The organism is Mesorhizobium sp. 43Arga (genome assembly GCF_053714255.1).
The window spans coordinates 57,672-168,033 of the sequence record NZ_JBSKBO010000005.1; the positions used below are offsets into that span (position 1 = coordinate 57,672).

The following is a 110,362-nucleotide window of genomic DNA, read 5'->3' on the forward strand; positions in this document are numbered from 1 at the left end:
GACAGGGTCTTCTGCAGATTGTCGCTCGCTGTGCCAAAGCCCCAACCGGCAAGACTGCCGAGGGCGCGGGCCAATTCACGCCCTTCCGGCCCTGCGATGTGCAAGAGAGGCTGCAAGACGGCGCCTCGGCCAAGCGGCAGCTGAAATCGCTTGTGGCGACGGCGCCGACTCAGCAGCGCGCCAATATCCCCGACGCTTAGGGGCCGAACACGCACGGCAACGACGTCGCCTCTATCAAATTGCAGCACGAGGTCGCCTTCGCTGCTTTTGAGCAGATAGGACGTCCGCGTGGTGACCGGCACATAGACGATCCTGTCCGCATGTCCTGGGCGGCGAACATCGAGCCGGACAAACGGCATCCGCCTCTCTGTCGGCCAAAGCTCGACGATGTAGCGCCCCGGTGCGCGGATGTGGATTATGCTCGCGGCACTGCTTGGGTCGACGCCGTCGTCTTTACGCGGTTCGCGGGGCACGACATCAGATAAGGCAACCATCGTGTCGGCAGTGTCAGGCGACATAGCCGCTGTTCCGATTCGCGCGCGATCGGTCAAGGATGCTGTCGAATACACCGATCAGTCGGCCCAGGGAATTGATCAACCTGTTTCGATTAAGCGTCAGGCAATAGAAGCCTATTTTCGTCGAGTAACGGAGTATGTCCATGAACGGGCTATAGGCGATGCCGTATTTCTTGCGCAAGTGGATCTCCGATCGCATCTTGGAGCGATACCGGAAAATACGTGAACGGGTTGATTGCGCAACCGACGTGCCAATGTCGTGGACAGCATGCGCGCCACCGACAAGGATCATGGGCTCGTCACGCTGCAGCAGACGATATGAAAGGTCGTCATCTTCGAAATACAGGAAAATATCTTCATCAAACCCGCCCGTATCGAGGAAAAGCGTTCGTTTGATCATGAACACGCCGCCATTGACGAAGCGGACGCAACAATCTCCCCAGACCTGACGGATACGTGTGGGCAGCGACATGCCGGAAAGGCGATCGATCTCGTTCTCCTCGCGAAACCAAAGCCGGCCATCCACCGTGTTGGTGCGCGGCACGAAGACGCCGCAATTTGGATAGCGTTCAGCCGCCTGCAGGAGCGCATCGACGGCGTCCGTCCCAAGACGCACGTCGGGGTTGATGAACAGCAGATACTCCCCCGTCGCCGCCGCCGCCCCGATGTTGCAGGCGCGCCCGAAGCCGAGATTTACGGGATTGTCGATACGATGAACGGCAAGACCCGACAGCGCGGTGGAAAGATCGTCGGTACTTGCATTGTCGACGCATACGATATCCACCCCTGGCGGCAGGCGAGCGAGCGCGCCCCGCACGGTATGCGCGCTGTTATGCGTCACAGTAATGGCAGTTATCGACCTGTTCATTGCCAAAGCCACCCTGATATCTCAGTTGGCTTCCCCCTTGGAAGGCTAGTGATCCGTACGCAATCTAAGCGTTGCGACTCCGGTGGTCGAGTCAATACTCCTGGGACCATTGGCTAAGGAAAAGATGACCGGCGCGGCCATCCCGATTGGCCGGGAACTGCGCGAAAGGCACATCCCGGGCAAGGTCAACGCCAGATCGACCGGCCACGATCGATTGGCTCGCACGGCCGCGGCACCAGCGCCGGCAGGAGGAGCCAATTAGGGATTTTGCTGGACACGTTTTTCAAGTTCGGCCGTGCGTGCGCTCAAATCGTCCAGTTCAAACCCTTGAGAGTCCAGGAAGGCCGCCGAACCGTTGTTGGGATCGGCGGCAAGACGGTGCGTTTCCCGCAGATGATGCTTCAGCCAGGCGCGCTGCTCGCGTTGCAACCGGGCACGTTCAGGGCCATGTTCGCGCTGTATCAGCCTGTTGTAGGCCGTGAGCCGTTGTCATGGCCAAAATTCCGAGGAGGCAGATATATCGGAGCATGGAGGCGGTTCCTTGATACCAAAGGCTGGATACGGGGTCAGGGCATATCTGTTTCGGCACGCCCTCCCGGATCGGCAACAAGGGCGGCCCACGATATGTTGGGCAGGCCGCGAACGCGTCAAGGTTTGGCCAGTTGTGCCCCAATCACCCGTAACATCCGCGCTCCACCGCCAGCCGCCGCACCAGCGCCAGCACCGCATCTATGGTCGGCGTCGGCTTGTCCGTCAGCCGGCCGAGTTCCTGCACCGCGCTCACCAGCGCGTCGATTTCCATCGGCCGGCCGCGTTCCAGGTCCTGCAGCATCGAGGTCTTGTGCTCGCCGACATCGCCGGCGCCCTTGATGCGGCGGTCGACCCCGATCGGAAAGCGCACGCCGAGGCTTTCGCCGATCGCCTGCGCTTCCAGCATCATGGCGCGGGCAAGCACGCGGGTGCCTTCGTCGACGACGATTGCGGCAAGCGTGGAGCCGGTCAGCGCCGAAATCGGGTTGAAGGAGAGGTTGCCCCACAATTTTACCCAGATCTCGCTGCGGATATCGTCGCGCACCGGCGCCTGAAGGCCGGCCTTGACCATCTCCTCGGCCAGTCGCGTCACCCGCGCGCTGCGTTCGCCCGAGGGCTCGCCGAGCGAGAAGCGCTTGCCCTCGACATGGCGGATGAGGCCGGGCGCGTCGACCTCGACGGCGGGGTAGACAACCGAGCCGATGACGCGCTGCGGCCCGATCCGCTGCCAGATCGCGCCGCCGGGATCGACAGCGCTCAGCCTTGTGCCTTCGAGCGGTCCACTTAGCCCATGAAAGTACCACCAGGGCACGCCGTTCTGCATGGTGACGACGGATGTGTGGTCCCCGAGCAGTGGCGCGATCTGGTCCAGCGCCGGGGTCAGCGAATGCGCCTTCAGCGCCAGCACGACAGTGTCCTGCACGCCAAGTTCCTCTGCCTTGGCGGCGGCCCGGACGGGAGCCATCGATTCCGCGCCGTCCTCGATCAGGCGCAGGCCGTTGGCCTGGATCGCCTCCAGATGCGCGCCGCGCGCGACGATCGAAAGCTCGGTGCGGCCGGCGATCGCCAGCTTGGCGGCGAGATACCCGCCGATGGCGCCGGCTCCGAAAATGGTGATCCTCATCGTCATAGCCCGAGCTTGGCGGCCAGCCCGATGCGCTGCAGCTTGCCGGTCGCCCCCTTGGGGATCTCGTCCAGGATCAGCACCTTGCGCGGCACCTTGAAGTCGGCGAGCCGCTTCGCGGCGTGAGCGCGGATGTCGCTCTCGGTGGCGCTCATGCCTTCGCGCAGCACCACGGCCGCCGCCACCTCCTCGCCAAGCTTGTCATGCGGCATGGCGAAGGTGACGACCTGCGCCACCGCCGGATGGTCCATCAACACGTCGTCGACCTCGAGCGGCGAGATCTTTTCGCCGCCGCGGTTGATGATCTCCTTCAGCCGGCCGGTGACGCGGAGATACCCGTCCTCGTCGAGCACGCCCTGGTCGCCGGTGTGGAACCAGCCATGCGCGAAGGCCGTGGCTTTGGCATCCGGGTTTTTCTCGTAGCCTGCAGTGACATTGGGTCCGCGAATGACGATTTCGCCGGTCTCGCCGGCCTGCATCAGCCGGCCATCCAGTGCCATGACGGCGACTTCGGGTCCGCCGGCGGCACCGACGCTGCCCGGCTTGCGCAGCCCCGGCGGCAGCCGATTCGACGCCATCTGGTGTGCCGCCTCGGTCATCCCGTAGGATTCGATCACCGGGCAGCCGAAGGTCGCTTCCAGTTCCACCATCACTTGCGCCGGCAGCGACGCCGAGGACGAGCGGATGAAGCGCAGGCGTGCCGCCGCCAGCACTTCGGCATTGCGCGCCGCCCGCGGCAGGATCGCCTGGTGCATGGTCGGCACCGCCGTGTACCAGCTTGGATTCGCATCGCTCAGCCACTGAAAGAAGCGCAAAGCGTTGAAGCCCGGCGTGCAGTAGATGCTGCCGCCGGCCGCTAGCGACGACAGCACCGCCGCGATCAGCCCGTGGATGTGGAACAGCGGCATGATGTTGAGGCAGCGGTCATCGGCGCCCAGGCCGAGCGTGGTGCCGATATGGTGGGCGGAGGCCGCGATGTTGGCATGGCTGAGCGGCACCAGTTTTGGACGCGATGTCGTGCCCGACGTGTGCAGCAGCAGCGCGATGTCGTCGTCGTGCGCCATGTCGGGCGCCGCTTGCGGACCGACCGCCGCGCCCTCGATGGTGAAACCGCCCGCAGGCATGTCCGGCGAAACGATGAGCCGCAGCACGCCGATGCCGAGCCGCTCGGCCACCGCCACAGCCGGTCCGTTCTCGTTCTCCGCGACAAGGATAGCCTTCGCGCCGATGTCGGTGAGGTAGAAATCGAGTTCGTCCGCCCGGTAGGCGGGATTGAGCGGCGCCGTCGAGGCAGTGGCCGCCACCGCGACGAAGGCGGTCGCCATCTCCGGCCCGTTCGGCAGCACGATCGCCACCCGGTCGCCCCGGCCGATGCCGAGCGCGTGCAGTTGTTTTGCCGTGGCGCCGATCAGGTCGCGCAGCCCGCCATGGGTGAGGGTGGGCCGGTCCGGCGCCAGGATCGCCGGCGCGTCGTCTGCGCCGGCGGCGAGACGGCGGGAAAGGTCTTTTGAATTCGTGCTCATGGTCACCGACTATGTTTCAAACGGCTGCTTCTAGAAAGCCTTGGGAATGTTGGCGCCGCCCCTCATTGCCCTGCCGGGCATTTCTCCTCGTATGGTGACGGGGAGAAAGGGCTGACCGCAACCTCGGCACTTTCTCCGGGACGCCGGCGATTGGCGAAATCATTTGCGACAGCGCCCCTCTCCCCGTCACAATACGGGGAGAGGATGCTGGCAGACAGGTGAGGGGCGGCGCCCACGCTCGTAAGCCAATCGCCCTCATTCCCGGTCCGCCCATCCATCAATATCCCAGCGCCATCCCGTCCTTGCGCGGATCGGAGGCACCGGTCAGCGTGCCCTTTTCCCAGTCGATCAGCACCGCCTGGCCGCCCCCAAGCGGCTGTTGCGGTTCCACGGTGCGATGGCCGCGCTTGCGCAGGCCTTCGATCGCCTCATCGGGAACGTTGCGCTCGGCCTCCACGGTATCGTCATTGTAGAACACACGCGGCGCATCCAGCGCCTGCTGCGGATCCATGCCGAAGTCGATCATGTTGGTCAAAACATGGACATGGCCGAAAGGCTGGTAGCCGCCGCCCATGACGCCGAACGGCATCACCACGCGGCCGTTTTTCGTCGCCATGCCAGGCATGATCGTGTGCATCGGCCGCTTGCCGGGCGCGATCGCGTTGGGATGCGCCGGGTCGAGGCGGAAGCTCGAGCCGCGATTCTGCAGCACGACGCCGCTCTTCGGGCCGACGACGCCGCTGCCGAAGGAATAATAGGTCGAGTTGATGAAGGAAACCGCGTTGCGGTCGCGGTCGACGATCGAGATATAGACCGTGTCGCTACCCGGCAGTTCCAGGCGCGGCAGATGCGTCATGGCGCGATCGCAGTGGATCTCGGCGCGCAGCCGGTCGGCATAGGCGCCGGACAGAAGTTGTCGCACCGGCACATGGACCTGGTCCTGGTCGCCGACGAAGCGGTCGCGGTCCTGATAGGCCAGGCGCCCGGCTTCGATCTCCAGATGCAGGCGCTCGGCGCCGTTGGGGTCGAGCCCGCCGAGCTTGAAGCCCGACAGCACGTTCAGCATGAGCAGCGCCGTCAGCCCCTGATTGTTCGGCGGCATCTGGTGGATATCATAGCCGCCATAGGCGGTGCTGACCGGCGCCACATAGTCGCCCTTGGTCGCGGCGAAATCCTCTTGGCTATGCAGCCCGCCCAGTTCATTGAGCCGGCGCACCATGTCGTCGGCAACGGCGCCCTCGTAGAAGCCGGCGCGGCCTTGTCTGGCGATGATGCGCAAAGTGGCGGCGAGTTCCGGCTGGCGGTGGACATCGCCGGCCTTCGGCGCCGTGCCGCCCGGCAGGAAGATGCGCGCGGCATGTTCGTCGGCCGACAGGTCGGTTTCCGGATCGGCCCAGTCGAAGGCGACGCGGTCGTGCACGACATAGCCGTTCTCGGCATAGTGGATGGCCGGCGCCAGCACTTCGGCCAGGCTCTTGCGGCCATGATCTTCCAGGAGCCGGCTCCAGGCATCGACGGCGCCGGGCACGGTCACCGCGTGCGGACCTTGTTTCGGAAGCTCGTTGAAACCCCTGTCCAGATACCAGTTGACATCAGCCTTGGCGGGCGCGCGGCCAGAACCGTTGAAAGCCAGCACGTCGCCTTGCCCCTTCGGGCAGTAGAGGACAAAGCAATCGCCGCCGATGCCGGTCGATTGCGGTTCGACGACGCCCTGCACGGCGGCGGCGCAGACGGCGGCGTCCATGGCATTGCCGCCGGCGCGCAGCATGTCGATCGCGGCAAGGGTCGCAAGCGGGTGCGAGGTCGCGGCAACCGCTTGCGTGGCACGAACCGGCGAGCGGCCGGGAAACTGGAAATCACGCATTCTGTCTGGATATCCCATGGTCTGATGGATGCGACGTAGCCACTATCGCGTAAATTCTGGTGCAGGCTGGTGATGATGTCGGGCGCCGAACACGGCAGCGGATCGCTTCGGCTTCTCGACGCAGCCCATGTCGCCAATTCTCGTCGTTATGCAACAGGCCTGTTTCATGCGCGGACCCGGTAGGGCGTTAGCCAGGTTTCCAGCCCATTCAGGGCCGAGATGATCGTGAAATTGATGGTGAGATAGATCGCGCCTGCGGCCACGAAAACTTCCACGGCGCGATAGGTCTGCGAAATAAGCCCCTGCGCGATGCCGGTGACCTCCATCAGCGTGATGATCGATGCAAGCGAGGTGCCCTTGACCATGAGGATGATCTCGTTGCTGTAATTCGGGATCGCCTGGCGCAGGGCCAGAGGCAGCACAATCAGGCGCAGCGTGAGCAGCTTCGACATGCCCGAGGCTGTAGCGGCCTCGGTCAGTCCGCGCGGCACAGCCTTTATTGCCCCGCGCAGGATCTCACTTCCATAGGCAGCTTCATTGAGACTGAGCGCGATGATGGCGCACCAGTAAGGCTCGCGGAAGAGCCACCAGATTCCGATCGCCTGGAGCGACGGCCGGAACTGGCCGAGGCCATAATAGATGAGGAAGATCTGTACCAGCAGGGGGGTTCCGCGAAAGACTCCAACGAAGGCACGGATGGGCCATATAACGATCCGGCGATTTCCTTGTTGTGCGAGCGCGAGCAGCAACGCCAAAAGGAAACCTATGGCCATCGAAGCTGCCGTAAGCTGCAGGGTCAATGGCAGCCCAGCAAGCAGGACGGGAATGATCGTGAGAAAGAAGGCGAAGTCGATCACGCGTGGACCATGCCTCTCCAGGCTCGCGCCTCGCCATAACGGAAGACGGAAGCGGTCACGGCGGCGATGACGAAGTAGAGCGTGGCGGCCGCGATATAGAAGATGAAAGGTTCTCGCGTCGAACCTGCCCCGATCTGCGCCTGCCGCATCAGTTCGACAAGGCCGATGACGGATATCAGTGCCGAGTCCTTGAGCACCAGTTGCCAGACATTGCCGAGCCCCGGGAGGGCGTGGCGCATCAGTTGCGGCACGATGACGAGGCGCAGCGATTGAAATCGGGACAGGCCGAGCGCCTTGCAGGCCTCAAACTGGCCGCGATCCACGGCCTGGTAGGCACCGCGATAGACTTCTCCCTGATAGGCGCCCGATATGATGCCGATCGCCAGGACACCGGTGGCAAAAGTCGGCAGACCGATGAAGCCGGCACTGCCGAAAAACTTGCCAACCTGCGTCAGGGCGATGCTGCCGCCGTAGTAGAGGAGGTATATCGTCAGCAAGTCAGGCACACCGCGAAATACCGTGCCGTAGACATGGGCGAGCCAAGCGGGGACGCCGTGGGACGAGAGCCGACCCGCCGCCGCCGCGGCGCCAAAGGCGGCGCCGAGGATAAAGCCGAGAACGGACAGCGCAAGCGTAACAGAGGATGCGACAAGCAGAGCGGCTCCCCAGCCGCCCTCTTGCAAGCCCAGAATATGCATAGGATTGGTCATGTAAGTCCTAGCCTTTCAGCGCGCTGCCCGACGCAAACCGCTCGCGCCGCTCCGCCGGGCAGGTTCGCCCGCGCCTACTTGACCGGCGTCACATCCGTCTTCACCCACTTCTCCGAGATGCGCTTGATGGTACCGTCGGTGATTGCACCGTCGATTGCCGCATTCAGCATCTCCTTGAGCTTGGTGTCTTCCTTGCGCAGCCCCGCGCCGGTTCCACGGCCGAAAATGCCGCCCACAAAGCCCGGTCCGGCGAGGGTGTAATCGGCAAATTCAGGTTTTGAGAGTGTCGCGGCGAGCGCCGTCCGCTGCGCAAAAAGAGCGTCGACCCGGCCTGCGGCGAGGTCTAGATCATGTTGCTCGGTGGTCTTGTACTCGCGGATTTCCACCGTGTCGCCGAAGTACTTCTTTACGAAATCGAGCATCATCGTGGCTGCCTGTACGCCGACCACCTTGCCCTTCAGCAGCGGCTTCAGCTTCTCGATCGCGGCCTTGGACGCAGCCTCGTCGTCCAGGTTGAACTTCTCCGCGGAAAAGCCGAGCTTGCCAAGTTCGCTGTCCTTGGCGACGGCGAATCCGCCCGGATCGACGGCGTAGGGCTGGGTGAAATCTATAGTTTCGAGCCGCTTCGGCGTGATGAACATGCCGGCCATGATCACATCGAACTTGCCGACCTTCAGCGAAGGAATAAGTCCGTCCCAGTCCTGCGCGATGATGGTGCATTTGACCTTCATCCTCTCACATAGATTGTTGGCGAGCTCGATCTCCAGTCCGTCGAGCTTGCCGTCGGCGTTGGTGAAGTTCCAGGGAGCGTAGGCGCCCTCCGTGGCGATGGTTATGGACTTGGGCGCGTCCTCGGCCAAGGCGGTATGCATGAAGCCGAACATGCTGAGTGCGGCCGCAACTGCGGCCAAACGATTGAATTTCATTTGGTTCCCCTTTTTTTGATAGGTTGATTGAACTGTCCCCGTGCTCGGCCGCATTGCCGGTTCGAGGCCATTCCTGCCCGGCCGGCGTTCGTCACCGGCTCGGACTCACGAACTCGGCCAGCAGCGGTGCTGTGCCGAGAATATGCTCCTGCATCACCTTTTCCGCGTGATGTTCGTCGCCCGAGCGCAAGGCCGCGATCACGGCGGCATGCTCCTCGCGTGCAGAATGCGGCTTGTCACAATCGTCGAACCAGATGCGCATGTAAGGCTCTATGACCACATGCAGCGCCGAAATCTGGTGGATGAGCTTGGGCCTCTGGCTCAACGCGCAGATACGGCCATGGAATTCCTGGTGGCGGACGACCCAGTCGCTGCTGCCGCTCTGGCCCGCGCGCTCCATGCGCTCGAGCAGGCGGTCGAGTTCCTCGAACTCCTCCTCGTCGATCCGGGGTATCGCCAGCCTGACGGCCAGTCCTTCCAGAACCGAGCGTATCTCGAAAATCTCGAAAAGCTCATCGACAGTCAGGCCCGCGACCACGCATCCCCGATTGGGGCGAAGCACCACCAGCCCGTCGGAGGCCAGGCGCCGAAAGGCTTCCCGCACCGGCATGCGGCTCATGCCGATCTCGGCTGCAATCTCCTCGGGAATGAGCCGCTCGCCCGGCTTGTAGCGACCGAGGCGAAGGGCTCGCTGAAGATGGCTGTACGCCTCTTCCTCTGCAGTGGCGGATATGCGTGGCTCAATTGAGAAGGCTGCTGGCACTTGGCACCCCGGAAAGTATTTTTGTATCCACGTATCATAAAATCCGGATTTGGTTGCAACGTCAATACCCGGTAGCGGCGGAGCGAGGAGGGAAGGCAGGCACGGGCAGCCGTTTGTTCCTAGAAGGGTAATCACAGCGTCGGCCGCCTCCCGGGGGAAATGACCGTTTGCACCCTACATCACCCGCCTACGTCCGCCGGAATTGCCATCCGTTCCATTTGGTGCAATCTGCCTCCATGAAGATATCGGGGTCCGATCTCCATCTGTTTCGCGTCTTTGAAAGCGTGGTCCGCAATGGCGGCATGTCTGCAGCACAGATGGAACTTTCGCTTAGCCAGCCTACGGTCTCCAACCATCTGACCGCGCTTGAACAACGGCTTGGCGTGAAGCTGTGCGAACGGGGGCGGCGCGGGTTTTCGCTGACGGAGGAAGGGCGGCGGGTTTACGAAATCAGCACGGAAATCACCGGGATCCTGGAAGCCGGTTCGGCACGGCTTTCGCGTGTTAGAAGCGCCTTGGCGGGAAAGGTCGGCGTCGGCATTGTCGACTGCTTGGCGACCGACCCAAGTTTCCGGCTTGCCGACGCGATTGCCGAGCTTTCCAAAGCTGCGCCGGAAATCGAGCTGGATCTCAAGATCATGCGCCCCAACGACATAACGAAGGCCGTGGCGGAAAACGAAATAGACATTGGGATAGGTGGCTCCGACATCAAAGTCGCAAGCGTGCAATACCAGATCATCTACCAAGAAGAGCACGCGGTATTTTGCGGTTCGGCGCATCCGTTGTTTTGCCGAAATGACGAGATGATTACGAGTGCGGAATGCTACGGCCATCCTTGGGTAGAGAGAGGATATTGGTATGGGATTCGGCGTCATCGGTTCGACACCGCCGCCGCGAACCGGGTAGCCTTTGATATTGAGGCGCAGCTTCTGATGGTCTTGTCGGGCGCCTACCTCGGGGTCCTGCCGATACATTTTGCCCGCGTGTTCGAACAGCACGGGCGTCTTCGCCGACTTCCCATAGCCGACGAGGCTTATTCTGCCGACATCGAGGTCGCCACGCGAACAGGCGAGCAGGCCGCCAACGTCGCCTATGTCCACGACGCGATCATCAGGGCGCACCGGATGCATTTGTAAAAACCAATGTATCGGTTCTCTGAATGATATTCTTGCCACGCCGATAGAGGTCTAGCCTCTCGCACGGCTTGGCGAAGCGCAGCGCAAAAATGCCACCCGCGGACTTCCCTGCCAACGTGCAACTTCGACGTGGTTGCCACGTCGGATGTCGATATTTGGCCTTAAGGTATGGAATGAGCACGGACGCTCTGCTGCTTCGCAACCTTCCTAATTTTTCGCCGGAAGCGACCAGGCGCCTCGTGGCAACCCGGTACGGGATCGACGGGACGTACAGGCAACTGGCCTCCGAGCGCGATCTGTCGTGGCGGATCGAGGGCACCGATGGCCGCGACGTCGTCGTCAAGATATCGAACATAGGCGAACCTGAAGGCGTCGTGGATATGCAGATCAAAGCCCTGAACCATATCTTCGAGCGCGATCCGTCCCTGCCGGTGCCTCGCGTCGTTCCCTCCCTCGCCGGCGCCCCATATGAATGGATCGAGGACGAGCGCGGCTGCCGGCACATGGTGCGTGTGCTTACTTTCCTTCCGGGGAAGATCATGGAGCAGGTTGAGGAAGCCTTTTCCGCCGCCACTCGGTTCAACATAGGAGCGATGGTAGGACGGCTTGCCTATGCGCTGCGGGATTTTTTTCATCCCTACGCAGGCAGCAATGCGCACCTCTGGGACATTTCACGTGCCCTGGCCTTGCGCCCGAAGACAGCAAAGGTCTCCGACGTCAGGCTTCGGCAATTGTGCGAGGAAATCTTCGAGCGCGCCGAGCGCTTTACGCTTCCGCAATTGTCGAAGACGCGTCGCCAGGTCGTGCATCAGGATTCGCATGGCGGCAATGTCCTGGTCGATCCCAAGGACAGCACATCGCCGGTGGGCATCATCGATTTTGGCGATATGGGCCACAATTCCATTGTCGCGGACATTGTGACCGCTTCCGAGACTTTCGCGGACTTCGATGACGATCCGGTCGCCTACCTTTGCGATGTGACGTCAGGCTTCGATTCGATATACCCGCTTGAAGAAAACGAGATCGATCTCCTTTACGACGCGCTGCTCCTGCGCCTGGCCATGGCCACCGTCATCGTGGAAGCGAGAGAAGCCACCGACGAAGCCGGCATCCCGCATATCGACAATGCCGGCCACTACCCTCGGATGATGGAGTTGCTTAGCCGGCAAGGTCGTGCACAAGCGGTCCGGCGGCTTCGTCAGGCATGCCGGTTTCCGGTGTATGGCGCCATGAGCAATGATGGCGAGCTCGCAACTGACTATGATGTGCTCAGGCAAGAGCGCGAAGCTCGCCTGGGACCGATATGGCATTTCTACGACAAGCCATTGCACATCACGCGCGCCCGCGGAGCCTGGATGTATGCCGCCGATGGCACCGCCTATCTGGACGTCTACAACAACGTCCCTCAGATTGGTCATTGCCATCCGCACGTGGCGAAGGCGATCTACCGCCAGGCCAGCGCGCTGAACACCAATACGCGGTATATGTGCGACGTGGCCGTCGAGTATGCGGCGCGCCTGACCGCCGACCTGCCCGATCACCTCGACACCTGCATCTTCGTCAATTCGGGCAGTGAAGCCAACGACCTGGCGATGCAGATAGCCATGTCGCTCAGCAGGCAGGACGGGGGGCTGATAATTGACCAAGCCTACCACGGATGCACGGAACTAACGACGGCCCTCTCCAATGAAAGCTGGCGTCATCTTCCCGCTGCCGGGCACCCCAAGCGCATTGAGATACTGACGGCCCCGGATATGTATAGGGGGCCTTTTTCCCGCCACCCCCAAGCGGCGGAGAAATATGCCGCCGACGCCGACAGGGCGATAGCCGCCTTGCGTGAAAGAGGCCACAGGCCGGCGGCATTCATGGTCGACACTGCCCTGTGTTCGAGCGGGGTGCTGCGGGCGCCTGAAAACTACTTCAATCTTGTCGCGGAAAAGGTCCGATCGACGGGCGGGTTCGTCATTGCGGATGAGGTGCAGGCCGGTTGTGGCCGCATGGGAACTTTTTGGGGTTTCCGGGCAAACGGGCTCAAGGACGAAAACATCGATTTCATAACAATGGGCAAGCCGGTTGGAAATGGCCACCCTCTTGGCGTCGTCATTTTCAGCTCGGAATTGATGAAGCGGTTCCTCAATGGCACCTACCCGCTGTTGTTCAGCACGTTCGGCGGCAACACCGTCGCATGCGCGGCCGGCATGGCAGTGCTGGACGTGCTGGAGCGAGAGGACCTGATCAAGCGGGCCGCCGCCATCGGGGAATATCTGCGCCAGGAACTTGGGCGCCTGGCCGAACAGCACCCCGCAATCGGCGACGTACGCGGGCTTGGAATGATGACTGGCGTGGAATTGGTGACGGATCGCCTGACGAAGGAACCGGCCATCATACAGACCGAGCGAGTCATTGACGACATGCTTGCCCGCAACATCCTCATCGGGAAAAGCACGCCCAACACGCTCAAGCTACGCCCCCCGCTGATTTGGTCGCGCGACGAAGTCGACATCTTCGTCAACGCTTTCGATGACAGCTTGAGAAGGCACCAATGAGCTCCGCCAATGCATTTGCTGGAGAACGGGTGACAGCTGGTCTCCAGACAATCGAGGGGTAACGCCGCCCTCCTCGCCTTCGAGAATGGAGCTACAGCCTGCCATCAGAATGGCGGGCAAAACAGGAGAACTTGAATGAAGAAGGAGCTACTCGGACTGGCTGTCACGGTGACGGCCATCCTGTTATCCGCAGGCGCCTCGTTGGCGCAGGACAAGGTCGTCAACGTCTACAACTGGTCCGACTATATCGACAATTCCATCCTCGATGATTTCACCAAGGAGACCGGCATCAAGGTCGTCTACGACACCTTCGATTCGAACGAAATTCTTGAAACCAAGCTGCTTGCCGGCGGCTCCGGCTATGACGTGGTGGTCACGACCGGACCGTTCCTGGCCCGCCAGATTCAGGCCGGCGTGTTCCAGAAGCTCGACAAGTCCAAGCTGCCGAATCTCAAGAACATGTGGCCCGATGTGATGGGGCGCCTGGCCAAGTATGATCCGGGCAACGAATATGCCGTCAACTACATGTGGGGCACCACCGGCATCGGCTACAATGTCGACAGGGTGAAGGCAGCGCTCGGCGACATGCCGATCGACAGCTGGGATGTGCTCTTCAAGCCCGAGAATGCGGCCAAACTGAAGGACTGCGGCATCAATATCGTCGATGCGCCGGAGGAGACTATGGCCATTGCCATGAACTATCTCGGGAAGGACGGCGACAGCAAGAAGAAAGAGGACCTCGAAGCCGGCGGTGATATCTACACGAAAATTCGGCCCTACGTCCGCACGTTCAACTCCTCTGCCTATATCAACGATCTGGCGAATGGCGATAAATGCATCAGCATCGGCTGGTCGGGCGATGTGCTGCAGGCCAAGAACCGGGCCAAGGAAGCCAATAACGGGGTCAATGTCGAATACCTGATCCCTAGGGAAGGCACCTATATGTGGTTCGACAATCTGGCGATCCCCGCCGACGCCAAGCATGTCGACGAGGCGCACGCCTTCATCAACTATTTGATGCGGCCCGAAGTCATTGCCAAGTCAACCAACTATGTTCAAACGGCCAACGGCAATCTCGCCTCGCAGAAATTCATCGACGAAGCAGTGTTGAAGAACCCGTCGGTTTATCCGACGCAGGAAACGCTGAAGAAGCTTTTCACGATTTCTCCGTACGGGTCCAAGGAGCAGCGCGTCCTCACCCGCCTCTGGACCCAGATCAAGACGGGCAGCTAAACGGGGTGGGGCGGTCACCGCTCCATTTTCTCCAGCGGCGCCTCTGAGTGAAAGTATGCCGCCACCACCTGATAGCGACTCGCAGAAGAACGGTGGGGGAAGATGACGGAATCTCTTGAACCGATAACCTGCTGATTCACGCTCGCCGGCGGATCCGAATGCGGAGCCATCGATATCAATCGCCGATTTTACTTCTGATTCGAATTGAGAGGAACGATGCCATTCCCCGATCTGATCCAGCCTGAACTAGGCGCCTATGTCAGCAAGGTGGCCACGCCAGGCGACTTTGCCCAGTTCTGGGCTTCGACCATCGGCGAGGCCCGCCAGGCCGGCGGCAAGGTTAACATCGTGCCGGCGCAGACGACGCTGAAGGCGGTCCAGGCTTTCGACGTCACGTTTCCGGGATACGGCGGTCATCCGATCAAAGGATGGCTGATCCTGCCCACGCAGCGGCAGGGGCGTCTGCCCCTCGTCGTGCAGTATATCGGCTATGGCGGCGGGCGCGGCTTGGCACATGAGCAACTGCACTGGGCGGCGTCAGGCTTTGCCTATTTCCGAATGGATACACGCGGGCAGGGAAGCGACTACAGCGTAGGAGAGACCGCCGATCCGGTCGGCTCGACCTCTTCGTTTCCCGGCTTTATGACGCGTGGCGTCCTGGACAAGAATGACTACTATTACCGGCGCGTGTTCACCGATGCCGTGAGGGCGATAGACGCTCTCCTAGGGCTGGACTTCATCGATCCCGAGCGCGTCGCGGTTTGCGGCGACAGTCAGGGCGGCGGCATCTCGCTCGCCGTCGGCGGGATCGATCCGCGCGTCACGGCCGTAATGCCCGACGTTCCCTTTCTCTGCGACTTTCCACGCGCTTTGGGGACTGCCTTGCGCGATCCCTATTTGGAGATCGTCCGTTTCTTGGCGCAGCATCGCGAAAAGAAGGCGAAAGTCTTCGAAACGCTCAACTACTTCGACTGTGTCAACTTCGCCCGGCAGTCCAGGGCGCCGGCGCTGTTTTCGGTGGCCCTGATGGACGAAGTCTGCCCGTCCTCTACCGTTTATGGCGCATTCAATGCCTACGCAGGCGAAAAGACAATCGTAGAGTACGAATTCAACAACCACGAGGGCGGGCAGGGCTATCAGGAGCGCGAACAGATGGCTTGGCTCAGCATACTGTTCGGTGTCAGCTGATGTTAGCCGCCCGGCGGTGGGGTGCAGGAACTGCTGGTACGCGGGAAATACAGGATATTGCCGAGCTGGCGCGAGCGGCGTCGGCCCATAACGCGCGATCAGATATTCCATGATCGCAATCGACTCGACCATGACCACGTCGCCATCCCGAATGGCCGGGATGAACCCGCCGGGGTTAATGGCCAGGAACTCCGTGTCCTGGACGCCGGCCGCCAGGTCCACGGGTCTCAAACGGTTAAGCGAGCCCCCATTTCCTCCAGCAGCCAGACGACCCGAAAGCCCTGCCTTCCCCGAAGATCGTGATCATGCGCACGCCCCCCCTTAACTGATTGCAACTGGCAAGCGGGTTATTTAACCGCGGACTGGTCCTGTTTTGCAAGCGGTAGCCCCAAAAACCAATTGCGATCCAAAATCAGTCGATCTAGCCTATAACCGATTGCATAACACAATCGGAACCGCCCGGGCGGGCCGGATGAGGAAGGAAGTGGCATGGCCAAGCTCGTGTTCGGAATGAACCAGTCCCTGGACGGCTATGTCGACCATATGGGATTTGCGCCAGGCCCCACGCTCTTCCGCCACTTCATCGAGGAGGCTCACGCACAGGCGGGCAGTGTCTATGGTCGCCAGATGTATGAAATCATGCGGTACTGGGACGACGATCATCCGGAATGGAATGCGGACGAACGCGCCTTCGCGGTGGCGTGGCGGAAACAGCCGAAATGGGTCGTCTCGCGCTCGTTGAAGTCGGTTGGCCCCAACGCCAGTCTTGTCGGGGATGATCTCGAGGGCGCGATCCGGGAATTGAAGGCCGAGCGCGAAGGGGAGATCGAAGTTGCCGGCCCGAACCTGGCGCAAAGCCTCACCGAACTTGGCCTGATCGATGAGTATCGGATCTACCTGCACCCCGTCGTGCTCGGTCACGGCAAGCCCTATTTCGCCGGGCCCCGGCCACCGCTGCGCCTTATGACCCACGATCGGATCGGCGAGGATGTGATCAGGTTGACCTACGTTCCCGCATAGTCTCGCGGCCAGCCGGGAGCAAATCGCCGCTCATCAAGCTGTCGGGCGGCCAGCGCCAGCGCGTCGCCATCGCCCGTGTGTTGTTGAAGAACGCGCCGATCCTGGTGCTCGACGAGGCAACCTCTGCCCTCGACAGCGAGTCCGACGCTGCCATCCAGGAGCGACTTAACCTCGTGATGGAGGGAAAGACGGTGATCGCCATCGCACATCGCCTCTCGACGATTGCCATGATGGACCGGATCGTGTGCTCGAGCAGGGCCGTATCGTCGAAGAGGGAAAGCCGGACGAACTGGTCAAACAGGACGGTCTGTTTGCACGGCTGTGGAAGCGCCAGACAGGTGGCTTTCTCCCTGAGGAGATCAGCTAGCCCCCGATTTTCCGCGCGGTATCCCACGGGACATTCACTCGTCTACGGTCCGGCGCTTGCAGCTTCCCATATTTGGGATATTATCCCGAATATGAACACACCCTCATCCCAGGTCAAAGCCTTGGCCGACCATCTTCGTCTGCTTCGAACGGATCGTGGACTTACCCTTCAGGAACTCGCGGCAAACAGCGGGGTCAGCCGGGCGACGCTGTCGCGGATCGAGAATGGCGAGGTCAGCCCCACGGCGGAAACACTTGGTCGTCTGGCATCGGCATTCGCGTTGCCGCTTTCCCAGCTTCTGGCGCCGCTCGAGCCGGACTTTCCCCCGCTTGTCCGCCACGCTGACCAAAGCATATGGTCGGATCAGGAGAAGGGCTTCACGCGCCGTACTCTTTCGCCGCCCAGCGGACAGTTGAAGCTCGAAATGATCGAGTGCGAGATCACGCCCAACCAGCGCATCGTCTACGAGCGGCCCGCTCTTCCGGGGCACGAACACCATTTGGTGCTTTTGGCGGGTGCGCTTGTCTTGACCGTCGATGGCGTTCGGCACGACCTGCACCCCGGCGACTGCCTGCGCTATCGGCTGCGCGGCGCCTCTTCCTTTGAGACCGGCGAACAATCGGCCCGCTACATTATCGCCATGGCTTAAGGAGCCGCCATACATGGAAACGCAGATCATTGAACTCGACGGTCCCGCCATCGAAAAAAGGCTAGGGGAGCTTTCCAGGATTCTCGCGGACAGCGTAGCCGATGGCGCGGCTATCAGCTTCATGGCGCCCATGCCCTACGACGACGCGGCTCGGTTCTGGTCAGGCGATGTCCGGCGGGAGGTCGCCGCAGGACGTAGAGTGCTTTTCGGCGCGGAGCGGGACGGCGAGATCGTCGGAACCGTCCAGCTTCTCACCACCATGCCACCCAACCAGCCGCATCGCTGCGAGATCGCGAAGATGGTCGTCCATCCGCGGGCACGCAGGCTCGGCATCGGGCGTGCACTGATGAATGAAGCGCTGGATCGCGCGCGTGAACTGGGAAAAACCCTCGTAACCCTCGACACGCGAACCGGGGACGCCGCAGAGCCCTTATACGCTTCCGTTGGCTTCGAGGTAGCTGGTGTGATCCCTGACTTCGCCTGGAACCCGGACGGCAAGGCGCTGCACGCGACGACCTACATGTTCAGGCGGATATAGGTTGCAATTCGTGAGTTAGTGGCGCGCCCGAAGAGATTCGAACTCCTGACCCCCAGATTCGTAGTCTGGTGCTCTATCCAGCTGAGCTACGGGCGCGCATCAGGCCATGTTTTCAATGGCCCCGCGATCCGATCCCAGGGACCGGCCGCGAATGTGTGCAGTTCCCTAACGACTGAATTTGCGAAAAGCAAGCCGATCCGGCAAAAGTTTTGTCGCGAGTGCGTCATCTGGGGATGGCGGCCTCGATCCCAGGGCTTTGAAGCTGTCGCGAAGCCGGTCTCGTTCAGGCCGAGTGGGGGAAAAAGTCTCGGCAAAAGTCTTGGAAAGCGCCAGGACCGAAGGGCAAGGGCCCTTGAGAAGATAAGCGCCGAGATGGTCACGCCGGGCGGCGCAGGCTGCCGCGCGCCTGGTCGAGCCGCACCGGCTGGTCGGGGATGGTGACGGCGAAAGTGGTGCGCCCGCCAATCGATTCGACCAGTTCCACTGTGCCGCCATGCGCCCGGATCAGTTCGTGGGCGATCGCCAGGCCGAGGCCGGTGCCGCCGCTGCGCGCCGAGCCGCGGAACGCCGCGAACAGGTTTTCGCGCGCCTTTGGCGGCAGGCCGGGGCCGGTATCGGTGACGGCGATGCGGCTGACGCTGCCCATGCGCTCGGCCGAGACGGCGAGCCGCCGCACCACGGCGCTCTCGGTGTCGGCCGCCATCGCCTGCACCGAGTTGCGGCACAGATTGGTGAGCACCCGGAACAGCTGGTCGGAATCGGCATCCACCTCGAAAGCCGTCTCGACGGCGTTGATGAATTCGATGCCTTCCTCGATGTCGAGCAGGCCGTGCACGTCCTCGACCAATTGGCGCAGCCGCACCCGGCGGCGCGAAGGCGGCGGTTCCTGCGTGCGGCCATAGTGAAGCACGCCTTCGGAATAGGAGACGGCCCGGTCCAGCGCGCGCAAAAGCTTCGGCGCGAAGGCCTGCACGGTCGGATCCTTGACCAGGCGCAGGCGGTCCGAAATCAGCTGTGCCGAGGCCAGGATGTTGCGCATGTCGTGGTTGATCTTGGAGACCGCCAGGCCGAGATCGGCAAGGTGCTTCTGCTCCGAGAGCATCTTTTGCAGCCGCTCCTGCATCTGCGACAGCTCGCGTTCGGCGACGCCGATCTCATCGGAACGGGCGGCGGGACGGATGATGCGCCCGGGGTCGTCGGGGGCTTCGGAGAAGGATAGCATCGAGCGCGTCATGGTTCGGATCGGCCCGATCATGATCAGGTCGATCGCGGCATAGACCAGCATGGCGGTGAACAGCGAGATCAGCAGCGAGACGAAGGCGACATTGCGCGAATAGATGAGCATGGCCTTGCGCAGCGAGTAGTCCGGCATGATCAGCTCGAACTCCTTGTCGCTGTCGCCGACCGGACCGAAAACGCGCAGCATCCTGTTGCCGCCGAAGAACAGCGTGTCGAGCGCGCCGGTCATGCCCTTGATCATGCCGACACTGGCGAGGTCGATATGCTCATCGACCTGCGGCGGCATGTCCGCCACCACCAGCAGCCGCGAGACACCGCCATCGCGCACCGCGATCGCCTTGGCGCCGATCGCCATCAGCACGTCATTCTGGGCCGTGCGCGACAGCGAGGTCGACTCGCCCTGCACCAGCACGATCGACACGGCCGCCGCTGTGCTCAGCCGTTCCTTGAGCCAGCTCAGCCGGTAGCTGGCGATCCAGGGCAGGAAGATAAGCACTTCCGCCAGAAGCACGAAAACGATAGTCAGCAGCAGCAGTTTCGTCGACAGGCCGCGCGACAGAGGTACCGTGCGGACGGCGGCGGGCGCCGGTCCGGTTCCTTCTCCCGCTTGGCTGGTTTCGCTCATGCGACTCTGTCTTCACAATCACTTGATCGGCCAAGATTAGGCGATAACGGCTTTTTTGCCAATTTCATCCTTTGGCCGGGACATTAAATTACCGTCATAAAGCCTGCGTCCATGCCGCGTCGACGCCGGATTGACTTCCAAAACCCTTCTTTCTATAAGCCCGCTCACGCTCGGGCCACTCGTCCCGGCGCGGTTTCGATCGCGCCAAAGCCGGCCCGGCAAAGCTCCTGTTACACAGTGACAGAATCAAGAAGGGCCGCACCCCGCGGTATTAAAACAAATGAAGCGTACCTACCAACCGTCCAAACTCGTCCGCAAACGCCGGCACGGTTTCCGTGCCCGCATGGCCACCAAGGGTGGTCGTGGCGTCGTCGCAGCTCGCCGCAACCGCGGCCGCAAGCGGCTCAGCGCCTAAGCGAGACGATATCGTTGCCCGCAACCGGCAAGCCAGTGGGGCAAAATCCCAAGCGGCTTCTGAAACGCGCGGAATTCCTGGCCGTCCGTCGTGGTGAAAAGCGACGCGGACGGTTTTTCCTCGTCGAGGTCCTCGACCGCGGCGATGGCGGCGTGCCGCGCGTCGGCTACACCGTCACCAAGAAGGTCGGCAACGCTGTTGTGCGCAACCGCGTCAGGCGGCGGCTGAAAGAAGCCGTCCGCGTCCATGCCGCAGATGACATGGTGCCCGGCAATGATTATGTCATCGTCGGACGCGATGATGCGCTGCGCGCCCCCTTCGGCCATTTGAAGGCCGAACTCTCCCGCCGACTTCGCGGAACACGATAGGCCAAGGGCTCTCGATGGAAAACAACCGGAACTTCTTCATCACCATCGCGCTGTCGGTGCTGATCCTGACTTTGTGGCAGGTTTTCTACATGAACCCGCGCGTCGAGCAGCAGCGCGAGGCCGCCAAGATCGAGCAGCAGCGGGTCGAAGAGCAGAAGAAGGCGGCCGAAGCGGCCAATCCGGGCGCTGGAACACCGGCTCCGGCGCCGGGCACCATTCCCAACGCGCCCGGCGGTGACACCGTCACCGCGGCCGGCCGCGATCAGGCGCTGGCCGCTTCCAAGCGCGTCAAGATCGACACGCCGAGCCTCGAGGGCTCGATCAACCTGACCGGCGCCCGCCTCGACGACCTCAAGCTCAAGCACTACACCGAGACCGTCGACAAGAATTCGCCCGAGATCGAACTGCTCAACCCGCAGGCCTTGCCCACCGGCTATTTCGCCGAGATCGGCTTCGTCGGCAACGACAAGACCGGCACGGTGCCGGGTGCCGAAACGGTGTGGAGCGTCGACGGCAATCCGACGCTGAGCCCGTCGACGCCGGTCACGCTCACCTACACCAACGACAAGGGCCTGACCTTCAAACGCACCTTCTCCGTTGACGCCAACTACATGTTCACGGTGTCGGACACGGTTCAGAATTCCGGCGCGAGCGCCGTTTCGCTGTTCAATTACGGCCGCGTCACCCGCTACGACAAGCCGGCCGTCGCCAGCACCTATGTGCTGCATGAGGGCCTGATCGGCTTCACCGGCACCGAAGGCCTGCAGGAACACAAATACGCGTCCATCGAGAAGGACAAGCAGTACCAGCCGGGCAAGGCGACCGATGGCTGGCTCGGCATCACCGACAAATATTGGGCCGTCACGCTGGTGCCGACCGAGAAGCAGCCGTTCCAGCCGCGCTATGCCTTTTTCGAGGATGGCCGCCACCGCTACCAGTCCGACTTCCTGACCGACGCGATCAATGTCGAGGCCGGCCAGTCGGCGACCGTCGAGACCGAGGTCTTCGCCGGCGCCAAGGAAGTCGCCAAGATCAATGCCTATGCCGAAGACCGCCACATCAAGCGGTTCGACCTTCTGATCGACTGGGGCTGGTTCCACTTCATCACCAAGCCGATGTTCTGGCTGATCGACACGCTCTACAAATTCCTCGGCAATTTCGGCCTGGCGATCCTCGCCACCACCGTCATCGTCAAGGCCATCTTCTTCCCGCTCGCCAACAAGTCCTACGCGTCGATGGCGAACATGAAGAAGGTGCAGCCCAAAATGCTGGAGATCCGGGAGAAATACGCGGACGACAAGATGAAGCAGCAGCAGGCGATGATGGAGCTGTACAAGACCGAGAAGATCAATCCGCTTGCCGGCTGCTGGCCGGTGGCGCTGCAGATCCCGGTCTTCTTCTCGCTCTACAAGGTGCTCTACATCACCATCGAGATGCGCCACGCGCCGTTCTTCGGCTGGATCCAGGATCTGGCCGCACCCGATCCGACGTCGCTGTTCAACCTGTTCGGCCTCATCCCGGTCACGCTGCCGCACATGCTGATGATCGGTGTTTGGCCGCTGATCATGGGCGTCACCATGTTCCTGCAGATGCGCATGAACCCGACGCCGCCGGATCCGACGCAGGCCGCGATCTTCACCTGGATGCCGGTCATCTTCACCTTCATGATGGCGGGTTTCCCGGCCGGCCTCGTCATCTACTGGGCCTGGAACAACACGCTGTCGATCCTGCAGCAGGGCGTGATCATGAAGCGCCAGGGCGCCAAGATCGAGCTATGGGACAATCTGACGGCCCTGTTCAAAAAGAAACCGTCGCCGGCGGAATAGAAGCTCCCCTCTCTCGAAAAAGCCCGGTTCGTCCGGGCTTTTTCTTTGGGCGGATAATCGTTCACGTTCCCGTGATCGGCGAAACTGGCGCGCCGTCAGCCGCGTGACTGCGTGTGCATTTCCAAAGGCTATCAATTCCGATCAGCCCTCACCCGGAGGAAGACCACATGCGCTTGCCGTCATTCAGGACCATTGCCCTTTCCGCTCTCGTCGCCGGCGTGGCGATCGCCGCCCCCGCCTACGCCAAGAACCCTGTTGTCGGCGGCGCGCCGATGTACACTACAAAGAACATCGTCGAGAACGCCGTCAATTCGAAGGACCACACGACGCTGGTCGCCGCCGTCAAGGCCGCCGGCCTGGTCGACACGCTGCAGGGCGCCGGCCCGTTCACCGTCTTCGCGCCGACCAACGAGGCCTTCGCGGCACTTCCGGCCGGCACGGTCGACACGCTGCTCAAGCCCGAGAACAAGGACAAGCTCACCAAGGTGCTGACCGCACATGTCGTGGCCGGCAAGATTTCAGGCGTCGAGATGATGAAGCAGGCCAAGGCGATGGGCGGCAAATACGAGATGAAGACCGTCTCCGGCGACACGCTCACCGCCGAGGTCAAGAAGGGCAAGCTCTACATCATGGATGAGTCCGGCGGCGAGGCGAAGGTAATCATCGCCGACGTCAACCAGTCGAACGGCGTCATCCATGTCGTCAACAAGGTGCTGTTGCCGAAGTAACGGCTTCCGGTGAAAGGGGCAGTGGCAGGCCGTTGGGGCTTTCTCGGCCTGCCATCCCCGCCTCATGACGAGGTGCCATGTTTCTTGGGGAAGCCGTTATCGGCGAGGCCGGGGTCCTGTAGTCCCTCACAGGGCCCCGGTTTCTTTTTTTCGTACTGTGAAGACGGCAGGTCGTCAGCGATCGAACTTCGACCGCTTCCAGCCCATCCCTCCATCACGGCGGGCGATCAGAAGGTCGTCGGAGGCACCTTCCTGCTGCCGCCGGGTGCAGCCAACGTCACCGTCTGCCAGGGCAGCGGTTTCGACAGCGCGCTGTCCAATCCGATCGTGATCTGCCGCGGCAACAAATGAGCCCGGCACTCACGGAAGACTCGCTCCCCGGCCGATTGGTGTTATAGGGGCGGTTCACGTTTCTTTGACCAGGCGCCTCCGGTAGCGGACGCGCCTGTCTGCCAATACCTGGACGAACCGACATGGACGGACCCAACCCCCACATCAAGCACCCGATCCCGATGCACACCCGCGTCGGCTTCCTGAAGCCGCTGGTGACGGAGCCGAACATCGAGATCGGCGACTTCACCTACTATGATGACCCGGACGGACCGGACAAATTCGCGCAGAAATGCGTGCTGCACCACTATCCCTTCATCGGCGACAAGCTCATCATCGGCAAGTTCTGCGCCATCGCCGAAGGCGCGCGTTTCATCATGAACGGCGCCAACCACGCAATGTCCGGCTTTTCCACCTATCCATTCAATATTTTCGGTCATGGCTGGGAAAAGGGTTTTGACCCGGCGACATGGTCGAAGGAGGTGCGCGGCGACACGGTGGTCGGCAGCGACGTCTGGATCGGCATGGAGGCGGTGATCCTGCCCGGCGTGGAAATCGGCCATGGCGCCATAATCGCCGCCAAATCCGTGGTGACGCACGATGTGCCGCCCTATGCCATTGCCGCCGGCAATGCCGCCAAGGTGGTGAAGATGCGTTTCGACGACAGGACGATCAGGCGGTTGCTGGCACTGGCCTGGTGGCATTGGCCGGTGGACAAGATCGGCCGCAACCTCGATGCCATCAGGGGCGCCGATATCTCTCTTCTGGAGGCAGCAGCTTGAACCTTCCAAACAGCACCACGATCGGCACCGACTTGTTCACGCGCGGATGGATCTTCATTCGCGGCGTGCCGGCCATGAAGTTCCTGCCGCCGGAAGGGCCGCCGGAAATCGCCTTTGCCGGCCGCTCCAATGTCGGCAAATCGTCGTTGATCAACGCGCTGGTCAACCAGAAGGGGCTGGCGCGCACCTCCAACACTCCGGGGCGCACGCAGGAACTCAACTATTTCGTGCCGGACGGATTTTCGGGCGAGGGCGCCGACCTGCCGCCCATGGCGCTGGTCGACATGCCGGGCTACGGCTACGCCACCGCGCCCAAGGAGAAGGTCGACGAGTGGACCAAGCTGGTCTTCGACTATCTCAAGGGCCGCGTCACGCTGAAGCGGGTCTATGTGCTGATCGACGCCCGCCATGGCATCAAGGCCAAGGACGACGAGGTGCTGTCGCTGCTCGACAAGGCGGCGGTCTCCTACCAGATCGTGCTGACCAAGACCGACAAGATCAAGGTCGCAGGCGTGCCGCGGCTGATCGAGGAGACGCTGCAAAAGATCAAGAAGCGGCCGGCGGCGTTTCCGTTCGTCCTGGCGACGTCATCGGAAAAGGGCGAGGGGCTGGAGGAATTGCAGGCCGCGATCGTGCTTGCCGCCAATGGCGGTTAGAGCAATTCCAGCAAAAGTGTGGGCGGTTTTCCCTTGGGAATTGCGTCAAAACAAAGAGTTGGAGTGGTTCGCCGTTTCCATGAAACGGTGAAACGCTCTAGGCCCTTGCCTCCAGCGCAATCATCTGGTGGCTTTCTTCCTCGGCGAGCTGTTCGGTGCCGTAGTTCTTCAGGAACATGCCGACGCCCGACCTGACGATGTGGTCGATCTCTTCCTGGCTCGGAGCCTTGGTGCGGTAGGCGAAGATGCACTGCCGGAAGAGGCCGGCCAGGCACAGTTCGGTAAACTGGTAGGCGGCAAGATCGACATCGTCGATCTTGAGCAGGCCGCGTTCGATGGCGGAATTGAGAAACGCCACCACCTTGTCATGGCCGCGTTTGGGGCCGCGCTCGTAAAACCGCGCGCCCATGTCGGGGATCCTGTCGGAGGCGCCGATCACCGTGCGCTGCGCCTGGATCACCCTGGCCGAGGTGATCTTCATCGACAGCACCTTGCCGAACTTCACCAGCGTCTGGCGCAGATCGTCGGCGCGGTCGAGCATGTCGTACATGTTCTTGAAGATGGTGCCGCGCTCTTCCTCGATCAGTGCCTCGAACAGCTCTTCCTTGTTGGCGAAGTAGACATAGATCGTGCCCTTCGAAACGCCGGCTTCGCGCGTGATGTCGTTCATCGAAGCGGCTTCGAAGCCTTTCTCGATAAAGACGCGACGGGCGCCATCGATGATCTGGCTGCGCTTGATCGGATCCTGTCCGGCTGCCGGCCGCCCGCGGCGCAGGCTTTCCAGCAGTTCATTGCATTTATCGGTTTCGACGTCAGGCGTTGTCTCGGCCATAAAAGTCACACCTCGAAAATAATTCGAACCAACCGGTTCGATTGCCCCTTGATATGGTCCTCTTTTCACGCTATGTCAACGTCCAGATCGAACCGAACGGTTCAGTATTATTACTTTAGAGAGATGTCATGTCCTCGAACGCGCCAAACACCGCCGAAGTCCGCCCCTTCCCCAACGCCAAGGTCGCTCCGGCGACGGAAGCACCGGAAATCCCCGTCCTGCCGGTCGCGCCGCCGCCGGCGGCTGAAGCTCCGGCCAAGAAGAAGCGCTCGGTGCGCTCCTTGCTGCTGCCGATCATCGGCCTCGCACTGCTGAGCGGCGGCGCGTGGTACGGTTATGACTACTGGACCACGGGCCGTTTCATGATCTCGACCGACGATGCCTATGTCCAGGCCGACATGGCGTTCGTTTCGCCCAAGATCTCCGGCTATGTCGATCAGGTCAAGGTCAGCGAGAACCAGCAGGTCAAGGCCGGCGACCCGTTGCTGACGATCGATGATGGCGACTACAAAATAGCCGTTGCCCAGGCCGAGGCGCAGATCGCCACATTGTCCAAGACGCTCGACCGCATCGACGCGCAGACCAAGGCGGCGCAGGCTTCCCTGCAGCAGGCCCAGGCGCAGAAGGTCGCCGACCAGGCGGCTGCCGACAATGCCGCCCGTGCCCAGCAGCGCGCCGCCCAGCTGGTCAAGACGCATGTCGGAACGCAGGCGCAGCTGGACGACGCCCAGACCGCGCTCGACCAGGCCAATGCCGCGCTGGTTGGCGCCGATGCGCAGATCGCCGCCGCACAGGCCAATATCGGCGTTCTCGAGGCGCAGCGCGGCGAGTCGGCAAGCACGCTCGCTTCACTGCAGCTCGGCCGCGACAAGGCCGCGCGCGACCTGTCCTTCACCGTGCTCAAGGCGCCTTATGACGGCATCGTCGGCAACCGCTCGGTCGAGCAGGGCGATCTCGTCAGCCCCGGCCAGAAGCTCGCCGTCGTCGTGCCGATGGACAAGCTCTACATCGTCGCCAACTTCAAGGAGACGCAGCTTGCCCGGCTGGTTCCCGGCGAAAAGGTCAACATCTCGGTCGACGCCATAGACGGCCATCCCATCCAGGGAACCGTGTCGTCGCTCGCCCCGGCTTCTGGCGCGGTCTTCTCGCTGTTGCCGCCGGAAAATGCCACCGGCAACTTCACCAAGGTTGTTCAGCGCGTGCCGGTGCGCATCGACGTCCCGGCCGATGCCCTGAAGACCGGCAAGCTGCGTGCGGGCCTGAGCGTTGTCGTCAACGTTGACAGCCGCACCGCGCCTGCCGCGACCACCAACTAAGCGCTTTCGGAGGGCGGCTCGGCGGCTGATGAAGCGCCGGGCCGCCCGGCCGGCCTCAAGGAGGCCCATGAAATGGCAACCGCAACAATCACCGCAGGAGCGCCACCGGCAAGGCCGGCGGTCCCTGACACCATTTCCACACGCCGCGTCATCGCCTTCCTGGCGATGGTGTTCGGTATGTTCATGGCGATCCTGGACATCCAGATCGTCTCGGCCTCGCTCGCCGAGATCCAGGCGGGCCTCAGCGCCAGCTCCGATGAAATTCCGTGGGTGCAGACGGCCTATCTGATCGCCGAAGTGGTGATGATCCCGCTGTCGGGCTTCCTCAGCCGTATGCTGTCGACGCGCGTGCTGTTCACCATCGCCGCCGCCGGCTTCACCGCGGCCAGCGCGCTTGCCGCGACCGCCACCAACATCGACCAGATGATCGTCTACCGCGCCGTGCAGGGTTTTATCGGCGGCGGCATGATCCCGAGCGTCTTTGCCGCGGCCTTCACCATCTTCCCGCCCTCCAAGCGCGCCATCGTCTCGCCGATGATCGGCCTGGTGGCGACGCTGGCGCCGACCATCGGCCCGACCGTCGGCGGCTATATCAGCCACGCCTTTTCATGGCACTGGCTGTTCCTGGTCAATGTCGTGCCCGGCATCCTGGTGGCGACCGCCGCCTGGTCGCTGATCGATTTCGACAAGCCCAACCTCAAGCTGTTCAACAAGTTCGACTGGTGGGGCCTCGCCGGCATGGCGGCCTTCCTCGGCTGCATGGAATATGTGCTGGAAGAGGGCCCGAACAATGACTGGCTGCAGGACCAGGCCGTGTTCATCTGCGCCATCGTCATGAGCATCGGCGCGCTGATCTTCTTCTGGCGTGTCTTCACCGCCGAGGAGCCGATCGTCGATCTGCGGGCCTTCAGCAACGTCAACTTCGCCTTCGGCTCGCTGTTTTCCTTCGTCATTGGCATCGGTCTCTACGGCCTGACCTATCTCTATCCTGTCTTCCTCGGCCGCATCCGCGGCTATGATTCGATGATGATCGGCGAGGCGCTGTTCGTCAGCGGCCTGGCGATGTTCGTCACCGCGCCGATCTCGGGCATCCTGTCGAGCAAGATCGATTTGCGGCTGATGATGATGATCGGCTTCTTCGGCTTCGCCACCGGCACGTGGTGGATGACGCATCTGACCGCCGACTGGGATTTCTACGAGCTGCTCATCCCGCAGATACTGCGCGGCTGTTCGATGATGCTGTGCATGGTGCCGATCAACAACATCGCGCTCGGCACCTTACCGCCCGACCGGCTGAAGAACGCCTCCGGCCTGTTCAACCTCACCCGCAACCTCGGCGGGGCCGTCGGCCTTGCCCTCATCAACACCGTGCTGATCAACCGCAACGCCTTCCACTATGCGAGGCTCTCCGAGCATGTGCAGTGGGGCAGTGCGGCCGCACAGACCAAGCTGCAGAACATGACCCTCAACTTCGAGCAGACCTCAGGCCTCGACGCGGCGGGTGCTGCGATCTCCAAGCTGTCGGGCATGGTCCAGCAGCAGGCGGCGCTGCTGTCCTTCATGGACGTGTTCTACATGCTGACGGTGCTGTTCGCGACGCTCGGCCTGTTCGCGGTGCTGATCAACAAGCCGGCCGCGCCTGGTGGCGGCGGGGGTGGCGGGCATTAAGCAATTCCAGGAAAAGTGTGAAGCGGTTTTCCGTCCGGAATTGCGTCAAGACAGAAGAACCATACGCGACAGCGGTTTCGGGAAGCTCCTCCAGTCCACGCCCGAAAAGCTCTGACCGCGCAAAAAACTCCGGGCCGCAAAGCCCGGAGTTTTTTGTTTCCGGTCGAATCTCGTCAGGCCGCGGCAGGCTTGAAGGTCAGGGCCACGCCGTTGATGCAGTGGCGCAGGCCGGTTGGCGCGGGACCGTCGTCGAAGACATGGCCGAGATGGCCGCCGCACCGGCGGCAATGCACCTCGGTGCGCGTCATGCCGAGCGACCTGTCTTCGGTCTTGCCGATGCCGTTGGCGATCTCTTGCCAGAAGCTCGGCCAGCCGGTGCCGGAATCGAATTTCGTTTCCGAGGGGTAGACCGGCAGGTCGCAGCCGGCGCAGGCGAAGATACCCTTGCGGTGTTCGTTGAGCAGCGGGCTGGTGCCCGGATATTCCGTCCCTTGCTTGCGCAGCACGTCGAAAGCGGCGGGCGACAGTATGGCTTTCCACTCGTCGTCCGTCTTGGTGATCTCGAATTTTTCGGCGGCCTGTGCTGTCTGCGGACCGCCCATGCGCAGCATGGTTGCCGCGGCCCCGACGACGCCAATGGCGGCGGCACCGCTCAAAAGAAAGTCGCGACGGTTCATGACCAGTTCCTCCGGTTGTCCTTTTGCCAAACTATACCGCCACGCCAAAATCAAAAGCCGGTGACGGTTTCCCTCAAACGACCCTCCGCGCCGCTCCACAGTTGGCTGTGGGCGGCGCGGAGCGTGTGTCGATTGCGGATCACGGGAGCGGGACGACGCAATCGGCGGAGAGCTCTTGCCGCAGGTTCGTCCGCGGCAAACCCTTTGTTACATCTTCGGCAACAAAACCTTGTCGATGACGTGGATGACGCCGTTGGACTGCTCGACATCGGCGATCGTCACATTGGCGACATTGCCGTTCTCGTCGGTGACGGTGACCTTGCCGCCCTCGGCCTTCAGCGATAGTTCGCAGCCGCCGACCGTCTTGACCTTGTGCGTGCCGCCGTCAGCCTTGGCCATCGCGGTGACATCCGCGGCCATCGCCTTGGCGCCGATGACATGGCAGGTCAGGACCTTGGTCAGCTTGTCCTTGTTCTCGGGCTTGAGCAGCGTGTCGACCGTGCCGGCCGGCAGTGCCGCAAAGGCCTCGTTGGTCGGCGCGAAGACGGTGAACGGACCGGCGCCCTGCAGCGTGTCGACCAGCCCTGCCGCCTTGACGGCGGCGACCAGCGTCGTGTGATCCTTCGAATTCACGGCATTCTCGACGATGTTCTTCTGGGCATACATGGCGGCGCCGCCGACCATCGGGTTTTCGGCATAGGCAGCGGTGGCAAGCGCGGAAACAGCGATCGTACCGGCAAGCAAAAGGGTGGCGTATCTACGCATGATGTTCAAAACTCCTCGGGTTTCTCTTCCCATTTTTGGGAACGCGAGGAGATACGGAACACAGATGCGCGAGTTTCAGAATATTTTTGGATTTCTAAGTTTTTCGCTCGGGCAAAGAGATTTGCCCGGCATAACGGTTTGCCGGCCAGCGCACTTATTTAGACATGCGAAACATAAGATGGATTGAAGTTATTCTGGCGACTGAGGAGAAGCTGGTCAGATGCCCTTCAGGTCGCCAGCGGCAACCACCGGTCCGGTCGGTTGTCCCGTCGGCGAGCCGCCCGCAGGTTCCAGGCTGACGGCCAGCACCGCGCCCTGCGCCAGCTTCCGCTGCGTGGCGGGCGAGACCCCGATATGCGCGGTCGCGCCGGCCGGGATGACGCCCATCGAGACCGGAGCATTCTTGCCCTCGATCATCCAAAGTTCGAAGTCCTTGCCTGAAGCGAGCGTGCCGGAAACATGCGAAAGGCTGACCTCATGCCGCTCGGAATCATAGACGGCGAGATATTTTACATCGCTGCCGTCGGCGGCCAGCGAGGCGACAAGCCGCGCCTGCGGCTGTTCAGCCGGCCGATTGACATAGGGCACGGCGACATACAGAGCCAGCGCCGCAATAGCCGCGACGGCAAGGCCGCGCCAGAAGGCCAGACTGGACCAGAGGCCGGCGCGCGCCTCGGCCGGAGTGGCCGCGGTCGATGCGAACAGTCGGCGGTCGACTGCTGCTTTCACTGAAGGCGGCGGCTCGACCTCCGCATAGGCTGATGCCAGCGGCGAGAGGTGAACCTCCCAGCCATCGACGAGCCGCGCGAAATCGGTCTCGGTGTCGATGCGCCTGGATGCGATCTGCCGCTCTTCCACCGGCAGGACGCCGAGAACGTATTCGGCGGCGAGCAGGTCGTCGCCTCCACGTTCCGGTCCATTGTCTTCTGCCAGTGTCATCTTTCCAGACATTCTCTCAGTTTCATCAGGCTGCGGCGCAGCCAGGTACGCATCGTGTTCAGCGGCACGCCGTGGCGCTCCGCCAGCTCGGCATAGCTTTCGCCCTTGAGATAAGCGCCCCGAACGGCCGCCGCCCGGTCCTTCTCCAGCTCCTCGAGACAATGATGGATGCGTTGGGATTCGTCGCCCGCCGCCACCATCGCTTCAGGTCCCGGTGCCGGATCGGCCACGTCGAGCGCGGCATCGATATCGGCGGCAGGCTTGCGCCGCGCCCTGACGCGATCGATCGCGTGGTTGCGGGCGATTGCCACCAGCCAGGAGATCGGGCTCAGATCGGAGACAGCAAAGCGATCCGCCTTCGTCCATATCTTGACGAAGACTTCCTGCAGCGCTTCTTCAGCATCTCCCCGGTCGTTCAATACACGAAGGCACACGCCGAAAAGTTTCGCGCTGGTCTGCCGGTAGAGCAGATCGAACGCTGCCCGATCCTTCATCGAAGTCCGGACGATCAGCTTGGTGATGTCCTGCGGCGTCATGCGAGCCAAGTTAGGCGATTGTGTTGTATTTGCAACGCCGGAAATATTCCGTGCACCTAAAGTTCCGGTGTCCAGACGCAGGCTGCGATTGCCAAGGGATTGGCCGCTGGCTAGCTTGGCGGGAGCAGGGGGAGCGATGATGTCGGTCGAACGGATCCTGTGGGAAGAAGACGCGACCGGCCTCGCCGGCCTGGTGCGCAAAGGCGAGCTGTCGGCGATCGAGCTGACCGAAGCGGCGATCGCGCGCGCCGAGGCGACAAGGCCTGAAATCAATGCCACGGCCGAGCCGCTCTACGAAGCCGCGCGGGCGCGGGCGCGAACCATGGACCGCTCGCTGCCGCTGGCCGGCGTGCCCTTTGCCATCAAGGACCTCGGCATCGCCATGAAGGGCGTGCCCTCGCATGGCGGCAGCCGCATTCCGGCCTCGGTGCCCGACGTCAATTCGGTGATGACCGACCGCTACCTCGCCGCCGGGCTGATCCCGATCGTCACCTCGACATCGCCGGAGCACGGGCTGCGGCTGATGACCGAATCCAAGGCCTTCGGCATCACCCGCAATCCCTGGAACACCGGCCACACCAGCGGCGGCTCGTCGGGTGGCGCGGCGGCCCTCGTCGCTGCCGGCGTGGTGCCGGTGGCGCATGCCTCCGATGGCGGCGGCTCGATCCGCGTGCCTTCCGCCTGCACGGGGCTTGTCGGCCTTAAGACCTCGCGCGGCCGCATCCCGCTAACGCCGCTGGTCAGCGAGAGCTGGTACGGCATGGTCGTCGACCATGCCGTCACCCGCTCGGTGCGCGACAGCGCGCTGCTGCTCGACCTCACCCACGGTCCCGACTCCCTGTCACCCTATGCGGCATTGCCGCCGAAAGGCACATTCGCCGCCGCCGCCGCGCGCGATCCCGACAAGCTCAGGCTCGCCGTCTACCGCAAGTCGCCGCTTGGCCTGCCGATCTCGGCCGAGACGATGAAAGCGCTCGACACGGCCGTGGCGCTTGCGCGCGAGGGCGGTCACACCGTCATGGAGATTGACCTGCCTTTCATCGGCCGCGATTTCCTGGCCGATTTCTGCAGGACGGTTGCTTCCGCCGTCGCCGGCACGCTGCGGGCCGAAGTGCTGCGCGTCGGCCGTTCCGTGACCGGCGACGTCGAGCGCGCCACGCGGGTGCTCGGCCGGTTGGGCGAAATGGTCTCGGCCGGCGAGATCTATGCCGGCCTGCAGCGCTTGCATGCCGCCTCGCGCCGGATGATCGAGGAAACCGCTCGATATGATGCCGTGCTGATGCCTGTTATTGCGCACCCGCCGCTCGCCTGCGGCGCCATGGATCCGAAAGGCGCCGACGAGCTGATCGAAAACCTGCTCGACAAGCTTCATCTGACGCCTATGCTCAAGCTGAAACCCTTGTTCGGCCAGCTGATGGACAAGAGCCTTTTTTTCACGCACTGGCCGGCAATCCACAATGTCAGCGGCCAGCCGTCGATCGCGCTGCCCGTCCATGTCACCGAGGCCGGCCTGCCGCTCGGCATCCAGGCCGCCGGGCGCCCGGGCGACGAGGAGACGCTTTTGTCCTTCGCTGCGCAGATGGAGAAGCTTTCGGGTTGGCTGAAGCGGCGGGCGCCGCTGATGATACCGTCATGATGACGAGGCCGTGAACTCGGCGAATATGACAGCAATGCCATTTGCCCCCCGCGCCAATTCCCGCTAAGACGCCGCCGTCTTTACCTGATGCATGTCGCCCAAAAGTGCCCGGCCGATTTGGGGCAACGACATGCATAAACCAAAAAGCCAGGGAACCGCCCGATGACGGACATCGCCGCCACCGCCGAAATGCAGGCCGCCCTGCTGTCGCGCGCTTTGCCCTACATGCAGCGCTACGAACACAAGACCGTGGTTGTGAAATATGGCGGCCACGCCATGGGCGACATCGAGCTCGGCAAGGCCTTCGCCCGCGACATCGCGCTGCTGAAGCAGTCCGGCGTCAACCCGATCGTCGTTCATGGCGGCGGGCCGCAGATCGGCGCCATGCTGTCCAAGATGGGCATCGAATCCAAGTTCGAGGGTGGGCTGCGCGTCACCGACCAGAAGACGGTCGAGATCGTCGAGATGGTGCTGGCCGGCTCGATCAACAAGGAGATCGTCGCGCTCATCAACGCCGAAGGCGAGTGGGCGATTGGCCTGTGCGGCAAGGACGGCAACATGGTGTTCGCCGAAAAGGCGCGCAAGACCATGATCGATCCGGACTCCAACATCGAGCGCGTGCTCGATCTCGGCTTCGTCGGCGAGCCGGTCGAGGTCGACCGCACGCTGCTCGATCTCCTGGCCCGTTCCGAAATGATCCCGGTGCTGGCGCCGGTGGCGCCCGGCCGCGACGGCCACACCTACAACATCAACGCCGACACTTTCGCCGGCGCCATTGCCGGCGCCTGCAAGGCGTCGCGCCTTTTGTTCCTGACCGACGTGCCGGGCGTGCTCGACAAGAACAAGAAGCTGATCGACGAGCTGACCGTTGCCGAGGCCAAGGCACTGATCAAGGACGGCACGGTCTCGGGCGGCATGATCCCAAAGGTCGAGACCTGCATCGAGGCGATCGAGCGCGGCGTCGAAGGCGTCGTCATCCTCAACGGCAAGACGCCGCATTCGGTGCTGCTCGAACTCTTCACCGAACACGGCGCCGGCACGCTGATCGTGCCCTGAGCCACCCCTGGTCGCAAACCTCAGCCGATCAGGTCGGCTGCGGAAGGCGCGCGATAACCTTTATCTCGAAGTCGAAGCCCGCCAGCCAGTTCACGCCCACCGCGGTCCAGTTCGTGTAGGGCGGTTGCCCGAACACCTTCAGTCGCACGGCGTCAATCGCCTGCCACTGCGCGGCGGGATCGGTGTGGAACGTGGTGACGTCGACAATGTCGTCGAACGTGCAGCCGGCGGCCTTCAGAACGGCCGCGAGATTGTCAAAGGCAAGCTGGACCTGCTTTTCGAAGACAGGCTCGGGCGAGCCGTCCTCGCGGCTGCCGACTTGGCCGGAGACGAACAAAAGGTCTCCCGAGCGAATCGCCGCCGAATAGCGGTTGATCTCGTAGAGAGCCTGCCGGCCGGCAGGGAAAATCGCGTCGCGTTTGGTCATTTTCACTCCGTTCAAACAAAGGCAGGCCCGATGTCTCGACGATCGCGACCTGCCAATTGACATACGCCCCGTATGCCGGATGTGGGTGCATACGTTGCGTATGTCAATACGCATACGTCGCGTATTTTTGTGAACGTGCCGCGAAGCCGGTCAGGCGCCCGGCGAAATCGCGACTGCTGCAGCTTCGGCCGGCTTGCGCGGCGGACGTGCGACGGTCATCGATTCCTCCTCCGCGTCCTGCGGCGCACCCCAGAATTCGGCAAGCGTCGGGCCGTCCTTCACTCTGCCGTCGCGGGCGAGGAAGCCCCAGACCTCGCTGAACCAGACCCTGCGGCCCATTTTCGTGTACCAGCGCATCGAATGCCGCTGCTCGGGATCGGGGTGGAACAGGATGCGCGCCAGTGCCTTCGGCCGCGACTGCACGGCGAGCTCGATGAGCTTGACGCTGAAGAACAGCATCCACGGCTTCAGCCGCGTCATCTGCAGCACCTGGTGCTTGTAATCCCACAGCCGGGCATCCCTCTGGATCACCTTGCGGTCGCGCGCGATGCGGAAGAACGGCGTCCAGCGATGCGGCGTCACATAGAGCGCCTGGATCTGGTCGGGGTCATAGGCGATGAGCTGGCGAAAGCCGCGCCACAGGTCGCGAAACCCCTCATCCTCGAAGCCAGCCACCCAGGTCGCCATCGAGAGTATGCCATGCTTTCGCAGCAGCCTTATCGCCTCGCGGTCGGACGAGGTGCTGCCGCCCTTGCGGATCAGTTGAAGCGTCTGCTCGTCGGTGTTTTCCATGCCGAGCAGCCAGCGGATGACACCGGCCTTGCGGTAGAGATGCAGGATGTCGGCGTCGCGCACGATGTCGTCGGCGCGGGTCGAACCGACGATCAGCACCGGCACGTTCTCGGCGATCAGGGCGTCGAGAAAGGCGCGCCACGCCTTCTTCGAAACCGTCGGGTTCTCGTCGGCGAGATTGATCAGCTCGACGCCGTGTTCGCGGTGCAGCCAGGCGATCTCCCGCGCGAATTTCTTGGGGTCGCGATGCCGCCAGCGGGTCCAGAAACCGCGTTGGCCGCAATAGTTGCACAGATGCGGACAGCCGCGCGAAAACTGCATCACCACGGCTCGCTTGCCGCCCCAGTAGCTATATCGGCCATGGTCGATCAGCTCCCAGCCGACGCGGTAGGCGTCGAGATCGGCAATGGTCATGGCCGGCTGCGTGGCAAAGGGGCGACGCAGATCGTCGCGGAAGGCGATGCCGGCGACGCTCGCCGGCGGCTGGTGCATTTCCAATGCCTCAACCAGCGCCACGACGGTCGCCTCGCCTTCGCCGCGCACGATGAAGTCGAAGACGTCGGTAGCCGCCAATATGTCGCGCCAGTGATAGGTCGGGAAGACGCCGCCATAGATGATGATGGTGGCCGGCTCGCGCTGCTTGATCATTTCGGCGATCAGCAAGGCGGTGGGGTGCGCCGAGGTCGAGCCGGAATGGCCGATCAGGACGAAGTCCGGGCAATCATCCAGGGCGTCGCCCACCACCTTGTCGAGCGGCATCGGCCCGAATTCGGCATCGACGAGCCGCAAATCGTGGCCTGCATCGATCAACGGGCCGCCAACCGCCAGCAGCCCAAGCGGCGGCAGATGATCGTCCGGCACGCGGCTGCCGATGGCGGTGTGCGGCGGATTGATCAGGACGATTTTCATGGCGGACCTCATGGAAGATTGGTCCGCATATGCTGGATGGCGATGTGGACGCCCGCTTGGCCCGTTTCAGCAGTTTGCGTGCAGCTTTTCCTCAAGCACGGTGAAGAGAGGCGGCGTCACTTCCTGAGATGCGCGAGCGGCACGTGGCCGGGGCCCTTGATGTTCTGCAGCACGAGCTGCGTGTGGACGTCGCGCACGCCGTCGAGCCGCATCAGCCGGTGCATGACGAAGGCGTTGAGCTCGTCGACCGATGGCACCATGACATGCAAAAGGAAGTCGTGGTCGCCGGTCATCGTCCAGCATGACGACACTTCGTCCATGCGCTGCACCGCGGCAATGAACTTCTCCGGCGAGCCATCGCTGTGGCTGACCAGGCGCACCTGGATGAACACCTCGACCGTCAGGCCGACCGCGCGGCGGCTGATCACCGCGGCAAAACCCTTGATGACGCCTGCATCCTGCAGCGCCTCGAAGCGCCGCGCGCATGGCGTCGTCGACAGGCCGATCTCTTGCGCCAGTTCGGAGACGGGCTTTCGCCCGTCGCGTTGCAGCACATCGAGCATCTTGATCTCGAAATCGTCGAATTGAGGCATTTTCACTCCTCTGTCGCGCATTGTGAGTGAATGTTATCCCGAATATCGCTGATGAGCCATCATCAAAACCGAATTGCCTCGCCAAATCCGGTTACCCTCCGGGCAAGTCAGCCATTTCTGATTTGTGAGGAGAAGAACCATGACGACGATGAGCGTTGCCGAATATGCGCGCGATTGCGCGACGCAGGGCTTGCGCGGCGACTATTCGGTCTGCCGTGCCGATTTCACCGTGGCCCAGGGCTATGACTACAGCGCCGAGGAACAGGCGGTGTGGCGCACTTTGTGCGACCGCCAGACCGAACTGACGCGCAAGCTCGCCCACCATTCCTATCTCGACGGTGTCGAAAAACTCGGCCTCATCGACCGCATTCCCGACTTCGACGAGGTCAGCACCAAGCTGCGCGAGCTGACCGGCTGGGAGATCGTTGCCGTGCCGGGGCTCATTCCGGCCGCCCCCTTCTTCGATCATCTCGCCAACTGCCGCTTCCCGGTCACCAACTGGCTGCGCACTAGGCAGGAACTCGACTACATCGTCGAGCCGGACATGTTCCATGATTTCTTCGGCCACGTGCCGGTGCTGTCGCAGCCGGTGTTCGCCGAGTTCATGCAGATGTATGGCAAGAAGGCCGGCGACATCATCGCGCTCGGCGGCGACGAGATGATCACCCGGCTCTACTGGTACACGGCCGAGTATGGCCTGATGCAGGAGGCCGGCCAGCCGCTGAAGGCCTTCGGCGCCGGCCTGATGTCGTCCTTCACCGAATTGCAGTTCGCCGTCGAGGGCAAGGACGCCCACCATGTGCCTTTCGACCTCGAAACGGTGATGCGCACCGGCTACGAGATCGACAAGTTCCAGCGCGCCTATTTCGTGCTTCCGTCCTTCGACGCCTTGCGCGACGCCTTCCAGACGGCTGATTTCGAGGCGATCGTCGAGCGCCGCAAGGGCCAGCCGGCACTCGACCCGGCGACGGTCTAGCAAGTCCGGGACCGGTGTTTAAGGCGCTCCGCCCGGAAAACAGAGACGTGAAGCGCGTCGCATGAATCCGTTTCAACGCGACGCGCTTTGGACGCTTTCATTCCGCTGGGCTATTGCATGGCGGCGGGGTTCATCCACAGCAACTCCCAGACGTTGCCGTCGGGGTCTTCGATGTGGCGGTTGAACATGAAGCCGAGGTCCTGCGCGGGGTTGGGATCGGCGCGGCCGCCGGCCGCCACGCCCTTCTCGATCGTGGCATTGACCTCGTCCTTGCTGCCGGCGGTGAGTGCGATCAGCATCTGGCTGTCGCGCCTCGCGTCGCCGATCTGGCGCGTCGTGAACTGGCCGTAATGCTGGTGCGTCAGCAGCATGACCCCAATCGAGTCGGCGAACATGATCGAACTGGCCTGGTCGTTCGAGAACTGCGGATTGAGCGTGCCCCCGATCGCGAGATAGAAGTTGGTCGCCGCCTGCAGATCGCGCACCGGCAGATTTATGAAGATCATCTTGGTCATCGGTCTAAGCCTTGCCTTCGTTGACAGGTACTAGTCAGTCCAGTACCGTTTCATGGCTACCATGTGGGAACGGTACCGTCTAGTACTGGTTGGGAGGGCGTCATGAAAATCGACGGTGAGACCAGATCGGCACGCAAGGATCGTGAGATCATCCAAGCGGCCACGGCGGCGTTCATCGGCAAGGGTTATGACGGGACCAGCATGGAGGAAATCGCCACCAAAGCGGGGGCTTCCAAGCAGACCGTCTACAAGCACTTCACCGACAAGGAGACGCTGTTCGGCGAAGTCGTTCTGTCAACCGCGAGCCAAGTCAACGACATCATCGAGTCCGTGACGACGCTGCTTTCCGAGGCGAAATTCATGGAAGGCGGCTTGCAGCAGCTTGCCCGACGTCTGATAGCGGTTCTCATGGATGAAGAGTTGTTGAAGCTGCGGCGCTTGATCATCGCCAACGCGGATCGAATGCCGCAGCTTGGCCGCGCTTGGTACGAAAAAGGTTTTGAGCGCATGCTTGCCTCGACTGCGTCCTGCTTTCAAAAGCTGACCGATCGAAGACTGATACGGACCAGTGACCCCTATCTGGCAGCCAGCCATCTTTTTGGAATGCTTCTCTGGATCCCCATGAATGAAGCCATGTTCACGGGAAGCAACCGGCGCTCCAAGGCCGAACTGGAGCGGCACGCGGATGCCTCGGTGGAGGCATTTCTGGCCGTCTATGGTGTCCAGCCGAAATAGTCGCGTTGCCTGCCGACAGCAGCAGTAACGCCGCCAACACATCACACCCCTATCGTCCAGGGGTGTCCGACCCCTCGGCCTTCAGCCGCGCAAGCTGGGCGCGCTGCAGGTCGAGCGCGGCAGTGACGAAGCGCGATATGGTCGCGAGTTCGGCGTCGCTGAATGTGGCGATCACCTTCTCGCCCTCCTTGGCGATGGCGCCGTAGTAGCGCGCCGACAGCTCCCGCGTCGCCTCGGTCGCCTCGATCACCACCTTGCGCCTGTCCTCGAGACTGCGCGTGCGCGTCAGCAGCCCGCGCGCCTCCAGCCGGTCGATCAGCGCCGTCACGGCGGCCGGTGTCAGCCCGGTCGCGGTCGCGATCGCGCCGGCCGATTGCGGGCCGCCATAGAGCAGCCCGATGCAATGGCGCTCGGCCATGTTCAGCCCGAGCCTCGTCCCCACCGCCTCGTCATAGGCCTGCGTGGCGTCCTGCCATTGCATGACGGCAAGGCCGATCGCGGCCGTCATTTCGTCGCGAAACCCGCTTGACGATTTTACTTCGATCATCTAACTATCAATCCGTCTAACATTTAGACTATCTCAGCAATATGCGGCTGCAGCGCCGACAAGGCAAGAGCCGGCCGCCGGCAAGGAGTGAAAAAATGAGCTTGAGTCAACAACGTACCCCTCTCTCCCATGAGGACGAGTTCAAATACGCCAAGCTGGCGATGGAATGGTATGGCTGGGGTTCCCCCATCGGCCTTGGCATCCTGCTCGTGGCGCTGGCCGCCGCAGCGGTGCTGGTGCGCATCGCCATCCAAGGCCTGTGACGATGGCTGTCACCGCCCCCTCGGCGTTGCCGGTCGCCATCATCGGCGCCGGTGTTGCCGGGCTGGCCCTTGCCGTCATGCTTCGTCGGCAAGGGCTTGCCGTCTGCCTGTTCGAGGCACGGTCGCGCGAAGCGTTGAGCGAAGGCGTCTTCCTCACTTTGGCGCCCAACGGCATCAACGCCTTGCGCGCGCTTGGGCTTGCCGAGCGCGTAAGCGCGCTGGGCGTGCCGACGCTTGGCTTCGAGATCATGAACGCTGCCGGGCGCCGGCTCATCCATCTCGACGAGCGGCAATCGATGCGCGAGGCCGGCGCCGAAAGCGTCACGCTGCGGCGCTCGGACCTGCTCGGCGTGCTGCTGGATGAAGCGCTGGCGCTTGGCGCCGACATCCGTTTTGGCCATGCGCTCGCCGAGATCGAAGACCAGCCTGATTGTGTGCGCCTTGCCTTCGGCAATGACGTTACCGTCGATGCCGCGTGGCTCGCCGGTTGCGATGGCGTCTGGTCGCGCGTCCGTCGCGTCTGTTTTCCGGCCTCCCCGGATCCTGTCTATACCGGACTGACCGGCGTCGGCGGCGTGGCGGAACTGCCCTTTGTCGAGCCGACCGACGGCCTGATGCATATGGTGTTCGGCAAGAAAGCCTTCTTCGGCTACATGAAACCGGATGACGGGCCGGTGTTGTGGTTCTCATCCTTCCCGCTGGACGAGGATGCTGCCCTGGCGAGACCCGATACGTTCCATCTGGCGGCAACTGTTCGCCAGCTGCATGCCGGCGATCCCCGGAAGATCCGCCAGATCGTCGAGACCGTCACGCAAATCCCGCGCACCTATCCTGTGTTCGACATGCTGCATCTGGCGCAATGGCACACCGGCCGGGTGGTGGTTCTGGGCGATGCCGCGCATGCCGTCGCGCCGCATTCCGGGCAGGGAGCGTCGATGGCCATCGAGGACGCCGTCGTGCTGGCCGCGTGCCTGGATGCGGCACCGTTGCCGGCACAGGCTTTCGCCGCCTTTCAGGCGCTGCGCCAGGACCGCGTCGAGCACATCGTCAAGGTTAGCCGGCGTATCGGTTCGCAAAAGCAGGTGAAAGGCCGCGTCGCTCTGTTCCTGCGTGACCTGATGCTGCCGATCTTCATCCGCTTCGGCGCGCGCACGACCCGCGCCATGACGCGTTACCGTGCCGACCTGGCGCCGCTCGAAAAACCGTCGGTTTGACCGGCATCCGCGCCCGTCGCGGGCGCGGACATGCCCGGCCGCTCAGACGGCGACCACCTTGCTCAGATGGTCGCCCAGCCGGCAGGCCAGAGCGGTGATCGTCGTCGTCGGGTTGGCTTGACCGGACGTGCAGAACACCGAGGAACCGCCGACATAGAGATTGTCCATGCCGTGCACCTTGCAGTTGGCGTCCACCACGCTCCTGGTGAGGTCGGTGCCCATGCGCGTGCCGCCCATGTGATGGTGGCCAGCGGTCTCCTCGTCGGTCGGATAATCCTCGCCATTGGCAATCCAGTCCATGAGACGCACGCGACCGAGATTCTTCTCGATCAGCGTCGTGCCGAACAGTCTGAGCCCTTCGAGCAGGGTACGGCGCTCCAGGTCCGATTTCTTCCAGTGCAATTCGATGCGCGGCACGCCGGCATGGTCGACATCGGTCTTCGATAGCTCGATCTGGTTGGAGGCCAGCGGCGCCTGTTCCCAGGCGACGTAGAGTTGGGCCGCGCAGCGCAGGTTCTGGCTGAGCTTGGAGGACATCCACTCGGCCATGTTGGGCGCCGTGCAGGCGAGATCGGCGATCAGGCTCTTGACCCCTGGATACGGCGTTTCGATCAGCCGGATGCCGAAATTCATGATCCGCAGCCGCTCCATCGCCGCGAGCGTGGGTGAGAAGAAGGCCTCTTTGACAGCATCGACCCCGAACGCGTCATAGTTGGCCAGGATGGCATTGCCGCCCTCGAAGGTCGGATGTTCCATCCAGTAGCGGCCAAGTGCCGTGGCGTTCGGGACGACGCCACCGTTCGACCGCTGGTTCGACCACAGAAGCAGCCGCGAATTCTCCAGCCCGCCGGTGCAGACGATGAAATAGTCGGCGCTGAAGGCGCCGGCATCCTGGCCGTTGGACCAAAGTTTGGCGCCGGTCACCCGTTTGCCGTCGCCGGCGAGCTCGGTGGCATAGGTGTTGAGCACGACCGCGATGTTACGGCTCTTGTCCAGTTCGTCGGCGAATTTTTCGGCAAAGCGCACGGCCGGGCTCTTGATCAGCTGCACCCAGCGAATGTCGTCCGAGATTGGCACATCCGGCCGGAAATCGGGGAGTTCGAGGATATCGCGCACCTCAGGCAGATAGGGCTCGATGTCGGCACGGCGGATCGGCCAGCCCGTATCCGGCGCCCAGGCCTTCGGCTCGAAATCCAGTTTGTCGAGCACACGGCACCAGCCTGCCCAATGGTTGGAGCTGCCGCCCATGTACCGCAGCCGGGTGATGTCGAGGTCGAAATAAAAATCGCCGACCTTGCTGCCACGGTAGAAATCCTGCGACTCGTCGCTGAACTCCCGCGAGCCGGCCTCCAGCACCACGACAGGGATGCCGGCAGCGCCCAGCTTGCGGGCGACGGTGGTGCCGGCCGGACCCGAACCGAGGATGCAGACCTTGGGTTTGAAGTTGGCGACGCGATACGCCTCATAGCCGTCGAAGATCATGCCAGGTCGCTCCGCTTCAGGATCCAGCCATTGATCTCGACGATCTCATTGGGGTCGGCCCGCGATGGGGCGGCCGCGTCGGCGTCGGGCAGCTTGCGGAACAGGGACAGGGCAGGCAGGGCGATCAGCGCCTGCACGATCATGCGGCGCGACATCTTTTTGATGAAGAAACTCATGGCAGGTCTCTCGGATTGGGGACTTCGATGCGCGCATGACATTCCCCGAACGGCACACGCGTCATCGCAGAGGCCAGTATCGTGCCAAGCCCGGCCTCGAGGCGGTGAAAGGCGGGCTGGCGGTACAACCGAATGCAAACAGGGTTAGAAATTCCTTAACAAGCGGGGTGTGCCGGACCGGCCGGCTCAGGCGGCCGCGGAAATGTCGGTATCGAGGATCGTCAGGTTGCGGCCCCGATGCTTGGCCTGGTAGAGGCGCCGGTCCGCGGCGCGCATCAGTTCCGATACATTGACATCCTCGCCGCAGACGGTGCCGCCGATGCTGACGGTCAGCGGAATGGTCCGTTCGTCGACCGGCCGGAAGCGGATCAGCTCGACTTCGCGGCGAATGCGTTCGGCGACACGCTTGGCCTCCTGCTCGGTGGCGCCGACCAGGAACGCGCCGAACTCCTCGCCGCCGATGCGGCCAAGCACGTCGCCGCTGCGCACGCCGCGCTCGATGGCGCTGGCGATCAGCAGCAGCGCGTCGTCCCCGGTCAGGTGGCCGAAATTGTCGTTGATCTTCTTGAAATGATCGGCGTCGATGATCAGCAGCGCGCCGCGGTCGGACTTGCGCCGCGAGCCGTCCAGCGCGGCAAAGAAACTCTCCCGGTTGAGCATGCCGGTCATGTCGTCGCGGCTCGCCTTCTCCGACAGACGGCGGTGTGCGGCGGCAAGCTGGGCGTGTGCCCGGGCCAGTTCGCGGTGCGCGTTCTTCAGCCTGTCGCTCTGCCAGAAGGTGCTGGCGCAGGCCACCCATGCAAGCACCAGCGGACAGAGCGTCGAGGTCAGCCAGATCGTTCGGTTGACCGGGAATCCCAGGGCCGGAACGACGATCAGCGTCAGAAGAAGCGAGGCGGCGACGGAGGCGAAAGCGATAGCGGCGGCTTTCAGAATGATGCTGTTCATCGCAGGCTCCCCACAGGACTGTCTCTGTGCCAGCAAGCCCTGAAGGCCACCTTTCCCGGTTGCTTAAAATTTGAATCGTGCGGCCATTTCTGCCACTAAAAGCGCGTGGAAGTTGTGGATAAAGTCTCTTTCAGAATCCGCGTTTCATGCCATAAGGAGCGCATGACTACGCAGCCCGATCCCGCCCGCTTCGCCCATGTCACCGACTGGGTGTTCGATCTCGACAACACGCTGTATCCGCATCATTCGAATCTGTTCTCGCAGATCGACGTCAAGATGACCGCCTATGTCGGGGAACTGCTGGCGCTGCCGCGCGAGGAGGCGCGCAAGCTGCAGAAGGAGCTTTATCTCGAATACGGCACGACGCTGAACGGGCTGATGACGCGCCATGGCATCGATCCCGATGATTTCCTCGAGAAGGTGCATGACATCGACTATTCATGGCTGGTGCCCGATCCTGTCCTCGGCACCGCCATCCGCCAGCTTCCCGGCCGCAAGTTCATCTTCACCAATGGCGACCGCCGGCACGCCGAGCGCACCGCGCGCCAGCTCGGCATCCTCGACCATTTCGACGACATCTTCGATATCGTCGCCGCCGGCCTCAATCCCAAGCCCGCGCGCCAGACCTACGAGAAGTTCGCCGAGCTGCATGCCGTCACCGGCCACAACGCGGTGATGTTCGAGGACCTCGCCCGCAACCTGGAGGTGCCGAAGGCGCTGGGCATGACCACCGTGCTCGTCGTGCCGCGCAATTTCGAGCCGACCTTCGCCGAGATCTGGGAACGCGACCCCGCGCAGGAAGACGACGTCGATTTTGTCACTGATGACCTGGCGGCGTTTTTGACGGCGATAGTTGCGGGAGAACAGGCAGCAGGCAGTAGGGAAGCAGGCAGTAGGGAATAGGCAGTAGCGGAAATTGATCTGGAAGCAGCGACTGCAACGCCTTATTCTCCTACTGCCTACTGCCTACTGCCTACTGCCTACTGCCTACTGCCCCACTCCCTTACTCCCCTAATTTGTAGAACCGGCTGATGATCCCCCAGGCCTCGTCGGCGGTGTCGACGAAATCGATAATGTCCTGGTCGCCGGGGCTGATCGTGCCTTGCTCGGCGAGGAAGTCGAGATTGATGGCCCGTTTCCAGAACGATTTGCCGAACAGGATCACCGGCACGCGCTCCATGCGCCCGGTCTGGATCAAGGTCAGCGTCTCGAAGAACTCGTCCATCGTGCCGAAGCCGCCGGGGAACACCGCCACCGCCTTGGCGCGCATGACGAAATGCATCTTGCGGATGGCGAAATAGTGGAAGTTGAAACACAGCTCCGGCGTCACATAGGCGTTCGGCGCCTGCTCGTGCGGCAGCACGATGTTGAGCCCGATCGACGGCGCGCCGACATCATCGGCGCCGCGGTTTCCCGCTTCCATCACGCCGGGGCCGCCGCCGGTCACGACGACATATTCGCGGTAGTATGAGGCTGCCGAATGCTGCGAGCACAGGCGAGCGAATTTGCGCGCCTCCTCGTAATATTTGCTGTTTTCCTCGAGGTTCTTCTTCTGCGTCTCGTTCTTGGCCGCCCAGGCATCGCCGCCGGGTTCCGGCAGGCGCGCACCGCCAAACAGGATCACCGTCGAACGGATGCCGCGCTCGGCCAGGATCATTTCCGGCTTCAACAATTCGAGCTGCAGACGCACCGCGCGCAATTCGCGCCGCGTCATGAAGTCGGGGTCGTTCCAGGCAAGCCGGTAGGTCTCGGCCCGCGTTTGCGGCGTGTCAGGCACGCTTTTCGACCGCTCCAGATCCTCGTCCGAATGCGGCAGCGGTGTCCACCCCGCCTTTTCCATTGGAGTCATCAAATTACCCGTCCAATTCTTCACTTGCGCCGTCCCATGACGCACCCGCGATTGACCCCCACCAGGGCTTCACTTAAGCAGGTTCCGCAAAAGTGTCCTGCGGTTTTGCGACAGAACCTGCTCCTGGCAAAGACCTGGGCAGGCGATGCATGCCCTGGAGTCCGCGCGACTTTTCAAAAACAGGTTAAGGCGCAGCCCCTTAACAGCTTGGTAATGGAGCGAATTCATGTCGAAGCCCGATCTGGCGAGCCTCGAAAAGACCATCGAGAAGGCCTTCGACGAACGCGACGCGATTTCGACCGCGACCCGTGGCGAGACGCGCGACGCCATCCAGGCCGCGCTCGACCTGCTCGACCGCGGCACGGTGCGCGTCGCCGAGCGCCAGCCAGACGGCAAGTGGCACGTCAACCAATGGCTGAAGAAGGCCGTGCTGCTCTCCTTCCGGCTCAACCCGATGGAGATCATCAAGGGCGGCCCGGGCCAGGCCGTCTGGTGGGACAAGGTGCCGTCCAAGTTCGATGGCTGGAGCGCCGTCGATTTCGAGAAGGCGGGTTTTCGCGCGGTGCCGTCGTCGATCGTGCGCCGTTCCGCGTATGTCGCGCCGGGCGCCGTGCTGATGCCATCCTTCGTCAATGTCGGCGCCTATGTCGACACGGGCACCATGGTCGACACCTGGGCTTCGGTCGGTTCCTGTGCGCAGATCGGCAAGAACGTGCATCTGTCGGGCGGCGTCGGCATTGGCGGCGTGCTCGAGCCGATGCAGGCCGGCCCCACCATCATCGAGGACAATTGCTTCATCGGCGCGCGTTCGGAAGTCGTCGAGGGCTGCATCGTGCGCGAAGGCTCGGTGCTCGGCATGGGCGTCTTCATCGGCCAGTCGACCAAGATCGTCGACCGCGCTACCGGTGAGATTTTCTACGGCGAAGTGCCGCCCAATTCAGTGGTCGTCGCCGGCTCGCTGCCGGGCAAGCCTTTTCCGAACAACGAGCCTGGCCCAGGCCTCTATTGCGCCGTCATCGTCAAACGCGTCGACGCCAAGACCCGCTCCAAGACGTCGATCAACGAATTGCTTCGCGATTGATCTTTTCCGGAAACCGACGCACCTTCCGCCGGCGCGGCATTCCGTCGCGCTGGTTCAACGTGGAGGGGTGACATGGACTGGAAATACCTGCTGACCAGCTATGAGGGTCGCATCAACCGCGCCAAGTTCTGGGCTTGTGTCGGCGTCGTTTTCGTTGGCGCGGTGATCGCGATGATCCTCGACAACATACTGGGCACGACATTCAACCAAATGCCCTACGGCTTTATCTATTTGCTCTACTCGCTCGCCATGCTCTATTCGATCTTTGCTGTCTACGCCAAGCGCTGGCATGACCGGGGCAAGTCCGGCTGGTGGAGCCTGATCATCCTGGTGCCCTTCATAGGCGCGATCTGGTTTCTGGTGGAATGCGGCATTCTCGAAGGCGCCAGGGGTGCCAATCAATACGGACCGGACCCGCTTGCCTGACAGTTCAAATCTCACCTGGCTTTTCTTCAAGACATCGGGCCGCGTCAGCCGCGCGGCCTATTTTCTTGGCGGCCTGCTCGTCGCCATCATCCAGGCCTTCCCGCTCTATCGCTTCACGCTGGTGCCGGAAGGCTCGGCCGAGAGCAATATGTGGTCGTTCATCTTCTTCATCGCCTTCATTGCCTCGCTATGGTCGAACATCGCGCTGGCGGTGAAGCGGCTGCACGACCTCGACAAGCCGGGCATTGCCGCGCTGATCCTGTTCGTGCCGGTCGTCTCGATCGTCGCCTTTCTTGTGTTGTGCCTGTTTCCAGGGCAGCCTGGACCCAACCGCTATGGCCGGCGCACCAACGAGCCGGCACAACCCTAGAGCCGGATGATTTCAGGTCGAATCGACCTGAAATCTGAATCCGTCTCTAAATCAAAGAGATAGAGCATGATGTCGTCCGAAAACCGCTTCACACTTTTCGGCATCATGCTCTGAGGGGCCGATCGGACATGCGCTACCGTACGCTTGATCCGAAACTGATCATCGAGACCGCCGAGCGGCTGGAGAGCCGCGTCGCGGAACGGTTTCCCAAGGCCGGGCTGCGCGGCGTTGCCGGCGAACTGGTGTCGCTGTCGCGCGACCTGGCCAAAGCGGCAAAGGCGCTCGAGGAGCCGATCTGGTGGCTGCGCGGCGTGATCGCCACCGCCTTCGTCGCCGGTGTGTTGGTGTTCCTGTTCGTCGGCACGATCCTGCCCCTGGACCGCATCTCCGGAAACGACGATGCCCTGCAATCGGTGCAAGGCATCGAGGCGTCGATCAACACCTGCATTCTCGCCGTGCTCGGCCTGCTGGCGCTGATCCGCACCGAGGAGCGCATCAAGCGCAAGAAGGTGTTTCGCCAGCTGCATGGCCTGCGCTCGCTGATCCATGTCATCGACATGCACCAGCTGACCAAGGATCCGGCCGCACTTTCGGCCAGTTTCCAGCCGACCTCGCACTCGCCGGCCCGCATCACCAATGCCGCCGACCTTGCCCGCTACCTGGATTATTGCTCGGAAATGCTGTCGATCACCGGCAAGATAGCCGCACTCTTCGCCCAGTCGGTTAATGATGACGTCGTCATCGACGGCGTCAATGACATCGAGAACTTGAGCTCGAACCTGTCGCGCAAGATCTGGCAGAAGATTACGCTGATCGAGAGGCACCCGGCGGCACAACCTGTTCCGGCGCCAGGCCGGGCGCGCCAAGCCGCGCCGCTTCCGCCGCGCGCACCAAAGCCGTAACGCTTTTCAGGAGCGGCGCCGGCGTCCCCGTTCTCTGGGCGAGGCCGAGCACCGCGCCTTGCAGCTCGCCGATTTCCGTCGGTCGGCCGCGCTGCAGATCGTCCCACATCGACGAGCGCGCCTCGGGGTCGATCGCCAGCATGCGCCGCGCCAGCAGTTTGAACAGCCAGTCCGGCAGCCGAAGCACTTTCGGCAGCAGCGCCGGCCGCAGCCCGGCGATCCGCGCCGGCACGATGCCGGAGGCTTTCATCGCCCGCAGCGCCTCGTCGATCTGGCCGGCCAGGATCAGCCGCCAGCGCCGATCGGCGAGTTCGCGCGCCAGCGGCAGGTCCGACAGCGCCACCAGCGCGTTGTTGAGGTTCATCAAAAGCTTGCCCCACAGCACGGCGTTCATGTCGCCATGCGTCTCGACCTCCAGCCCTTCTACATCGAGAAGACTGGCAAGTCCGGCGTCTTCCTCGATCATCACCTTGCCCCCGCTGGCGCGGTGGACGCGCAGCGGCAGCTCGCCGTCAGGCGATTGCACCACATTGAACGGCGCCATGCCGGGCAGCACGGTGCGCTGGCCAGACCCGGCGCGCAACCTGTCGGCATTGTCGACGCCGTTCTGCAGGCTTACCACCACCGCATCGGGTCGGGCATGGGTCTTGATCAGCACCGCCATCTCCTGCGTCGCGCCGCTCTTGACTGTCACCAGGATCACATCCGCGTCCGGCAGCCCAACGGCGGGATCGGCGGTGATCCCGAGCTTGTCCGGCTTGACCAGGCGATCGCGGCCGTCAAGGTCGCTGACGCGCAATCCGCCCTGCCGCAGCGCTGCCTCGATGCGCGGCCGCGCCAGCAGGACAACCTGCCGCCCGGCAAGCGCCAGGCAACCACCGACATAACAGCCGATGCTGCCGGCACCGGCGATGACGATCCGTTTTTCCCCGTCTGCCATCTCTTACTCCGCACCGGCCCGACTATACGACATGAAAACCATAATGTCGGCGGCATCGTCTGCCATTGGGCTGGCCCCCATGTCTGCCCGTGACAGGTCCTCCGCTTTCGACTATCGCTTTTGCCATGACGCTGCCGACCGACCCCGCTGCAAACCTCGCCGCCCTTATCCGTTGCGCCTCGGTGACTCCGGCCGAAGGCGGCGCGCTGGGCGCGCTGGAAACGATGCTGAAACCGCTCGGCTTCCTAGTCGATCGGCCGGTCTTTTCGGAAGACGGCACGCCCGACATTGAGAACCTCTATGCAAGGCGGTCCGGCAACGGCCCGCATCTGATGTTCGCCGGCCATACCGATGTCGTGCCGGTCGGCGACGAGGCCGCCTGGACGCATCCGCCTTTCGCCGCCGAGATCGCCAATGGCGAGATGTATGGCCGTGGCGCCGTCGACATGAAGGGCGGCATTGCCTGCTTCATCGCGGCGATAGCGCGCCATGTCGAGAACAATGGCGGCCCCAAGGGCTCGGTCTCGCTGCTGATCACCGGGGACGAGGAAGGCCCCGCCATCAACGGCACGGTCAAGCTGCTCGAATGGGCCGCTTCCAGGGGCGAGAAATGGGATGCCTCGATCGTCGGCGAGCCGACCAACCCGGATGCGCTCGGCGACATGATCAAGATCGGCCGGCGCGGCTCGCTGTCCGGTTCGATCACGGTCAACGGCCGCCAGGGCCATGCCGCCTATCCGCAGCTTGCCGACAATCCGGTGCGCGGCTTGATGGGCCTGGTCGACGCCTTGCTGCATCCCGTCTTCGACAAGGGAACCAGGGATTTCCAGCCGACCAATCTGGAGGTCACCTCCATCGATGTCGGCAACCCGGCCACCAATGTCATCCCTGCGAAGGCCACCGCGACCTTCAACATCCGCTTCAACGACACCTGGACGGCCGAGACCGTCCAGGCCGAAATCCACAACCGGCTTGACCAGGCGGCGAAGCGCAAGAAGTATCGGCCGGGCAAGAAGGCGCCGGTCGACTACGACCTTGTCTGGCGCGACCGGCCGAGCCATGTCTTCCTGACCCGCGACGACAAGTTGGTCGACAAGCTTGCCGGCTCGATCAAGGCGGCGGTCGGCAAGGAGCCGGCATTGTCGACCTCGGGCGGCACGTCGGATGCGCGCTTCATCAAGGATTACTGCCCGGTGGTCGAGTTCGGACTGGTCGGCAAGACCATGCATATGGTCGACGAGCGCGTCGCCCTTGCCGATCTCGAAACGCTGACGCGGATCTACCAGCGCTTCATCGAAGACTGGTTCGGGCAGGGCTGAGCAGTATGCTTTCGGCGGATGAAACCCAAGCTTCGCTCACTGGTGCCTGGCGGCTGATGCTCGGCAAGGTCGACGGTCTGCGCCTGCTCGACCTGTCGGCCGACGGATTCTGGAATTCCTTCTTCGCCATCGTCGTGGCCGCGCCGGCGCTGATCGTCAGCTGGGTCGGAATCGCCAACCAGATCGGCGATCCAGACGCCTTCGTGGGCCGTTTCAGCATGCTGTTGCGCCTGGCGACGGTCGATATCGGCTCCTGGGTGCTGCCGCTGATCGCGCTCGCTTTGGTCGCGCCGCGCGCCGGCATTGGCGGGCGCTTCGTGCACTATGTCGTCGCCAGCAACTGGGCCTCCGCCATCACCGCCTGGCTGATGCTGCCCTCGGCGCTGATCAGGCTTTTCCTGTCGTCGGCAAGCCAGGTTTCGAGCCTTGTGTCGCTGCTCTTGTTTGCCTTGTCGATGGTGCTGACCTGGCGCATGACCAATGCCACGATCGGCAAGGGCGCGGCGGTCGGCACCGCCGTTTTCGTCGGCATGTTCATCGCTTCGCTGCTGGTGCTGTTTGGGCTGCAGGTGCTGCTTGGCATCACCGTGCCGGATGATCTTGGGGCTCAGAGCCTTTCCGGACCGTTCCCGGGGTTAGAGCCTGCCGGGCCCTGAACAGAGCCCTCCGACCCTATTCCGAACAGAGCTTCTGGACTCTGTTCAGGGATAATCGACGCCGATGAGGAAAAGCCCGTCGGGCGGCGCCACCTGGCCGCAGGCGGCGCGGTCGCGCGCTTCGAGCGCCGCCTTGAGGTCGGCCTCTGTCCAGCCGCCGTCGCCGACGCGCTTGAGCGAGCCGACCATGGAGCGCACCTGGTTGTGCAGGAAGGAACGGGCCGAGGCTCTCACCTCGATCATGTCGCCCGCCCGGCTCACGTCGAGCCGTTCCAGCGTGCGAACCGGGCTGTTGGCCTGGCACTGGGTCGAACGGAAGGTGGTGAAGTCATGCCGGCCGAGCAGGAGCTTCGCGGCCTTGTGCATGGCGCCGGCGTCGAGCCGCTTCGGCACCCACCACACCTTGCCCTTTTCCAACGCCGCGGGCGCACGCCGGTTGAGGATGCGATAAAGATAGTGGCGGCCGGTGGCAGAGAAGCGGGCGTCGAAATCGTCCGGGACGATCGCCGCTTTCAGGATGGCGACATGCGCGCCGGCTGCCTGCAGATGGGCGTTGACGGCATCGCGCACCTTGTCGCCGGGCCATGGCTTGGTTAGGTCGACATGCGCGACCTGGGCGCTCGCATGCACGCCGGCATCGGTGCGGCCGGCGGCGCGCAACCGCACCGCCTCGCCGCTGAATTTCTCGATCGCCTGCTCGATCGCCTGCTGCACCGAAGGCTGGTCGGCCTGGTGCTGCCAGCCGGCGAACAGGCTGCCGTCATATTCGATGTCGAGGCGAAAACGCGGCATGCCGGCAGCTTATACGCTTTCGCTACGCGGCGAGAGCGGTGAAGGCGGAAGCGTATACCAGCCTGCCGGCCTCCGGAGCGTCTCCCCAGGCCAGCGCCTGCAGCGCCTCGCCCTGGTATTCGCTCTCGAACTTCTCGGCCCGCGCATGGCTGTAACCGAAACGGCCGTAGTAGGCCGGGTCGCCCAGCACCACGGCCAGCGTCTCGCCGGCGTCCTTGAGGCGGATATGCGCCTCGCGGATCAGCGCGCCGCCAATGCCGCTGCCGTGGAACGAAGGTTCCACCGCCAGCGGCGCCAGGGCCACGGCCGCGAAGCTCTTGCCGCCATTCTGGACGAACAGCCGCGAAAACAGGATATGGCCGACCGCCTGGCCGTCTTCTTCCGCCACCAGTTCGACGACGGCGTCGCCGCCGGTGACCAGCGCGTCGACCAGCCCGGCCTCCGCCTGCTGGCCGAAGGCGTGTTCCTCGACGAGGCGAATGGCCTCGCGATCTCGCGGCGTCGCCGCGCGTATCGACATCATGCTCATGAGAACGTCATTCCTTTTACGATCTTGGCTCCGCGCAGGAATTCCGACGCGGCAGCGGGCTTTCCGCCCGCACGTTGAACTTCGACCAGCCTGATCGCGCCTGCCCCGCAGGCGACCGTCAGCCGATCATCGAGAATTCCTCCCGACTCGCCCAAATCTTCCGAAGGCGACAGGCCATCGGACAGCGTCGAGCGAAGCAGTTTCAGCCGTTCCATGCGGCCGCCAATGTCAATCTCGGACCAGGCGCCGGGAAAGGGCGACAGGCCACGAAGGTGGTTGTGGACCTCGGCCGCGGGCCGGGTCCAGTCCACGCGCGTCTCGGACTTATCGATTTTTCTGGCGTAAGTCACCCCTTCCGCCGCTTGCGCGGTAAATGTCAGGATGTTCCCTTCCAGCCGCGCCAGCGCTTCCACCATCAGGCCAGCACCGACGCTCATCAACCGATCATGCAGATCGCCGGCTGTCATATCGGGGTCGATGGCGCATTTTTCAAGCAATCCCACCGGGCCGGTGTCGAGACCCTCTTCCATGCGCATCACCATCACGCCGCTTTCCAGGTCACCGGCCATGATGGCGCGCTGGATGGGGGCGGCGCCGCGCCAGCGCGGCAAAAGCGACGCATGGCCGTTGATGCAGCCAAGTCGGGGTGCGTCGAGAATTGCCTTCGGCAGCAGCAAACCATAGGCGACGACCACGGCGATATCGGCCCGCAGGGCGCTGAAAGCGGCCTGCTCGGCCTCGCCCTTGAGGGATGTCGGCGTGCGCACCTCGATGCCCAGCCGCTCGGCCTCGCGCTGCACCGGCGAGGGGGTCAGTTCCAGCCCGCGCCGGCCGGCCGCGCGCGGCGGCTGCGTGTAGACGGCGGAAACCTCATGTCCGGCCTCGGCGATCGCGCGCAACGTCGGCACCGAAAACTCCGGCGTGCCCATGAAGATGACGCGAAGGGGCATTTTTCTTCGGATATCCTGTTTCTGACTGCGCGCCGTGAGCCGGCTCACGCCCCCGCTTCAAACGGGTTTACCAGCTTCAGGTCAAGCCCATCGAAGTCGCGCACATTGCGCGTTGCAAGTGTCGCATCATGGGCGAGACAAATCGCGGCGATCATGGCGCCGGAAAGGCTGACGGGGCGCCCGATCTTTTCCCGCGTTGCCCGCAGCCTGCCGGCAAGTCGAGGGATCGAACCGGAAAACTCCACGATACGTCCGGCGAACTGCTGCGAAATCAGCCGATCGAGCACGCGAACATAACGGTCCGATCCGGTCTTATTCAAAAACCGCTCGGCACCGAAAGATTGCTCCATGATGACTGGTCCGCACATATAGAGCGCGAGAAGGTCCTGTTTGCGGAACCAAGCGGAAACATTCGAATCGGGCACAGGCTTACTGGCTTCGGAAACAATATTGGTATCGAGGACAATCACTCGAAATCCTCGACTTGACGACCGAAGTCGCGTTTCCTGTCCGCTTCGATCTCGTTCATTATCTCGGAAAATTCATCGCCGATTGCATTTTCAGAAGCGAATGCCGAACGAATGGCATCCCATGCGGAAAGCCCAGGCTCCGGCTTGGCTTCCTTTTCGGCGACCATGCCTTTGCGCAGGAGATCGATCGCCTTGCTCGACAGGCTCTGGCCGCCTTTGCGCGCCGCTTGTTCGATTTCGCGCTTCAAGGGGTCCGGAATGTCTCTGATCAAGATATCGCCCATAGCCATCTCCGCAAATTGATATCACTGATATCATCTCGGCGGCCCTTGATCAACAAAAACTCCGATCCTTTCGCGGCAGCGACCTAGAGAGTTCGTTAACTCTTTCACCAATAGTTTGGGCGCATAATTCGAGCACCTATCCCTAGGAGCCTCATATGCAGCGCGATCAAAAACCTTTTGGGAAACGTAGGGCACCCTTCGCCGAGTTCAAAACAGTTGAGGAACAATACGAGAAAGGCGAACTGTCGAGGCGAAGGGAAAGCAATTTCGCCGTCTACGTCACGCCTCTGCTGGCAGCGGCGATCGTCATAGTTTTGATTTTCTCTCCCGAGTCTCGTGCGCTTGCGATCGAAATCGGTGCGAAAGGAATCGAGATAGGCAAAGATGGGTCCTGCGCGGGCTGCTCGAATGAGGCCTATCCCACCAGCTTGCCCGGCGCCTTGTCCTTGGCGAGCTTCTTGAATTTTTTCACCACCATGTCGCGCTTCAGCTTCGAGATGTGGTCGATGAACAGCACGCCGTTGAGATGGTCGATCTCGTGCTGCAGGCAGGTCGCCATCAGCCCCTCGGCCTCCATCTCCTGCAATTTGCCGTCGCGGTCGAGATATTTCACGCGAACGGAAGCCGGGCGCTCCACCTCGGCGTAATAGTCGGGAATGGACAGGCAGCCTTCCTCGTAGACGGAGCGCGCCTCGGCGCTTTCCAGGATCTCCGGGTTGATGAAGACATGCGGCGCCGGCGTTTCGTCTTCCTTGGCGAGGTCGATCACCAGCATGCGCAGCGGTTCACCGATCTGGATTGCCGCCAGCCCGATGCCGGGCGCGTCATACATGGTCGCCAGCATGTCGTCGGCCAGTTTGCGCAAAGGCGCGTCGACGCGTTCCACCGGCTTGGAAACCTGGCGCAGGATGGGATCTGGAAGGATGATGAGCGGCTTGATCGGCATGGCGTCCCACGTAAGACGTCCAGCGAAAAGCGTCAACCGGGGCTTCCCGCCTGCGTTCACGTTTTGATCTGTGCCGGGCCGCCGAATCGGCTATGCTGTCCACATGAATGATCTGAGCACCATCCTTTCGCAGCCCGTCGCACGGCTTGGCGCCTCGACGATCACGCTCGGCCACGCCCTGGCCTTCGGCGTGTTGTTGTTTCTCGGCCTGTTCTTGGCGCTGGTCGTCGCGCTGTGGCGGTCGGCCAAGGCGCGCGCGGTCGCGGCCGCGGAAGCCGCCGACCACGCCCGCGACGCCGAGGCGCGGATGGCCGGCATCTTGCAGAGCCAGGCCGAGATGCAGGGCCGCATGGGCGCCATCGCCGAAGTGTTCGGCGCGCGCCAGGCGGAGTTGACGCAGTCGATTGGCCAGCGCCTCGACGCCATGACCGGCCGTATCGGCCAGACCATGACCGAGCAGACCAAATCCACGCATGAAAGCCTGGCGAAACTGCAGGAGCGGCTGGCGATCATCGACACCGCGCAAGGCAACATCCAGTCGCTCGCCGGCCAGGTCGTGCAGCTGCAGGCCATCCTCTCCAACAAGCAGACGCGCGGCGCCTTCGGCCAGTCGCGCATGGAGGCGATCGTCGCCGACGGCCTGCCGCATGGCGCCTATGAATTCCAGGCGACGCTGTCGAATGGCAGCCGGCCCGATTGCCTGGTGAAGATGCCGAACGGCGCGCCCTCACTGGCCATCGATGCCAAGTTTCCGCTGGAAGCCTGGAATGCCATCCGCGCCGCCGACGGCGCCGACCTGCAGAAGGTCGCGTCCCAGGCCTTCCGTCGCGACATCGAGATCCATGTCCGCGACATCTCGGAAAAATACCTGATCCAGGGCGAGACGCAGGACACCGCTTTCATGTTCGTGCCGTCGGAATCGGTCTTCGCCGAAATCCACGAGAATTTCGAGGCGATCGTCCACAAGGCGCACCGCGCCCGCGTCGTCATCGTCTCGCCGTCGCTGCTGATGCTGTCGATCCAGGTTATCCAGGCGATCCTCAAGGATGCCCGCATGCGCGAACAGGCGCATCTGATCCAGGGCGAGGTCATCCGGCTGATGGAGGATGTGGCGCGCGTCGACGAGCGCGTGCGCAAGCTGCAGGGCCACTTCGGCCAGTCGGCCAAGGATATCGAGGATATATTGGTCTCGACATCGAAAGTGACCAAGCGCGGCCAGAAGATCGAGGCGCTGGAGTTTGGCGCGCAGGCCGATGGCGATGCCGGTCCGGAGACGCCGTCACGGGCGCAGGCGGCGAAACTCGAGCCCGGCCCCCGCGTTGCCGATTCAAAGACCGGGCAGCTCAGGCTGCGCGTCGTCGAAGGCGACGACTAGGCCACGGCCACGATGACGTGCGCCTGGATTTTGGCGGCAACCGCGCCGCTGCCATGCCTGGCCGCAATCGCGGATGCGGCATAATCCGTTGCGGCGTCGAGGTTTGCGGGGTCCCTGGCCTCGATTTCGGTGCGAAGCACCGTTCCCTGGCAATAGGCGACGGCCGGAATACGCGGCGAGGGGGCACGGCTTTGTTCGGCTCTCGTCTCGATCGCCACATCGCAGAAGCCGGCCTCTTCCAGGTCGCGGCGGATCAGGGCCTTATCATGATAGCCATGCGGCGTGCGGGCCAGGAAGCGCGGCGGATCGTTCGGAAACATCCTTGCCAGCGCATTGGTCACATCGTCCGCAAACACACTCTCCTCGATGCGGTCCCATACGTTGAACAGGAAATGTCCGCCGGGCTTCAGCACCCGCCTGGCCTCGCGGTAGGCGGATGGACGGCTGGGAAAGAACATCGCGCCGAACTGGCAACAAACCAGGTCGAAGGCCGCGTCCTCAAACGGCAGCGCCAGGGCATCGGCCTGGCGCCAGTGGATGCGACTGTCGGGAGCTTGTCGCGAAGCGGCATAGTCGAGCATCGGCTGGTTGAGGTCGGTCACGACATAGATTGCGTCAGGGGATAGTTTCGGCGCCAGGGCACGGGTGACGACCCCGGTGCCGGCGGCGACTTCCAGGACGGCTTTGGGCGAGAACGACGCTGCCCGCCGTGCAAGGTCCGCGGCGAACGGCTCGAAAATCAACGGCACCATATAGCGGTCGTAGTTTTCCGGGATCGAGCCGGCAAACAGTTTGTCCGTCTCCAACATCGCTATTACCCGCCCGTCTGAGCTGAGCGAGGCTAGCACAGAATTGCTTGTCTTGGACGGCTTTCGACCGGGAGGCTCGAGCTACTGTTCTTCCACTATGCTCATGCCCTCGAATTCGGGAAGCCAGTGCAGGGCCGACCGGTGCCATTTTTGTTGTGTCGGCACCAGATCCTCGCGTTGCCGCGCGGTGCCCGTCCTGATTCCATAGATCTTCGGGCCGTCGCCAACCGACGTAGCGTAGAGATGCGCCCCGCAGTCGCTGCAAAAGGCCTGGGCGCGCTTGGCGCCGCTCGATCCGGTCTTGATATAGATTTTTGGGGTGCCTCTGGTGATGCGGTAGTGATCCTCTGGCGCGGGAACGGTGACACGGAATGCCGTGCCGGTCAGCTGCTGGCAGTCCGTGCAGTGGCAGATCGAGGTCTTCTCCGGATCGACCTCCGCCTCATAGGTGATGGCGCCGCAATGGCACCCGCCGTCGATCTTCATGGCCGTTCCTCCGAAATCCGTCGCCTGATCTTAGCAAGGCAATGCGACGGGGCAACGGTGCTGCACTGGTCCAGGACTAATTGGACGCGGCGTCGACCAGTTTGCGCCGCTGCTCCCAGGTGCCCGTGGTCTGCGGCTTGACGAACAGCCGCGAGATCTCCGGCATCTCCTTCTTCAGCCGTGCCTCGATGCGTTCGACACAGGCTTCGATATCCGGCGCCGTCAGATGGTCCTCGAATTCGATGCTGAGCCCCGCGACGATCTCTTGCGGTCCCAAATGGACGGTCAGGACGCCGTTCGCGCGTTGCACCGCCGGATCCTGCTGCACGATCGCCAGCACCTTTTTCTGCACTTCGGGCGAGGCCGGTTCGCCGATGAGCAGGCCCTTGCTTTCACGGGCGAGGAAAATGGCCGTGGCGCCGAGGATGAGCGCGATGCCGATGGAGGCGGCGCCATCGAGCTCCGGCATGCCAAGCAGTTCCGCCGCCAATATGCCGGCGAAGGCGACGATCAGGCCGAGAAGTGCCGCGCTGTCCTCGAACAGCACTGTATAGACGCTCGGGTCCTTGCTCGATTGCACGGCCTGCAGCCAGCTCTGCTTGCCTTTCTCTCGGCGGAATTCCCTCAGCGCCACCAGCCAGGAGCTGCCTTCGAACAGGAAGGAGAGGCCGAGAACGACATAGTTCACCTTGACGTTGGCGACAGGCTCCGGCGCCATGATGTGGATAATGCCCTCGTAGAACGACACGCCGGCACCCAGCGCGAAGACCAGGAGCGCCACGATGAAGCTCCAGAAATAGAGTTCGCGGCCATGGCCGAGCGGATGCGCGCGGTCGGCCGGCCGCGCGGCACGGTGCATGCCGTAGAGCAGCAGGCAGCCATTGCCGGTATCGACCAGCGAATGCACGCCTTCCGACAGCATTGCCGAGCTGCCGGTGAAGAAAGCGGCTGCGAATTTGGTCAGTGCGATCGCCAGATTGCCGGCGAGCGCCGCATAGATGACCATTTTGGAGCCGCCATGTCCGGCCATGCGGTGTCGTCCCCTTTGAGGCATAGAGTTGTGACGGCCCTGCCGCCGAAGCTCCACAGCCACCACAACGCGCTAACCGCCGGGTCGTTCAAAGTCGTTGAAGACTTTGCAGGCCTGAACGCTAATCCTGGATCTCGTCGGTCCACACTTTGAAGGCGGCAAGAGTGCCCGGTCCGAAAATATGGGTCAGCGGCACATCCGCCGCGTCACGGCCCGAAGCGATCAGGATGCGGCCGATGCGTGGCGCGTTGTTGCGCGGATCGAAAGCGTGCCAGCGGCCGCCGAGATAGACCTCCATCCAGGCGCAGAAATCCATGCTCGCCCACGGCTTCGGCATGCCGATGTCGCTGATATAGCCGGTGCAGTAGCGTGTCGGGATGTTGAGTGCGCGGCAGAAGGTGACGGCAAGATGCGCGAAGTCGCGGCACACGCCGCTCTGCTCGCGGTAGGCTTCCGCCGCGGTGCGCGTTGGCCGCGCATTGCCGTAGTTGAAGGCGATGTGGTTGTGAACGAAATCGCACACCGCCTGTACGCGTGGGATGCCGAGCGGTGTGTGGCCGAACAGCCGCCACGCTTCGCTGGCCAAAAGGTCGCTCTCGCAAAACCGGCTGGGCAGCAGGAACAGCAGCGTTTCCGCCGGCAGGTTGCGCACCTCGTGCTGCAGGGCCATCAGCTCGCCCATCTCGAATGTGCCGGGGTCGCGGATCACCGCATCCGTGCCGAAGGTGAACCGTCCGGGCGGCGCGACGAAGCGGTTGCACCAATTGCCGAAACTGTCGCGGTAGCTCTCGATCGGCACCGGCGGGCTGGAGGTCAGGAAATCCGGACGTTCGAGATCGGAGGCGCGCGAATAGTGGACATTGAGCATCGCGATGAGCGGCGTCTCCTGCGGGAAGTCGAAGCTCATCTCGCAGCCGATGTGGATCCGCATTGTCGTCCTGACCGGCCTGCCCGACGATCACCCGGCGAAGGCGCGGGTCGATGCTGCAGTGCGAAGATGAGAATGGCACGGGGCAGGATGGTTTACGAGCAAATTAGAAACTGGTTGAAAGCGGCCAACCGGCAGTCGCGACAGGCGCTGCCCTCTTGCAGCAAAGCGTTTCTCTTGTTTCACTTCATTCCCCGCAACAGGAGGAACGAATCATGGCTAAAGGCGCGATGAAGGCAGGCAAGGAAGCCCGCAAGCCGAAGAAGGATGCCAAGAAGCCGGCAGCCGCTCCCGTCCTGAAGGCGCCGCCGGTCAAGGCGATGCGCATCAAGGAAAAGTAGGCCCCGGCAAGTCAGGCGCGGCAAATCCCACCTGCGGCGTCAGACAATGCCGCCGGATTGATCGGGCGTTTGGACAACCTATATCCGTGGCGCGGGGACGACCCCGCGCTCCCCAACAATTCGGTCGGGACGACCCGCCCTAGTGATCGGCATCTGAGGATCGGATCCTGTCTCCGGCCCGATGCTGGATGGAGCGTTCCGATGTCCTGGACTTTTCTGTTCTTCGCCGGCCTGTTTGAAATCGGCTGGGCGATCGGCCTCAAATACACAGACGGATTTACCAGGCTGGTTCCGACCGTGCTCACGGTTGCCTCGATGATCGTCAGTCTTACCTTGCTTGGCTTGGCGCTGAAGGCGCTTCCCGTCGGCACCGCCTATGCGGTGTGGACCGGCATCGGTACGGTCGGCACGGCCGTGCTCGGCATCTGGCTGCTCGGCGAGCCTGCCACCGCGATCCGGCTCGCCTGCATCGCGCTGATTGTCTGCGGCATTATGGGGCTGAAATTCGCGGCCTGAAAGCGGTGTGGGACAACAATATGCGTCCAACAATGCAAAAGCCCGCACAAACACGTTCAGGGCCGCAGCAAGGCGACCCTGATTCAATGTTCGAACTTGGCTGCGCCGAAGCTGCTAGCGGGCGGAGAAGCCCGGAGGAGCTCGGCCGGTCCGTGCCTTGCGCGCCGCATAGCGTGCGTCGCGCTTGGCCTTGCGCTCCGCCTCGTCGGCGAGCAGGCGGGCAATGCGCTCGGTCTCTTCGGCTTCCCGAATTTTGGCCTCGGCCTGGGCTGCCTCTTCGGCAGCGATGCGTGCCGCTTCGGCTGCTGCCTCGCGCTCGGCCTTCTCGGCGGCTTCGCGTGCCAGCTTTTCCTGCTTCAGCCTGGCCTTCTCGGCTTCGCGGATCTCACGAGCCTGGAGGATCGCCTTGCGTTCGGCCTGTCGCGCCAGCACCGCAGGATCATCTGCCGCCGGCTTTGACTTGAAGCGCTCCAGAAGCGCCTTCTTTGCCTCGTTCGCGGCATTGCGCCGCTCGAAAATGTCTTTTTCCCTGTAGATAGCCAAGTCCACTTCCCTGAAGTCAATTTGCGACGCTTACATACGCGCGAATGCCGAGAGTTCAAGCGCCAAAACGGTATGCCAGCCATGAAATTGCGTGATGTTGCACGCGGGAGACGGCTTTTCCCGCGCAAACCGACATGCACTGTTCACCGTCCACGCCTCTGGCGGCAAGACAGTTCGCTCGCTACGTCTAGCTGCAAAGCCCAACACCAGGATGACATCACATGGAACTCGGTCTCTACACTTTTGCAGACGTCAGCCCGCAGCCCGGCCCCGGCGCCATCGGGCCGCATGAGCGCTTGCGCAACCTGATCGAGGAGGTCGAACTCGCCGACCAGGTCGGTCTCGACGTCTTCGGTCTCGGCGAACATCACCGGCCCGACTATGCCGCCTCCGCGCCGGTCGTGGCGCTCGCCGCTGCCGCCGAGCGCTCGAAGCGCATCAAGCTGACGAGCGCGGTCACGGTATTGTCCTCCGACGATCCGGTGCGCGTCTTCCAACAGTTCGCCACGCTCGATCTTCTCTCGGGCGGCCGTGCCGAGATCATGGCCGGGCGCGGTTCGTTCATCGAATCCTTCCCGCTGTTCGGCTACAATCTGGAAGACTATGACGAGCTCTTCGCCGAAAAGCTGGATCTGCTGCTCGCCATCCGGGACAGCGTCAAGGTCACCTGGTCCGGCAATCTACGCGCGCCGATCAACGATCGCGGCGTCTATCCGCGGCCCTTCCAGGACAGGCTGCCGGTCTGGATCGCGATTGGTGGGACGCCACAGTCCGCGGCGCGCGCGGGTGCGCTCGGCCTGCCGCTGGCGCTTGCCATCATCGGCGGCGAGCCGGCCCGCTTTGCGCCGCTGTTCGACCTCTACCGCGAGGCCGCCAGGCGCGCCGGTAGCGACCCGGCGGGTCTCGCCACCAGCATCAACGTGCATGGCTTCATCGCAGACACGACCGAACAGGCGGCCGACGATTTCTACGGCCCGCAGGCCGAGGTGATGAACCGCATCGGTCGCGAGCGCGGCTGGGGTCCGACATCGCGGGCGCATTTCGACCAGTCGCGTGGTCCGAGCGGCGCCCTGTTCGTCGGCAGCCCCGAGCAGGTGGCGGAAAAGATCGTCGCCCAGCACAGGATTTTCAACAATGACCGCTTCCTGCTGCAGATGGCGATCGGCACCATGCCGCACGCCAAGATCATGAAGGCGATCGAACTCTACGGCACCAAGGTGGCGCCGATCGTGCGCAAGGAGACGGCGAAGTCCGCGCCCGCGGTGGCAGCGCCCGTCGCCTGAAGCAATTGCAGGAAAGTGTGAAGCGGTTTTCCCACAGCAATTGCGCAAAGACAAACAGGCAGAGCGGTTCGGCGTTTCCGAGGAAACGATGAACCGCTCTAAGCGCCGCGCCGCGCGCTACGGCTCGCCCGCGTCCGCCATCATATCGGCATGGTGGATTTCGGTCGCCTCGTCGGCCGGGAACATGCATTCGATGCGCAGTTCCTGTGCGGCGACGGTTTGCGGCGTGCCGACGGTGGTGACCATCGAAAAATAGTTGAGAACCCGGTCTTCCCCCTCTTTGGCCGGCCTGACAAAACCAAGCGGAATGGTCGGCATGAAGCCGATCGCCACCGGGTTCTTCCACTCGCTTTTCACGTCCGGATAGGCGAGCAGTTCCGCCAGCAATGCCTTTGTCCTGTCGTCGACGACACGGCCGATGGATTCGCGATAGACACGCTCGAACAGGCTTTTCGCGACTTCAGGCCAGTTGGCGACGAACGGGCGCATGCCCTGGGGATCGAACATCAGGTGCAGCATATTGCGTGGTCCCTGGCGGGCTTCCATGTCGATGAAGCAGCCGAAGAAGCGCGGCGCGGCTTCGTTGGTCATCAGCACGTTCCAGTAGCGATCCATGACCAGGGCCGGAAAGGGCTCATGCTGTTGCAGCATGCGCTTCAAGGCTTTGGTCACACCAGTCATCTCGGCTGAGTCCCAGGCACTTTCCGAAAACATCGGCGCATAGCCTGCCGCCAGCAGCAATGTGTTGCGGTCGCGCAAGGGGATGTCGAGCGCCTGGGCAATCGTCATCAAGGTCTGGCGTCCGGGAACGCTGCGGCCGCTTTCGACGAAGCTGATCTGCTTTTGCGAAATGCCCGTATCGAGCGACAGGTCGAGCTGGCTGCGGCCGCGCAAATCGCGCCAGTGGCGCAGGAGCACACCAAGGTTGGGCGCCATGTTCGTCTTGAGATCTGCCGATTGCATCGGTCCTCACAATCCATCCGCAGATACAGCGGATGATGCCGACATCGCATGGATCGCATTAGCCATCCATGCGATGTCGATTGATTCAGGCCGCCGCGGACCACGCCTGCGGCTGGAAGCGTTCCTCGATCGGCGTCCCGGCCATATTGGTGGTGGTCGCCGCCATGGTGGAAATGCCGACGCCGGTCACGACTTCCAGAATCTGGGCCTTCGAATAGCCGGCCGACGTAAACGCGTCGATGTCTGCATCGCTCACGTTTCCCCTGGTCTCGATCAGTGCCTTGGTCAGTGCCGAGAGTGCGGCATATCGGGGATCGCTCGGCAGCCTGCCCGCGCGGATCGCCATGACTTCGCTCTCGGCGATCCCGTCTTCGATGGCGAATGTCGAATGAGCGGCAACGGTCCAGGGACATTTGATCGTGACGGCGTTCGTCAGCAGCAGGACCTGTTTTTCGATTTCGTCGAGGCTGCCGCCGTGAAAGCTGGCGAAGGTGCCGGCGAATCCATTGAGAAGAACCGGACTGTTCGCCATCGTCGCCATCACATTCGGAAGAAAACCAAATCTCTCTGCCAAGGCTTTCAGTGTCGACCTGGATTTCTCCGGGGCGGACTCGATCGTTTGAAGGATGAATCTCTGCATTGTAGGGTCCTCTTAGAAGATCAGTTTCCGATTGCATGCACACTTTCGCGTTCCGCCACAGCTGCTGGTCGGTTCTTGCCTTTCTGACGTCGCGAAAGCCTGGATGTATTAAGCCTCCTGGAGGCATGGCCTCAATTACATCAGATGTAATATTTCAATCCGCGTATTGCGCGACTGCGCTGTGGTTCGCGGTGGACCCAAATTCGCCGAGACCAGTCCGAAGCCGGCTCATGGAACTTCCGTCCCGAACTCCGCGTTTCATCCAGGCATTGCCGCGTGAAGAGACGTTGGCTCCAGGGGTAACCATGAAAACCGAACCCGCTGCTACGGGCGCAGGCGTTGCTGAAAGCCCTGATCCGCGCGTCGAAGCCCGCGCCGACACCCATCTGATGCGCTTGCTTCTGGTCGGCATCTTCATCTTCATGACCGTCTATGCGCTCTATTTCGGCCGCGCCTTCTTCATGCCGGTCATCCTGGCTTTCCTGCTGGCGCTGACATTGACGCCGATCGTGCGGCTGCTGCGCAAGCGCGGCATTCCCGAAGCGGTTTCGGCGACGCTCCTGGTGCTTTTGTCCATCTGCGTCTTCGCCAGCGCCGGCTATCTGCTCTCAGGTCCGGTCATCGAGCTCATCAACAACACCTCGTCGATCGGCCAGCAGCTTACCGAGCGGCTGGCGCAATTGCGGCGTCCGCTGGAAAAGATCATGCAGGTCTCGCATCAGATCGAGCAACTGACCGAGACCTCGCAGGAGCCCGGTGTCCAGAAGGTGGCCGTCGCCCAATCCGGTATCCTGTCGTCGGCCGCCAGCAACATCCTGTCGGCGGGAACAAGCCTGACCATCATTTTCGTGCTGTCGCTGTTCCTGCTCGCCTCGGGCACGATGTTCTACGAGAAGATCATCCAGTCCTTCACCAGCCTCAGCGAGAAGAAGCGGGCGCTGCGCGTCGTCTATGATGTCGAGCGCGAGATCTCGCACTATCTGCTCACCGTCACCATCATCAATGCGGGTCTCGGCGCGGTTATCGGCCTGGGCCTGTGGGCGCTCGGCATGCCCAATCCGCTGGTCTGGGGCGTGGCTGCGGCATTGTTCAACTTCCTGCCCTATGTCGGCGCGCTGATGACCATCGTGCTGGTCGCGGTGATGGCACTGATCAGCTTCGACACTATTTCCTATGCGCTTCTGGCACCGGCCTTCGTGCTGTTGTGCGATGTGGTCGAAGGTCAGTTCGTGACACCGATGGTGGTCGGCAGGCGTCTCGAGATCAACGCGGTGGCGATCTTCATCGCCATTGCCTTCTGGTCGTGGCTATGGGGTTTCGTCGGCGCGCTGATGGCGGTGCCGCTGCTGGTCGTCATCAAGGTGTTCTGCGACCATTTCGAAGGGCTTGGCCATGTCGGCAATTTCCTCGCCGCGCAGCAAACCGCCGTAGTGGAGGACGAATCCGTCGAGGAGAACGGCAAGGCCACGGCATAGAAGGCGGACGCTGTTTGCGGCGGCCGGATCGAATGCCTATATCCGGCCGATCGATCCCCGGTGCCTTCCTTATGAGCGATGCTCCTCCCTTCGACCTCGACGCCTATCTCGCTCGCATCGGTTACGCCGGTCCGCGTGAACCGTCGCTGGATACGCTGAAGGCGCTGCATTTCGCGCATCCGCAGGCGATCCCCTTCGAGAACATCGATCCGTTTCTTGGCCACCCGGTCCGGCTCGACCTTGCCGCGCTACAGGACAAGATCGTCCTTGGCGGGCGCGGCGGCTACTGCTTCGAGCACAACCTCCTCTTCATGCATGCGCTGCAGGCGCTTGGTTTCGAGGTCGGCGGCCTGGCCGCGCGTGTGCTCTGGGGCCAGAGCGAGGACGCCGTCGCCGCGCGCAGCCACATGCTTTTGCGCGTCGAGCTCGACGGCCGGACCTACATCGCCGATGTCGGCTTCGGCGGCCTGACCCTGACCGCGCCGTTGCTGCTGGAACCGGGCCGCGAACAGAAAACCCCGCACGAGCCATTCCGCATCGTCGAGGCCGACGATCATTTCCGCCTGCAGGCCGCCATCGGCGGCGACTGGCGCTCGCTCTACCGCTTCGACCTGCAGCCGCAATACGAGGTCGATTATTCCGTCATCAATTACTTCCTGTCGACCAGCCCGACATCGCATTTCCTCAGCACTGTCATAGCGGCGCGCGCCGCGCCGGACCGGCGCTACGCGCTGCGCGGCGTCAGGCTGTCGATCCATCACCTTGGCGGCCGCACCGAGCAGACAGAGATAGCCACCGCCGCCGAACTTGCCGACACGCTCGAAGGCCATCTCGGCATCGTCATTCCCGACCGCACGGCTTTCGAGGCCAGGCTGCGTGAGAAGAAGATCGTGGAGACCAACGCATGACCGAACTGTCCGTTCTCGACCTGTCGCCGATCGTCCAAGGCAGCAACGCATCGCAGTCGCTGGCCAACTCGCTCGATCTCGCCCGCCATGCCGAGCGGCTGGGCTACAAGCGCTACTGGCTGGCCGAGCATCATAACATGCCGGGCATTGCCAGTGCGGCCACATCCGTGGTCATCGCCCATGTCGCCGGCGGCACCAAAACCATCCGCGTCGGCGCCGGCGGCATCATGCTGCCCAACCATGCGCCGCTGGTCATTGCCGAGCAGTTCGGCACGCTGGCTGCCCTGTTTCCGGGCCGCATCGATCTCGGCCTCGGCCGGGCGCCCGGCACCGACATGAACACCGCGCGCGCCTTGCGCCGCAACCTCGAGGCCGGCGCCGACAGTTTCCCGCAGGACGTCGTCGAACTGATGGGCTATTTCCTGCCTGCGGAGGAAGGTCAGCGCTTGCGCGCCGTGCCGGGCGAGGGCCAGACCGTGCCGATCTGGATTCTCGGCTCCAGCCTCTACGGCGCGCAGCTCGCCGCCATGCTTGGCCTGCCCTACGCCTTCGCCTCGCATTTCGCGCCGGCCGAGCTTGATCATGCCCTGGACATCTATCGCTCGCGCTTCCAGCCGTCGGAACAGCTCGACAGGCCGCATGTGATGCTCGGCCTCAACGTCTTTGCCGCACCCACCGATGCCGAGGCTCGGCTGCTGTTCACCTCGCTGCAGCAGGCCTTCGTCAATCTGCGCACCGGCCGTCCCGGACGCTTGCCGCCGCCGTTCGAGAACTATGACCGCGATCTCGACCCGATGGCCAAGACCATGCTCGGCCAGGCGCTGTCCTGCGCCGTCGTCGGCTCTCCCGAAACCGTCCGCCAGGGCATCGACGCCTTCGTGCGCCGGACCGGCGCCGACGAGCTGATGGTCACCGCGCAGATCTTCGATCATGCGGCACGGGTACGGTCATTCGAGATCCTGGCTGACGCTCACAAATCGCTGTCGCAAGCGGCCTGACATTTATCCGCCAGGTGCTTTTGCCGGCAGCGACGCTCTGCTAAATGCGGCGCATCCTTCCGCAGAGCGAGCCTTGCCGTGACCCATGATCTTGACGCCCGCACGCAGTTTGCCGTCGACCTGGCGCGGCGCGCAGGCGAACTCGGGCTCGAATATTTCCGCGATCTGGAAAGCCTGACCATCGAGAGCAAGGGTCATCAGGACCTGGTCTCGCAGGCCGATCGCGAGGTCGAGCTGTTCATCCGCGCGGCGATCGCCAGGGACTATTCGCAGGACGGCATCGTCGGCGAGGAACATGCCTCCGTCGCCAGCTCGACCGGCCATGTCTGGGTCATCGATCCCATCGACGGCACCGCCAATTTCGTGCGCGGCATTCCGGCCTGGTGCGTGGTGATCGCTTGCGCCAAGGACGGGGAGACGGTCGTCGGCGTCATCCACGAGCCGTCGACCGGCGAGACCTTCCACGGCCGACTCGGCGGCGGCGCCTTCATCAACGGCAGGCCGATCGAGGCAAGTGCCGCGACCAGCCTGGAAGAAGGCTCGGTGGGGACCGGATTCTCGAACCGGGCCGAGGCCGAGAACATCGCCGTGCTGATCAGGAAGCTCCTCGCCCAAGGCGGTGTCTTCTTTCGCAACGCCTCCGGCGCCCTGATGCTGGCCTATGTGGCCTCGGGCCGGCTGCTTGGCTATGTCGAGGAACACATGAACGCCTGGGACTGCCTGGCCGGCATGCTGTTGATCGAGGAAGCCGGCGGCACGGTCCTGAAGGCGGATCGCGAGACGGTGCTGCAGAGCGGCACACAGGTCATCACGGGCGGCAAGGGCGTCTTTTCGAAGCTGCAGGAACTGTGCAGGGAAGCGTTCCCGCTCTGATCGCCATTTGATGCGGTGGATCGTGGCGGCACCTACGCCAGCTTGGCCAGCAGCTTCATGAAAGTGGCGATCTCCTTGGCCGAGAGCGGCGCCAGCGTCTCCCTGGTGATCTCGCGCGCCAGCGGGATCAGCCGTTCGATGGCGTCGCGGCCTTCGGCGGTCAGATTGACCAGCAGCCGCCTTTTGTCGGCCTCATGCTTGGAGAGTTCGACCAGGCCGCGTGCCTTCAGCCGATCGATCACGCCCTTCACCGTCGCCGCGTCCATGGCGATCAGCGTGCCGAGCTGGTTCTGCGAGGTCTCGCCGACGTCGCGCAGCTTGGCGAGTGCCGCGAATTGCGGCGGCGTCAGGTCGCCAATATGCGCGGCGAAGATCGAGACATGCCGCTGGTGCGCCTTGCGCAGGATGAAGCCGACCTGCTCCTGCAGCAGGTAATCGTGCTCCTCGGGCTCTTCGGCCTCGACCAGCTTGAGCAGATTGTCCCCGCCGCTCACCGCAGCCCGTCCCAGGCCTTGATGTCGGCTGCCGCCAACCCGCCCATGCGGTTGTGAACCCGTGGCCCGCAGGTCATGGCCAGACAAAAAAGAATCTCGTCGGGGCGTGGGCCGTCGCTGACGCCGACTTCCATGGCGTCGAAATGGCTGCGCACATAGGCGGCATTGATGTGGCCGAGCGGCACATCGAGCTTCGAGCCGAAGGCGCCGACCTTCTTGGCCGACGGCACGATCGCCTTGGCGTCGCCGAGCCGCTCGCGCATGGCGTAGCCGCCCGGCACGTGCCAGAGCGCGCCGTGCTCCAGTTCGCCAGCAGTGCCGACAATGGCGCCCTTGCCGTAGCCGTCGATCTGTTTGACGTCGCCGCCCAAGGCGGCGATCAGCCGGTCGGCAAGCAGCAGGCCAAGCGGCTTCAGATCGTCCATGGCGCTCTGCAGATCCTCGACATAGCGCCCGGCGAACGGGTTCCCGACCACGGCCATGGCCGCGGCGCGCCGGCGCGGCACGTCCGCGACCGGTCCGCCCTCATGAAAGATCTCTTCGCTCAGCACCGCGATCTTGCGGATAGGAAACTCAGGCATGGGCAACTTCCTCCCTCGGATTTTCGTTGGGCGCGGCAAGCGCCACGGAACCGCTGATGCGGGCCTCACCGCCAAGAAACAGCGCCGATCCGGCGATCAGGCCGCGCCGGCGAAAATCTTCGGCGACGGCAAGGCCGTTGTCCAGCGCCCGCGCCACCTCGCCAGGCGCAAGCGTGCCGACGCCTTGCGTCACCAGCAGCGCGCCAAGGTCGCTGTCGGGCGACAGTTCACGTGCGGGAATGCGCTTGATGGCGGGATTGCCGGGCAGGTCCACCGCATTTGCAATGAGCGTCGCCGCCGCATCGGCCTCGGCGCCGGTCCGCGCCAGCACGGTGACGGCGTCGGCAATGCCAAGTGAGAAGGACCGGCCGCGCCAGCCGCTGGTGGCGACGCCGCGAACGCCATCTTCCCCGCGGATCGTGATCCGGTCGGCCATGCCGTTGCCGGTGCCGGCGACCGCAAGGCCGATCGACCGGCCCTTGCCGATGTGGAGGGCGCTGTCGCCGCCATTGTTGACATAGGCGCGCTCCAGCCTGCGGCCGGCAAGCAATGCAGTGAGCATTTCGTCGGCTACCGATCCCGCGACGGCGGCCATAGGTGTGATGAAACATTCCGCCAGCGGCATGACGGCTGCTTCCATGCGGCGCGCCGTCGGGCCGTTGAAGGCGCGCGGCGCCAGGAAAAATGCCGGGAGCCGCAATTCGGGAAGCTCCCTAACCAGTTCGATCAGGATCGTCTGGAACCGCGCGACGGCCTGCTCATAGGCCAGGCGGCATTCCTGCGCCTCGCCAAAGGCCTCGACGATCAGGTCGATCGGCCCATGGTTGAGATGCAGCCGCTTGCCGTCCTGCAGCCAATGCGCCTGCGGGCCGTCCATCATCCGGCTCCGTTCGATGCGGCGCGTCGCAACTGCGCCAGCGGCGGCCATGGATTGTCGGACGGCGCACCGGTGCCGTGGCGCGGGTTGAGGTATTCGCCACCCTTGGCAACGATATCCTCGACGCTGCGGATCTCGGCCTCGTAGCCGCCGAGCCTGATATAATCGTCGCGGCGCAAGGTGAACTCGATCGGAGCCACCAGCGCCGGCGTCGGCACATAGCCGAAGGCGCCTTCCGGCACTCTGGTGACATCGACCATCAGCGTGATGCCGCCGCCCGGCCAGACATAGACCGGCGCGCCGCCGACCGTCACATAAGTCTTCAGGCCTTGCACCGAACGGGTGAGATTGACCGGGTTTTCGGTGACGCCGGCGCGCAGCGAGCCGCCGGCGCCGCCGATGAACAGCACGGTGCACAGCGCCGGCTCGCAATTGTCCTCGATCAGATTGACCGATTTCTGCAACCGCTCCGGAAACGGCTTTTCGACGGGCTTCAGCTCGTCGTCGAGCTCGTAATAGGCGAACTGCTCGCCGGTGGTCGAAACCATCAGCAGCGACAGGCCCGGCCGCGCGCCCTTCTTGGCGTTCCACTCACCGAGGATCGACAGCGGGTCGGAAATCGAGGTGCCGCCCCAGCCGAGGCCGGGCTCGGAGACCTTGAAATAGCGGCCCGGCGTCGAACGGCGGCCGATGATCTTGATCCCCGTATCCTGCCAGCCCAGCACCTTGCCGGCCTGGTGCTCGGAAACGACGCCGGTGATGTGGTCGTCGACCACCACCACCTCGTCGACCAGCCCGCGCCATTGCGTGGCGAACATGCCGATGGTCGCCGAGCCGCAGCCGACGCGCATGCGGTGTTCCTGTTTGCCGTCGATGACAGGTGGTTTGCCGGCTTCCACGATGATGGTGGCACCGCCGTCTATGGTCAGTTCCACAGGCTTGCGGTTGCACAGGTTGAGCAGCGCGTCGCAGGTTGCCCGGCCTTCCGCCTTGGAGCCGCCGGTCAGATGATGCACGCCGCCCAGCGACAGCATCTGCGAGCCGTACTCGCCGGTCGTGACATGGCCGATCGCTTCGCCCTCTGCCCGGACGGTCGCTGTTTCTGGCCCGATATGACGGTCGGTATCGATCTTCACCTTGACGCCGCAATACGAAAAAATGCCTTCGGTGACGACGGTGACGAGATCGACGCCTTCGACCTCCTGGCTGACGATGAACGGCGCCGGCTTGTAGTCGGGATAGGTGGTGCCGGCGCCGATGGCCGTGACGAAGCGGCGTCCGGCGTTGACCAGTTCGCCGTCCCAGGCCTCGCCCTCGGCAACGAAGGGCACGATTGCCCCGCCGCTCTCGGCCGTGTGGTCGAGTATGGTCAGCGGGTCCATGCGCACGATCCGGCCGCCGGCATTGCCGTAGCGGTCGCAGGCGCCGGTGCGGCCATCGGCTATGTAGCACATGACCGGACAGGCATCGCAGCGAATCTTCTCCGCCACCAGCTTCTCGCCGGGGTCATGGGTCTCGAAACGCTCGGCAAGCTCGCTCATGCGCGTGCCTCCTTTTCGCGGATGGCGGCGCGGATGCGCGTCGGCGTCGCCGGAACCTTGGTGACCAGCACGCCGGTGGCATGGCGGATGGCGTTGAGGATCGCCGGCGCCGTCGGGATCAGCACATGCTCGCCCAGCCCCTTGGCGCCGAACGGCCCTTCGGGATCGGGAACCTCGACCAGAATGGTCTCGATCGGCGGCACGTCGCCAATGGTCGGGATGAGATAGTCGTGCAAATTCTCGGTGCGGCCGGGAATGTACTCTTCCATCAGCGCCATGCCGATGCCTTGCGCGATGCCGCCCTCGATCTGGCCCTCGACCAGCAGCGGGTTTATCGCCTTGCCGACATCATGCGCGGCGGTGATCTTGATCAGCTTCACCGTGCCGAGCTTGAGATCGACCTCAAGCTCGGCGATCTGCGCGCCATAGCCATAGACGGCATAGGGCTTGCCCTGGCCCTTGGCATCGAGCGGCAGCGTCGGCGGGTCGTAAGTCTCCTCGGCGCGAAAGACGCAGCCGTCGGCATCTGCGTCCAGCGAGGCGAGATCGATGCGGCGCATGGCTTCGCCTTCGCGGATGACGATCGCCGCGCCGTCCAGTTGCAGATTTGCCTTTTCGGAGACATTGGCAAAGCGCAGAATCTTTTCCCGCAAGGCGCGGCCGGCCTTTTCGGCGGCCTTGCCGGTTACAAAGGTTTGGCGCGAGGCCGAGGTCTTGCCGGCATCGGGGCTGATTGCCGTATCCGCGCTCTTCAGCCGGAATCTTTCCAGCGGCAGGCCAAGCGCGTCGGCACAGATCTGCGTGATGACGGTGTTCGAACCCTGGCCGATATCGACGGCACCCTGATGCAGGATGACCGTGCCGTCAGCCGCGATGCCGACCCTGATGGTCGACGGATTGGGTAGCGAGGTGTTGCCGCAGCCATACCAGCAGGACGCCACGCCAACGCCGCGCTTTTTATCGCGGTTTTGACTGTTGAAAGTATTGGCGTCGGCCTCCGCCCGCGCCCAATGCGGCAGCAAGGCCTCGAGACATTCGGCGATGCCGACGCCGGACTCCAGCCTCTGTCCGGTGACTGTTTCGGAGCCGTTCCGAAGGCAGTTTCTCAGGCGAAAGTCGAGCCGGTCGATGCCGAGCTTGCCGGCCAGCTCATCATAGAGCGTCTCCTGCATGATCGTCGCCTGCGGCACGCCGAAGCCGCGGAAGGCGCCGGAGATCGGGCCGTGCGTGTGGATGGCGCGGCCCTCGGCGCGGTAGTTCGGCGTCGCATAGGGGCCGGAAGCATGCACCGGAACGCGGTTGGCGACGGTCGGCCCCCAACTCGCATAGGCGCCGGTGTTGAAATCGCCGGCAAAGATCATGCCGGTGACACGGCCTTCGGCATCGGCGCCGATCATCGCTTTCATCTCGGCCGGATGGCGTTTGGTCGTCGACATCATCGATTCGTTGCGCGTGTAAGCCAAGGCCGCCGCGCGTCCGGTTTTCAGCGCCACCAGGCCGATCAGCGGCTGCAGCGAAATGTCGAGTTTCGAGCCGAAGCCGCCGCCGGTCGCGGTCGGTACGATGCGCACCTTGTCGACGGGCAGGCCAAGCACCTTCGCCGTGTCGTCGCGGTCCATATAGGGCGCCTGGGTGCAGGCGACGATCACCAGCGTGTCGCCATCCATATAGGCATGGCCGGCTTCCGGCTCGATATAGGCGTGCTCGACATAGGACGTGTCGATCACGCCCGTCACTATGACGGCCGCATTGGCAAGCGCTGCCTCGGGGTCGCCGCGCTCGACGAAGCCGGAGGTCAGCAGGTTTGAAGGGCGGTTCCGATGGATCAGCGCCGCACCCTCGGCCAGTGCCTCGCAAGGTTGCAGGACATGCGGCAGTTCGGTCCAGCGGATCGGGAAATCCGACAAATCGAGATCGAGCATCGCCTCGCGCTCGCCGGCGACCAGCGCCGCCGCCTCGCCGCGAAGCCGCGCAAACCCTTCGGCGAGTACTGGCTGGTCGGCGAACGGGCCGATGACGCCAAAACAGTTTTTGCCCGGAATGTCGGCCGCCGTGAAGACACCGGCGATACCGGGGTGCTTGCCTGCCCAGCCGTCGAGATCGCCGAAGGCGAAGCCGGCGTGATAGTGCGGCGAACGGACCACCAGAACGGCAAGTGCATCGGCTGGGAAGGAATCGCCGCCGAATTTCTCAGCCCCGGTCACCTTTGGCACACCGTCGAGCCTGACGGGTGACGCGCCGATCGCATGGCCGGACTGAGGCAGGCGGAAATCGAGGCTTGCTGCCTGGAGGGAGGCATCCATCACTGCCGCGATGATCTTCCGGTAGCCGGTGCAGCGGCACAGAATCCCGCCCAGTGCATCCTGCACTTCGGTCTCGGTTGGTCTCGGCGTCGTGTCCAGCAATGCTGTCGCCGCCACCAGCAGCGCCGGCGTGCAGATACCGCATTGTGCCGCGCCATGGGCGAGAAAGGAGGCTTGCAATGCCGAAAGTCGACCATTGGCCAGCCCCTCGACCGTCGTCACCGATGCGCCTGCCACCGAGGCCGCCGGCATCAGGCAGGCGCAGACGGGATCGCCGTCGACCAGCACCGTGCAGGCGCCGCAATCGCCGGCATCGCAGCCGACCTTGGTGCCGGTGAGCCGCAATTCGTCACGCAGCACCTGGGACAGCCGGCGCAGCGGCGGCACATTGACCGAGACGGCGGCGCCATTGACCGCGAAGGCGATGTCGGCGCGGCCGAGCCCGGGCTGGACTACGCCCAATTCGGGCCGGGCTTCACTGACTTCAGGCAGAACCTGGTTCATGTCAGGCTGAGCTTGTCTCATGCCGCCGCCACCATATGATTGTTCATCGGTCCGGCGGCCGTCAGCACGGCCCGCGCGACGATCTCGCGCACCGCGTCGAGCCGGTACTCGGCGCTGCCGCGCACATCGGCGATCGGCGACAGTTCGGTCATCGGCGCGGATTGGATCGCCCCGGCGAGCCCGCCATCCCTTGGCAATCCGAGCAATGCCGCCTCGATGCCGGCAAGCCGCCTGGCGACAGCCGAGCAGGACCCGACGGCGATGGACGCTTCCGCAACCTTGCCGTTGGCGATGACAAGGCGCGCCGCCACCATGGCGATGGAGATGACCAGATAGCGCCGGGCGCCGAGCTTGACGAAATTGGATGTACCGGCGGTGGCCCGCTTCGGCACGCGGATGGCGGTCACCATTTCGCCAGGCTGCAGGGCCGTGCGCCGATTGCCAAGAATGAAATCCGGCAAGGGTAGGTGGCGCGTCGCGGTCGCCGAACGCAGTTCGACCTCGGCATCGAGCACGAGCAGGCCCGGCACCCCATCGGCGGCCGGCGAGGCGTTGCAGAGATTGCCGGCGACGGAACCGACGTTCTGGATCTGCGGCGAACCGACCTCGCGCGCGGCCTGCTTCAGCGCATCGAAAGCCGGCGGCAAGGGGTGGCGGATGAGGTCGGTCCAGGTCGTGCGCGCGCCGATGACAAGGTGGTCGTCCGTCTCGGCAATGCCGCGCAACGCAGCCAGGCCGTTGATATCGAGGACATTGTCGCGGAAGGGCTTGTTGCCCTGTGCCGGATAGAAATCCGTGCCGCCGGCAAGAATGCGCCAGGCGCCCTCGCCAAGCAGCGCGAGTGCTTCGTCGACCGTGGTGGGTTTCGCGTAACGGATCACGCTTTGCCTTCCCAGAGAGTGGGCCTTCCCCGAAATGGCCCTCCCGGGGCGTTTACCCCAGGCATGATCTTGCCGGTTCGCAAACCGGAAATTCATTCGTATGCAAATGATATCAAGCCGGTGGAAATTGTCAAAGCCAGAGTTTGGGCTGTCGTGCTTGTCAGGGTGCGGGCAACGAGATTGTTACGCCTTCGGAGGTTGACGCGGCCGGCCATCTGGTCAAGTTTCTGCCTCCGGTCGCATCAGCGGCATCTTTCTACTGGAGCCTGAGCCCAACGCAGAGAAGAAGGAGGCCCAATGGCCGACCAAGCGCTTGTTGTGATCGACCTGCAGAACGACTTTTGCCCGGGCGGCGCGTTGGCCGTGACCGGCGGCGACGAGATCGTGCCGCTGGTCAATGACATGATCCGGCACGCCGACCATGTCGTGCTGACGCAGGATTGGCATCCCGCCGGCCACTCGAGCTTCGCCTCCAGCCATCCGGGCGCGCAGCCCTTCACCATGATCGAAATGCCCTACGGCCAGCAGACCTTGTGGCCGGACCATTGCATCCAGGGCAGCCTCGGCTCGGATTTCCATTCCGGCCTGGCCTGGACCAAGGCCGAACTCGTCATCCGCAAGGGGTTTCGCCCCGCAATAGACAGCTATTCGGCCTTCTTCGAGAACGACCACACGACGTCGACCGGCCTCGGTGGCTATCTCAGGGAGCGCGGCATCGACACCGTCACCCTGGTCGGCCTGGCGACCGATTTCTGCGTCGGCTTTTCCGCGCTGGATGCCGTAAACCAGGGTTTCAAAACCACCGTCCGGCTCGACGCCTGCCGCGGCATCGACCTCAACGGGTCGCTCGATGCCATGCTGCGGCGCATGCGCGATGCCGGTGTGACACTTGAAGACCAATTGTCGGACTGAACGGTGAGGCGTCAGGGGGGCTTTTCGCGGATCAGTGCAGGCGTGATGGCGGGCGCTGCCCTTGCTGTCGCCATGCTGTTCCCGGACGCAGCCGTCGCGGCCGAGGAACGCGCGCTGCCCGGCGCCTCGATGTCGCTGTGGTGGGCACTGCCCTTTGCCGGCTTGCTGCTGTCGATCGCCACAGGTCCGCTGCTGTTCCACCATGTCTGGGAGCATCACTACGGCAAGATCGCGGCCCTGTGGGCGGCGCTGGTTGTCGTGCCGCTGGCGCTCGCCTTCGGGATCCCCCAGGCGACCGAGGCGGTGCTGCATGCGCTGCTCACCGAATACATGTCCTTCATCATCCTGCTGTTTGCTCTGTTCATCATTGCGGGCGGCATCCTGGTCGCCGGCAACATCCACGGCACGCCGCTGGTCAATGCCGGGCTGCTGCTGGTCGGCGCGCTGCTCGCCTCGGTCATCGGCACGACGGGCGCTTCGATGATCCTCATCCGGCCGGTCATCCGCGCCAACGACGCCAGGCCATTCAACGCCCATGTCGTCATCTTCTTCATCTTCCTGGTCTCCAACATTGGCGGCTCGCTGACGCCGCTCGGCGACCCGCCACTGTTCGTCGGCTTCCTGCGCGGCGTTGAGTTCTTCTGGACGACCGCCAACCTCCGGCGCGAGACGCTGTTCGTCGGCGGCCTGGTGTTGGCCGTGTTCCTGGCGATCGACATCATCCTGCACCGGCGCGAGGCAGGCGCGCCGAAGATCAAGGACCCGACTCCGGATTCGAAGGTTCGCATTCGCGGCCTGCCCAACATTCCGCTGCTGGCCGGCGTCATCGGCGCCATCCTGCTGTCAGCCACGTGGAAGCCTGATGTCACCTTCTCCATTCAAGGCGTGACGCTGGAACTGCAGAACCTGGTGCGCGACGCCGTCATCCTGGCGCTCGCCTTCGTGTCGCTGGCCGTTTCGCGCAAGGAATACCGCGAGGCGAACGGCTTCAACTGGGGTCCGATCGCGGAAGTGGCAAAATTGTTTGCCGGCATCTTCATCTGCATCGTGCCTGTCATCGCCATCCTGAGGGCCGGCCACGAGGGCGCGCTGGCGCCGCTGGTCGCGCTCGTCACCTCGGCGCAAGGCACGCCCAACGATCTCGCCTATTTCTGGTTGACGGGGGCGCTGTCGTCCTTCCTCGACAATGCGCCGACCTATCTGGTGTTCTTCGAGCTTGCCGGCGGCGATCCACGCCACCTGATGACCGAATTCGCCTCGACGCTCGCCGCCATCTCGGCGGGCGCGGTGTTCATGGGTGCCAACACCTATATCGGCAATGCGCCCAACTTCATGGTCTATGCCATCGCCAGGCAGCGCGGCGTCGAAATGCCCGGCTTCTTCGGCTATATGCTGTGGTCCGGGCTGGTGCTGATCCCGACCTTTTTGATCGCGGGCTTTCTGTTTTTCGGCTGATCAACCAACGCCGACATAGCGCCTGACAGCCGATGGGTCGGCGCGCAATTCCTCGACATCCACCGTCTCGCGGTTGCGGCCGTTCTCGATGAAGGCGACGCGGTCGGCGACCGACAGCACCGCATCGACGCGCTGCTCCACCAGGATGGTCGAGACGTCCATCTCGCGCAGCTTCGATACCGTCTCGCGGATCTTGGCGATCATCGACGGCATCAGCCCTTCGGTCGGCTCGTCGAGCAACAGCACTTGCGGTTCGAGGCAGAGTGCACGCGCCATCGCGAGCATCTGCTGCTCGCCGCCGGACAAGGTGCCCGAGCGTTGCCGCAGCCGCTGGCGCAGCAATGGGAAAAGGTCGAGGACGTTTTCCCGCACGGCCTTGCCCTTGCCGCGCGCCATCAGCCCGATCTCGATGTTTTCCGCGACCGTCATCTCGGCGAACAGCCGCCTGCCTTGCGGCACGTAGGCGACGCCGGCCTTCGGCACTTCATGCGCCGGCAGGCCGGTCAATTCCTGGCCGGCGAGCTTGATCGAGCCGGCGCTTGGAGGAACCAGGCCCATGATCGCCTTCAGCGTCGTCGTCTTGCCGGCGCCGTTGCGGCCGAACAGGCACAGCACCTCGCCCTTGTTCAGCACGAGGTCGAGCCCATAGAGCACCTGGACCTCGCCATAGAAGCAGTCCAGTCCCGAAATCCGCAACGCTTCCGTCTTGTTCATCTCAATCATGGGGCGGTCCCCAGATAGGCTTCCTGCACCGCCACGTTTTCGCGGATGGCTTCGGGCGTGCCTTCCGCCAGGATCCTGCCGGCGTTGAAGACGGTGATGCGGTCGGCGAGCTGCATGACAACGGGCATGTTGTGCTCGATCAGGAGCACCGTGGCGCTGTTGGCTATATCGCGCACCAGCGTGATGAAATTGTCGATCTCGCTGTCGGCCAGCCCCTGCGTCGGCTCGTCGAGGATCAGCAGGCGCGGCTTCAGCGCCAGGCCCATCGCCACCTCGAGCAGGCGCTGGTGGCCATAGGACAATTGCCCGGCCGGCATATGGGCGCGGTCGGCGAGACCCGTGCGTTCCAGCGCCGTCATGACAGCGGCCTGTATCGCGCTCTTCGAAGGCCCGTGCCGCAGCGTCAGTTGCACGGGCAGCGCGACGTTGGCGTAAACGGACAGGTTGGCATAGACGCTGGTGATCTGGAACGTGTAGGCGATGCCTTGGCGCACCCGGATATAGGCGGGCAAGCCGGTGATGTCGGCGCCGTCGAAGACGATTGCTCCCGAAGACGGCTGGATACGGCCGCTGACCATGCTGACGAAGGTGGTCTTCCCCGCCCCGTTGGGGCCGATGACGGCGCGGATTTCTCCGGGCATCAAGGTAAAGTCGACGCTGTCGACGGCGCGAAGGCCACCGAAATTGCGCGACAGGCCCTTGGTGGCCAAAAGCGGCGTCATGGCAGCCACCCGAGCCAGCGCTGGCGGATGCTGCCGAGAATGCCCTTCGGGAAAAACAGCACCAGCAGGATGAGCGCAATGCCGACGATCAGCAGATAGGCCGAGGTGTAGCCGCTGGTGACGTCGATGACGTAGTACATGAAGACCGTGCCGATCAGCGGCCCGAGCGTCGTGGCGGCGCCGCCGAGCAGCACCCACAGCAGCGGCAGGATCGAATATTGCACCGAGGCGAAGCTCGATCCGACATAGCCGAACAGCAGCGCGTAGGCGGCACCCGACGCCGCGCAGATCGTGCCGGAGACGACGACCGCTATGAGCTTGTTGGACAAGGTGTCGTAGCCCAGCATTTTCGTCCGCTCCTCGTTCTCGCGGATGGCGACCAGCACGCGCCCATACCGGGAGCGGACGATGGCCAGCGTGACCAGAAGCACGAGCGAGAACAGCACGAGCGCGCTCATGTAGCGCACGCTCGGGTTGGTGAGGTCGAGCGAGGTCCCGCCGAAATTGAGCACGCGCGCCGGCTGCGGCACGACCTGGCCCTGGTCGCCGCCGGTCCATGTCGCGAAATAGAGGATCAGCAGATAAAACACCTGGGCGAACATCATGGTGACGATCATGAAGGCGACGCCCGTGGTGCGCAACGCCAGCAGGCCGATCACCAGCGCCAGAACCGCGCCGCAGGCAATCCCGCTGAGGAAGGCCAGGGGCACGCCCCAGCCGAGCTGGATGATGGCTAGGCCGGCCCCATAGAGCCCGGCGCCGAAGAACATGGCGTGGCCGAGGCTGAGCAGGCCGACATAGCCGAACAGCATGTTGTAGCCCATGGCGAACACCGCCAGCACCATGATGCGGGCGAGCAGGCCGTGATAGTACTCCGGCACAACGAAGCTCAACACGAGGAGCAGGGCGATGACGCCGAGATGCAGCGCATAGGCCTTTGCCGGCGAAGCTTCGCTCATCGCGATGCCGTCCCGAACAGGCCTTGCGGCCGGAACACCAGCACCATGGCGACCAGCAGCGTGGCGATGATCCTGGCCAGCGTCGGCGAGAAGAACATCGAGATGATACCGTCGGACAGGCCGATCAGCACGGCTGCGACGACGGTGCCGCGCAGCGAGCCGAGGCCGCCGATGATGACGACGATGAAGGACAAGAGCAGCGGATCCTGCCCCATCAGATAATGCGCCTGGCTGATCGGCACGATCAGCACCGCGGCAATCGCCGCCAGCATGGCGCCGAGCGCGAAGACACCGCCATAGACGCGGTCGACCGGGATGCCGAAGGCCTGCGCCGTCTCGCTGTCATACTGCGTGGCGCGCATGATCAGGCCGATCCTGGTGCGCGTCAGCACCAGCCACGTGGCGATCAGCAGGAGCGCCGAGGCGGCAATGATCGACAGCTTGTAGCCGGAATAGCCGAACCACGGCAAAAGGATGCGGTAGCTGAACGGCGGTTCGACGGGCCGCGCCTCCGGACCATAGAAGCTCAGCGCCAGCTGCTGGATGATGTAGAGCATGCCGATCGTGGCGACGATGGTGGCTTCCGGATTGTAGTTGAGCCGGCGCAGCACCAGCCGTTCGGCCGCCAGCGCAATGGCGCCGACGATCAGCGGCGCGATCACCAGCGCCGCCAGGAAGCCGAGCGCCGGATGGCCCGATATCGCCGTCGAGATCGCCCAGGCCAGCACCGCGCCCAGCATGAAGAACTCGCCATGCGCGACATTGACGACACGCATGACGCCAAACACCAGCGACAGCCCAAGCGCCGTCAGCGCCAGCACCGCTGATGTGACGAGGCCTTCGAGGGCGGCGAGGAGGAGGTGAGGACCGAAGTGCATTCAGGGGCGCCCTTACCCTCCCCCTCGTGGGGAGGGTGACCGCGAAGCGGTCGGGTGGGGGGTGGGGCATGGGCCGTCGCAGCCCCCACCCCGTCTCACTGGCTTCGCAAAATGCGAAGCCTGTTCGCCGACCCTCCCCACAAGGGGGAGGGTGAGGCTCACAGCGCCTGCTTCGTATAATCCCCCTCGGCCTCGTAAAGCCCGTCCTCGATCTTGGTCTTGTGCACCACCTTCAGCTTGCCGCCTTCGACCTTGGAGATGTTCTGGATGCCGAAGCACTGGTGGATCTTGCCGTTGAAGGTCTTTGGCCCCTGCGGATGCTCCGGACCTTCGGCGAAGGCGGTCAGCGCCTCGGTCGCCTCGACCAGCTTGGCGCGGTCTTCCGGGCCCTTGTAGCCGGCGTCTTCCATCGCCTTCTTGACGACATAGAGGGTTTCCCAGCAGCCGAACATGTGCGACGCGGTGGAGACGTCCTTGGGATCGCCGACAGCGGCGCCATTGTCGTCGATGCCGACGGCGGCGCGATAGGCTTTTTGCGCGGCGCTGTCATCGGCCTGCGCATAGCGCGGCGAGCCTTCCCAGAAATGGCTGCCGTCCAGAAATTCGAGGCCGGGGCTGTTGATGTCGGTGGCCTCCAGCGAATCCATGAAGCCGAACAGCTGCGGCCGGTTGGAGCCGTAGAATTCGCCGAGTTCCTTGACGAAGGTGAGCACCGCCGGGCCGACCATGACGTGGTAGATCACCTCGGTTTCTGGCGGGATCTGCGGAAAATATTTGGTGAAGGACGATTCCGTCGGCGGGATGGCGATCTGCGCGATGACCTCGGCGCCTTGCGCCTTCAGCGCCGGCGGCAGGTAGTCGCGGTGGTCGTAGCCAAAGGCGAAATCCGGGAAGATCTGCGTCACCTTCTTGCCGGCATTGGCCGCGATCCACGGCGCCATCGACTGGATCTGGCTCTTCACATCGGTGATGCCGGGCTGGAAGACATAGCGGTTGAGCTTGGTCGAGGCGACATGGTGGCCTTCGCTGACGACGAAATAGGGGATCTTGTTTTCGCCGGCGGCGGGCGCAGAGCCGATGACGACATGCGAGAACAGCGTGCCGAAGACGATGTCGGTCTTGTGCTGGGTGGCGAACTTGCCGACAACTTCCGCACCACGGCCGGGATCGGTGCCGTCATCCTCGATGATCACCTCGACCTGGCGGCCATTGATGCCGCCGGCGGCATTGATCGCCTTGACGGCGGCAGCGGTGGTCTTCTCGTACCAGCGGCCATAGGCGGCGCCGATGCCGGTGCGGTGCGACTGGAAGCCGATCTTGATCGGCGCCGAGCTCTGCGCCTGGGAGTAGCGGACGAAACCGGGCGCCACGGCAAGGCCGGCGCCCGCGGCCAGGCCCTTCAGCGCCGTGCGGCGGGTAAGGCCAGTCTTGGAGATAAGGCCAGTCTTGGAGAGGTCAAAGAATCCGTTCTTGTCAGCCATGTTCGTTCCCCTGTTTTTTCAGTCTTGACCAACGATAGGGCGGGTTCGGCATCCTCGCTCGGAGGATGCGGAAAATTGCATGTGTACAAACTAAATCACCAAAGCCCTGATGTGGCAAGCGAGCTTTCCCCAACGACATCGGGCTGCACTTTTGTCATCCAACCGTTGGCGTGGCAAGCAGCCAGAGGCCGAAGACGGTGTAGGCGATCATCAGCAGCGTGAGCGGAAACTGGCTGAACGCGGCGCGGGCAGGCTGCGGATGCAGGCGCCAGGCAAAGCCGTGCGCGACGAGCACGGCGAGCACATGGCCCAGGATGATGGCGCCGGCCTGGATGTTCCACAGCCACCAGGCCGACTCCGCCCCGGCGACGATGCCGGCCTCGACCTCGATGTCGGCGGTGCCGAACAGGTTCCAGCCCAGCGCGAACGGATCGGACAGGGAGGCTGCCGCATACTGGCCGTCGACCAGCAGCGCCGTCAGATAGTGCGCGACCTGGTAGGCAAGCGCGATCGGCACGATCGACCACACCAGCAGTCCGGCAGCCTGGCCAAGTGGCTGACCGCTGCCGGCCAGGCGCTGACCGAGCCAGACCGCGAAAAGGAACACCGCCGCCAGCAGCACGAATGTCAGAACGAGCCCAAGGCTGCCGCTGCCGATCACGGCAGTGCGGCCCGGGAATTCAAGCGGATTGACGCCGAACAGGCCGAGCCAGAAGAAGGTCTTCGACAGGCCGTCGAAGGAGACCGAGGACAGGGCCAGCAGCAGGAAGGCGATGCCGCTGGGCGGCAATGGCTCTGCCGCCAGCAGCTTGGCGGCCGGCCAGCACAGTGCGAGCCGGCCTTGCTCGTCGCGCTCGACCGGCGCGAAACGTGCCACCATCGAGAAGAAGACGGTCAGGAACTCGCCGCTACGACTCCAGTCGCGGTAGCCGAACCCCAGCATGGCGAGAAAGGCGAACAGCCAGTAGGCGGCGGCGGCAAAGGCGAGCCGTGCCGGGTCGTCGGGCGCCGGATCGATGAGTTCGAACCAGGCAAAGGCGAAGAACAGGATGACGGCAGGCCAGCAGCCGAGCCATCGGGGGAGGCGCCATGGCCCTTCATCGCCCGTGCGGAGCGCACGCGAGGCGACACGCCACGGCCCATACCAAGGGTTCAGCCATGACCAGAGATCGCCGAAGACGCCTTGCAACAGGGTGACGCCAGCCCACAGCAGCGTCCAGATCACCAGCGGCAGCGGGTTGGAGAGCGGGTCGCGGCTGCCGAAAAGGCCAGCAGCGACGAGAATTGCAAAGCCGGCAAAGGATATCAGGCTGACAGCGGTGCGGGCGCTGTTGCCGAGGGTGAACAGCGGCAGGCGTCGGCGCCAGAAACGGTCGAGGGCGGCCGCAGGCAGCAGTGCCAGCACGAGAAAGCTGACGGCAACGGCGAACGCGCCGCCGAGGAGGTAGTAGCCGGTTGGCAAAAGCAGGACGTGGCCACGGTCGGAGGCGTGGGCGAAGGCGGGGGTGGGGAGGGCTAGCAGGGCGATGAGGCATGGGAGCGCAATTTTCGCAGGAAGGCTCCCCAAGGAACTCGACCTATCCAACTTTGCCGTCTCGTATAGCGATGCGCGAAGCACCGGTCAGCCTCACACTTTGACCAACTGCTCCACCCGGTCCTTCTCGCCAAAAATCCTGAGATAGCGCTCGATCTCTTTCTCGTCTCCCGTCGCCTTGGCCGGGTTGTCGGAAAGCTTCACCGCCGGCCTGCCATTGGCTTCCGTCACTTTGCAGACCAGCGATATTGCGTCGAGGCTGTTGGTTTCGGTCGGCGCGCAGCCTTCGAAGTCATTGGTCAGGTTGGTGCCCCAGCCGAAGGACATGCGCACCTTGCCCTTGAAGTGGCGGTAGGTCTCCTCGATGGTTTCCACTTCGAGACCGTCGGAGAAGATCAGCAGCTTCTGCTTGGGGTCCTTGCCCCTCTCGCGCCACCAGGACAGGATTTTTTCGCCGCCCTCGATCGGCGGCGCGCTGTCGGGGCGGAAGCCCGTCCAGTCGGCCACCCAGTCCGGCGCGTCGCGCAGGAAGGAGGCGGTGCCGAAGGCATCGGGCAGCACGATCAAGAGGTTGCCGCCATAATAGCGCTGCCAGTCCTGCAGCACCTTGTAGGGGGCCTGTTTCAGTTCCCTCTCCGAATTGGCCAGGGCGGCAAACACCATCGGCAGTTCATGCGCATTGGTGCCGAGCGCTTCGAGGTCATTGTCCATGGCCAAAAGCACATTGGAGGTGCCGGTGAAGGCCTCGCCAATGCCTTCCTTCAGCGCCTCGACGCACCAGCGCTGCCACAGGAAGGAATGGCGCCGGCGCGTGCCGAAGTCGGAAATGCGGATGCCGGGCAGTGCCTTCAGCCGCTCGGTCTTGGCCCACATCTTGGCCTTGGCGCGGGCATAGAGCACATCGAGCGCGAAGGGGCCGAAGGCCCGCATGGCGGCCCGGGAGCGCAGTTCGTTGATGATGGCGAGCGCTGGGATTTCCCACAGCGTGGTGTACATCCACGGACCGCTGAAGGAGAGCTCATACTGGCCGTTACGCTTGGACAGCTCGTAGTCCGGCAGCCGGAAACCTTCCAGCCAGGCGAGGAACTCCGGTTCGAAAATCTGCTTGCGGCCATAGAAATTGTTGCCGCCGAGCCAGATCATCTCCTTCTTGGAGAAGCGCAAGGTGCGGGCATGGTCGAGTTGTTCGCGCAGGTCGCCTTCATCGATCTCGTCGGCAAGCCGCACCGAGGTGGTACGGTTGATCAGCGAGAAGGTGGCATCGACCTTGGGGTACATGCCCCAGATCATCTGCAGCATCAAAAGCTTGTAGAAGTCCGTGTCGAGCAGGCTGCGCACGATCGGGTCGAGCTTCCAGGTGTGATTGTAGACACGCCGCGCAATATCGGTTTTAGCCATGTTTCAACGCCGCCTTCGCTGCCTGCATCCACAACCGCGACAGGCCTCATAGCATCGAATTGGCCAAAACGCTGCCCGCTTTCAGGCTGGCCCGACAAAAAGAACGGCCTGCGCATGGCCATGAGCCGCCGGTCTCAGCTCGCGGCCTTCGCGCCGATGACCTTGAGTTGCGGACGCTTGCGGCGGCTGATGATGCGGCCGGCGACCGGGGCGTCAGCACGGCCGTCATCTCCGGCCTTCTCGGCGAACAGCCAGTCGATGAACACCTGCACGATCGGCGTCGTGCGCATCTCGTTGCGGCAGACGACATAGAAATCATCGACCGCCGGCACTGAAAGACTGAACGGCGCCACCAGCATGCCTCTGGCCAGCAGCGCGCTTGCCGTGACGGAATCGCCGAGAGCCACGCCGTGGCCGTGCACCGCGGCCTCTGTCGCCATGCGCGCGTCGCCCAGATGATGGCGGCGGCCGCGCTCGAGGTCCAGCGCGTCGGCGGCCGCCAGCCAGGTGTGCCATTCGCGGCCGTCGTCGCCATGCAGGAAGACGTGGTCGGCAAGGTCCCTGACGCTGCGGATCGGTCGGTTGTTGATCAAGGTCGGGCTGACCACGGGAAACAGTTCCAGCCCTGACCATTTGCGCATCCAGCAATCGGCCCAGCTGCCATCGCCATAGTGCACGCAGACATCGATGTGCGGCGCACGGATATCCCTGGGGTCGTTGGAGGGAATCAGCGTCAGCTGGATGTCGGGATATTGCGCAGTGAAGCTGCCCAGCCTCGGCGTCATCCACAAAAGCAGCAAGGCCGGCACGCAGGACACCGACAACGCGCCGCTGCTGGCCGGCCGCGTCAGCCGCTGCGTGGCGGCGGCGATGCCGTCAAAGGCTGTCGATACCGCCGGCAACAGCTCCGCGCCATGCGGCGTCAGCCTGACCCGCTGGCCGACGCGCTCGAACAGCTTGACGCCGAGCGACTGCTCCAGCGCCTTTATCTGGTGGCTGACGGCGCCATGCGTGACATTCAGCTCACTCGCCGCCTTGGTCAGCGAGCCATGGCGCGCCGTTGCCTCGAAGGCGCGCAGCGGGTTCAGGGGTGGCAGGCGCTTGACCATGGATACTCGACTTCTTTGTGAGATTTTCTCACAGAAAACACCCTAACAATATCAATTGCTTTTTCAATCGGGCTGCCGGACACTTCGGCTCGACATAACACCAAGACGTGAAATCTGCGGGCAGCCAGCGGGACAGCGACCCGGCCGGATGACGGTCGGTTCGTTTGAAATCGCCGACGGCCGCACTGCATCAGCCGAGGAGAAGCGGATATGGGATACGATCGCGGCAAGCTCGACGCGTTGCGTCGCAAATATGGCGAGAGCCATGGCGGCGAGATGTTCGATCCGAAATTCCGCAAGGTCGCCGACAAGATCTTTTCCAAGTCGGGCACCAGGCTTGCGCCCTATTCCGGCATCCCGACGTTCCTCGCCGCGCCCTACCGCGAAATCGCTGCCGAGAACCCGGATTTCGGCGACCTGCAGGTGGCCATCATCGGCGTGCCGATGGATTTGGGCGTTACCAACCGGCCGGGCTCGCGCTTCGGGCCGAGGGCGCTGCGCGCCATCGAACGCATCGGCCCCTACAACCATGTGCTCGAATGCGCGCCGACGCATGAGCTTCGCGTTGCCGACATCGGCGACACGCCATTCCGCAGTCGCTACCGGCTCGAGACCAGCCATGAGGACATCGAGCGGCGCACCAACCAGATCGTCGATGCAGGCGTCATTCCGCTTTCGGTCGGCGGCGACCATTCGATCAGCCACCCGATCCTGAAGGCTGTCGGCAAGAAGGCCCCGGTCGGCCTCATCCACATCGACGCCCATTGCGACACCAGCGGCCTGTTCGACATGACCAAGTTCCATCACGGCGGTCCGTTCCGCAACGCGGTGCTCGACGGCGTGCTCGACCCGACGCGCACCATCCAGATCGGCATTCGCGGCTCGGCCGAATATCTGTGGGAGTTCACCTACGAGTCAGGGATGACCGTGGTGCACGCCGAGGAGGTGACCGGTCTCGGCATTCCCGCCATCATCGAGAAGGCGCGCAAGATCGTCGGCGACGGCCCGACCTATGTCTCCTTCGACATAGACAGCCTCGATCCGGCCTTCGCGCCGGGCACCGGCACGCCGGAAGTCGGCGGCCTGACGACGCGCGAAGTGCTGGAGTTGCTGCGCGGCCTCAAGGGCCTCAACATCGTCGGCGGCGACGTCGTCGAGGTGGCACCGCAATATGACGCCACCACCAACACCGCGCATGCCGGCGCGCAGGTGCTGTTCGAGATTCTGAGCCTGATGGTGTTCAGCCCGGCCATTACGGGCAAGGGCGCCTGACACCTCAAACGAAAAGGCGGCCGCCGCGCTGGAGCCGGCAGCCGGCTCAAACAATCAAAAGCTTCCAGAAGGGGAATAAAAATGACAATCCACTCGACACTGAAATCATCCATCGCCGCTGTCCTGGTGCTGGGCGCCGCCGGCCTCGGCATCGCTACCCAGGCCGCCAACGCCGACGCGCTGGCTGACATCACCAAGGCCGGCACCATCAATGTCGGCGTCTTCGCCGACTTCCCGCCCTTCTCCTCGGCCAGCGCCGATATGAGCCTCAAGGGCTACGACATGGACGTCGCGCAATACATTGCCGACACGCTCAAGGTGAAGCTCAATCCAGTCGCCGTCACCGGCCAGAACCGCATCCCCTATCTCAACGACCATCGCGTCGACATACTGATGAGCGTCGGCTACTCGAAGGAGCGCGAGCAGGTCATCGACTTTGCCGCCGCCTACGCGCCCTATTACATCGCGGTGATCGGTCCGGCGGCGATGTCGGTCAAAGGCAAGGAAGACCTTGCCGGCAAGTCGATCGCCGTCAATCGCGGCACGCTCGAGGACACCTCGCTGACCGAGGCAGCACCCCCCTCGGCCGACATCAAGCGCTTCGACAACTACAATTCGGTCATCCAGGCCTTCATCTCGGGCCAGACCCAGCTGATGGTCGTCGGCAACGACGTCGGCGCCCAGGTGCTGGCCAAGCAGGATGCGCTGAAGCCGGAGCAGAAGTTCCAACTGCTGACCTCGCCCTCGCATATCGGCCTCAACAAGAACGAGGAAGGGTTGAAGAAGGCGGTCAACGACGCCATCGCCAAGATGCTGGCCGACGGCAAGCTGGACGAAAGCTCGAAAGCCTGGCTGAAGACGCCGCTCAACCCCGACAACCTCAAGGACTGAGTTGCCGTGGCTTTTGCCTGGCTCCCCGGTGCTTTGGGCGACATCGCCCACGGCGCGGCCACGACGATCCTGCTGATCGCCGTGACCACGCTGGCCGGCACGCTGCTCAGCATCCTGGGCGCCGCCGGACGACGAAACGGCCCCGTGCTGCTGCGTCACGCCATCGCCTGGTATGTCGAGGTGATGCGCAACACGCCGTTCCTGGTGCAGCTGTTCTTCATCTTCTTCGGCCTGCCCAGCCTCGGCATCAGGCTCGATCCGATCCTGGCCGCCATGCTGGCGATGACGCTCAACATGGCGGCCTACACGATCGAGATCGTCGGCGCCGGGCTCGATGCCGTGCCGGGCGGGCAGACGGAAGCCGCCCTGGCTCTGGGGCTCAGGCCTCGCCAGGTGTTCATCAAGATCGTGCTGCCACAGGCACTCAAGATCATCTATCCCGCGCTCACCAGCCAGATCGTCATCATGATGCTGGAATCGGCCGTGGTGTCGCAGATCGCGGTGCGCGAGCTGACCTATGAGGCCGACATGCTGCAGGCACGCACCTTCCGGTCCTTCGAGACCTATCTCGTCGTGACGCTGGTCTACCTCGCAATGTCGATGGCCTTGCGCCGGCTCCTGGTCACCGGCGGGCGCCGCGCGCTTGGAGCGGGCGTGTCATGATCGAGTTCACTCTGTGGGACATCGTGCGCAACCTTCTGCTCGCCACACGCTGGACGGTGCTGTTGTCGCTGGCCGCTTTCGCCGGCGGTGCGCTGGTCGGCATGGCGGTGCTGTTTTTCCGGATCTCCAAGCATAAATGGAGCCGGCGCATTGCCTCCGGCTATATCGCCCTGTTCCAGGGAACGCCGCTGCTGATGCAGCTCTTCCTGATGTTTTTCGGCCTGCCGATGCTCGGTCTGCGCATCGAACCCTGGACCGCGGCGGTGCTCGGCCTGACCTTCTTCGCCAGCGCCTATCTTGCCGAGATCTGGCGCTCCGGCGTCGACGCCTTGCCGCGCGGCCAGTGGGACGCCGGCGCCAGCCTCGGCCTGCACTACCTGCAGGAGCTCAGGCTGATCATCCTGCCGCAGGCATTCTCGATCACCCGCGCGCCGACGGTCGGCTTCCTGGTGCAGCTGATCAAATCGACGGCGCTGACCTCGATCATCGGCTTCGAGGAGCTGGTGCGGACCTCCAACGCCATCAACAACGCCACCTTCGAACCGTTCAAGGTCTACGGGCTGGTGGCGCTGATCTTCTTCCTCATGTGCTTCCCGCTGACGCAATATGCCCGTTCGCTCGAAAAGCGAGCAGCTGCCCGCTAGATCCAGGCGGAACAACCGAGGTGGAGTAGACAACGGCTTGTCCGCCTCTCGCGATCGGAAGGGACAAGCCGCTATCCCCAAGCGCTATTTCAGGGGCAGGAAGAGCTCAACGACCACTTCGTGCAGCGACCCTTCCGCTAAGGGGGAGACCCGGCGCTGGCAATAGACCGGAAAGTCGCGCACTTCCTCGCCGCTGGCCGGAAGCCATTCGCGATAAAGGTAGAGTGCGGCGGGCTCGAGATTGTTGGTGTTGCCGGGGTAGCGCAGCACCGCGCAACGTCCACCGGGGATCACGCCGGCCTTCATCTGCCCGTCATTCTCATCGATCGGCTGATCGGTCCCGACGCAAATGTCCATGCTGTAGTCAGCCGCGATCGCGGGCTCCCTTTCGGAACGGAAGACGTTGAAGGTCGGGCTTGTCTGAGGCGACAAGCCTGCCGCCTTGCGCCAGGCGATGAACCGCTGGATGGTGTCCTGGAGTGTCGCCCGGTCGCCGCGATGCTCCATGATCGCCACCGGTGTGGGCGGCACATCGCGGATCGTCACGTCTTCGGGTTCGAAGATGATCTGCATGAGCGTGTTCCTTGCTTTGTCGAAAGGCCCGAAGGCCATGAGCCACGCCCCCCAGTTGGGAGATTTCCGAAACGACGAAGGCGACTGTCCGAACCGTTGCCGAAAGGCGCGGGCGAAGGCATCCGGTGCGTCGTAGCCGGCATCCATCGCTATATCGGTGACGCTCTGGGCGTCGCTCGCGGCAAGCCTGTGCGAAGCGCGCTTCATGCGGGCAAGTTGGACATAGCGGTGCACGGACAGCCCGAAGGTGGCCATGAACTGCCGGTGGAAATGGAATTTCGAGAACGCCGCGACGCCGCTCAACGCTTCCAGGCCCAGATCGTCGTCCAGATGCTGGTCTATGTGGTCCAGCACCCGCTGCATTCGGGCATGGTAGTTTTCAAGCACCGCCTTCACCGTCTCTTCCTCCGTGGCAGCACCAGATAGGCGCTACCAGATATGTCGCGCTCGACCGATCTTGCGATTTTGGCCTGGCCGGTCTCTTCGCCACGCAACCGTGATTTGCGGTAAGCCGTGCCGCGCCTCACTGTGAGCATAACGGCTTTCGGGAGGGGGGCGCTTTGGCGATGCAGACGAAATATCTTGTCGCGCTGGCAGGCCTGTTTGCCCTTTGGATGGCACAGCCGGCCGCGGCCGCCGACCAGGAACCCGATCGCGTCAGCATTGCGGCCGACGCCAAGAACGAGCCGGCGACGCTGGACGCGATGCTGTTCAGGCCGCAGGGGCAAGGGACGTTTCCGGCGGTCGTGGCCATGCATGGCTGCAGCGGCCTGTGGAGCAGCAAGAACGGCGCGGAACTCAGCCCGCGCCATGCCGATTGGGGCCGGCGCCTGGCCGCGCTCGGCTATGTCGTGATCTTTCCGGACAGTTTCGGCTCGCGCGGCCTGGGCCCGCAATGCAAGAACGGCGACCGCGACGTCGAACCCTATCGCGAGCGGGTGGAGGACGCTAACACCGCCCGCCGCTATCTGCAGACGCTGGCCGATGTGAAGCCTGCCGCCATCGCCTTGCTCGGCTGGTCGAATGGCGGCTCGACCGTTCTTTATACGGTCCGGCCGAAGGATCGACCGAAGGCTGGTTCGCCGGACTTCCGCGCGGCGGTCGCTTTCTACCCGGGCTGTACGGCTCCGGTCGAGAAGGGCGATTGGGAAACCCGCGTGCCGCTGCTGATCGTGATGGGCGAGGCGGACGACTGGACACCGGCCGCGCCGTGCAAGGCGCTGGCGGACGCCAACCCCGACAGTGTGAAGCTCATCCTCTATCCCGGCGCCTATCATGATTTCGACAATGAGGCGCAGACCCTGCACGAACTGCATGGCTTGGCCTACACGGCCAATGGCGACGGCGTTGCCCATGCCGGACTGAATCCGGCAGCCCGCGCGGCAGCACTCAAGGACGTGCCCGATTTCCTGGCCGTCCTGAAGCAGTGAAGCGTGTCGCGCCTTGAGCACTTGACGCCATAAATGTGAGGGTTTATCACGTTACATAACATGATGAACCCTCACATTTGGTTGTACGATATGTCTTTGCCTTCTTTCCTTGCGCGCAATTGCCGAGGTTTCCTTTCGGCGTCCAGCCGCGTGTCACGCTCTGCGGGAGATCCAGGGCGCTGTTCCATGGATTCCCGGGAAGACGACGCAAAGACGAGCGGGGTTCGATATGCCATGGGCCGGTCTGCCGCGCTTGTGGTCCTGCTGCTGGCCACCGCTGCGCCAGTATTGACTGTTGCCCGGGCGGCATCTGTCACCCCGCCCAAGGGAGATGCCACCAGCGGGCGTGGGTATTTCGAGGACCGTTGCACCGGCTGCCATTCGATTGCGCGAAACGGCTTCGGCCCTCGCCTTGGCGATGTCTACGGCAGGCGTGTGGGATCGGTTGCCGGATTTCAATACAGCCAGGCGCTGCGGCAAAAACAATTCGTCTGGTCGGAAAAGTCGCTCGACAGCTGGCTGTCCGGCCCCGGGCAATTCCTGCCCGGGTCACGGATGGGAATGTCGATAGGAGATCAGCAAATCCGCGCGGATATCATCGCCTATCTCAGATCTCATCCGTCCGGACAAGACGAATGAAGCGAGCGACGGCTTTCCCGTCTCAATGCCCGAAGGCAAGCGGCGGCGCGATCCGGTCGCGGCGCAGCCAGCGCGTCAGGAGCAGCGCCGCCACCACGGCCAGCCCCGTCGACAGGCCGATCCAGATGCCGACGCCGTGGAAGCTGAAATGGAAGGCGAGCAGCACGCCGAGCGGCAGGCCGACGCCCCAATAGCCGATCGCGGCATAGATCATCGGCACCTTGGTATCGTGCAGCCCGCGCAGCATGCCGGCCGCGACCGCCTGCGCGCCGTCGAAAACCTGGAACAGCGCGGCAAACACCAGGAACGACACGGCAAGCGCGATCACCCGGGCATTGGCCGGATTGGCGAGATCGATGAAGGCGCTGATCAGCAGATGCGGCCACAGCACCATCACCAGCCCCATCAGCGCCATGAACGAGACGCCGATGACGAAGGCCGTCCAGCCGGCGCGCGACACGCCTTCCGGGTTGCCGGCGCCATGCGCAAGGCCGACGCGCACCGTCACCGCCTGGTTGAGGCCGAGCGGAACCATGAACGAGATCGAGGCGATCTGGATGGCGATCGCATGCGCGGCCAGCGAACCCGCGTCGATCAGGCCCATCAGCAGGGCCGCAGCGTTGAAGATCGTCACCTCGAAGGCAAGGATGCCGGCGATCGGCAGGCCGAGCCGCAGCAGGCCCTTGAAGCGCGGCCAGTCCGACCGCCAGAAGCGGCCGAACAGCCGGTAGCGCCGAAATTTCTTCTCCAGCATCACCACAGCGGCCATGCCGGCGAACATCAGCGTGCTGGACAGCGAGGTGGCGAGGCCCGAGCCGGCGATGCCCATGGCCGGAAAGCCGAGATTGCCGAACATGAACACCCAGTTGAACAGCGCGTTGCAGGCGACGGCGACGAAGACGATGATCAGCGCCCAGCCCGGCCGTTCCAGCGCCGAGATGAACGAGCGCAGCACGATATAGCCGTAGAAGGGCAGCACAGCCCATTCCAGCCAGCGCAGATAGATGCCGGCCTGGTGCGCCAGCGCGGGTTCCTGGCCCATGGCCAGCAGGATCGCTTCGCCGTGCCAGAGCACGATCCAGATCGGGACCGAGATCAGGATCGCCAGCCACAGGCCCTGGCGCACGGTGCGGCGCAAATCGCGCACCGAATAACGGCGGCGGCCAAGCTCGGTGGCAATCATCGGCGAGGTCGCCAGCATCAGGCCGAGGCCGAAGATCAGCGGCATGAAGTAGAGATTGGCGCCAAGCGCGCCGCTGGCCAGCGTGTCCGGCCCGAGCCTGCCCATCATCATGACGTCGGTCGCCGTCATCGCGGTCTGGCCGAGATTGGTCAGCACCATCGGCCAGGCCAGCGCCAGCGTCGCCCTGATTTCCTGACGCCAAAGATTTTCCGGCGCGCGAGCGCCGGCTTCGATCGCAGACATTGTTCCGCTCTTTCAGAACACGGCGCATCGGCAAGGAGCCGGAAGCCGCACAACAACAGCGCAAAATGGCGCCGTTTGCGTCGCCTTGTGAACGAAATGCGACATGTTGGCAAGGGAGGAGGCGCCGCCAGCCATTGAGCCAGCGGCTCCGGTGGACACCGATGCGCCGTTCACTTGCCTGGATTAGCCTGCTACGGGTTGCGCAAATGGGAACAGCCGGCGAACCAGGCCGGGAGGACTGAATGCCGTTCAGGCGCAGGAAAAACACCGCCGCGATTCCGCGCACAGCGCCGGCCTTCGAACATATCGTCACCGAGGCGAGTGACAGTTTCCTGTGGCGGCTCGACGACTACCCCTGGGAGCGCAATGTCTGGAACTTCCATCCGGAATACGAAATCCATCTGCTTAGGAAATCCTCCGGCGTGGTCCTGGTCGGCGATCACATCGGCGAGTTCGGGCCGGGCTACCTGACCATTGTCGGCGGCGGCCTGCCGCATGACTGGGTGACGGCGGTGCAGCCGGGCGAGCTGATCGAAGGCCGCGACATCGTCCTGCAATTCGATGCGCAGCGGCTGCGCGGCTCGGCGGGCCTGCTGCCGGAACTGCGCGAACTGGAGCCGTTCCTCGAGCGGTCTTTGCGCGGCATGGTCTTCCATGGCCGCACGGCGCAGGAAGGCGCCGGACTGATGGAGCGGATGGGAACGGTGCATGGGCTCGCCCGCCTCTGCCTGTTCCTCGAACTGGTCGATCTCCTGGCGAGGACCGACGAATACGAGCTCTTGTCATCGCCGGATTTCTCGCCGGTCCTCGATGCCGCTTCGCTCGACATCATCCAGCGCACGCTGACCTATCTGTTCCAGCATTTCGCCGAGGATCTGAAGCTGCCTGATGTGGCAAAACGCGCCGGGATGAGCGAGAGCACATTTTCGCGCTTCTTCCAGAAGAACACCGGCAACTCCTTCAGTGACCACCTCGCCAAGCTTCGGCTCTGGCAGGCCTGCAAGCTCCTGGCCGACACCGATGTCGCGATCACCGACATCTGCTTCCAGGTCGGCTACATGAACATCTCCAACTTCAACCGCGCCTTCCTGCGCAAGCACAAGATGACGCCGTCCTCCTATCGCAAGCTGTCGCGCCAGCGCCTGACGATGCGCGCATAAGCACGCCCTAAACCTACAGCCTGGCTGCGATCGATACTCATGTGACGGACTCCGTTGCAGGGTACCGAATTTTGCGCTGCACAATGCATAAAAGTACAGGTTGTCTGCAACGGGGCTTCTAGCTTGGCCCGGTTGAACTCCGCATTTTGGCGATGGGTGGCATGTCGCTCGGGCGATGGTGAGGATCGCAGACCCGAGGACTTCCGCTTCCTGCGAATGTTCCTGGAGGAGAAAATCAATGAAACCAATTCGGCTCGCTGCGGGCTTGGGCGCAGCTTTCATGCTTTCCGCTACCGTATCAACCATCGCGCTGGCGCAGGCGCCGGTCTGCTCGGCGCCGGTCAAGGTGCTGGCGCAGCCGCGCGACGGCCTGACGCTTCTGGAGGACTCCAAGGCTGAGTTCGAGAAGCTCGCCGGCGCCGGCTTCCAGATCGACTATCTGAACGAAAACGACCGCCGGGCGAAATCACGCGCCGATGCGTCCACCGTTGGCAATTACAACGTCTACTATGTCGACGAAGCCAATGTCGCTCTGTTCGCCTCGTCGAAATGGATCGTGCCGCTCGCCGATTATTATCCGGCTGACTATGACTATGCCGATTTCGATCCCGGCCGCCAGAAGGTCGCCACCTATGACGGCAAGGTGTGGTTCGCGCCGCTGACCGGCGGCGGCGACCTGATGGTCTACCGCAAGGACGTGCTCGAGGCCGCCGGCATCCAGCCGCCCAAGACGCTGGACGAACTGATCGCCGACGTGCCGAAGCTCACCAATCCGGACAAGGGCATGTACGGCATCGCACTGCGCGGCGCACGCGGTTCGGGCGCCAATGTCTGGCGCTGGATGCCGTTCTTCAAGGCCTATGGCGGTCAGTGGTTCGACGGCGACAAGCCGGCCTTCAATTCGGACGCCGCCGTCAAGGCGACCGAGACCTATCTGAAGCTGTTCAAGGATTCGGCCCCCGGCACGCAGACCGGCAGCTGGGATGAATCGACCGGCGCCTTCCTGTCGGGCCAGGTCGCCATCCTCGTCGAATCGACGCCGCTGTCTGGCATGGCGGTCGATCCGAAGACCTCGCAGGTGGTCGGCAAGATCGGCTTCCTGCCGCCGCCGGCACCGCTCACCGGTGGTGGCTACGGCCATGGCTTTGCCATCGCGGCGAAGGCCAATGCCGACGACGCCTCGAAGAAATGCGCCGGCCTGTTCATCGCCTGGGCGACGTCGAAGGAAAACGAGAAGCGCCGGCTCGACGCCCACCAGTTCGGCGAGCTGAACCGCACCAGCATCCTGTCCAGCAAGGAGTTCGCCGACATCTACGGCGCCGATCTCGGCCAGGCGCTGGCCGAGACCGGCAAGGTCACGGCGGTCAACTTCTGGCAGGATCCGCGCTGGCCCGATCTCGGCGACCGCTGGGGCATCATCCTCGAGGAATTGGTGGCCGGCACCCGTACCGACGTCAAGGGCGGCCTCAACGAGCTCGAGGCCTATGCCAACGAGCTGGCGAAGAAGAAATAGAGCCATCCTCCCGCCCGTGGCGCGCGGTCCGCGGCATTGTCCGCAATGCCGGGACCTGCGCGCCGCGGGGACTTTGCCCGACGAGGAAATCATGCCGACACGATCGAGACGCAAGCGAGGATAGATGCCCATGGCCCGACGCACGTCGCTCCCTGTCACCTTCGTCGTTCCGACCATCGCCATCCTTCTGGTGCTGTCGATGGTGCCGACGCTCTACGCCATCGTCATCGCCTTGCAGAACCGCGAGTTGAGCACGCCCGATTATTCCTGGATCTGGCTGTCGAACTTCGTCGACCTGTTCCTTGACCGCCGCTTCCTCAACGCGGTCTGGGTGTCGGTGAAATGGGAGATCGTCACCGTTGTCGCGACCATGGTGGTGGCGATCGGGCTCGGCGTGCTGATGTTCGAGGTCGCCAGCCCACGCCTTCGCAATGTCTACTGCCTGCTGTTCATCATCCCGGTGCTGTTGCCGCGCGTCTCGGCGGCCTTCGTCTGGAAGTTCGCCTATCACCCGCTCTACGGCATCGCGACCTATCCCTACAGGCTCGTCACCGGCGGGCTGATCTTCGACCCGCTGTCGAAGCCGGGAACGGCCTTGTTCGCCGTTGCGTCGGTCGATGTCTGGCAATGGGGGCTGTTCTTCGCCGTCATCGTGCTGAAGCTGCTCGAAACCCTGCCGCCGCAGCCGATCGAAGCTGCGCGGCTCGATCATGCCAAACGCTGGCAGATCCACGCCTATGTCACCTTGCCGATGCTGAAGGCGCCATTGATCAGCCTGATGTTCGTCAAGATGATCGAATCGCTGCGCTCCTTCGACCTGATCTATGTGATGACCCGCGGCGGACCGGGCGTGGCGACCGAGACGCTCGACATGTACGCCTTCTCGCAGGGCTTCATCGAGTCCGGCAAGGTCTCCTACGCCTCGGCCATGGCCGTGCTGATGATGATCGCGACGGTCATCACTTTCACCATGCTTTGGAAGCGGGTGCAGGCATGAAGCCCGGCAGACTGATCGGCAGGGCCATTTTGGCGCTGGCTGGGTTCCTGGCCGTGTTTCCGCTGATGTGGACGGCACTCAATGCGCTGAAGAACAATGTCGACATCATCACCCGCGTGCCGCGCCTGGTGTTCACGCCGACATGGGCCAACATCGGCTATATTCTTGGCCGCGACAGCGTGCTCACCGGGCTCTACAACTCGGTCGTCGCTTGCGGTTCGGCCGTGCTCATCGGCATCGTGCTCGGCCTGCCGGCGGCTTACTCGGTGGCGCGCTATCCCAACCGCTGGGCCGGCGACATCCAGTTCTTCGTGCTGTCGCTGCGCTTCCTGCCGCCGGTAGCGGTGGCCATTCCGCTGATGGTGATCTGGCTGCAGGTCGGCCTCTACGACACTTTGCCGGCGCTGATCATCACCTATTCGCTGCTCACCATCTCGGTGATCATGTGGCTCGCCATCCCCGCCTTCCAAAGCGTGCCGAAGGAGATCGAGGAGGCCGCCTTCGTCGATGGCTACGGCGCCTATTCGGTGTTCTGGCGCATCGCGCTGCCCGTGGCCGCCCGCTCCTTGGCCGGGGCGGTCGCCTTCAGCTTCGTGCTGGTCTGGAACGAATTCCTGATCGCGCTGATGCTGTCGAGCTCCAACGCCAAGACCTTGCCGATCGTCGCTTCGGAACTCTCCCAACAAGGCATGAACGTGCCTTGGGGCATTCTCAATGCCTCGGTCGTGCTCCTGTCGCTGCCGCCGCTGCTGTTCCTCGGCGTGCTCAGCGGCTTCCTGAATTCCGTTTTCCGGCAAAAAAAGACTTGATGTGAGGATTTCCCGATGCGGGCACTGGTGCTTGAGAAAAAAGGCGAACTGTCGCTGCGCGAGATCGCGCTGCCGCTCGATGTCGGGCCGGACGATGTCAAGATAGCCATCCACACGGTCGGCGTCTGCGGCAGCGACGTGCACTATTACACGCATGGCGCCATCGGCAGCTATGTCGTGCGGGCACCCATGGTGCTCGGCCACGAAGCCGCGGGAACAATTGTCGAGACCGGCGCCAATGTCGAGTCGTTCAAGGTCGGCGACCGCGTCTGCATGGAGCCGGGCGTGCCGAACCTGTCGTCGCGCGCGACCAAGCTCGGCATCTACAATGTAGACCCCGACGTCAGCTTCTGGGCGACGCCGCCCGTGCATGGCGTGCTGGCGCCCTATGCGGTGCATCCCGCCGCCTTCACCTACAAACTGCCGGACAATGTCTCCTTCGCCGAGGGCGCGATGGTCGAGCCCTTCGCCATCGGCATGCAGGCGGCAAGCCGTGCCCGCATCGTCCCCGGCGACGTCGCCGTCGTCGTCGGCTGCGGCCCGATCGGCATCATGATCGCCCTTGCCGCCCTTGCCGGCGGTTGTTCGAAAGTGCTGATCTCCGATTTTTCCGTGCCCAAGCTCAAGATCGCCGCGCAATATGCCGGCATCGTGCCGGTCAATATCGGCGAGCAGTCGCTGGTCGATGCGGTCGCGGCGGCGACCGACAATTGGGGGGCCGACATCGTTTTCGAGGCCAGCGGCAGCCCGAAGGCCTTCGCCGATCTGTTCGACGTCGTGCGGCCGGGCGGCGCGGTGGTGCTGGTCGGCCTGCCGGTGGAGCCGGTGGCCCTCAACGTGCCGGCGGCGATCTCGAAGGAAGTGCGCATCGAGACGGTGTTCCGCTACGCCAACATCTTCGACCGTGCCTTGCAGCTGATCACCTCCGGCAAGGTCGACCTCAAGCCGCTGATCACCGGCACCTATGATTTCGCTGACAGCATCAAGGCATTCGAGCGGGCTGCCCAAGGCAATCCGGAAGACGTCAAGCTGCAGATTCTGCTCACGGGCGAGAAGGGATGATCATGTCCGCGATCGTTTGCTCCCATGTCGACAAGGCCTATGGCGCCACCACGGTCATCCGCGACCTCAACCTCTCGATCGAGGAACACGAATTCGTCGTCTTCCTCGGCCCGTCCGGCTGCGGCAAGTCGACCTTGCTGCGCATGCTGGCGGGGCTGGAGGACATCAGCGGCGGCGAGGTCTCGATCGGCGGCAAGGTGGTCAACGATCTCGATCCGGGCGACCGCGGCATCGCCATGGTGTTCCAGAATTACGCGCTCTATCCGCATATGACGATCTTCGACAACATCGCCTTCGGGCTGCGGCGCCAGAAAGTGCCTTTGGCCGAGATCCGCAAGCGGGTCGACGCGGTGGCGAGGACGCTTGGGCTGGAGCCCTATCTCGGCCGCAAGCCGGCCGAGCTGTCCGGCGGCCAGCAGCAGCGTGTCGCCATTGCCCGCGCGATGATCAAGACGCCGAAAGTGTTCCTGTTCGACGAGCCGCTTTCCAATCTCGATGCCAAATTGCGCAACCATATGCGCGTCGAGATCGCGCGCCTGCATCAGTCGCTGAAGACCACCACCGTCTACGTCACCCATGACCAGCTGGAGGCGATGACGCTCGCCGACCGCATCGTGCTGCTGAAAGAGGGTGTCATCGAGCAGATCGGCGCGCCGGCGGAAATCTATCTGCGCCCCGCCAACATGTTCGTGGCCGGCTTCATCGGCACGCCGAACATGAACTTCGTCGAGGTGACCGTCGGCCGCTCGGGCAATGGCTGGACGTTGACCGGTGCCGGAACGGTTCTTTCGGTCGAGGGCCGGGGTTTCCATCTGCAGCATGGCGACCGCGCCGTGCTCGGCATCCGGCCGCCGGACCTGAAGACAGCCGGCGGCGCCGCCGCCGGCATATTGCAAGGCACGGCCGATCTCATCGAATTCCACGGCAATGACGCGCTGGTGACATTCGGCTCCGGCGGCAAGGAGATCAGCGCGCTGGTTCCGGCACGCGAATGCCCGGCGCTGAATGCCCCTGTCCGCTACACATTCGAGGAAGAGGCGATCCATCTGTTCGAAGCGACATCAGGCGCGTCGCTGCGCAAGCAGTAGCCAACACTCTACCGGATGTCGTCAAGCGCCTGGCGCTGGCGGTGCATTTCCAGGAAAATCCGGTAGTCGCGATCGAAGCGGGCGCCGGCTGCCGGGTTGGCGGCACGCCTCTTGCCGCCCTGCTGCATGGCAAGGCAGGCGGCGTTGAGATCGGGGAAAAGCCCGGCGGCGGTGGCGGCCACCATGCCGGTGCCAAGCAGCACCGCCTCGTCGGCCAGCGGCTCGACCACCGTGCAGCCGGTGGCATCGGCATAGAGCTCCATCAGCAGCGGGTTCTTGGTATGGCCGCCGGTGACATGCAGCGTGTCGATCAGATAGCCGTTCTCGTTCAGCGCCTCCAGCACATGGCGCACGCCGAGCGCAATGCCAACGGCGGTGCGCCAGTAGAGCTTGCACAGGCTGTCGAAGGAGGAATCCAGCGTCAGCCCGCTGACGACACCGACGGCATGCGGGTCGGCGAGCGGCGAGCGGTTGCCGTGAAAATCCGGCAGCACATGCAGGCGCGCGGCGAGGTTCTCGCCTTCGGTGGCGCGCAGTTCGGCGACCCGCCGCGCGATCTTGGCATGCATGGCGGCGTCCGGCTCGCCGCCGGCGCCATGCCAGCGGATGATGTGGTCGAGCAGTGCGCCGGTGGCTGACTGGCCGCCCTCGGACAGCCACAGCTTCGGCAGCGCCGCACCATAGTATGGTCCCCAGACGCCGGCGAAAGGTTGCGGATCGGGCGACATCGCCATGACGCAGCTCGACGTGCCGGCGATCAGCGCCAGATGCCGGCCGATATCCTGCTCGTCGCCGGCAAAGCCGCCAAGCACGCCAAGCGCGCCGGCATAGGCATCGATGACACCGGCCCCGACCCGGCAGTTTTCGCTCAGGCCGAGCTCCGCCGCCGCTTGCACCGTCAGCGGACCAATGTCGGCGCCGACCGGACTGGCCCGCTCCGGCAGATTGCCGTGCTCGAAAAGGTCGTCGAGGCCGACGATCTCGAAGAAATCGCGCTGCCAGGCGCTTTCCTCATGCGCGAGATAAGTCCACTTCGCCGTCAGCGTGCATTGCGAGCGAGCCAGCGAGCCGCTCGCCTGCCAGGTCAGGAAATCGGCCAGATCGAATAGATAGCCGGCTTCATTCCAGGTCCTGGGCAGGTTGCGCTTCAGCCACATCAGCTTCGGCGTCGCCATCTCCGGCGACATCACACCACCAATATAGTTGAGCACCTCGTGGCTGCTCGCCGTACATTCGTCGGCTTCGGCAATGGCACGGTGGTCGAGCCAGACGATGGTATCCCAACGCTTCTCGCCGGTCGTCGAAACGCTGAGCTGATCGCCCTGCCGGTCGCGCACCACCAGCGAACAGGTCGCGTCAAAGGAGATGCCGATGACATCTTCCGCCGCGACGCCGGCTTTTTCGCGGGCGGCACGCACGGCGGCGCAGACCGCCGACCAGATGTCGCGCGAATCATGCTCGGCATGATCGGGCTTCGGCTGGTTCATGGCGATCGGCCGATCGGCACGGCCGAGCAAGATACCACTGGCATCGAGAATGCCCGCGCGGGCGCTCCCGGTGCCGACATCGACCGCGCAAACAAACTGTTTCGTCAAGATGCTCTAACTCTCGCTCCCAGGCCTGCAATCAGATCGGGCAATTGCAGCATGTCAGCGAATATAAAGTCCGGTTCACTCGACGCAAGCCGCGCTTTCAGTGCGGGGTTGGCGGCATGCGCTCCGCCGGTGAAGGCAAGGACGCGCATGCCAGCCGCGCGCGCCGCCGCGACGCCGGCCGGACTGTCCTCGATGACGAGGCATCTGCGCGGATGCACCCGCATGCTGGCGGCGGCGTGCAGGAAAAGGTCGGGCGCCGGTTTTCCCCTGGCGACCATGGCGGCGCTGAACAGATGCGGCTCCATCAACCCGAGCAGGCCGGTAACGTCGAGCGCATAGCGGATGCGCTCCAGCGTGCCTGAAGAGGCAACGCAAAACGGCAGGCCGAGCTTCGGCAACATCTCCTTGACGCCGGGGATGGGCTTCAGCTCCTCACGGAATTTTCGCATCAGGTCGACCCGCATGGCCGTCAGGTGCTGATCGCTGATCTCCAGGCCGAAGTCGCGGGCAAGGATCTCGCGCACGCTTTTCATGCTCTTGCCGAGGAAATGCTCGTAGGCGGCGTCCTCGCTGATAGCACCTCCGGCAAGTTCGATCATGCCGAGCAGCGCCGAGACGGAGAGCGCCTCGCTGTCGACCAGAACGCCATCGCAGTCGAAAATGACCAGTTCAGGCGTCATGATGGCTGATAGCTTTCAGAGCTTGCCGGCGATGTAGCGCGTCAGCGTGGCGCGGGCGCCATTGGCCCACAGCATGTTGAGCGCATGGCCGAAGGCCTCGACGAATGCCGTGGCGCGGCCGACATCGCCATAGATGTCCTCCATGGCGAGCCAGGCGGCGGGCGCCTCCTTTGCTGCCCTTGCCGTCGCCTGCAGCCGGTCCCAGCTCGGGTCGTTGGGTTCGATGACGGCGCCGCTGTCTGATGTGCCGAAACAGTAGCGGCACCACAGCGCCGATTCCAGCGCGAGCCCGGCAACGCCCTTTCCTGCCTTCAGGCGGTCGGCGATGGTCGGGATGATGAATTTCGGCTGGCGGTTGGAGCCGTCGAGGCAGAGCCGGCGGATGGTGTCGCCGATCTTGGGGTTGGAAAAGCGCTTCTCGATGAGCTTGTAATAGTCCTCCAGCACCGTATCCGGCACCGGCGGTACCGTCGGGATGATTTCATTATGCTCGAGCTTTTCGAGAAAGCCGCGCACCAGCGGCTCCTGCATCGCCTCATGGACGAAATGGATGTCCATCAGCCCGGCCGGATAGGCGATCGTGGCATGGCCGCCATTGAGGATGCGGATCTTCATCAATTCGTAGGGCGCGACATCCCTGACGAACTGCACACCGACCTTTTCCAGCGGCGGACGGCCATCGGTGAAGCGGTCTTCCAGCACCCATTGCCGGAACGGTTCGCAGAACACCGGCCAATTGTCCTCCAGCCCGAAATCCTTGGCCAGGATGCCGCGCTCGCGGTCGGTGGTGGCCGGCGTAATGCGGTCCACCATGCCGTTGGGAAAGGCGACGTTGCTGCTGACCCAGTTGGCGAGATCCTCGTCGATCAGCCGCGCCAGACCGATGACGCCATCCGAGGTGACATGGCCATTGTGGGGGATGTTGTCGCAGGACATGACAGTGAACGGCACGGTGCCCTCGTCGCGTCGGCGCAGCAGCCCGGCGAGAATGATGCCGAATACCGTTTTCGGCGTGGCGCCGGGCTGCGCGTCGGCAACGATATCCGGATGGGCGGGGTTGAAGACGCCGGAGGCCGGGTCGATAAAATAGCCGCCTTCGGTGATGGTCAGCGAAACGATCTTGATCGCCGGGTCGGCCAGCCGGTCGATGATGCCGGCCGCATCGCCCGGCATCAGGAAATCGATCATCGCGCCGGTGACGCGGGCGCTCATATGGCCTTCATCCTGCTCGACCACCGTGGTCAGCCAGTCCTGCTCTTCAAGCTTGCCGCGCCCGATCTTCTCTCCCTCGAACACGCCTGCGCCGACCAGCGCCCAGTCGTGGCCAACACCTGAATTGAACAGATCGTCGAGATAGACCGCCTGGTGCGAGCGATGGAAATTGCCGACGCCGAAATGCACGATGCCGGCCTTGAGCTTCGAGCGGTCGTATTTCGGACCGGCGACATTGCCGGGCAGGCTGGAGAGGTTTGAAGACGAGAGTTTCACGGTCATCTGTTTTACCCTTTGGCCGGCTTCGGCCTCGTTACTCCGGCCCGCCCCGTCCTCTCGGGAGAGGGTAAGGGACGGCCTATGCCTTGCGAGGCCGATGCGGCCTCCGATATCGGCCTCTGCTCCTCGCGGAGGGACGAGAAGCAGAGGCCGCCCCCCCTCAACTCATCCACTGGCCACCATCGACATTGTAGGTCTGGGCGACGATGTATTCGGCCTCGTCGCTGGCCAGGAAGACGGCCATGCCGGCGAGGTCCTCCGGCTTGCCCATGCGGCCGTAAGGTACCCCTTCGCCGACAAGCCTCTTCTTCTCGCCCTTCGGCCGGTTCTCATATTTGGCGAACAGGGCATCGACCTGGTCCCACATGTCGCTGTCCACGACTCCGGGCGCGATTCCGTTGACGTTGATGCGGTGCTTGATCAGGTCGAGCCCGGCCGACTGGGTCAGCGAGATGACGGCGGCCTTGGTCGCGCAGTAGACGCCGACCAATGGCTCGCCGCGCCGGCCGGCCTGGCTTGCCATGTTGATGATCCTGCCGCCCTTGCCCCGCGCAATCATCGAGCGGGCCGCCGCCTGCAGCATGAACAGCGTGCCGGCGACATTGACCGAGAACAGTTTTTGATAGCTCGCCCGCGAGATCTCGACGATCGGTGCCAGGTCGAACAGAGCGGCGTTGTTGATCAATATGTCGAGGCCGCCTGTCCTCGTCTCCACCGCCTTGATCGCGGCATCGATAGAGGCCTGATCCGTGACATCGAGTTTGACCGCATAGGCCTTGTCGCCGATCTCGGTCGCCGTCTTCTGCGCGGCCTCGAGATTGATATCGGCAATGGCAATGATAGCGCCTTCGCGCGCATAGGCTTCGGCGAAGGCCTTGCCGATGCCACGCGCCGATCCGGTAATCAGCGCCGATTTGCCTTTCAGCCTCACTTCGCCATCGCCTTGCCGTCAGGGCCGAAGCTGTGCAGCTTGGCCTTGTCGGGCGTGAGGTAGATGGTATCGCCATGATGCACGCCCAGTTCGCCATCGGCACGCACCGTCAGCGGGCCGACGCCGTCGGCCTGGACATGCAGGAAGGTGTCGGAGCCCAGATGCTCGGCAACGCCGACAGTGGCCTTCCATTCGCCCGCCGTGGTCGAAATCTGCATATGCTCGGGGCGGATGCCGATGGTCTTGGCGCCATATTTGGCGGCCGGCGCGCCTTCGACCAGGTTCATCTTCGGCGAGCCGATGAAGCCGGCGACGAACAGATTGCGCGGCGTCTTGTAGAGCTCCATCGGCGAGCCGACCTGCTCGATATTGCCGGCGTTCAGCACGACGATCTTGTCGGCCATAGTCATGGCCTCCACCTGGTCGTGGGTGACATAGATCATCGTGGTCTTGAGCTGATGGTGCAGCTCGCTGATCTCCAGCCGCATGGTGCCGCGCAGGGCGGCGTCGAGGTTGGACAGCGGCTCGTCGAACAGGAAGGCCGAGGGCTGGCGCACGATGGCGCGGCCGATTGCGACGCGCTGGCGCTGGCCGCCGGAGAGCTGGCCGGGCCGGCGTTCGAGATAGTTGGTGAGGTTCAGGACGCGCGCCGCGTCCTTCACCTTCTTGTCGATGGTCGCCTGGTCCTCGCCCGCCATCTTCAGCGGGAAGGCGATGTTCTTAGCCACTGTCATATGCGGGTAGAGCGCGTAGGACTGGAACACCATGGCAAGCTTGCGCTTGGCCGGCGCCTCGCCGGTGACGTCGCGGCCATCGATGTTGATGGTGCCGCCGCTGGTGTCCTCCAGCCCGGCGATCAGCCGCAGCAGCGTGGACTTGCCGCAACCCGACGGGCCGACGAAGACGACGAACTCGCCATTCTCGATCACCAGGTCAATGCCTGGAATGATGACGGTCGACCCGAACGATTTGGAGACGTTCTTGAGCGTGATGTTTCCCATGGTTTCCTCCCCGAGGGGTTATTGTCCGACGTTCTAGAGCGTCACGTTAAGTCACGGCTTACTTACTTCACGGCGCCAAAGGTCAGGCCGCGCACCAGCTGCTTCTGGCTGAACCAGCCCATAATCAGAATCGGCGCGATCGCCAGCGTCGAGGCCGCCGAAAGCTTGGCCCAGAACAGGCCTTGCGGGCTGGAGAAGGAGCTGATGAAGGCTGTCAGCGGCGCTGCTTCCGTGGTGGTCAGCCGGATCGTCCAGAACGCCTCGTTCCAGGCCAGGATGATGTTGAGCAGCATGGTCGAGGCAATGCCGGGCACCGCCATCGGCGTCAGCACATAGATGATCTCGTTCCACAGCGAGGCGCCGTCCATGCGGGCCGCTTCCAGGATCTCGCCGGGAATCTCGCGGAAATAGGTGTAGAGCATCCACACCACGATCGGCAGGTTGATCAGCATCAGCATGACCATCAGGCCGATGCGGCTGTCGAGCAGCCCGAAGTTGCGGAAGATCAGGTAGATCGGGAACAGCACCGCGACCGCCGGCATCATCTTGGTGGACAGCATCCACATCAAAATGTCCTTGGTCCGCTTGGTCGGCGAGAACGCCATCGACCATGCCGCCGGAATGGCGACCAGCAGGGCCAGGATGGTCGAGCCGACCGAGAGCAGCACCGAGTTGAAGAAGAACTTGAAATAGCCGCTCTGTGCCTGAACCTCGGAGTAGCTCTCGAACGTCCCCGACGGGATCAGGTTGAAGCCCTGGATCGCCTCCTGTTCCGACTTGAACGAGGTGATGATCGTATAGAGGATCGGGAAGAAGATCAGCAGCGCGACGATCCAGGCGGCTGCCGTCGCGATCGTCTTGTGCTGGGTGGTGACTGCACGGGCCATCTTGTCCTCCCTTATTTGTCCAGGTTCTTGCCGACGGCGCGCATGGCGAAGAAGGCAACGATGTTGGCGAGAATGACGGCGATCACACCGCCCGCGGATGCCTGGCCGATTTTGAACTCCAGCAGTGCCTTCTGGTAGACCAGGAAGGGCAGGTTGGTGGAGGCGTATCCAGGGCCGCCATTGGTGGTGACGAGGATTTCGGCATAGACCGACAAGAGGAAGATCGTCTGGATCAGGATGACGACGGTGATGGCGCGCGACATGTGCGGCAGCGTCAGATAGATGAAGCGGCTGATGAAGCCGGCGCCGTCCATTTCGGCGGCTTCCTTCTGCTCACCGTCGAGCGACTGCAGCGCGGTCAACAGGATTAGCGTCGCGAAAGGCAGCCACTGCCAGGCGACGATGATGATGATCGCCGTCATCGGATGCTGCCCGAACCAGTCGATCGGTTGCGCCCCGAAGAAGCGCGCTATGTCGGCAAAGACCCCGTATTGCGGATGCATGATCATGTTCTTCCACACCAATGCGGCCACCGGCGGCATGACGAAGAACGGCGAGATGACGAGGATGCGGACAATACCTTGTCCCCACATCGGCTGGTCGATCAGCAATGCCAGCAGGATGCCGCCGATCACCGTGATCAACAGCACGCTGATCACCAGCACAAGCGTGTTGAGGATCGATTGCAGGAAAGCCGGGTTGGACCAGAACAGCGCGTAATTCGAAAAGCCGACGAACCCGTCGTGGATCGGATTGAGCGGATTGTACTGCTGGAAGGAGAACCACAGTGTGAGCGCCAGTGGAACAACCATCCAGACCAGCAGCAGCACGACGGATGGCGCCATCATGAAACGGGCAAGCGAACGGGTCTGCTGAGTAGCCATGACGGTCACCCTTCAATGGTCAGACTGAATTTTCAGAAGCGTTGAAGGCGGCCGCCCGAGCTGGGAACTCGGGCGGCCGTTGCCGGTCGAGGAGGCAACCGGCATTCGGCACCGGGAGGAGCCTTACTTGATATACCCGCCTTCGGTCATCGCCGCGGTGGCGGCGTCCTGGGCCTGCTTCAGCGCATCGTCGACGCTCGACTGGCCGGCAAGAGCCGCCGAGAAGAGCTGGCCGACCGTGGTGCCAAGACCCTGGAATTCAGGGATGGCGACGAACTGGACACCGACATAGGGCACCGGCTTGACGGTCGGATGCGTCGGGTCGGCGGCGTTGATGGAGTCCAGCGTCATCTTGGCGAACGGAGCCGCCTTCTGGTACTCGGCATTTGCGTAGAGCGAGGAGCGCGTGCCCGGAGGAACGTTGGCCCAACCTTCCTTCGAAGCGACGAGTTCGGCATAGTGCTTGCTGGTCGCCCACGAGACGAACTTCTCGGCCGCGTCGGCCTTCTTGGTACCGGCCGGGACGGCGAGCGACCATGCCCACAGCCAGTTGCCGCGCTTGCCGAGCCCATTGTCTGGCGCCAGCGCATAGCCGACCTTGTCGGCGACCTTGGATGCCTTGGGATCGGAGACGAAGGAGGCCGCGACGGTGGCGTCGATCCACATGCCGCACTTGCCCTGCTGGAACAGCGCCAGATTCTCGTTGAAGCCGTTGGAGGACGCGCCTTCGGGGCCGTCGGCCTTCATCAGGTCGACATAGAACTGCAAGGTCTTCTTCCACTCGGGCTGGTCGAATTGCGGCTTCCAGTTCTCGTCGAACCAGCGGGCGCCGAAGGAGTTCGACATGGCGGTCAGGAAGGCCATGTTCTCGCCCCAGCCGGCCTTGCCGCGCAGGCATACGCCGTTCACGCCATTGGCGCGGTCGGTCATCTTGTCGGCCGCCTGTTTGATGAAGTCCCAGGTCGGCGCATCGGGCATCTTCAACCCGGCTTTCTCCATCAGGTCCTTGCGGTACATGACGAAGGAGCTTTCGCCGTAGAAGGGCGCAGCATAGAGCTTGCCGTCGACTGAAAGGCCGCCAGCGATGGCCGGGATGATGTCCTTGGCGTCATAGTCGTCGCCGAGCTTGTCGAGCGGCAGCAGCCAGCTCTGCTTGGCCCAGATCGGAACCTCGTAGGTACCGATGGTCATCACGTCATACTGGCCGCCCTTGGTGGCGATGTCGGTGGTGACGCGCTCGCGCAGGACGTTCTCTTCAAGAGTGACCCAGTTGAGCTGGATGTCGGGGTTGGTCTTGGTGAAGTCCTCGGTCAGCTTCTGCATGCGGACCATATCGCCATTGTTGACCGTGGCGATGGTGATGG

113 protein-coding genes, 1 tRNA gene and 1 pseudogene (2 of these 115 only partly in view) are annotated in these 110,362 nt (G+C 63.5%); 50 read left to right on the forward strand and 65 right to left on the reverse strand.

What is annotated here, in order from left to right; genetic code table 11:
* From ACWGS8_RS18415 to ACWGS8_RS18460, 10 genes are all read right to left on the reverse strand, one after another.
* Positions 1–551 carry the start of a rhamnan synthesis F family protein gene (locus tag ACWGS8_RS18415; RefSeq protein ID WP_454582262.1) on the reverse strand. 802 nt of this gene lie to the left of the window's left edge, so the window shows 551 of its 1,353 coding nt (coding positions 1–551); its start codon is at positions 549–551; the stop codon falls past the left edge of the window.
* Positions 508–1,383, reverse strand: a complete 876-nt coding sequence (locus ACWGS8_RS18420) for a glycosyltransferase family 2 protein (RefSeq protein WP_454582263.1) — start codon at positions 1,381–1,383, stop codon at positions 508–510. Before ACWGS8_RS18420 ends, ACWGS8_RS18415 begins: the two co-directional genes overlap by 44 nt.
* Before the next feature lie 258 nt (positions 1,384–1,641).
* Positions 1,642–1,812, reverse strand: coding sequence for a hypothetical protein (locus ACWGS8_RS18425; RefSeq protein WP_454582264.1), 171 nt, complete (start codon positions 1,810–1,812; stop codon positions 1,642–1,644).
* 244 nt (positions 1,813–2,056) lie between these two features.
* Positions 2,057–3,037 (reverse strand): 2-dehydropantoate 2-reductase, encoded by a 981-nt coding sequence (locus ACWGS8_RS18430; RefSeq protein ID WP_454582265.1) that lies wholly within the window; start codon positions 3,035–3,037, stop codon positions 2,057–2,059.
* Positions 3,038–3,039: 2 nt separating this feature from the next.
* Complete coding sequence (locus ACWGS8_RS18435; RefSeq protein WP_454582266.1) at positions 3,040–4,560, reverse strand: acyl--CoA ligase; 1,521 nt, start codon at positions 4,558–4,560, stop codon at positions 3,040–3,042.
* 277 nt (positions 4,561–4,837) lie between these two features.
* Positions 4,838–6,424, reverse strand: a complete 1,587-nt coding sequence (gene ggt, locus ACWGS8_RS18440) for a gamma-glutamyltransferase (protein ID WP_454582267.1) — start codon at positions 6,422–6,424, stop codon at positions 4,838–4,840.
* Positions 6,425–6,588: 164 nt separating this feature from the next.
* Positions 6,589–7,281, reverse strand: a complete 693-nt coding sequence (locus tag ACWGS8_RS18445; protein ID WP_454582268.1) for an ABC transporter permease — start codon at positions 7,279–7,281, stop codon at positions 6,589–6,591.
* Positions 7,278–7,991 carry an ABC transporter permease gene (locus ACWGS8_RS18450; RefSeq protein ID WP_454582269.1) on the reverse strand — a complete coding sequence of 238 codons (714 nt, stop codon included), beginning with the start codon at positions 7,989–7,991 and terminating at the stop codon, positions 7,278–7,280. Before ACWGS8_RS18450 ends, ACWGS8_RS18445 begins: the two co-directional genes overlap by 4 nt.
* A gap of 74 nt (positions 7,992–8,065) precedes the next feature.
* The gene (locus ACWGS8_RS18455; protein WP_454582645.1) at positions 8,066–8,917 is read right to left on the reverse strand and encodes a transporter substrate-binding domain-containing protein; all 852 of its coding nucleotides are present in this window, start codon (positions 8,915–8,917) and stop codon (positions 8,066–8,068) included.
* 91 nt (positions 8,918–9,008) lie between these two features.
* Positions 9,009–9,815 (reverse strand): GntR family transcriptional regulator, encoded by an 807-nt coding sequence (locus ACWGS8_RS18460; protein WP_454582270.1) that lies wholly within the window; start codon positions 9,813–9,815, stop codon positions 9,009–9,011.
* Between the two features lie 101 nt (positions 9,816–9,916).
* On the opposite strand from ACWGS8_RS18460, the gene ACWGS8_RS18465 reads away from it, so the two are divergent.
* From ACWGS8_RS18465 to ACWGS8_RS18480, 4 genes are all read left to right on the forward strand, one after another.
* Positions 9,917–10,816: a LysR family transcriptional regulator gene (locus ACWGS8_RS18465; RefSeq protein WP_454582271.1), complete on the forward strand. Its 900-nt coding sequence runs from the start codon at positions 9,917–9,919 to the stop codon at positions 10,814–10,816.
* Positions 10,817–10,989: 173 nt separating this feature from the next.
* Positions 10,990–13,362, forward strand: a complete 2,373-nt coding sequence (locus tag ACWGS8_RS18470) for an aminotransferase class III-fold pyridoxal phosphate-dependent enzyme (RefSeq protein WP_454582272.1) — start codon at positions 10,990–10,992, stop codon at positions 13,360–13,362.
* 135 nt (positions 13,363–13,497) lie between these two features.
* Positions 13,498–14,595, forward strand: coding sequence for a polyamine ABC transporter substrate-binding protein (locus ACWGS8_RS18475; protein ID WP_454582273.1), 1,098 nt, complete (start codon positions 13,498–13,500; stop codon positions 14,593–14,595).
* A gap of 216 nt (positions 14,596–14,811) precedes the next feature.
* Positions 14,812–15,783, forward strand: a complete 972-nt coding sequence (locus ACWGS8_RS18480) for an acetylxylan esterase (protein WP_454582274.1) — start codon at positions 14,812–14,814, stop codon at positions 15,781–15,783.
* A 138-nt stretch (positions 15,784–15,921) separates the two neighbouring features.
* Here ACWGS8_RS18480 and ACWGS8_RS18485 read toward each other — a convergent pair.
* A pseudogene (locus ACWGS8_RS18485) lies at positions 15,922–16,005 on the reverse strand (glutathione S-transferase family protein); the annotation flags it as partial.
* Positions 16,006–16,272: 267 nt separating this feature from the next.
* Here ACWGS8_RS18485 and ACWGS8_RS18490 point away from each other — a divergent pair.
* The 3 genes from ACWGS8_RS18490 (at position 16,273) to ACWGS8_RS18500 (ending at position 18,357) form a co-directional block, all read left to right on the forward strand.
* Complete coding sequence (locus tag ACWGS8_RS18490) at positions 16,273–16,803, forward strand: dihydrofolate reductase family protein (protein WP_454582275.1); 531 nt, start codon at positions 16,273–16,275, stop codon at positions 16,801–16,803.
* 242 nt (positions 16,804–17,045) lie between these two features.
* Entirely contained in the window at positions 17,046–17,819 is a 774-nt protein-coding gene (locus ACWGS8_RS18495) for a helix-turn-helix domain-containing protein (RefSeq protein ID WP_454582276.1), read from the forward strand.
* Between the two features lie 13 nt (positions 17,820–17,832).
* Positions 17,833–18,357, forward strand: a complete 525-nt coding sequence (locus ACWGS8_RS18500; protein ID WP_454582277.1) for a GNAT family N-acetyltransferase — start codon at positions 17,833–17,835, stop codon at positions 18,355–18,357.
* A 19-nt stretch (positions 18,358–18,376) separates the two neighbouring features.
* On the opposite strand, the gene ACWGS8_RS18505 is transcribed toward ACWGS8_RS18500, so the two are convergent.
* Positions 18,377–18,453 (reverse strand) — tRNA-Arg (locus ACWGS8_RS18505).
* Positions 18,454–18,733: 280 nt separating this feature from the next.
* Entirely contained in the window at positions 18,734–20,221 is a 1,488-nt protein-coding gene (locus ACWGS8_RS18510; RefSeq protein WP_454582278.1) for an ATP-binding protein, read from the reverse strand.
* Positions 20,222–20,501: 280 nt separating this feature from the next.
* Between ACWGS8_RS18510 and rpmH the strand changes: the two genes are divergently transcribed.
* From rpmH to yihA, 6 genes are all read left to right on the forward strand, one after another.
* Positions 20,502–20,636 carry a 50S ribosomal protein L34 gene (gene rpmH, locus ACWGS8_RS18515; protein WP_008833937.1) on the forward strand — a complete coding sequence of 45 codons (135 nt, stop codon included), beginning with the start codon at positions 20,502–20,504 and terminating at the stop codon, positions 20,634–20,636.
* 14 nt (positions 20,637–20,650) lie between these two features.
* Positions 20,651–21,004: a ribonuclease P protein component gene (rnpA, locus tag ACWGS8_RS18520; protein ID WP_454582279.1), complete on the forward strand. Its 354-nt coding sequence runs from the start codon at positions 20,651–20,653 to the stop codon at positions 21,002–21,004.
* A gap of 14 nt (positions 21,005–21,018) precedes the next feature.
* Positions 21,019–22,830 carry a membrane protein insertase YidC gene (yidC, locus tag ACWGS8_RS18525; protein ID WP_454582280.1) on the forward strand — a complete coding sequence of 604 codons (1,812 nt, stop codon included), beginning with the start codon at positions 21,019–21,021 and terminating at the stop codon, positions 22,828–22,830.
* Positions 22,831–22,997: 167 nt separating this feature from the next.
* Positions 22,998–23,558, forward strand: a complete 561-nt coding sequence (locus tag ACWGS8_RS18530) for a fasciclin domain-containing protein (protein ID WP_454582281.1) — start codon at positions 22,998–23,000, stop codon at positions 23,556–23,558.
* Positions 23,559–24,031: 473 nt separating this feature from the next.
* The gene (locus tag ACWGS8_RS18535; protein WP_454582282.1) at positions 24,032–24,670 is read left to right on the forward strand and encodes a CatB-related O-acetyltransferase; all 639 of its coding nucleotides are present in this window, start codon (positions 24,032–24,034) and stop codon (positions 24,668–24,670) included.
* A complete protein-coding gene (yihA, locus tag ACWGS8_RS18540; protein ID WP_454582283.1) occupies positions 24,667–25,326 on the forward strand; it encodes a ribosome biogenesis GTP-binding protein YihA/YsxC in 660 nt (219 codons plus the stop codon). The genes ACWGS8_RS18535 and yihA overlap by 4 nt, the downstream gene beginning before the upstream one ends.
* A gap of 97 nt (positions 25,327–25,423) precedes the next feature.
* Here the strand turns inward: yihA and ACWGS8_RS18545 are convergent, their stop codons facing one another.
* Complete coding sequence (locus ACWGS8_RS18545; RefSeq protein ID WP_454582284.1) at positions 25,424–26,158, reverse strand: TetR/AcrR family transcriptional regulator; 735 nt, start codon at positions 26,156–26,158, stop codon at positions 25,424–25,426.
* Positions 26,159–26,286: 128 nt separating this feature from the next.
* Here ACWGS8_RS18545 and ACWGS8_RS18550 point away from each other — a divergent pair, with 128 nt between their 5' ends.
* Together ACWGS8_RS18550 and ACWGS8_RS18555 are read left to right on the forward strand one after the other, a co-directional pair.
* Positions 26,287–27,474, forward strand: a complete 1,188-nt coding sequence (locus ACWGS8_RS18550; RefSeq protein ID WP_454582285.1) for an HlyD family secretion protein — start codon at positions 26,287–26,289, stop codon at positions 27,472–27,474.
* Positions 27,475–27,546: 72 nt separating this feature from the next.
* Positions 27,547–29,142, forward strand: a complete 1,596-nt coding sequence (locus ACWGS8_RS18555; RefSeq protein WP_454582286.1) for a DHA2 family efflux MFS transporter permease subunit — start codon at positions 27,547–27,549, stop codon at positions 29,140–29,142.
* Between the two features lie 173 nt (positions 29,143–29,315).
* Here ACWGS8_RS18555 and msrB read toward each other — a convergent pair whose 3' ends face one another.
* The 4 genes from msrB to ACWGS8_RS18575 all read right to left on the reverse strand — a co-directional run bounded on the left by msrB (position 29,316) and on the right by ACWGS8_RS18575 (position 32,059).
* The gene (msrB, locus tag ACWGS8_RS18560) at positions 29,316–29,819 is read right to left on the reverse strand and encodes a peptide-methionine (R)-S-oxide reductase MsrB (protein WP_454582287.1); all 504 of its coding nucleotides are present in this window, start codon (positions 29,817–29,819) and stop codon (positions 29,316–29,318) included.
* A 207-nt stretch (positions 29,820–30,026) separates the two neighbouring features.
* On the reverse strand, positions 30,027–30,584 hold the full coding sequence (locus tag ACWGS8_RS18565) for a fasciclin domain-containing protein (protein ID WP_454582288.1): 558 nt from the start codon (positions 30,582–30,584) through the stop codon (positions 30,027–30,029).
* Between the two features lie 216 nt (positions 30,585–30,800).
* Positions 30,801–31,523 (reverse strand): anti-sigma factor, encoded by a 723-nt coding sequence (locus ACWGS8_RS18570; RefSeq protein WP_454582289.1) that lies wholly within the window; start codon positions 31,521–31,523, stop codon positions 30,801–30,803.
* Entirely contained in the window at positions 31,520–32,059 is a 540-nt protein-coding gene (locus ACWGS8_RS18575) for a sigma-70 family RNA polymerase sigma factor (protein ID WP_454582290.1), read from the reverse strand. Before ACWGS8_RS18575 ends, ACWGS8_RS18570 begins: the two co-directional genes overlap by 4 nt.
* A gap of 139 nt (positions 32,060–32,198) precedes the next feature.
* On the opposite strand from ACWGS8_RS18575, the gene ACWGS8_RS18580 reads away from it, so the two are divergent.
* Both ACWGS8_RS18580 and argB read left to right on the forward strand, forming a co-directional pair.
* Positions 32,199–33,695: an amidase gene (locus tag ACWGS8_RS18580; protein ID WP_454582291.1), complete on the forward strand. Its 1,497-nt coding sequence runs from the start codon at positions 32,199–32,201 to the stop codon at positions 33,693–33,695.
* Between the two features lie 162 nt (positions 33,696–33,857).
* The gene (argB, locus tag ACWGS8_RS18585) at positions 33,858–34,751 is read left to right on the forward strand and encodes an acetylglutamate kinase (RefSeq protein ID WP_454582292.1); all 894 of its coding nucleotides are present in this window, start codon (positions 33,858–33,860) and stop codon (positions 34,749–34,751) included.
* 28 nt (positions 34,752–34,779) lie between these two features.
* Here argB and ACWGS8_RS18590 read toward each other — a convergent pair whose 3' ends face one another.
* The 3 genes from ACWGS8_RS18590 to ACWGS8_RS18600 all read right to left on the reverse strand — a co-directional run bounded on the left by ACWGS8_RS18590 (position 34,780) and on the right by ACWGS8_RS18600 (position 37,472).
* Complete coding sequence (locus tag ACWGS8_RS18590) at positions 34,780–35,178, reverse strand: RidA family protein (protein WP_454582293.1); 399 nt, start codon at positions 35,176–35,178, stop codon at positions 34,780–34,782.
* Between the two features lie 150 nt (positions 35,179–35,328).
* Positions 35,329–36,879: a magnesium-protoporphyrin IX monomethyl ester anaerobic oxidative cyclase gene (gene bchE, locus ACWGS8_RS18595; protein WP_454582294.1), complete on the reverse strand. Its 1,551-nt coding sequence runs from the start codon at positions 36,877–36,879 to the stop codon at positions 35,329–35,331.
* Positions 36,880–36,995: 116 nt separating this feature from the next.
* Complete coding sequence (locus ACWGS8_RS18600; protein WP_019862445.1) at positions 36,996–37,472, reverse strand: Lrp/AsnC family transcriptional regulator; 477 nt, start codon at positions 37,470–37,472, stop codon at positions 36,996–36,998.
* Positions 37,473–37,611: 139 nt separating this feature from the next.
* Here ACWGS8_RS18600 and phhA point away from each other — a divergent pair, with 139 nt between their 5' ends.
* Positions 37,612–38,448, forward strand: a complete 837-nt coding sequence (phhA, locus tag ACWGS8_RS18605; protein ID WP_454582295.1) for a phenylalanine 4-monooxygenase — start codon at positions 37,612–37,614, stop codon at positions 38,446–38,448.
* A 110-nt stretch (positions 38,449–38,558) separates the two neighbouring features.
* Here the strand turns inward: phhA and ACWGS8_RS18610 are convergent, their stop codons facing one another.
* Positions 38,559–38,963: a VOC family protein gene (locus tag ACWGS8_RS18610; protein WP_454582296.1), complete on the reverse strand. Its 405-nt coding sequence runs from the start codon at positions 38,961–38,963 to the stop codon at positions 38,559–38,561.
* Between the two features lie 102 nt (positions 38,964–39,065).
* On the opposite strand from ACWGS8_RS18610, the gene ACWGS8_RS18615 reads away from it, so the two are divergent.
* On the forward strand, positions 39,066–39,698 hold the full coding sequence (locus ACWGS8_RS18615; RefSeq protein ID WP_454582297.1) for a TetR/AcrR family transcriptional regulator: 633 nt from the start codon (positions 39,066–39,068) through the stop codon (positions 39,696–39,698).
* Positions 39,699–39,747: 49 nt separating this feature from the next.
* On the opposite strand, the gene ACWGS8_RS18620 is transcribed toward ACWGS8_RS18615, so the two are convergent.
* Positions 39,748–40,245 (reverse strand): MarR family winged helix-turn-helix transcriptional regulator, encoded by a 498-nt coding sequence (locus tag ACWGS8_RS18620; protein ID WP_454582298.1) that lies wholly within the window; start codon positions 40,243–40,245, stop codon positions 39,748–39,750.
* A 95-nt stretch (positions 40,246–40,340) separates the two neighbouring features.
* Between ACWGS8_RS18620 and ACWGS8_RS18625 the strand changes: the two genes are divergently transcribed.
* Together ACWGS8_RS18625 and ACWGS8_RS18630 are read left to right on the forward strand one after the other, a co-directional pair.
* Entirely contained in the window at positions 40,341–40,508 is a 168-nt protein-coding gene (locus ACWGS8_RS18625) for a hypothetical protein (RefSeq protein ID WP_454582299.1), read from the forward strand.
* Between the two features lie 2 nt (positions 40,509–40,510).
* Positions 40,511–41,722 carry an FAD-dependent oxidoreductase gene (locus ACWGS8_RS18630; RefSeq protein WP_454582300.1) on the forward strand — a complete coding sequence of 404 codons (1,212 nt, stop codon included), beginning with the start codon at positions 40,511–40,513 and terminating at the stop codon, positions 41,720–41,722.
* A 42-nt stretch (positions 41,723–41,764) separates the two neighbouring features.
* Here ACWGS8_RS18630 and ACWGS8_RS18635 read toward each other — a convergent pair whose 3' ends face one another.
* From ACWGS8_RS18635 to ACWGS8_RS18645, 3 genes are all read right to left on the reverse strand, one after another.
* Positions 41,765–43,204, reverse strand: a complete 1,440-nt coding sequence (locus ACWGS8_RS18635) for a GMC oxidoreductase (RefSeq protein ID WP_454582301.1) — start codon at positions 43,202–43,204, stop codon at positions 41,765–41,767.
* On the reverse strand, positions 43,201–43,380 hold the full coding sequence (locus ACWGS8_RS18640; protein ID WP_454582302.1) for a hypothetical protein: 180 nt from the start codon (positions 43,378–43,380) through the stop codon (positions 43,201–43,203). The genes ACWGS8_RS18635 and ACWGS8_RS18640 overlap by 4 nt, the downstream gene beginning before the upstream one ends.
* Before the next feature lie 186 nt (positions 43,381–43,566).
* On the reverse strand, positions 43,567–44,328 hold the full coding sequence (locus ACWGS8_RS18645) for a GGDEF domain-containing protein (protein WP_454582303.1): 762 nt from the start codon (positions 44,326–44,328) through the stop codon (positions 43,567–43,569).
* Between the two features lie 162 nt (positions 44,329–44,490).
* Between ACWGS8_RS18645 and ACWGS8_RS18650 the strand changes: the two genes are divergently transcribed.
* Entirely contained in the window at positions 44,491–45,231 is a 741-nt protein-coding gene (locus ACWGS8_RS18650) for a pyrimidine 5'-nucleotidase (protein ID WP_454582304.1), read from the forward strand.
* A gap of 100 nt (positions 45,232–45,331) precedes the next feature.
* Here the strand turns inward: ACWGS8_RS18650 and ACWGS8_RS18655 are convergent, their stop codons facing one another.
* Positions 45,332–46,177 (reverse strand): LOG family protein, encoded by an 846-nt coding sequence (locus ACWGS8_RS18655; protein WP_454582305.1) that lies wholly within the window; start codon positions 46,175–46,177, stop codon positions 45,332–45,334.
* Between the two features lie 226 nt (positions 46,178–46,403).
* On the opposite strand from ACWGS8_RS18655, the gene dapD reads away from it, so the two are divergent.
* The 4 genes from dapD to ACWGS8_RS18675 all read left to right on the forward strand — a co-directional run bounded on the left by dapD (position 46,404) and on the right by ACWGS8_RS18675 (position 48,956).
* Entirely contained in the window at positions 46,404–47,258 is an 855-nt protein-coding gene (gene dapD / locus ACWGS8_RS18660) for a 2,3,4,5-tetrahydropyridine-2,6-dicarboxylate N-succinyltransferase (RefSeq protein ID WP_454582306.1), read from the forward strand.
* A 72-nt stretch (positions 47,259–47,330) separates the two neighbouring features.
* Positions 47,331–47,684, forward strand: a complete 354-nt coding sequence (locus tag ACWGS8_RS18665; protein WP_454582307.1) for a DUF805 domain-containing protein — start codon at positions 47,331–47,333, stop codon at positions 47,682–47,684.
* A complete protein-coding gene (locus ACWGS8_RS18670) occupies positions 47,677–48,054 on the forward strand; it encodes a DUF805 domain-containing protein (RefSeq protein WP_010912753.1) in 378 nt (125 codons plus the stop codon). Before ACWGS8_RS18665 ends, ACWGS8_RS18670 begins: the two co-directional genes overlap by 8 nt.
* Before the next feature lie 128 nt (positions 48,055–48,182).
* The gene (locus ACWGS8_RS18675) at positions 48,183–48,956 is read left to right on the forward strand and encodes a hypothetical protein (protein ID WP_454582308.1); all 774 of its coding nucleotides are present in this window, start codon (positions 48,183–48,185) and stop codon (positions 48,954–48,956) included.
* Here the strand turns inward: ACWGS8_RS18675 and ACWGS8_RS18680 are convergent.
* On the reverse strand, positions 48,859–49,896 hold the full coding sequence (locus tag ACWGS8_RS18680) for a 2-dehydropantoate 2-reductase (protein WP_454582309.1): 1,038 nt from the start codon (positions 49,894–49,896) through the stop codon (positions 48,859–48,861). The genes ACWGS8_RS18675 and ACWGS8_RS18680 overlap by 98 nt on opposite strands.
* Before the next feature lie 125 nt (positions 49,897–50,021).
* Here ACWGS8_RS18680 and dapE point away from each other — a divergent pair, with 125 nt between their 5' ends.
* Both dapE and ACWGS8_RS18690 read left to right on the forward strand, forming a co-directional pair.
* The gene (gene dapE / locus ACWGS8_RS18685) at positions 50,022–51,215 is read left to right on the forward strand and encodes a succinyl-diaminopimelate desuccinylase (protein WP_454582310.1); all 1,194 of its coding nucleotides are present in this window, start codon (positions 50,022–50,024) and stop codon (positions 51,213–51,215) included.
* Between the two features lie 5 nt (positions 51,216–51,220).
* On the forward strand, positions 51,221–51,871 hold the full coding sequence (locus ACWGS8_RS18690) for a transporter (RefSeq protein ID WP_454582311.1): 651 nt from the start codon (positions 51,221–51,223) through the stop codon (positions 51,869–51,871).
* 45 nt (positions 51,872–51,916) lie between these two features.
* On the opposite strand, the gene truA is transcribed toward ACWGS8_RS18690, so the two are convergent.
* From truA to def, 6 genes are all read right to left on the reverse strand, one after another.
* On the reverse strand, positions 51,917–52,663 hold the full coding sequence (truA, locus tag ACWGS8_RS18695) for a tRNA pseudouridine(38-40) synthase TruA (RefSeq protein ID WP_454582312.1): 747 nt from the start codon (positions 52,661–52,663) through the stop codon (positions 51,917–51,919).
* Between the two features lie 22 nt (positions 52,664–52,685).
* Positions 52,686–53,192 carry a GNAT family N-acetyltransferase gene (locus tag ACWGS8_RS18700; RefSeq protein ID WP_019862469.1) on the reverse strand — a complete coding sequence of 169 codons (507 nt, stop codon included), beginning with the start codon at positions 53,190–53,192 and terminating at the stop codon, positions 52,686–52,688.
* Positions 53,189–54,142, reverse strand: coding sequence for a methionyl-tRNA formyltransferase (gene fmt, locus ACWGS8_RS18705; RefSeq protein WP_454582313.1), 954 nt, complete (start codon positions 54,140–54,142; stop codon positions 53,189–53,191). The genes ACWGS8_RS18700 and fmt overlap by 4 nt, the downstream gene beginning before the upstream one ends.
* Positions 54,143–54,186: 44 nt before the next feature.
* Positions 54,187–54,612, reverse strand: coding sequence for a PIN domain-containing protein (locus ACWGS8_RS18710; protein WP_454582314.1), 426 nt, complete (start codon positions 54,610–54,612; stop codon positions 54,187–54,189).
* Positions 54,609–54,860 (reverse strand): plasmid stabilization protein, encoded by a 252-nt coding sequence (locus ACWGS8_RS18715; RefSeq protein WP_454582315.1) that lies wholly within the window; start codon positions 54,858–54,860, stop codon positions 54,609–54,611. The genes ACWGS8_RS18710 and ACWGS8_RS18715 overlap by 4 nt, the downstream gene beginning before the upstream one ends.
* Positions 54,861–55,311: 451 nt before the next feature.
* On the reverse strand, positions 55,312–55,842 hold the full coding sequence (gene def, locus ACWGS8_RS18720; RefSeq protein ID WP_010912760.1) for a peptide deformylase: 531 nt from the start codon (positions 55,840–55,842) through the stop codon (positions 55,312–55,314).
* Positions 55,843–55,945: 103 nt separating this feature from the next.
* Here def and ACWGS8_RS18725 point away from each other — a divergent pair, with 103 nt between their 5' ends.
* Positions 55,946–57,217, forward strand: a complete 1,272-nt coding sequence (locus ACWGS8_RS18725) for a DNA recombination protein RmuC (protein ID WP_454582316.1) — start codon at positions 55,946–55,948, stop codon at positions 57,215–57,217.
* On the opposite strand, the gene ACWGS8_RS18730 is transcribed toward ACWGS8_RS18725, so the two are convergent.
* The 4 genes from ACWGS8_RS18730 to ACWGS8_RS18745 all read right to left on the reverse strand — a co-directional run bounded on the left by ACWGS8_RS18730 (position 57,214) and on the right by ACWGS8_RS18745 (position 60,473).
* Complete coding sequence (locus tag ACWGS8_RS18730; RefSeq protein ID WP_454582317.1) at positions 57,214–58,026, reverse strand: class I SAM-dependent methyltransferase; 813 nt, start codon at positions 58,024–58,026, stop codon at positions 57,214–57,216. The genes ACWGS8_RS18725 and ACWGS8_RS18730 overlap by 4 nt on opposite strands.
* An 81-nt stretch (positions 58,027–58,107) precedes the next feature.
* On the reverse strand, positions 58,108–58,512 hold the full coding sequence (locus ACWGS8_RS18735) for a GFA family protein (RefSeq protein ID WP_454582318.1): 405 nt from the start codon (positions 58,510–58,512) through the stop codon (positions 58,108–58,110).
* Between the two features lie 76 nt (positions 58,513–58,588).
* Positions 58,589–59,542: a cation diffusion facilitator family transporter gene (locus ACWGS8_RS18740; RefSeq protein ID WP_454582319.1), complete on the reverse strand. Its 954-nt coding sequence runs from the start codon at positions 59,540–59,542 to the stop codon at positions 58,589–58,591.
* Between the two features lie 121 nt (positions 59,543–59,663).
* On the reverse strand, positions 59,664–60,473 hold the full coding sequence (locus tag ACWGS8_RS18745) for a transglutaminase-like domain-containing protein (protein ID WP_454582320.1): 810 nt from the start codon (positions 60,471–60,473) through the stop codon (positions 59,664–59,666).
* Positions 60,474–60,685: 212 nt separating this feature from the next.
* Here ACWGS8_RS18745 and ACWGS8_RS18750 point away from each other — a divergent pair, with 212 nt between their 5' ends.
* Both ACWGS8_RS18750 and sugE read left to right on the forward strand, forming a co-directional pair.
* On the forward strand, positions 60,686–60,811 hold the full coding sequence (locus tag ACWGS8_RS18750; RefSeq protein WP_081294966.1) for a hypothetical protein: 126 nt from the start codon (positions 60,686–60,688) through the stop codon (positions 60,809–60,811).
* Between the two features lie 201 nt (positions 60,812–61,012).
* On the forward strand, positions 61,013–61,327 hold the full coding sequence (sugE, locus tag ACWGS8_RS18755; protein ID WP_454582321.1) for a quaternary ammonium compound efflux SMR transporter SugE: 315 nt from the start codon (positions 61,013–61,015) through the stop codon (positions 61,325–61,327).
* A 114-nt stretch (positions 61,328–61,441) separates the two neighbouring features.
* On the opposite strand, the gene ACWGS8_RS18760 is transcribed toward sugE, so the two are convergent.
* Positions 61,442–61,870 carry a DUF6481 family protein gene (locus tag ACWGS8_RS18760; RefSeq protein WP_027047610.1) on the reverse strand — a complete coding sequence of 143 codons (429 nt, stop codon included), beginning with the start codon at positions 61,868–61,870 and terminating at the stop codon, positions 61,442–61,444.
* A gap of 221 nt (positions 61,871–62,091) precedes the next feature.
* Between ACWGS8_RS18760 and ACWGS8_RS18765 the strand changes: the two genes are divergently transcribed.
* Positions 62,092–63,153, forward strand: a complete 1,062-nt coding sequence (locus ACWGS8_RS18765; RefSeq protein ID WP_454582322.1) for an LLM class flavin-dependent oxidoreductase — start codon at positions 62,092–62,094, stop codon at positions 63,151–63,153.
* A 117-nt stretch (positions 63,154–63,270) separates the two neighbouring features.
* On the opposite strand, the gene ACWGS8_RS18770 is transcribed toward ACWGS8_RS18765, so the two are convergent.
* Positions 63,271–64,116 carry a helix-turn-helix domain-containing protein gene (locus ACWGS8_RS18770; protein ID WP_454582323.1) on the reverse strand — a complete coding sequence of 282 codons (846 nt, stop codon included), beginning with the start codon at positions 64,114–64,116 and terminating at the stop codon, positions 63,271–63,273.
* A gap of 85 nt (positions 64,117–64,201) precedes the next feature.
* Positions 64,202–64,657 carry a carboxymuconolactone decarboxylase family protein gene (locus ACWGS8_RS18775; protein WP_454582646.1) on the reverse strand — a complete coding sequence of 152 codons (456 nt, stop codon included), beginning with the start codon at positions 64,655–64,657 and terminating at the stop codon, positions 64,202–64,204.
* Between the two features lie 404 nt (positions 64,658–65,061).
* On the opposite strand from ACWGS8_RS18775, the gene ACWGS8_RS18780 reads away from it, so the two are divergent.
* From ACWGS8_RS18780 to ACWGS8_RS18795, 4 genes are all read left to right on the forward strand, one after another.
* Positions 65,062–66,231, forward strand: a complete 1,170-nt coding sequence (locus tag ACWGS8_RS18780) for an AI-2E family transporter (protein ID WP_454582324.1) — start codon at positions 65,062–65,064, stop codon at positions 66,229–66,231.
* 71 nt (positions 66,232–66,302) lie between these two features.
* Positions 66,303–67,139, forward strand: coding sequence for an arylamine N-acetyltransferase family protein (locus ACWGS8_RS18785; RefSeq protein ID WP_454582325.1), 837 nt, complete (start codon positions 66,303–66,305; stop codon positions 67,137–67,139).
* The gene (locus ACWGS8_RS18790; RefSeq protein ID WP_454582326.1) at positions 67,136–68,137 is read left to right on the forward strand and encodes an LLM class flavin-dependent oxidoreductase; all 1,002 of its coding nucleotides are present in this window, start codon (positions 67,136–67,138) and stop codon (positions 68,135–68,137) included. The genes ACWGS8_RS18785 and ACWGS8_RS18790 overlap by 4 nt, the downstream gene beginning before the upstream one ends.
* Positions 68,138–68,215: 78 nt before the next feature.
* Positions 68,216–69,010, forward strand: a complete 795-nt coding sequence (locus ACWGS8_RS18795) for an inositol monophosphatase family protein (RefSeq protein ID WP_454582327.1) — start codon at positions 68,216–68,218, stop codon at positions 69,008–69,010.
* Positions 69,011–69,042: 32 nt separating this feature from the next.
* On the opposite strand, the gene ACWGS8_RS18800 is transcribed toward ACWGS8_RS18795, so the two are convergent.
* The 6 genes from ACWGS8_RS18800 to ACWGS8_RS18825 are packed head-to-tail and all read right to left on the reverse strand — an operon-like array spanning position 69,043 to position 76,191.
* Positions 69,043–69,504, reverse strand: a complete 462-nt coding sequence (locus ACWGS8_RS18800) for a MarR family winged helix-turn-helix transcriptional regulator (RefSeq protein ID WP_454582328.1) — start codon at positions 69,502–69,504, stop codon at positions 69,043–69,045.
* Positions 69,501–70,085: an amino acid synthesis family protein gene (locus ACWGS8_RS18805; protein ID WP_454582329.1), complete on the reverse strand. Its 585-nt coding sequence runs from the start codon at positions 70,083–70,085 to the stop codon at positions 69,501–69,503. The genes ACWGS8_RS18800 and ACWGS8_RS18805 overlap by 4 nt, the downstream gene beginning before the upstream one ends.
* Positions 70,078–70,962: a UPF0280 family protein gene (locus ACWGS8_RS18810; protein ID WP_454582330.1), complete on the reverse strand. Its 885-nt coding sequence runs from the start codon at positions 70,960–70,962 to the stop codon at positions 70,078–70,080. Before ACWGS8_RS18810 ends, ACWGS8_RS18805 begins: the two co-directional genes overlap by 8 nt.
* Positions 70,962–72,503 carry a 6-hydroxynicotinate reductase gene (locus ACWGS8_RS18815; RefSeq protein WP_454582331.1) on the reverse strand — a complete coding sequence of 514 codons (1,542 nt, stop codon included), beginning with the start codon at positions 72,501–72,503 and terminating at the stop codon, positions 70,962–70,964. The genes ACWGS8_RS18810 and ACWGS8_RS18815 overlap by 1 nt, the downstream gene beginning before the upstream one ends.
* A complete protein-coding gene (locus tag ACWGS8_RS18820; protein WP_454582647.1) occupies positions 72,500–75,310 on the reverse strand; it encodes a molybdopterin-dependent oxidoreductase in 2,811 nt (936 codons plus the stop codon). The genes ACWGS8_RS18815 and ACWGS8_RS18820 overlap by 4 nt, the downstream gene beginning before the upstream one ends.
* A 17-nt stretch (positions 75,311–75,327) precedes the next feature.
* Positions 75,328–76,191 (reverse strand): FAD binding domain-containing protein, encoded by an 864-nt coding sequence (locus ACWGS8_RS18825; RefSeq protein WP_454582332.1) that lies wholly within the window; start codon positions 76,189–76,191, stop codon positions 75,328–75,330.
* 297 nt (positions 76,192–76,488) lie between these two features.
* Between ACWGS8_RS18825 and pncA the strand changes: the two genes are divergently transcribed.
* Positions 76,489–77,103, forward strand: a complete 615-nt coding sequence (gene pncA / locus ACWGS8_RS18830; protein ID WP_454582333.1) for a bifunctional nicotinamidase/pyrazinamidase — start codon at positions 76,489–76,491, stop codon at positions 77,101–77,103.
* Between the two features lie 45 nt (positions 77,104–77,148).
* A complete protein-coding gene (locus tag ACWGS8_RS18835; RefSeq protein WP_454582334.1) occupies positions 77,149–78,558 on the forward strand; it encodes a sodium:proton antiporter in 1,410 nt (469 codons plus the stop codon).
* On the opposite strand, the gene ACWGS8_RS18840 is transcribed toward ACWGS8_RS18835, so the two are convergent.
* The 8 genes from ACWGS8_RS18840 to gcvA form a co-directional block, all read right to left on the reverse strand.
* On the reverse strand, positions 78,559–79,281 hold the full coding sequence (locus tag ACWGS8_RS18840; RefSeq protein ID WP_454582335.1) for an ABC transporter ATP-binding protein: 723 nt from the start codon (positions 79,279–79,281) through the stop codon (positions 78,559–78,561).
* Entirely contained in the window at positions 79,278–80,003 is a 726-nt protein-coding gene (locus ACWGS8_RS18845; RefSeq protein ID WP_454582336.1) for an ABC transporter ATP-binding protein, read from the reverse strand. Before ACWGS8_RS18845 ends, ACWGS8_RS18840 begins: the two co-directional genes overlap by 4 nt.
* Complete coding sequence (locus ACWGS8_RS18850) at positions 80,000–80,962, reverse strand: branched-chain amino acid ABC transporter permease (RefSeq protein WP_454582337.1); 963 nt, start codon at positions 80,960–80,962, stop codon at positions 80,000–80,002. Before ACWGS8_RS18850 ends, ACWGS8_RS18845 begins: the two co-directional genes overlap by 4 nt.
* Positions 80,959–81,840 carry a branched-chain amino acid ABC transporter permease gene (locus tag ACWGS8_RS18855; RefSeq protein ID WP_454582338.1) on the reverse strand — a complete coding sequence of 294 codons (882 nt, stop codon included), beginning with the start codon at positions 81,838–81,840 and terminating at the stop codon, positions 80,959–80,961. The genes ACWGS8_RS18850 and ACWGS8_RS18855 overlap by 4 nt, the downstream gene beginning before the upstream one ends.
* A 158-nt stretch (positions 81,841–81,998) precedes the next feature.
* Positions 81,999–83,321, reverse strand: coding sequence for an ABC transporter substrate-binding protein (locus ACWGS8_RS18860; protein ID WP_454582339.1), 1,323 nt, complete (start codon positions 83,319–83,321; stop codon positions 81,999–82,001).
* Positions 83,322–83,475: 154 nt separating this feature from the next.
* The gene (locus ACWGS8_RS18865; RefSeq protein WP_454582340.1) at positions 83,476–84,888 is read right to left on the reverse strand and encodes a hypothetical protein; all 1,413 of its coding nucleotides are present in this window, start codon (positions 84,886–84,888) and stop codon (positions 83,476–83,478) included.
* Positions 84,889–84,948: 60 nt separating this feature from the next.
* On the reverse strand, positions 84,949–86,253 hold the full coding sequence (pncB, locus tag ACWGS8_RS18870) for a nicotinate phosphoribosyltransferase (protein ID WP_454582341.1): 1,305 nt from the start codon (positions 86,251–86,253) through the stop codon (positions 84,949–84,951).
* A gap of 134 nt (positions 86,254–86,387) precedes the next feature.
* Entirely contained in the window at positions 86,388–87,362 is a 975-nt protein-coding gene (gene gcvA, locus ACWGS8_RS18875; RefSeq protein WP_454582342.1) for a transcriptional regulator GcvA, read from the reverse strand.
* A gap of 210 nt (positions 87,363–87,572) precedes the next feature.
* On the opposite strand from gcvA, the gene speB reads away from it, so the two are divergent.
* The 4 genes from speB to ACWGS8_RS18895 all read left to right on the forward strand — a co-directional run bounded on the left by speB (position 87,573) and on the right by ACWGS8_RS18895 (position 90,832).
* The gene (gene speB / locus ACWGS8_RS18880; protein ID WP_454582343.1) at positions 87,573–88,634 is read left to right on the forward strand and encodes an agmatinase; all 1,062 of its coding nucleotides are present in this window, start codon (positions 87,573–87,575) and stop codon (positions 88,632–88,634) included.
* Positions 88,635–88,715: 81 nt separating this feature from the next.
* Positions 88,716–89,525, forward strand: a complete 810-nt coding sequence (locus ACWGS8_RS18885) for a transporter substrate-binding domain-containing protein (protein ID WP_454582344.1) — start codon at positions 88,716–88,718, stop codon at positions 89,523–89,525.
* A gap of 6 nt (positions 89,526–89,531) precedes the next feature.
* Positions 89,532–90,188 carry an amino acid ABC transporter permease gene (locus tag ACWGS8_RS18890; RefSeq protein ID WP_454582345.1) on the forward strand — a complete coding sequence of 219 codons (657 nt, stop codon included), beginning with the start codon at positions 89,532–89,534 and terminating at the stop codon, positions 90,186–90,188.
* On the forward strand, positions 90,185–90,832 hold the full coding sequence (locus ACWGS8_RS18895) for an amino acid ABC transporter permease (protein WP_454582346.1): 648 nt from the start codon (positions 90,185–90,187) through the stop codon (positions 90,830–90,832). The genes ACWGS8_RS18890 and ACWGS8_RS18895 overlap by 4 nt, the downstream gene beginning before the upstream one ends.
* An 84-nt stretch (positions 90,833–90,916) precedes the next feature.
* Here ACWGS8_RS18895 and ACWGS8_RS18900 read toward each other — a convergent pair whose 3' ends face one another.
* On the reverse strand, positions 90,917–91,801 hold the full coding sequence (locus ACWGS8_RS18900) for an AraC family transcriptional regulator (protein ID WP_454582347.1): 885 nt from the start codon (positions 91,799–91,801) through the stop codon (positions 90,917–90,919).
* 170 nt (positions 91,802–91,971) lie between these two features.
* Here ACWGS8_RS18900 and ACWGS8_RS18905 point away from each other — a divergent pair, with 170 nt between their 5' ends.
* Together ACWGS8_RS18905 and ACWGS8_RS18910 are read left to right on the forward strand one after the other, a co-directional pair.
* Positions 91,972–92,835, forward strand: coding sequence for a dienelactone hydrolase family protein (locus ACWGS8_RS18905; protein ID WP_454582348.1), 864 nt, complete (start codon positions 91,972–91,974; stop codon positions 92,833–92,835).
* 186 nt (positions 92,836–93,021) lie between these two features.
* Positions 93,022–93,474, forward strand: a complete 453-nt coding sequence (locus ACWGS8_RS18910) for a c-type cytochrome (RefSeq protein WP_454582349.1) — start codon at positions 93,022–93,024, stop codon at positions 93,472–93,474.
* A 22-nt stretch (positions 93,475–93,496) separates the two neighbouring features.
* On the opposite strand, the gene ACWGS8_RS18915 is transcribed toward ACWGS8_RS18910, so the two are convergent.
* Positions 93,497–94,900: an MATE family efflux transporter gene (locus ACWGS8_RS18915; RefSeq protein WP_454582350.1), complete on the reverse strand. Its 1,404-nt coding sequence runs from the start codon at positions 94,898–94,900 to the stop codon at positions 93,497–93,499.
* A 242-nt stretch (positions 94,901–95,142) separates the two neighbouring features.
* Between ACWGS8_RS18915 and ACWGS8_RS18920 the strand changes: the two genes are divergently transcribed.
* The 6 genes from ACWGS8_RS18920 to ACWGS8_RS18945 all read left to right on the forward strand — a co-directional run bounded on the left by ACWGS8_RS18920 (position 95,143) and on the right by ACWGS8_RS18945 (position 101,529).
* The gene (locus ACWGS8_RS18920; RefSeq protein ID WP_454582351.1) at positions 95,143–96,060 is read left to right on the forward strand and encodes an AraC family transcriptional regulator; all 918 of its coding nucleotides are present in this window, start codon (positions 95,143–95,145) and stop codon (positions 96,058–96,060) included.
* 238 nt (positions 96,061–96,298) lie between these two features.
* On the forward strand, positions 96,299–97,573 hold the full coding sequence (locus ACWGS8_RS18925; RefSeq protein WP_454582352.1) for an ABC transporter substrate-binding protein: 1,275 nt from the start codon (positions 96,299–96,301) through the stop codon (positions 97,571–97,573).
* 130 nt (positions 97,574–97,703) lie between these two features.
* A complete protein-coding gene (locus tag ACWGS8_RS18930) occupies positions 97,704–98,570 on the forward strand; it encodes a carbohydrate ABC transporter permease (RefSeq protein WP_454582353.1) in 867 nt (288 codons plus the stop codon).
* The gene (locus ACWGS8_RS18935) at positions 98,567–99,379 is read left to right on the forward strand and encodes a carbohydrate ABC transporter permease (RefSeq protein ID WP_454582354.1); all 813 of its coding nucleotides are present in this window, start codon (positions 98,567–98,569) and stop codon (positions 99,377–99,379) included. The genes ACWGS8_RS18930 and ACWGS8_RS18935 overlap by 4 nt, the downstream gene beginning before the upstream one ends.
* A gap of 15 nt (positions 99,380–99,394) precedes the next feature.
* Entirely contained in the window at positions 99,395–100,441 is a 1,047-nt protein-coding gene (locus tag ACWGS8_RS18940; protein ID WP_454582355.1) for an NAD(P)-dependent alcohol dehydrogenase, read from the forward strand.
* A gap of 2 nt (positions 100,442–100,443) precedes the next feature.
* A complete protein-coding gene (locus tag ACWGS8_RS18945) occupies positions 100,444–101,529 on the forward strand; it encodes an ABC transporter ATP-binding protein (protein WP_454582356.1) in 1,086 nt (361 codons plus the stop codon).
* 8 nt (positions 101,530–101,537) lie between these two features.
* Here ACWGS8_RS18945 and ACWGS8_RS18950 read toward each other — a convergent pair whose 3' ends face one another.
* The 8 genes from ACWGS8_RS18950 to ACWGS8_RS18985 all read right to left on the reverse strand — a co-directional run.
* Entirely contained in the window at positions 101,538–103,124 is a 1,587-nt protein-coding gene (locus tag ACWGS8_RS18950; RefSeq protein ID WP_454582357.1) for an FGGY-family carbohydrate kinase, read from the reverse strand.
* Positions 103,121–103,804, reverse strand: a complete 684-nt coding sequence (locus ACWGS8_RS18955) for an HAD family hydrolase (RefSeq protein ID WP_454582358.1) — start codon at positions 103,802–103,804, stop codon at positions 103,121–103,123. Before ACWGS8_RS18955 ends, ACWGS8_RS18950 begins: the two co-directional genes overlap by 4 nt.
* A 15-nt stretch (positions 103,805–103,819) precedes the next feature.
* Positions 103,820–105,298: a mannitol dehydrogenase family protein gene (locus ACWGS8_RS18960; RefSeq protein WP_454582359.1), complete on the reverse strand. Its 1,479-nt coding sequence runs from the start codon at positions 105,296–105,298 to the stop codon at positions 103,820–103,822.
* A gap of 157 nt (positions 105,299–105,455) precedes the next feature.
* Positions 105,456–106,226 carry an L-iditol 2-dehydrogenase gene (locus ACWGS8_RS18965; protein ID WP_454582360.1) on the reverse strand — a complete coding sequence of 257 codons (771 nt, stop codon included), beginning with the start codon at positions 106,224–106,226 and terminating at the stop codon, positions 105,456–105,458.
* Positions 106,223–107,227 carry an ABC transporter ATP-binding protein gene (locus ACWGS8_RS18970; protein WP_454582361.1) on the reverse strand — a complete coding sequence of 335 codons (1,005 nt, stop codon included), beginning with the start codon at positions 107,225–107,227 and terminating at the stop codon, positions 106,223–106,225. Before ACWGS8_RS18970 ends, ACWGS8_RS18965 begins: the two co-directional genes overlap by 4 nt.
* A gap of 62 nt (positions 107,228–107,289) precedes the next feature.
* On the reverse strand, positions 107,290–108,114 hold the full coding sequence (locus tag ACWGS8_RS18975; protein ID WP_454582362.1) for a carbohydrate ABC transporter permease: 825 nt from the start codon (positions 108,112–108,114) through the stop codon (positions 107,290–107,292).
* A gap of 11 nt (positions 108,115–108,125) precedes the next feature.
* On the reverse strand, positions 108,126–108,998 hold the full coding sequence (locus ACWGS8_RS18980; protein ID WP_454582363.1) for a carbohydrate ABC transporter permease: 873 nt from the start codon (positions 108,996–108,998) through the stop codon (positions 108,126–108,128).
* Between the two features lie 123 nt (positions 108,999–109,121).
* A protein-coding gene (locus ACWGS8_RS18985; RefSeq protein WP_454582364.1) for an ABC transporter substrate-binding protein crosses the window boundary here: on the reverse strand, positions 109,122–110,362 show its 3' portion. The gene runs 70 nt beyond the window's last position; 1,241 of the gene's 1,311 nt are visible here — the last part of the coding sequence; its start codon lies off the right edge, out of view — the gene reads right to left on this strand; its stop codon occupies positions 109,122–109,124.

Bases quoted from the DNA above. Each gene is read 5' to 3' on its own strand.
- ACWGS8_RS18420 (WP_454582263.1), bottom strand. From the start codon at position 1,383: ATGAACAGGTCGATAACTGCCATTACTGTGACGCATAACAGCGCGCAT.
- ACWGS8_RS18430 (WP_454582265.1), bottom strand. From the start codon at position 3,037: ATGAGGATCACCATTTTCGGAGCCGGCGCCATCGGCGGGTATCTCGCC.
- ACWGS8_RS18435 (WP_454582266.1), bottom strand. From the start codon at position 4,560: ATGAGCACGAATTCAAAAGACCTTTCCCGCCGTCTCGCCGCCGGCGCA.
- ggt (WP_454582267.1), bottom strand. From the start codon at position 6,424: ATGCGTGATTTCCAGTTTCCCGGCCGCTCGCCGGTTCGTGCCACGCAA.
- ACWGS8_RS18450 (WP_454582269.1), bottom strand. From the start codon at position 7,991: ATGACCAATCCTATGCATATTCTGGGCTTGCAAGAGGGCGGCTGGGGA.
- ACWGS8_RS18455 (WP_454582645.1), bottom strand. From the start codon at position 8,917: ATGAAATTCAATCGTTTGGCCGCAGTTGCGGCCGCACTCAGCATGTTC.
- ACWGS8_RS18465 (WP_454582271.1), top strand. From the start codon at position 9,917: ATGAAGATATCGGGGTCCGATCTCCATCTGTTTCGCGTCTTTGAAAGC.
- ACWGS8_RS18470 (WP_454582272.1), top strand. From the start codon at position 10,990: ATGAGCACGGACGCTCTGCTGCTTCGCAACCTTCCTAATTTTTCGCCG.
- ACWGS8_RS18475 (WP_454582273.1), top strand. From the start codon at position 13,498: ATGAAGAAGGAGCTACTCGGACTGGCTGTCACGGTGACGGCCATCCTG.
- ACWGS8_RS18480 (WP_454582274.1), top strand. From the start codon at position 14,812: ATGCCATTCCCCGATCTGATCCAGCCTGAACTAGGCGCCTATGTCAGC.
- ACWGS8_RS18490 (WP_454582275.1), top strand. From the start codon at position 16,273: ATGGCCAAGCTCGTGTTCGGAATGAACCAGTCCCTGGACGGCTATGTC.
- ACWGS8_RS18500 (WP_454582277.1), top strand. From the start codon at position 17,833: ATGGAAACGCAGATCATTGAACTCGACGGTCCCGCCATCGAAAAAAGG.
- ACWGS8_RS18510 (WP_454582278.1), bottom strand. From the start codon at position 20,221: ATGAGCGAAACCAGCCAAGCGGGAGAAGGAACCGGACCGGCGCCCGCC.
- rpmH (WP_008833937.1), top strand. From the start codon at position 20,502: ATGAAGCGTACCTACCAACCGTCCAAACTCGTCCGCAAACGCCGGCAC.
- yidC (WP_454582280.1), top strand. From the start codon at position 21,019: ATGGAAAACAACCGGAACTTCTTCATCACCATCGCGCTGTCGGTGCTG.
- ACWGS8_RS18530 (WP_454582281.1), top strand. From the start codon at position 22,998: ATGCGCTTGCCGTCATTCAGGACCATTGCCCTTTCCGCTCTCGTCGCC.
- ACWGS8_RS18535 (WP_454582282.1), top strand. From the start codon at position 24,032: ATGGACGGACCCAACCCCCACATCAAGCACCCGATCCCGATGCACACC.
- ACWGS8_RS18545 (WP_454582284.1), bottom strand. From the start codon at position 26,158: ATGGCCGAGACAACGCCTGACGTCGAAACCGATAAATGCAATGAACTG.
- ACWGS8_RS18550 (WP_454582285.1), top strand. From the start codon at position 26,287: ATGTCCTCGAACGCGCCAAACACCGCCGAAGTCCGCCCCTTCCCCAAC.
- ACWGS8_RS18555 (WP_454582286.1), top strand. From the start codon at position 27,547: ATGGCAACCGCAACAATCACCGCAGGAGCGCCACCGGCAAGGCCGGCG.
- msrB (WP_454582287.1), bottom strand. From the start codon at position 29,819: ATGAACCGTCGCGACTTTCTTTTGAGCGGTGCCGCCGCCATTGGCGTC.
- ACWGS8_RS18565 (WP_454582288.1), bottom strand. From the start codon at position 30,584: ATGCGTAGATACGCCACCCTTTTGCTTGCCGGTACGATCGCTGTTTCC.
- ACWGS8_RS18570 (WP_454582289.1), bottom strand. From the start codon at position 31,523: ATGACACTGGCAGAAGACAATGGACCGGAACGTGGAGGCGACGACCTG.
- ACWGS8_RS18575 (WP_454582290.1), bottom strand. From the start codon at position 32,059: ATGACGCCGCAGGACATCACCAAGCTGATCGTCCGGACTTCGATGAAG.
- ACWGS8_RS18580 (WP_454582291.1), top strand. From the start codon at position 32,199: ATGTCGGTCGAACGGATCCTGTGGGAAGAAGACGCGACCGGCCTCGCC.
- argB (WP_454582292.1), top strand. From the start codon at position 33,858: ATGACGGACATCGCCGCCACCGCCGAAATGCAGGCCGCCCTGCTGTCG.
- ACWGS8_RS18590 (WP_454582293.1), bottom strand. From the start codon at position 35,178: ATGACCAAACGCGACGCGATTTTCCCTGCCGGCCGGCAGGCTCTCTAC.
- bchE (WP_454582294.1), bottom strand. From the start codon at position 36,879: ATGAAAATCGTCCTGATCAATCCGCCGCACACCGCCATCGGCAGCCGC.
- ACWGS8_RS18600 (WP_019862445.1), bottom strand. From the start codon at position 37,472: ATGCCTCAATTCGACGATTTCGAGATCAAGATGCTCGATGTGCTGCAA.
- phhA (WP_454582295.1), top strand. From the start codon at position 37,612: ATGACGACGATGAGCGTTGCCGAATATGCGCGCGATTGCGCGACGCAG.
- ACWGS8_RS18610 (WP_454582296.1), bottom strand. From the start codon at position 38,963: ATGACCAAGATGATCTTCATAAATCTGCCGGTGCGCGATCTGCAGGCG.
- ACWGS8_RS18615 (WP_454582297.1), top strand. From the start codon at position 39,066: ATGAAAATCGACGGTGAGACCAGATCGGCACGCAAGGATCGTGAGATC.
- ACWGS8_RS18620 (WP_454582298.1), bottom strand. From the start codon at position 40,245: ATGATCGAAGTAAAATCGTCAAGCGGGTTTCGCGACGAAATGACGGCC.
- ACWGS8_RS18625 (WP_454582299.1), top strand. From the start codon at position 40,341: ATGAGCTTGAGTCAACAACGTACCCCTCTCTCCCATGAGGACGAGTTC.
- ACWGS8_RS18630 (WP_454582300.1), top strand. From the start codon at position 40,511: ATGGCTGTCACCGCCCCCTCGGCGTTGCCGGTCGCCATCATCGGCGCC.
- ACWGS8_RS18635 (WP_454582301.1), bottom strand. From the start codon at position 43,204: ATGATCTTCGACGGCTATGAGGCGTATCGCGTCGCCAACTTCAAACCC.
- ACWGS8_RS18640 (WP_454582302.1), bottom strand. From the start codon at position 43,380: ATGAGTTTCTTCATCAAAAAGATGTCGCGCCGCATGATCGTGCAGGCG.
- ACWGS8_RS18645 (WP_454582303.1), bottom strand. From the start codon at position 44,328: ATGAACAGCATCATTCTGAAAGCCGCCGCTATCGCTTTCGCCTCCGTC.
- ACWGS8_RS18650 (WP_454582304.1), top strand. From the start codon at position 44,491: ATGACTACGCAGCCCGATCCCGCCCGCTTCGCCCATGTCACCGACTGG.
- ACWGS8_RS18655 (WP_454582305.1), bottom strand. From the start codon at position 46,177: ATGACTCCAATGGAAAAGGCGGGGTGGACACCGCTGCCGCATTCGGAC.
- dapD (WP_454582306.1), top strand. From the start codon at position 46,404: ATGTCGAAGCCCGATCTGGCGAGCCTCGAAAAGACCATCGAGAAGGCC.
- ACWGS8_RS18665 (WP_454582307.1), top strand. From the start codon at position 47,331: ATGGACTGGAAATACCTGCTGACCAGCTATGAGGGTCGCATCAACCGC.
- ACWGS8_RS18675 (WP_454582308.1), top strand. From the start codon at position 48,183: ATGCGCTACCGTACGCTTGATCCGAAACTGATCATCGAGACCGCCGAG.
- ACWGS8_RS18680 (WP_454582309.1), bottom strand. From the start codon at position 49,896: ATGGCAGACGGGGAAAAACGGATCGTCATCGCCGGTGCCGGCAGCATC.
- dapE (WP_454582310.1), top strand. From the start codon at position 50,022: ATGACGCTGCCGACCGACCCCGCTGCAAACCTCGCCGCCCTTATCCGT.
- ACWGS8_RS18690 (WP_454582311.1), top strand. From the start codon at position 51,221: ATGCTTTCGGCGGATGAAACCCAAGCTTCGCTCACTGGTGCCTGGCGG.
- truA (WP_454582312.1), bottom strand. From the start codon at position 52,663: ATGCCGCGTTTTCGCCTCGACATCGAATATGACGGCAGCCTGTTCGCC.
- ACWGS8_RS18700 (WP_019862469.1), bottom strand. From the start codon at position 53,192: ATGAGCATGATGTCGATACGCGCGGCGACGCCGCGAGATCGCGAGGCC.
- fmt (WP_454582313.1), bottom strand. From the start codon at position 54,142: ATGCCCCTTCGCGTCATCTTCATGGGCACGCCGGAGTTTTCGGTGCCG.
- def (WP_010912760.1), bottom strand. From the start codon at position 55,842: ATGCCGATCAAGCCGCTCATCATCCTTCCAGATCCCATCCTGCGCCAG.
- ACWGS8_RS18725 (WP_454582316.1), top strand. From the start codon at position 55,946: ATGAATGATCTGAGCACCATCCTTTCGCAGCCCGTCGCACGGCTTGGC.
- ACWGS8_RS18730 (WP_454582317.1), bottom strand. From the start codon at position 58,026: ATGTTGGAGACGGACAAACTGTTTGCCGGCTCGATCCCGGAAAACTAC.
- ACWGS8_RS18735 (WP_454582318.1), bottom strand. From the start codon at position 58,512: ATGAAGATCGACGGCGGGTGCCATTGCGGCGCCATCACCTATGAGGCG.
- ACWGS8_RS18740 (WP_454582319.1), bottom strand. From the start codon at position 59,542: ATGGCCGGACATGGCGGCTCCAAAATGGTCATCTATGCGGCGCTCGCC.
- ACWGS8_RS18745 (WP_454582320.1), bottom strand. From the start codon at position 60,473: ATGCGGATCCACATCGGCTGCGAGATGAGCTTCGACTTCCCGCAGGAG.
- ACWGS8_RS18750 (WP_081294966.1), top strand. From the start codon at position 60,686: ATGGCTAAAGGCGCGATGAAGGCAGGCAAGGAAGCCCGCAAGCCGAAG.
- sugE (WP_454582321.1), top strand. From the start codon at position 61,013: ATGTCCTGGACTTTTCTGTTCTTCGCCGGCCTGTTTGAAATCGGCTGG.
- ACWGS8_RS18765 (WP_454582322.1), top strand. From the start codon at position 62,092: ATGGAACTCGGTCTCTACACTTTTGCAGACGTCAGCCCGCAGCCCGGC.
- ACWGS8_RS18770 (WP_454582323.1), bottom strand. From the start codon at position 64,116: ATGCAATCGGCAGATCTCAAGACGAACATGGCGCCCAACCTTGGTGTG.
- ACWGS8_RS18775 (WP_454582646.1), bottom strand. From the start codon at position 64,657: ATGGCGACGATGGCGAACAGTCCGGTTCTTCTCAATGGATTCGCCGGC.
- ACWGS8_RS18780 (WP_454582324.1), top strand. From the start codon at position 65,062: ATGAAAACCGAACCCGCTGCTACGGGCGCAGGCGTTGCTGAAAGCCCT.
- ACWGS8_RS18785 (WP_454582325.1), top strand. From the start codon at position 66,303: ATGAGCGATGCTCCTCCCTTCGACCTCGACGCCTATCTCGCTCGCATC.
- ACWGS8_RS18790 (WP_454582326.1), top strand. From the start codon at position 67,136: ATGACCGAACTGTCCGTTCTCGACCTGTCGCCGATCGTCCAAGGCAGC.
- ACWGS8_RS18805 (WP_454582329.1), bottom strand. From the start codon at position 70,085: ATGCCTGAGTTTCCTATCCGCAAGATCGCGGTGCTGAGCGAAGAGATC.
- ACWGS8_RS18810 (WP_454582330.1), bottom strand. From the start codon at position 70,962: ATGGACGGCCCGCAGGCGCATTGGCTGCAGGACGGCAAGCGGCTGCAT.
- ACWGS8_RS18815 (WP_454582331.1), bottom strand. From the start codon at position 72,503: ATGAGCGAGCTTGCCGAGCGTTTCGAGACCCATGACCCCGGCGAGAAG.
- ACWGS8_RS18820 (WP_454582647.1), bottom strand. From the start codon at position 75,310: ATGAACCAGGTTCTGCCTGAAGTCAGTGAAGCCCGGCCCGAATTGGGC.
- pncA (WP_454582333.1), top strand. From the start codon at position 76,489: ATGGCCGACCAAGCGCTTGTTGTGATCGACCTGCAGAACGACTTTTGC.
- ACWGS8_RS18835 (WP_454582334.1), top strand. From the start codon at position 77,149: ATGGCGGGCGCTGCCCTTGCTGTCGCCATGCTGTTCCCGGACGCAGCC.
- ACWGS8_RS18840 (WP_454582335.1), bottom strand. From the start codon at position 79,281: ATGATTGAGATGAACAAGACGGAAGCGTTGCGGATTTCGGGACTGGAC.
- ACWGS8_RS18845 (WP_454582336.1), bottom strand. From the start codon at position 80,003: ATGACGCCGCTTTTGGCCACCAAGGGCCTGTCGCGCAATTTCGGTGGC.
- ACWGS8_RS18850 (WP_454582337.1), bottom strand. From the start codon at position 80,962: ATGAGCGAAGCTTCGCCGGCAAAGGCCTATGCGCTGCATCTCGGCGTC.
- ACWGS8_RS18855 (WP_454582338.1), bottom strand. From the start codon at position 81,840: ATGCACTTCGGTCCTCACCTCCTCCTCGCCGCCCTCGAAGGCCTCGTC.
- ACWGS8_RS18860 (WP_454582339.1), bottom strand. From the start codon at position 83,321: ATGGCTGACAAGAACGGATTCTTTGACCTCTCCAAGACTGGCCTTATC.
- pncB (WP_454582341.1), bottom strand. From the start codon at position 86,253: ATGGCTAAAACCGATATTGCGCGGCGTGTCTACAATCACACCTGGAAG.
- gcvA (WP_454582342.1), bottom strand. From the start codon at position 87,362: ATGGTCAAGCGCCTGCCACCCCTGAACCCGCTGCGCGCCTTCGAGGCA.
- speB (WP_454582343.1), top strand. From the start codon at position 87,573: ATGGGATACGATCGCGGCAAGCTCGACGCGTTGCGTCGCAAATATGGC.
- ACWGS8_RS18885 (WP_454582344.1), top strand. From the start codon at position 88,716: ATGACAATCCACTCGACACTGAAATCATCCATCGCCGCTGTCCTGGTG.
- ACWGS8_RS18895 (WP_454582346.1), top strand. From the start codon at position 90,185: ATGATCGAGTTCACTCTGTGGGACATCGTGCGCAACCTTCTGCTCGCC.
- ACWGS8_RS18905 (WP_454582348.1), top strand. From the start codon at position 91,972: ATGCAGACGAAATATCTTGTCGCGCTGGCAGGCCTGTTTGCCCTTTGG.
- ACWGS8_RS18910 (WP_454582349.1), top strand. From the start codon at position 93,022: ATGGATTCCCGGGAAGACGACGCAAAGACGAGCGGGGTTCGATATGCC.
- ACWGS8_RS18915 (WP_454582350.1), bottom strand. From the start codon at position 94,900: ATGTCTGCGATCGAAGCCGGCGCTCGCGCGCCGGAAAATCTTTGGCGT.
- ACWGS8_RS18920 (WP_454582351.1), top strand. From the start codon at position 95,143: ATGCCGTTCAGGCGCAGGAAAAACACCGCCGCGATTCCGCGCACAGCG.
- ACWGS8_RS18925 (WP_454582352.1), top strand. From the start codon at position 96,299: ATGAAACCAATTCGGCTCGCTGCGGGCTTGGGCGCAGCTTTCATGCTT.
- ACWGS8_RS18930 (WP_454582353.1), top strand. From the start codon at position 97,704: ATGGCCCGACGCACGTCGCTCCCTGTCACCTTCGTCGTTCCGACCATC.
- ACWGS8_RS18935 (WP_454582354.1), top strand. From the start codon at position 98,567: ATGAAGCCCGGCAGACTGATCGGCAGGGCCATTTTGGCGCTGGCTGGG.
- ACWGS8_RS18940 (WP_454582355.1), top strand. From the start codon at position 99,395: ATGCGGGCACTGGTGCTTGAGAAAAAAGGCGAACTGTCGCTGCGCGAG.
- ACWGS8_RS18945 (WP_454582356.1), top strand. From the start codon at position 100,444: ATGTCCGCGATCGTTTGCTCCCATGTCGACAAGGCCTATGGCGCCACC.
- ACWGS8_RS18955 (WP_454582358.1), bottom strand. From the start codon at position 103,804: ATGACGCCTGAACTGGTCATTTTCGACTGCGATGGCGTTCTGGTCGAC.
- ACWGS8_RS18960 (WP_454582359.1), bottom strand. From the start codon at position 105,298: ATGACCGTGAAACTCTCGTCTTCAAACCTCTCCAGCCTGCCCGGCAAT.
- ACWGS8_RS18970 (WP_454582361.1), bottom strand. From the start codon at position 107,227: ATGGGAAACATCACGCTCAAGAACGTCTCCAAATCGTTCGGGTCGACC.
- ACWGS8_RS18975 (WP_454582362.1), bottom strand. From the start codon at position 108,114: ATGGCCCGTGCAGTCACCACCCAGCACAAGACGATCGCGACGGCAGCC.
- ACWGS8_RS18980 (WP_454582363.1), bottom strand. From the start codon at position 108,998: ATGGCTACTCAGCAGACCCGTTCGCTTGCCCGTTTCATGATGGCGCCA.